Origin of the sequence: Agromyces sp. LHK192 (assembly GCF_004006235.1) — a bacterium.
In the GTDB taxonomy this organism is placed as follows: Bacteria; Actinomycetota; Actinomycetes; order Actinomycetales; family Microbacteriaceae; genus Agromyces.
The window spans coordinates 1,317,755-1,433,097 of sequence record NZ_CP034753.1 but is presented as its reverse complement, the minus strand read 5'-3'; the positions used below and the strand labels follow the sequence as shown (position 1 = coordinate 1,433,097).

The 115,343-nt window shown below is 70.5% G+C and carries 95 protein-coding genes and 1 riboswitch (2 of these 96 running past the window's edge); of the genes, 44 read left to right on the top strand and 51 right to left on the bottom strand.

Annotation, left to right across the window (positions count from 1 at the left end):
- From ELQ40_RS06335 to ELQ40_RS18765, 4 genes are all read right to left on the bottom strand, one after another.
- Positions 1 to 198, bottom strand: partial view of a glycosyltransferase gene (locus tag ELQ40_RS06335; RefSeq protein ID WP_127792926.1) — the beginning only. 2,970 nt of this gene lie to the left of the window's left edge; 198 of the gene's 3,168 nt are visible here — the first part of the coding sequence; its start codon is at positions 196 to 198; its stop codon lies off the left edge, out of view.
- Between the two features lie 119 nt (positions 199 to 317).
- A complete protein-coding gene (locus tag ELQ40_RS06330) occupies positions 318 to 635 on the bottom strand; it encodes a WhiB family transcriptional regulator (protein WP_127792925.1) in 318 nt (105 codons plus the stop codon).
- Between the two features lie 186 nt (positions 636 to 821).
- Entirely contained in the window at positions 822 to 1,790 is a 969-nt protein-coding gene (galE, locus tag ELQ40_RS06325) for a UDP-glucose 4-epimerase GalE (RefSeq protein WP_127792924.1), read from the bottom strand.
- Between the two features lie 68 nt (positions 1,791 to 1,858).
- On the bottom strand, positions 1,859 to 2,011 hold the full coding sequence (locus ELQ40_RS18765; protein WP_164863496.1) for a hypothetical protein: 153 nt from the start codon (positions 2,009 to 2,011) through the stop codon (positions 1,859 to 1,861).
- A 113-nt stretch (positions 2,012 to 2,124) separates the two neighbouring features.
- Between ELQ40_RS18765 and ELQ40_RS06320 the strand changes: the two genes are divergently transcribed.
- Positions 2,125 to 3,081 (top strand): GlxA family transcriptional regulator, encoded by a 957-nt coding sequence (locus tag ELQ40_RS06320; RefSeq protein ID WP_127792923.1) that lies wholly within the window; start codon positions 2,125 to 2,127, stop codon positions 3,079 to 3,081.
- A gap of 46 nt (positions 3,082 to 3,127) precedes the next feature.
- On the opposite strand, the gene manA is transcribed toward ELQ40_RS06320, so the two are convergent.
- Positions 3,128 to 4,384, bottom strand: a complete 1,257-nt coding sequence (manA, locus tag ELQ40_RS06315; protein ID WP_127792922.1) for a mannose-6-phosphate isomerase, class I — start codon at positions 4,382 to 4,384, stop codon at positions 3,128 to 3,130.
- Positions 4,385 to 4,489: 105 nt separating this feature from the next.
- Between manA and ELQ40_RS06310 the strand changes: the two genes are divergently transcribed.
- From ELQ40_RS06310 to ELQ40_RS06300, 3 genes are all read left to right on the top strand, one after another.
- Entirely contained in the window at positions 4,490 to 5,668 is a 1,179-nt protein-coding gene (locus tag ELQ40_RS06310; RefSeq protein WP_127792921.1) for an acyl-CoA dehydrogenase family protein, read from the top strand.
- A 64-nt stretch (positions 5,669 to 5,732) separates the two neighbouring features.
- On the top strand, positions 5,733 to 7,106 hold the full coding sequence (locus ELQ40_RS06305) for an O-antigen ligase (protein WP_127792920.1): 1,374 nt from the start codon (positions 5,733 to 5,735) through the stop codon (positions 7,104 to 7,106).
- Positions 7,103 to 8,410 carry an O-antigen ligase gene (locus tag ELQ40_RS06300; RefSeq protein WP_127792919.1) on the top strand — a complete coding sequence of 436 codons (1,308 nt, stop codon included), beginning with the start codon at positions 7,103 to 7,105 and terminating at the stop codon, positions 8,408 to 8,410. The genes ELQ40_RS06305 and ELQ40_RS06300 overlap by 4 nt, the downstream gene beginning before the upstream one ends.
- Before the next feature lie 41 nt (positions 8,411 to 8,451).
- Here ELQ40_RS06300 and ELQ40_RS06295 read toward each other — a convergent pair whose 3' ends face one another.
- The gene (locus ELQ40_RS06295; protein WP_127792918.1) at positions 8,452 to 9,174 is read right to left on the bottom strand and encodes a bifunctional 2-polyprenyl-6-hydroxyphenol methylase/3-demethylubiquinol 3-O-methyltransferase UbiG; all 723 of its coding nucleotides are present in this window, start codon (positions 9,172 to 9,174) and stop codon (positions 8,452 to 8,454) included.
- Between the two features lie 293 nt (positions 9,175 to 9,467).
- Here ELQ40_RS06295 and ELQ40_RS06290 point away from each other — a divergent pair, with 293 nt between their 5' ends.
- Positions 9,468 to 10,664, top strand: a complete 1,197-nt coding sequence (locus ELQ40_RS06290; RefSeq protein WP_127792917.1) for a glycosyltransferase — start codon at positions 9,468 to 9,470, stop codon at positions 10,662 to 10,664.
- Positions 10,665 to 10,759: 95 nt separating this feature from the next.
- On the opposite strand, the gene ELQ40_RS06285 is transcribed toward ELQ40_RS06290, so the two are convergent.
- A complete protein-coding gene (locus ELQ40_RS06285) occupies positions 10,760 to 12,886 on the bottom strand; it encodes a hypothetical protein (RefSeq protein WP_127792916.1) in 2,127 nt (708 codons plus the stop codon).
- Between the two features lie 190 nt (positions 12,887 to 13,076).
- Here ELQ40_RS06285 and ELQ40_RS06280 point away from each other — a divergent pair, with 190 nt between their 5' ends.
- Together ELQ40_RS06280 and ELQ40_RS06275 are read left to right on the top strand one after the other, a co-directional pair.
- Complete coding sequence (locus ELQ40_RS06280) at positions 13,077 to 14,018, top strand: glycosyltransferase family 2 protein (protein WP_127792915.1); 942 nt, start codon at positions 13,077 to 13,079, stop codon at positions 14,016 to 14,018.
- Between the two features lie 88 nt (positions 14,019 to 14,106).
- Positions 14,107 to 16,116 (top strand): glycosyltransferase, encoded by a 2,010-nt coding sequence (locus ELQ40_RS06275; protein WP_164863494.1) that lies wholly within the window; start codon positions 14,107 to 14,109, stop codon positions 16,114 to 16,116.
- On the opposite strand, the gene ELQ40_RS06270 is transcribed toward ELQ40_RS06275, so the two are convergent.
- The 8 genes from ELQ40_RS06270 to ELQ40_RS06235 form a co-directional block, all read right to left on the bottom strand.
- On the bottom strand, positions 16,096 to 16,881 hold the full coding sequence (locus ELQ40_RS06270; protein WP_127792913.1) for an HAD-IIB family hydrolase: 786 nt from the start codon (positions 16,879 to 16,881) through the stop codon (positions 16,096 to 16,098). The genes ELQ40_RS06275 and ELQ40_RS06270 overlap by 21 nt on opposite strands.
- A 151-nt stretch (positions 16,882 to 17,032) precedes the next feature.
- A complete protein-coding gene (locus ELQ40_RS06265; protein WP_127792912.1) occupies positions 17,033 to 17,797 on the bottom strand; it encodes an ABC transporter ATP-binding protein in 765 nt (254 codons plus the stop codon).
- Positions 17,797 to 18,747 carry an ABC transporter permease gene (locus tag ELQ40_RS06260; protein ID WP_127792911.1) on the bottom strand — a complete coding sequence of 317 codons (951 nt, stop codon included), beginning with the start codon at positions 18,745 to 18,747 and terminating at the stop codon, positions 17,797 to 17,799. Before ELQ40_RS06260 ends, ELQ40_RS06265 begins: the two co-directional genes overlap by 1 nt.
- Entirely contained in the window at positions 18,744 to 20,249 is a 1,506-nt protein-coding gene (locus tag ELQ40_RS06255) for a glycosyltransferase (RefSeq protein ID WP_127792910.1), read from the bottom strand. Before ELQ40_RS06255 ends, ELQ40_RS06260 begins: the two co-directional genes overlap by 4 nt.
- Positions 20,239 to 21,729 (bottom strand): glycosyltransferase, encoded by a 1,491-nt coding sequence (locus ELQ40_RS06250; RefSeq protein WP_127792909.1) that lies wholly within the window; start codon positions 21,727 to 21,729, stop codon positions 20,239 to 20,241. The genes ELQ40_RS06255 and ELQ40_RS06250 overlap by 11 nt, the downstream gene beginning before the upstream one ends.
- 50 nt (positions 21,730 to 21,779) lie before the next feature.
- Complete coding sequence (locus ELQ40_RS06245; RefSeq protein ID WP_127792908.1) at positions 21,780 to 22,106, bottom strand: hypothetical protein; 327 nt, start codon at positions 22,104 to 22,106, stop codon at positions 21,780 to 21,782.
- A gap of 38 nt (positions 22,107 to 22,144) precedes the next feature.
- Positions 22,145 to 23,044 (bottom strand): glycosyltransferase family 2 protein, encoded by a 900-nt coding sequence (locus tag ELQ40_RS06240; RefSeq protein ID WP_127792907.1) that lies wholly within the window; start codon positions 23,042 to 23,044, stop codon positions 22,145 to 22,147.
- Positions 23,041 to 23,682, bottom strand: coding sequence for a histidine phosphatase family protein (locus ELQ40_RS06235; protein WP_127792906.1), 642 nt, complete (start codon positions 23,680 to 23,682; stop codon positions 23,041 to 23,043). Before ELQ40_RS06235 ends, ELQ40_RS06240 begins: the two co-directional genes overlap by 4 nt.
- A gap of 174 nt (positions 23,683 to 23,856) precedes the next feature.
- Here ELQ40_RS06235 and ELQ40_RS06230 point away from each other — a divergent pair, with 174 nt between their 5' ends.
- Positions 23,857 to 25,947 (top strand): hypothetical protein, encoded by a 2,091-nt coding sequence (locus ELQ40_RS06230; RefSeq protein ID WP_127792905.1) that lies wholly within the window; start codon positions 23,857 to 23,859, stop codon positions 25,945 to 25,947.
- A 56-nt stretch (positions 25,948 to 26,003) separates the two neighbouring features.
- Here ELQ40_RS06230 and ELQ40_RS06225 read toward each other — a convergent pair whose 3' ends face one another.
- The 4 genes from ELQ40_RS06225 to ELQ40_RS06210 are packed head-to-tail and all read right to left on the bottom strand — an operon-like array spanning position 26,004 to position 32,236.
- On the bottom strand, positions 26,004 to 27,749 hold the full coding sequence (locus ELQ40_RS06225) for a hypothetical protein (RefSeq protein ID WP_127792904.1): 1,746 nt from the start codon (positions 27,747 to 27,749) through the stop codon (positions 26,004 to 26,006).
- The gene (locus ELQ40_RS06220) at positions 27,746 to 28,870 is read right to left on the bottom strand and encodes a glycosyltransferase family 4 protein (protein ID WP_240665971.1); all 1,125 of its coding nucleotides are present in this window, start codon (positions 28,868 to 28,870) and stop codon (positions 27,746 to 27,748) included. Before ELQ40_RS06220 ends, ELQ40_RS06225 begins: the two co-directional genes overlap by 4 nt.
- Entirely contained in the window at positions 28,860 to 30,977 is a 2,118-nt protein-coding gene (locus tag ELQ40_RS06215; protein WP_127792903.1) for a hypothetical protein, read from the bottom strand. Before ELQ40_RS06215 ends, ELQ40_RS06220 begins: the two co-directional genes overlap by 11 nt.
- On the bottom strand, positions 30,974 to 32,236 hold the full coding sequence (locus ELQ40_RS06210; RefSeq protein ID WP_127792902.1) for a hypothetical protein: 1,263 nt from the start codon (positions 32,234 to 32,236) through the stop codon (positions 30,974 to 30,976). Before ELQ40_RS06210 ends, ELQ40_RS06215 begins: the two co-directional genes overlap by 4 nt.
- Between ELQ40_RS06210 and ELQ40_RS06205 the strand changes: the two genes are divergently transcribed.
- The 4 genes from ELQ40_RS06205 to ELQ40_RS06190 all read left to right on the top strand — a co-directional run bounded on the left by ELQ40_RS06205 (position 32,229) and on the right by ELQ40_RS06190 (position 36,402).
- Positions 32,229 to 33,167 (top strand): decaprenyl-phosphate phosphoribosyltransferase, encoded by a 939-nt coding sequence (locus ELQ40_RS06205; protein WP_127792901.1) that lies wholly within the window; start codon positions 32,229 to 32,231, stop codon positions 33,165 to 33,167. The two genes, ELQ40_RS06210 and ELQ40_RS06205, sit on opposite strands and share 8 nt — an antisense overlap.
- Before the next feature lie 128 nt (positions 33,168 to 33,295).
- Positions 33,296 to 34,282: a GDP-mannose 4,6-dehydratase gene (locus ELQ40_RS06200; RefSeq protein WP_127792900.1), complete on the top strand. Its 987-nt coding sequence runs from the start codon at positions 33,296 to 33,298 to the stop codon at positions 34,280 to 34,282.
- 4 nt (positions 34,283 to 34,286) lie between these two features.
- Positions 34,287 to 35,261: a GDP-mannose 4,6-dehydratase gene (locus ELQ40_RS06195; protein WP_127792899.1), complete on the top strand. Its 975-nt coding sequence runs from the start codon at positions 34,287 to 34,289 to the stop codon at positions 35,259 to 35,261.
- Positions 35,254 to 36,402, top strand: a complete 1,149-nt coding sequence (locus tag ELQ40_RS06190) for a glycosyltransferase family 1 protein (protein ID WP_127792898.1) — start codon at positions 35,254 to 35,256, stop codon at positions 36,400 to 36,402. The genes ELQ40_RS06195 and ELQ40_RS06190 overlap by 8 nt, the downstream gene beginning before the upstream one ends.
- A 21-nt stretch (positions 36,403 to 36,423) precedes the next feature.
- Here the strand turns inward: ELQ40_RS06190 and ELQ40_RS06185 are convergent, their stop codons facing one another.
- The gene (locus ELQ40_RS06185; protein ID WP_127792897.1) at positions 36,424 to 36,891 is read right to left on the bottom strand and encodes a GtrA family protein; all 468 of its coding nucleotides are present in this window, start codon (positions 36,889 to 36,891) and stop codon (positions 36,424 to 36,426) included.
- 140 nt (positions 36,892 to 37,031) lie between these two features.
- Between ELQ40_RS06185 and ELQ40_RS06180 the strand changes: the two genes are divergently transcribed.
- From ELQ40_RS06180 to ELQ40_RS06165, 4 genes are read left to right on the top strand one after another with little or no spacing between them, the layout of a single operon-like run.
- On the top strand, positions 37,032 to 37,868 hold the full coding sequence (locus ELQ40_RS06180; RefSeq protein WP_127792896.1) for a glycosyltransferase family 2 protein: 837 nt from the start codon (positions 37,032 to 37,034) through the stop codon (positions 37,866 to 37,868).
- Between the two features lie 5 nt (positions 37,869 to 37,873).
- On the top strand, positions 37,874 to 40,120 hold the full coding sequence (locus ELQ40_RS06175) for a hypothetical protein (RefSeq protein ID WP_127792895.1): 2,247 nt from the start codon (positions 37,874 to 37,876) through the stop codon (positions 40,118 to 40,120).
- Positions 40,121 to 40,177: 57 nt separating this feature from the next.
- Positions 40,178 to 41,212 carry a glycosyltransferase gene (locus ELQ40_RS06170; RefSeq protein WP_205649442.1) on the top strand — a complete coding sequence of 345 codons (1,035 nt, stop codon included), beginning with the start codon at positions 40,178 to 40,180 and terminating at the stop codon, positions 41,210 to 41,212.
- Complete coding sequence (locus tag ELQ40_RS06165) at positions 41,209 to 42,174, top strand: NAD-dependent epimerase/dehydratase family protein (RefSeq protein ID WP_127792894.1); 966 nt, start codon at positions 41,209 to 41,211, stop codon at positions 42,172 to 42,174. The genes ELQ40_RS06170 and ELQ40_RS06165 overlap by 4 nt, the downstream gene beginning before the upstream one ends.
- Positions 42,175 to 42,251: 77 nt before the next feature.
- On the opposite strand, the gene rfbA is transcribed toward ELQ40_RS06165, so the two are convergent.
- Together rfbA and ELQ40_RS06155 are read right to left on the bottom strand one after the other, a co-directional pair.
- Entirely contained in the window at positions 42,252 to 43,115 is an 864-nt protein-coding gene (gene rfbA, locus ELQ40_RS06160; protein WP_127792893.1) for a glucose-1-phosphate thymidylyltransferase RfbA, read from the bottom strand.
- 2 nt (positions 43,116 to 43,117) lie between these two features.
- Positions 43,118 to 43,723, bottom strand: a complete 606-nt coding sequence (locus ELQ40_RS06155) for a dTDP-4-dehydrorhamnose 3,5-epimerase family protein (protein WP_127792892.1) — start codon at positions 43,721 to 43,723, stop codon at positions 43,118 to 43,120.
- Between the two features lie 70 nt (positions 43,724 to 43,793).
- On the opposite strand from ELQ40_RS06155, the gene rfbB reads away from it, so the two are divergent.
- From rfbB to ELQ40_RS06140, 3 genes are read left to right on the top strand one after another with little or no spacing between them, the layout of a single operon-like run.
- A complete protein-coding gene (gene rfbB / locus ELQ40_RS06150; protein WP_127792891.1) occupies positions 43,794 to 44,789 on the top strand; it encodes a dTDP-glucose 4,6-dehydratase in 996 nt (331 codons plus the stop codon).
- Between the two features lie 2 nt (positions 44,790 to 44,791).
- A complete protein-coding gene (gene rfbD, locus ELQ40_RS06145; protein ID WP_127795163.1) occupies positions 44,792 to 45,640 on the top strand; it encodes a dTDP-4-dehydrorhamnose reductase in 849 nt (282 codons plus the stop codon).
- A complete protein-coding gene (locus ELQ40_RS06140) occupies positions 45,637 to 46,788 on the top strand; it encodes a glycosyltransferase family 1 protein (protein ID WP_127792890.1) in 1,152 nt (383 codons plus the stop codon). Before rfbD ends, ELQ40_RS06140 begins: the two co-directional genes overlap by 4 nt.
- 27 nt (positions 46,789 to 46,815) lie before the next feature.
- Here ELQ40_RS06140 and ELQ40_RS06135 read toward each other — a convergent pair whose 3' ends face one another.
- Positions 46,816 to 48,192: an LCP family protein gene (locus tag ELQ40_RS06135; RefSeq protein WP_127792889.1), complete on the bottom strand. Its 1,377-nt coding sequence runs from the start codon at positions 48,190 to 48,192 to the stop codon at positions 46,816 to 46,818.
- Positions 48,189 to 48,656, bottom strand: coding sequence for a 5-(carboxyamino)imidazole ribonucleotide mutase (gene purE / locus ELQ40_RS06130; protein WP_127795162.1), 468 nt, complete (start codon positions 48,654 to 48,656; stop codon positions 48,189 to 48,191). The genes ELQ40_RS06135 and purE overlap by 4 nt, the downstream gene beginning before the upstream one ends.
- A 149-nt stretch (positions 48,657 to 48,805) precedes the next feature.
- Between purE and ELQ40_RS06125 the strand changes: the two genes are divergently transcribed.
- A complete protein-coding gene (locus tag ELQ40_RS06125; RefSeq protein ID WP_127792888.1) occupies positions 48,806 to 49,939 on the top strand; it encodes a glycosyltransferase family 1 protein in 1,134 nt (377 codons plus the stop codon).
- Positions 49,940 to 49,993: 54 nt separating this feature from the next.
- Here the strand turns inward: ELQ40_RS06125 and ELQ40_RS06120 are convergent, their stop codons facing one another.
- Positions 49,994 to 51,124 carry a 5-(carboxyamino)imidazole ribonucleotide synthase gene (locus ELQ40_RS06120; protein WP_255424718.1) on the bottom strand — a complete coding sequence of 377 codons (1,131 nt, stop codon included), beginning with the start codon at positions 51,122 to 51,124 and terminating at the stop codon, positions 49,994 to 49,996.
- Positions 51,125 to 51,240: 116 nt separating this feature from the next.
- On the opposite strand from ELQ40_RS06120, the gene ELQ40_RS06115 reads away from it, so the two are divergent.
- A complete protein-coding gene (locus ELQ40_RS06115) occupies positions 51,241 to 51,879 on the top strand; it encodes a GtrA family protein (RefSeq protein ID WP_164863493.1) in 639 nt (212 codons plus the stop codon).
- Here the strand turns inward: ELQ40_RS06115 and ELQ40_RS06110 are convergent.
- The 3 genes from ELQ40_RS06110 to ELQ40_RS06100 all read right to left on the bottom strand — a co-directional run bounded on the left by ELQ40_RS06110 (position 51,830) and on the right by ELQ40_RS06100 (position 54,392).
- Positions 51,830 to 52,666 (bottom strand): DarT ssDNA thymidine ADP-ribosyltransferase family protein, encoded by an 837-nt coding sequence (locus tag ELQ40_RS06110; RefSeq protein WP_127792886.1) that lies wholly within the window; start codon positions 52,664 to 52,666, stop codon positions 51,830 to 51,832. The genes ELQ40_RS06115 and ELQ40_RS06110 overlap by 50 nt on opposite strands.
- 157 nt (positions 52,667 to 52,823) lie before the next feature.
- Positions 52,824 to 53,300, bottom strand: coding sequence for a PH domain-containing protein (locus tag ELQ40_RS06105; protein WP_240665968.1), 477 nt, complete (start codon positions 53,298 to 53,300; stop codon positions 52,824 to 52,826).
- A 189-nt stretch (positions 53,301 to 53,489) separates the two neighbouring features.
- A complete protein-coding gene (locus ELQ40_RS06100) occupies positions 53,490 to 54,392 on the bottom strand; it encodes a biotin--[acetyl-CoA-carboxylase] ligase (protein WP_127792884.1) in 903 nt (300 codons plus the stop codon).
- 104 nt (positions 54,393 to 54,496) lie between these two features.
- Between ELQ40_RS06100 and ELQ40_RS06095 the strand changes: the two genes are divergently transcribed.
- Both ELQ40_RS06095 and ELQ40_RS06090 read left to right on the top strand, forming a co-directional pair.
- Positions 54,497 to 56,098 (top strand): acyl-CoA carboxylase subunit beta, encoded by a 1,602-nt coding sequence (locus tag ELQ40_RS06095; protein ID WP_127792883.1) that lies wholly within the window; start codon positions 54,497 to 54,499, stop codon positions 56,096 to 56,098.
- 8 nt (positions 56,099 to 56,106) lie between these two features.
- Positions 56,107 to 56,328: an acyl-CoA carboxylase epsilon subunit gene (locus ELQ40_RS06090; RefSeq protein WP_127792882.1), complete on the top strand. Its 222-nt coding sequence runs from the start codon at positions 56,107 to 56,109 to the stop codon at positions 56,326 to 56,328.
- Positions 56,329 to 56,551: 223 nt separating this feature from the next.
- Here the strand turns inward: ELQ40_RS06090 and ELQ40_RS06085 are convergent, their stop codons facing one another.
- Genes ELQ40_RS06085 through ELQ40_RS06070 form a run of 4 tightly spaced genes read right to left on the bottom strand, consistent with a single transcriptional unit; the run spans position 56,552 to position 60,990 of the window.
- On the bottom strand, positions 56,552 to 57,577 hold the full coding sequence (locus ELQ40_RS06085) for a hypothetical protein (protein WP_127792881.1): 1,026 nt from the start codon (positions 57,575 to 57,577) through the stop codon (positions 56,552 to 56,554).
- Entirely contained in the window at positions 57,574 to 58,866 is a 1,293-nt protein-coding gene (locus ELQ40_RS06080) for a sensor histidine kinase (RefSeq protein WP_164863492.1), read from the bottom strand. The genes ELQ40_RS06085 and ELQ40_RS06080 overlap by 4 nt, the downstream gene beginning before the upstream one ends.
- Positions 58,867 to 58,903: 37 nt before the next feature.
- A complete protein-coding gene (locus ELQ40_RS06075) occupies positions 58,904 to 59,611 on the bottom strand; it encodes a response regulator transcription factor (protein WP_127795160.1) in 708 nt (235 codons plus the stop codon).
- Between the two features lie 29 nt (positions 59,612 to 59,640).
- The gene (locus tag ELQ40_RS06070; protein WP_127792879.1) at positions 59,641 to 60,990 is read right to left on the bottom strand and encodes a class I SAM-dependent RNA methyltransferase; all 1,350 of its coding nucleotides are present in this window, start codon (positions 60,988 to 60,990) and stop codon (positions 59,641 to 59,643) included.
- A 95-nt stretch (positions 60,991 to 61,085) separates the two neighbouring features.
- Here ELQ40_RS06070 and ELQ40_RS06065 point away from each other — a divergent pair, with 95 nt between their 5' ends.
- A complete protein-coding gene (locus ELQ40_RS06065) occupies positions 61,086 to 61,730 on the top strand; it encodes a nucleoside triphosphate pyrophosphatase (protein WP_127792878.1) in 645 nt (214 codons plus the stop codon).
- Positions 61,731 to 61,817: 87 nt separating this feature from the next.
- Positions 61,818 to 63,602, top strand: coding sequence for a biotin carboxylase N-terminal domain-containing protein (locus tag ELQ40_RS06060; protein WP_127792877.1), 1,785 nt, complete (start codon positions 61,818 to 61,820; stop codon positions 63,600 to 63,602).
- Positions 63,603 to 63,653: 51 nt separating this feature from the next.
- Here the strand turns inward: ELQ40_RS06060 and ELQ40_RS06055 are convergent, their stop codons facing one another.
- Positions 63,654 to 65,168 (bottom strand): APC family permease, encoded by a 1,515-nt coding sequence (locus ELQ40_RS06055; RefSeq protein ID WP_127792876.1) that lies wholly within the window; start codon positions 65,166 to 65,168, stop codon positions 63,654 to 63,656.
- Positions 65,169 to 65,219: 51 nt separating this feature from the next.
- Positions 65,220 to 66,650 (bottom strand): NAD(P)H-quinone dehydrogenase, encoded by a 1,431-nt coding sequence (locus tag ELQ40_RS06050; RefSeq protein ID WP_127792875.1) that lies wholly within the window; start codon positions 66,648 to 66,650, stop codon positions 65,220 to 65,222.
- Between the two features lie 85 nt (positions 66,651 to 66,735).
- Between ELQ40_RS06050 and ELQ40_RS06045 the strand changes: the two genes are divergently transcribed.
- Together ELQ40_RS06045 and ELQ40_RS06040 are read left to right on the top strand one after the other, a co-directional pair.
- Entirely contained in the window at positions 66,736 to 67,560 is an 825-nt protein-coding gene (locus tag ELQ40_RS06045; protein WP_127792874.1) for a purine-nucleoside phosphorylase, read from the top strand.
- 29 nt (positions 67,561 to 67,589) lie between these two features.
- Positions 67,590 to 69,362, top strand: coding sequence for a phospho-sugar mutase (locus ELQ40_RS06040; RefSeq protein ID WP_127792873.1), 1,773 nt, complete (start codon positions 67,590 to 67,592; stop codon positions 69,360 to 69,362).
- Between the two features lie 97 nt (positions 69,363 to 69,459).
- Here ELQ40_RS06040 and ELQ40_RS06035 read toward each other — a convergent pair whose 3' ends face one another.
- From ELQ40_RS06035 to ELQ40_RS05985, 11 genes are all read right to left on the bottom strand, one after another.
- Complete coding sequence (locus tag ELQ40_RS06035; RefSeq protein ID WP_127792872.1) at positions 69,460 to 69,744, bottom strand: PTS sugar transporter subunit IIB; 285 nt, start codon at positions 69,742 to 69,744, stop codon at positions 69,460 to 69,462.
- Positions 69,741 to 70,199, bottom strand: a complete 459-nt coding sequence (locus tag ELQ40_RS06030; RefSeq protein ID WP_127792871.1) for a PTS sugar transporter subunit IIA — start codon at positions 70,197 to 70,199, stop codon at positions 69,741 to 69,743. The genes ELQ40_RS06035 and ELQ40_RS06030 overlap by 4 nt, the downstream gene beginning before the upstream one ends.
- A 79-nt stretch (positions 70,200 to 70,278) precedes the next feature.
- Entirely contained in the window at positions 70,279 to 71,403 is a 1,125-nt protein-coding gene (locus ELQ40_RS06025; RefSeq protein WP_240665967.1) for an adenosine deaminase, read from the bottom strand.
- Positions 71,404 to 71,494: 91 nt separating this feature from the next.
- Entirely contained in the window at positions 71,495 to 72,817 is a 1,323-nt protein-coding gene (locus tag ELQ40_RS06020) for a thymidine phosphorylase (RefSeq protein ID WP_127792869.1), read from the bottom strand.
- Positions 72,814 to 73,233, bottom strand: coding sequence for a cytidine deaminase (locus ELQ40_RS06015; protein WP_127792868.1), 420 nt, complete (start codon positions 73,231 to 73,233; stop codon positions 72,814 to 72,816). The genes ELQ40_RS06020 and ELQ40_RS06015 overlap by 4 nt, the downstream gene beginning before the upstream one ends.
- Positions 73,234 to 73,300: 67 nt before the next feature.
- Positions 73,301 to 74,599, bottom strand: coding sequence for an ABC transporter permease (locus ELQ40_RS06010; protein WP_164863491.1), 1,299 nt, complete (start codon positions 74,597 to 74,599; stop codon positions 73,301 to 73,303).
- Complete coding sequence (locus tag ELQ40_RS06005) at positions 74,596 to 75,927, bottom strand: ABC transporter permease (RefSeq protein WP_127792867.1); 1,332 nt, start codon at positions 75,925 to 75,927, stop codon at positions 74,596 to 74,598. The genes ELQ40_RS06010 and ELQ40_RS06005 overlap by 4 nt, the downstream gene beginning before the upstream one ends.
- Positions 75,924 to 77,444 (bottom strand): ABC transporter ATP-binding protein, encoded by a 1,521-nt coding sequence (locus ELQ40_RS06000; RefSeq protein ID WP_127792866.1) that lies wholly within the window; start codon positions 77,442 to 77,444, stop codon positions 75,924 to 75,926. The genes ELQ40_RS06005 and ELQ40_RS06000 overlap by 4 nt, the downstream gene beginning before the upstream one ends.
- Before the next feature lie 161 nt (positions 77,445 to 77,605).
- Positions 77,606 to 78,703, bottom strand: a complete 1,098-nt coding sequence (locus ELQ40_RS05995; protein WP_240665966.1) for a BMP family protein — start codon at positions 78,701 to 78,703, stop codon at positions 77,606 to 77,608.
- 162 nt (positions 78,704 to 78,865) lie between these two features.
- Positions 78,866 to 79,966, bottom strand: coding sequence for a BMP family protein (locus ELQ40_RS05990; RefSeq protein WP_127792865.1), 1,101 nt, complete (start codon positions 79,964 to 79,966; stop codon positions 78,866 to 78,868).
- Between the two features lie 42 nt (positions 79,967 to 80,008).
- A complete protein-coding gene (locus ELQ40_RS05985) occupies positions 80,009 to 81,127 on the bottom strand; it encodes a mannose-1-phosphate guanylyltransferase (RefSeq protein WP_127792864.1) in 1,119 nt (372 codons plus the stop codon).
- 180 nt (positions 81,128 to 81,307) lie between these two features.
- On the opposite strand from ELQ40_RS05985, the gene sdhC reads away from it, so the two are divergent.
- Genes sdhC through ELQ40_RS05965 form a run of 4 tightly spaced genes read left to right on the top strand, consistent with a single transcriptional unit; the run spans position 81,308 to position 84,769 of the window.
- Positions 81,308 to 81,739 carry a succinate dehydrogenase, cytochrome b556 subunit gene (sdhC, locus tag ELQ40_RS05980; protein ID WP_127792863.1) on the top strand — a complete coding sequence of 144 codons (432 nt, stop codon included), beginning with the start codon at positions 81,308 to 81,310 and terminating at the stop codon, positions 81,737 to 81,739.
- Between the two features lie 10 nt (positions 81,740 to 81,749).
- The gene (locus tag ELQ40_RS05975; RefSeq protein ID WP_127792862.1) at positions 81,750 to 82,193 is read left to right on the top strand and encodes a succinate dehydrogenase hydrophobic membrane anchor subunit; all 444 of its coding nucleotides are present in this window, start codon (positions 81,750 to 81,752) and stop codon (positions 82,191 to 82,193) included.
- A gap of 7 nt (positions 82,194 to 82,200) precedes the next feature.
- A complete protein-coding gene (gene sdhA, locus ELQ40_RS05970; protein WP_127792861.1) occupies positions 82,201 to 84,006 on the top strand; it encodes a succinate dehydrogenase flavoprotein subunit in 1,806 nt (601 codons plus the stop codon).
- Between the two features lies 1 nt (position 84,007).
- Entirely contained in the window at positions 84,008 to 84,769 is a 762-nt protein-coding gene (locus ELQ40_RS05965; RefSeq protein WP_127792860.1) for a succinate dehydrogenase iron-sulfur subunit, read from the top strand.
- Between the two features lie 204 nt (positions 84,770 to 84,973).
- Here the strand turns inward: ELQ40_RS05965 and ELQ40_RS05960 are convergent, their stop codons facing one another.
- Both ELQ40_RS05960 and ELQ40_RS05955 read right to left on the bottom strand, forming a co-directional pair.
- Positions 84,974 to 93,478, bottom strand: a complete 8,505-nt coding sequence (locus ELQ40_RS05960) for a hypothetical protein (RefSeq protein WP_127792859.1) — start codon at positions 93,476 to 93,478, stop codon at positions 84,974 to 84,976.
- 283 nt (positions 93,479 to 93,761) lie between these two features.
- Positions 93,762 to 96,323: a DUF11 domain-containing protein gene (locus tag ELQ40_RS05955; RefSeq protein WP_164863490.1), complete on the bottom strand. Its 2,562-nt coding sequence runs from the start codon at positions 96,321 to 96,323 to the stop codon at positions 93,762 to 93,764.
- Positions 96,324 to 96,979: 656 nt separating this feature from the next.
- Between ELQ40_RS05955 and ELQ40_RS05950 the strand changes: the two genes are divergently transcribed.
- The 11 genes from ELQ40_RS05950 (at position 96,980) to ELQ40_RS05900 (ending at position 108,298) form a co-directional block, all read left to right on the top strand.
- Complete coding sequence (locus ELQ40_RS05950; RefSeq protein WP_240665965.1) at positions 96,980 to 98,263, top strand: YihY/virulence factor BrkB family protein; 1,284 nt, start codon at positions 96,980 to 96,982, stop codon at positions 98,261 to 98,263.
- A 10-nt stretch (positions 98,264 to 98,273) separates the two neighbouring features.
- Positions 98,274 to 99,110: an exodeoxyribonuclease III gene (locus ELQ40_RS05945; RefSeq protein WP_127792857.1), complete on the top strand. Its 837-nt coding sequence runs from the start codon at positions 98,274 to 98,276 to the stop codon at positions 99,108 to 99,110.
- 59 nt (positions 99,111 to 99,169) lie between these two features.
- Positions 99,170 to 100,186, top strand: coding sequence for a tryptophan--tRNA ligase (trpS, locus tag ELQ40_RS05940; RefSeq protein ID WP_127792856.1), 1,017 nt, complete (start codon positions 99,170 to 99,172; stop codon positions 100,184 to 100,186).
- An 11-nt stretch (positions 100,187 to 100,197) separates the two neighbouring features.
- Positions 100,198 to 101,004 carry an HAD family hydrolase gene (locus ELQ40_RS05935; RefSeq protein WP_127792855.1) on the top strand — a complete coding sequence of 269 codons (807 nt, stop codon included), beginning with the start codon at positions 100,198 to 100,200 and terminating at the stop codon, positions 101,002 to 101,004.
- Positions 101,001 to 102,206, top strand: a complete 1,206-nt coding sequence (locus tag ELQ40_RS05930; protein ID WP_127792854.1) for a hypothetical protein — start codon at positions 101,001 to 101,003, stop codon at positions 102,204 to 102,206. Before ELQ40_RS05935 ends, ELQ40_RS05930 begins: the two co-directional genes overlap by 4 nt.
- A 116-nt stretch (positions 102,207 to 102,322) precedes the next feature.
- Positions 102,323 to 102,463, top strand: a riboswitch (FMN riboswitch).
- Between the two features lie 71 nt (positions 102,464 to 102,534).
- Complete coding sequence (ribD, locus tag ELQ40_RS05925) at positions 102,535 to 103,686, top strand: bifunctional diaminohydroxyphosphoribosylaminopyrimidine deaminase/5-amino-6-(5-phosphoribosylamino)uracil reductase RibD (protein ID WP_240665964.1); 1,152 nt, start codon at positions 102,535 to 102,537, stop codon at positions 103,684 to 103,686.
- A gap of 1 nt (position 103,687) precedes the next feature.
- The gene (locus ELQ40_RS05920; RefSeq protein ID WP_127792853.1) at positions 103,688 to 104,353 is read left to right on the top strand and encodes a riboflavin synthase; all 666 of its coding nucleotides are present in this window, start codon (positions 103,688 to 103,690) and stop codon (positions 104,351 to 104,353) included.
- On the top strand, positions 104,350 to 105,654 hold the full coding sequence (gene ribA / locus ELQ40_RS05915; protein WP_127792852.1) for a GTP cyclohydrolase II: 1,305 nt from the start codon (positions 104,350 to 104,352) through the stop codon (positions 105,652 to 105,654). The genes ELQ40_RS05920 and ribA overlap by 4 nt, the downstream gene beginning before the upstream one ends.
- The gene (gene ribH / locus ELQ40_RS05910) at positions 105,651 to 106,121 is read left to right on the top strand and encodes a 6,7-dimethyl-8-ribityllumazine synthase (RefSeq protein WP_127792851.1); all 471 of its coding nucleotides are present in this window, start codon (positions 105,651 to 105,653) and stop codon (positions 106,119 to 106,121) included. The genes ribA and ribH overlap by 4 nt, the downstream gene beginning before the upstream one ends.
- A gap of 170 nt (positions 106,122 to 106,291) precedes the next feature.
- Positions 106,292 to 107,665 carry an MFS transporter gene (locus ELQ40_RS05905; RefSeq protein ID WP_127792850.1) on the top strand — a complete coding sequence of 458 codons (1,374 nt, stop codon included), beginning with the start codon at positions 106,292 to 106,294 and terminating at the stop codon, positions 107,663 to 107,665.
- Between the two features lie 204 nt (positions 107,666 to 107,869).
- Positions 107,870 to 108,298, top strand: coding sequence for a hypothetical protein (locus ELQ40_RS05900; protein ID WP_240665963.1), 429 nt, complete (start codon positions 107,870 to 107,872; stop codon positions 108,296 to 108,298).
- 10 nt (positions 108,299 to 108,308) lie between these two features.
- On the opposite strand, the gene ELQ40_RS05895 is transcribed toward ELQ40_RS05900, so the two are convergent.
- Positions 108,309 to 108,659, bottom strand: coding sequence for a hypothetical protein (locus ELQ40_RS05895; RefSeq protein ID WP_240665962.1), 351 nt, complete (start codon positions 108,657 to 108,659; stop codon positions 108,309 to 108,311).
- A 134-nt stretch (positions 108,660 to 108,793) separates the two neighbouring features.
- On the opposite strand from ELQ40_RS05895, the gene ELQ40_RS05890 reads away from it, so the two are divergent.
- Positions 108,794 to 109,513, top strand: coding sequence for a glutamine amidotransferase (locus ELQ40_RS05890; protein ID WP_127792849.1), 720 nt, complete (start codon positions 108,794 to 108,796; stop codon positions 109,511 to 109,513).
- Between the two features lie 40 nt (positions 109,514 to 109,553).
- On the opposite strand, the gene ELQ40_RS05885 is transcribed toward ELQ40_RS05890, so the two are convergent.
- The 3 genes from ELQ40_RS05885 to ELQ40_RS05875 form a co-directional block, all read right to left on the bottom strand.
- Positions 109,554 to 110,600, bottom strand: a complete 1,047-nt coding sequence (locus ELQ40_RS05885; RefSeq protein WP_127792848.1) for a hypothetical protein — start codon at positions 110,598 to 110,600, stop codon at positions 109,554 to 109,556.
- Positions 110,597 to 111,502, bottom strand: a complete 906-nt coding sequence (locus tag ELQ40_RS05880) for a PD40 domain-containing protein (protein WP_127792847.1) — start codon at positions 111,500 to 111,502, stop codon at positions 110,597 to 110,599. Before ELQ40_RS05880 ends, ELQ40_RS05885 begins: the two co-directional genes overlap by 4 nt.
- Before the next feature lie 79 nt (positions 111,503 to 111,581).
- The gene (locus tag ELQ40_RS05875) at positions 111,582 to 112,019 is read right to left on the bottom strand and encodes a VOC family protein (protein ID WP_205649441.1); all 438 of its coding nucleotides are present in this window, start codon (positions 112,017 to 112,019) and stop codon (positions 111,582 to 111,584) included.
- A 113-nt stretch (positions 112,020 to 112,132) separates the two neighbouring features.
- Between ELQ40_RS05875 and ELQ40_RS05870 the strand changes: the two genes are divergently transcribed.
- Positions 112,133 to 115,343: the 5' portion of a BTAD domain-containing putative transcriptional regulator gene (locus tag ELQ40_RS05870; protein WP_164863489.1), read on the top strand. It continues 1,016 nt past the right edge of the window; the window shows 3,211 of its 4,227 coding nt (coding positions 1-3,211); its start codon is at positions 112,133 to 112,135; its stop codon lies off the right edge, out of view.

Here is a 115,343-nt window from a genome sequence, read left to right as displayed (position 1 = left end):
CGAGGCCCTGGCACCGAGCCGCACCACGTGCCCCGGCGCTGCGGCGCTCACCTCGTCTTCGACTGCGCCGGGGGCGTCGTTGAGGACCACGATCAGGTCGTCGGGGCGCCGCTCCTGCGAGGCGAGCGCGGCGATGGTGTCGCGGAGGCGGTCGCCGCCGCGCTGAACGACGAGGATGGCGGTGACTCGAGGGGACATCGGCGCCAGCCTAGGTCGCTCTGGACCGAGTGCCGGCTTTCAGCGCGGGCGTGCCGCGAACCGAGGTCCGCGGCACGCGTCGCGTTCGGCGCGCGATCGCGCCGGTGGTCCGTGCGTGGTCAGACGGCGCGCTTGCGGAGCTTGCGGCGCTCGCGTTCGGAGAGTCCGCCCCAGATGCCGAACCGTTCGTCGTTGGCGAGGGCGTACTCGAGGCACCTCGACCGGACCTCGCAGCCGGTGCAGATCTTCTTCGCGTCGCGGGTCGAGCCGCCCTTCTCGGGGAAGAAGGCTTCCGGATCGGTCTGTGCACACAGTGCGTCGCTCTGCCAGGCCAGCGGATCTTCGTCGACGTTCCCCCGAACGCTCGGAACGCCGAGGCGTACCGGATCGACGAACCAATCCTCAGGTACCCCAGAACGATATTCAGGATTGCTCATATCGTCTCCCACCCAGTTGTACCGACAGCCACAGGGGCGTGTCACGACAATTACACCGGTGTAATTCCGGAGAGTCAAGTCGCGAACCATAAACCTTCGAGCAGGACTGGAGCGTTCCGACCGCTCACGACACGCCGGAGGCGATATCGAATCGTGCCGGCCGCGTCGGCTCGACGATCCGCGACGTCAGCGGGATGCCGCGGCCTGGCGTGCCGCCCAGGCGCTCGCGACCATCTCGTCGAGCGTGTGGCGCATCCGCCAGTCGAGGTCGCGCGCGGCGAGGTCGCCGGAGGCGACGATCCGCGCGGGATCGCCGGCGCGGCGCGGGGCGATCTCAGGCGAGAACTCGATGCCGGTGCCCTTCGCGACCGCCTGCATGATCTCGCCGACGGACACCCCGTCGCCGGAGCCGAGGTTGTAGACGGGCTCGAGCGGCTCCCCCGCCTCGAGACGCTGCGCCGCGACGACGTGCGCGTCGGCCAGGTCGGCGACGTGGATGTAGTCGCGCACGCAGGTGCCGTCGGGCGTCGCGTAGTCGTCGCCGTTGATCCGGGGGGTGCGCCCGTCGAGCAGCGCGTCGAACACGAGCGGGAAGAGGTTGTGAGGGCTGACGTCGTACACGTCGTCAGTGCCGGAACCGACGACGTTGAAGTACCGCAGCGAAGTGTGCGCGAGCCCCGCGGCCTTCGCCTGGTCGGCGATGAGCCATTCGCCGATGAGCTTGGACTCGCCGTAGGGCGACTCGGGGCGCTTCGGCGTCGCCTCGGTCACGAGGTCGACGTCGGGCGTGCCGTAGACGGCGGCACTGGAGCTGAACACGAGGCGCGCGACGCCGGCATCCTCCATCGCGGCGAGCAGCGTCGACGTGCCGGTGACGTTCTGCTGGTACGTGTGCAGGGGCCGCTGCACGGAGACGCCCGCGTACTTGAAGCCGGCCAGGTGCACGACGCCGGAGACCGGGAAGCGCTCGAACGTGTCGACGAGCAGGCGGCCGTCGAGGATGGAGCCCTGCACGAACGGGGTGCCCGTCGGCACGAACGACTGGCGGCCGCTCGAGAGGTCGTCGAGCACGACCGTGTCGATGCCCTTCGCCTGGAACGCCCGTACGACGTGGGCGCCGATGTACCCGGCACCCCCGGTGACCAGCCAGCTCATACCCGCCTCTCCGGCGCCGGTCCGTCCGGCGCCCCACCGATCGTACCGATCGGCCGGGCAGCCGACGATCAGATGCGACGCGGTGCGCGGCGCTCGGCTCGGCGGAGTCGTTCGAGCACTTCGGGGAGGCCTGCGCCGTCCGCGGCGACGAGCTTGGCGGTGGCGATCGCGGCGGTGACGACGACGGCGATGACGAATGCGAGGATCAGGATCTCAGTCATGGCAGAAACGTTACGTTTGGTGATTTGCAGCCACCAGTGGCAGAGTAGACACCGAACCACGGAATCCTGCCATACTGGATTCCGACCGGATGGTCGCCACGAAAGGATCCACCATGCTCCGAACCGTCGCCTGCATCGCCCTGCCCCAGATGGCACCGTTCGAGTTCGGCGTGATCTGCGAGGTGTTCGGCATCGACCGCAGCGAACAGGGCGGCCCCACGTTCGACTTCCACGTCGTCGCCGCGGAGCCGGGCCCCGTACCCACGAAGCTCGGGTTCGACATCGTCGTCGACGAGGGTCTGGATGCGGCCTTCACCGCGGACCTCGTCGCCGTTCCGGCCTCCCTGATCGACGAACCGAGCGACCCGCGCGTGCTCGAGGTCATCCGCGACGCGGTCGATCGCGGCGCGTGGGTGCTCTCGGTCTGCTCGGGAGCGTTCACCCTCGCCGAGGCGGGCATCCTCGACGGCCGGCGCGCGACCACGCACTGGATGTACACCGACCGCCTCGCCGAGATGTACCCGGCGACCGAGGTCGACCCGGACGTGCTGTTCGTGCAGGACGGCAGGGTGGTCACCGGCGCCGGCACCGCCGCGGGGATCGACGCCGCCCTCCACATCGTGCGGACCGAACTGGGCCAGTCGGCGACGAACATCGTGGCCCGTCGCATGGTGGTGCCGCCGCAGCGCGACGGCGGCCAGTCGCAGTTCATCCAAACGCCGGTCGTCGAATGCCGCAGCGACTCGTTCGCGGCGATCACCGAGTGGATGCTCGAGCACCTCGACGAGGACCTGACCGTCGACCGGCTCGCCCGCCACGCCCTGATGTCGCCGCGCACGTTCGCGCGCCGGTTCCGCGCCGAGACCGGCACCACGCCGAACGCCTGGCTCAACCGCCAGCGCCTGCTCCGGGCGCAGCAACTGCTCGAGGAGAGCGACTACACGCTCGAGGAGATCGCCCGCGAGACCGGGTTCGGCCAGGCCGCGGTCATGCGGCACCACTTCCTGAAGGTGCTCCAGACCACGCCCACGGCGTACCGCCGGCTGTTCGGGCTGCGCGCCGCGAGCTGACCGGCCCGCGGGACCACGCTCAGCAAGGGCCGCGACCCGGCGCGGGTCAGCCGGCCGCGCGCCCTGTCGTCGCGATCCAGGCGACGCCCGGCCCGGTCGCCGACAGCTCGCCCTCCTCGGGCGTCACGTACACGGCGCCGCCCCGCGGCACCTCGACCTGGCCCGACGCTCCGCGAAGCGCGATCGGCGCGCCCTCGACGAGCACGATCGCCGGACCGTCGAGCGCGACTCCGGCGCTGCCCCCACCGGGTTCGATGCGGTGCAGGACGAAGTCGGGCACGTCGGGGCGGAACGTCTCGACGCCGGGAGCCGAGCGTTCGGGCTCGAGCCGCGGCGGTGCGATCGGCGTGAAGTCGAGCACGTCGACCAGCTCCGAGACGTCGATGTGCTTCGGCGTGAGTCCGCCGCGCAGCACGTTGTCGCTCGCGGCCATGAGCTCGATCCCGAGTCCTCGCAGGTACGCGTGGATGTTGCCGGCCCGCAGGTACAACGCCTCGCCGCGCGACAGCCGCACTCGGTTCAGCAGCAGCGAGATGACGATGCCCGGATCCCCGGGATAGGCGTCGGCGAGATCGCCGACCGTCCCGAACGACATCCGGAACTCGGATGCCTCCGCGGTCGCGCTCGCCGCGAGCCGGACGACGCGCTCGACGACCCACGATGCCTCGCCCGTGTCACCGCCGCGCCCGTCGCGCAGCAGCCACTCGACGGTGTCCGCCAGTCCGTCGTCGCCCGGCCCGCCGGCCAGGTGCGACTCGAGCAGGTCGAGCGCCGCGGGCTCGGGCTGCTCGTCGGCGGCATCCGCCGCGCGCAGCACGGAAAGGATGCCTCGCACCTCGTCGAGCGGTCGGAACCCCGACAGGGCGTCGAACTCGTCGCTGACCGCGACGATGAGCTCGGGCTTGTGGAACTCGTCCTTGTAGTTGCGGTCGAACGCGTCGATCGCGACCCCGTCGGCCTCCTCACGGGCGAAGCCCGCCCGGGCCTGCTCGGGTGTCGGGTGCGCCTGGAGCGACAGGGGGCCGCCCGCCGCGAGCAGCTTCAGGAGGAACGGCAGGCGGGCACCGGATGCCGCGAGTCCGGCGCCCAGGGCCTGCTCCGGGTCCGCAGCGATCCACGCGGCGAGGTCCGGGGCTCCCCCGGTCTGCGACGGGTCGACGATCCGCGAGGGCGATCCGGGGTGGGCGCCGAGCCAGAGCTCGGCCTGCGGGCCGCCCGGCGGCTCGGTGCCCAGGAAGCCGGCGATGGCGTCGTGGGAACCCCACGCGTAGTCCCGGGGGTCGTTGCGGATCGCGACAAACATGCGAGGGAGGTCCTTTCGGCGTATTCGCCCCAACCTACAACGGCTTCGGCACCGCCCGAACGGCCGACCTAGGCTCGTGGCATCCGTCGACGCTGAGGAGCACCAATGACCTTCGAGCCGCTCGCGAGCGACTTCTACTCGTACCAGGGCCTGCTGACCGATCGGGAGCGCGAGGCGCTCGCCGGGATCCGCGCCTGGCTCGAGGCCGACGTCAAGCCGATCATCGGCGGATATTGGGAACGCGCCGAATTCCCCATGCAGGTCGTGCGACCGCTCGCGGAGCTCGGCGTGCTCTCGTACGCGTGGGACGAGGTGAAGCCGTTCGAGAACTCGTCGGTGTTCCGCGGATTCGTCGCCCTCGAACTGGCACGCGTCGACGCATCCGTCGGGACGTTCGTCGGCGTGCAGAACGGGCTGGCGACCGGGTCCATCTCGATCGCCGGCTCGAAGGCGCAGCGCGACGAGTGGATCCCCAAGCTCGCGTCCGGCGAGGTCATCGGGGCGTTCGGCCTCACGGAGCCCTTCTCGGGCTCCGACTCGGCGCGCGGGCTGCGCACCACCGCCCGGCGCGAGGGCGACGAGTGGGTGCTGAACGGCGCGAAGCGCTGGATCGGCAACGCCACGTTCTCCGACATCACGATCATCTGGGCCAAGGACGAGGCCGACGGCCAGGTCAAGGGCTTCATCGTGCCGACCTCGACACCGGGATACGAGGCCACGAAGATCGAGGGCAAGATCAGCCTCCGCCCGGTGCAGAACGCGGACATCACCCTGACCGACGTCCGCGTGCCCGAGTCGCTGCGGCTCCAGAACGCGAACTCGTTCCGCGACACCGCCGCCGTGCTCCGCGCGACGCGCGCCGAGGTGGCCTGGGCCGCCGTCGGCACGGCCGTCGGCGCGTACGAGGCGGCCGTCGCGTACTCGAAGCAGCGGGTGCAGTTCGGTCAGCCGATCGCCGCGCACCAGCTCATCCAGGAGCACCTCGTCAACTCGCTCGGCAACATCACGGCGTCGCTCGGCATGGTCGTGCGCGCGTCGCAACTGCAGGACGCGGGCGAGCTCCGCGACGAGCATTCGGCGCTCGCGAAGGCGTATGCCACCTCGCGCATGCGTGAGACCGTCGCGTGGGCCCGAGAGGCCTGCGGCGGCAACGGCATCGTGCTCGAGTACGACGTCGCCCGGTTCTTCGCCGATGCGGAGGCGCTCTACTCCTACGAGGGAACGCGCGAGATGAACACCCTCATCGTCGGTCGCGCGATCACCGGCGAGGCGGCGTTCGTCTGACCCGTTCCACGGGCGGTGCGCCGAGCCCGGACACCGGGATCGCGCCCGCGATACCCTTGGACGCATGACCCCCGATCGTCGCCGCGCGCTCACCGGCGGGTACGCGACGTTCGCGGTGTTCACGCTCCTCGCCGGGCAGTTCTGGCGCAACCTCCTCGGCTGGTGGGGCTTCGGCGCGGTCGTCGCCGTCGTGGTCGTCGGAGCCGTGTGGCTCATCGTCGCCACCCGCCCCCGATGGGTGTGGCGCCGGGTGCCGAAGTCGACGCTCGCGTTCCTCGGCATCGCCGTGGCGTCGGTCGCCTGGTCGGCGTATCCCGCGTCGACCCTGCTCGGCATCGCGATCACGCTGGCCACCGCATTCGTCGCGGTCGCGCTCGCGATCTGCCTCGAATGGCAGGTCCTCGTCGGCCGACTGGCCGCGGCGATCAAGTGGGTGCTCGCGCTGTCGATCGCCTTCGAGCTGTGGGTCGCCGTGTTCGTCCGCGAACCGCTGCTGCCGAACTTCCCCGACTTCGACCCGTCGGGCGAGCAGCTCCCGATGGCCTTCTACTGGTCGCGCGCGCTGCTGTTCGAGGGCGGGCCCGTGGAGGGCATCGTCGCGAGCCGGAACCTCCTCGGCATGGTCGCCCTCCTCGGAGCCATCGTCTTCGGCGCGTTGACCGCGTCGGGAGGCATCCGCAGGGGCCGCGGTATCGCATGGCTCGTCGTCGCCGGCGCGGTGCTCGTGCTGACGCGCTCGGCGACGGTGACCCTGGTCGCGGTGCTCGTGCTCGTCGCCCTCGGATTCGCACTCTGGACGCGTCGGGTCGGTCCCGAGCGCCGCAGGCCCGTCTACGTCACCGCCGGGCTCGTGCTCGTCGCATCCGCGGCCCTGCTGATCGCGCTGTGGAGCAGCCTGCTCCAGCTCTTCGGCAAGAGCGAGGACCTCACGGGCCGCTTCGACATCTGGGCGTCGGTCACCGGCCTCGCGCTCGAGCGGCCCTGGGCGGGTTGGGGATGGCTGGGCTACTGGCAGCCCTGGGCCGAGCCGTTCGGCTCCCTGGCCGAACGCAACGGCGTCGTCTACCTGCAGGCCCACAACGCGTGGCTCGACGTCTGGGCGCAACTCGGCGTCATCGGACTCCTCGCGTTCGCGTCCGTCGTGATCGGCGCCCTGTGGCGGTCGTGGTTCCTCTCGGTCGACCTGCCGAGGGATGCCTCGGGCCACGCGCTGCCCTCCAGCGCCGCCTCGCTCGTGCCCATGCTGATCATGGTCGCCCTCATCGGGCAGAGCCTCGCCGAGAGCCGGCTGCTCGTCGAGAGCGGATTCGCGCTGCTGCTCATGATCGCCTGGGCGACCAAACGCCGGCAGTGGGAGCACGAGCCGCTGCCCGCCGCGACGGCGCGCCCGCGACTCGCCGACGAACGCCCCGACACCGATCCGGCCGCCGCTCGATGAGCGACGACGCACGGCGCGCCCGAGCCGTCGATGCGGCACGCACCGCCGTCGGTTCGGCACGGTTCGCGCAGGCGCTCACCCTGATCGCGATCGGGCTCGCCTTCTCGACGCACGCCCTCGTCGCGCTGCTGGGATGGCCCGGACTGCTGGCCGCGCTCGCCGCGCTGCTCGTGCTCGCCGGGTTCTCGCTCGTCGCCCGCTGGCGCGCGGTCGAATGGTACGGCATCCTTCCGCTGACGATCCTCGTGTTCCTCGCGTGGTGCGCGGCATCCGTCATCTGGAGCGAGACGAGCCTGCTCAGCGCGACCCGGGTCGCCTACCTCGTCGCCTTCGCCGCGCTCGGCGTGTACGTCGCGCTCATGCGCGACACCATCCAGATCGTGCGGGCGTTCGCCGACGTGCTGCGGGTGCTGCTCGGCGTCTCCGTGGCGCTCGAGATCGTCTCGGGTATCCTGCTCGACCTGCCGATCACGTTCCTCGGCATCCGCGGCGACCTCGTCGGCCTCGGCCCGATCCAGGGGTTGTTCGGCACCCGCAACATGCTCGGATTCGTCGCGCTCATCGCACTGTTGACGTTCGTCGTCGAATGGCGCACGAAGATCTCCCGCGGCGCGAAGGCGATCGGCTCCGTGGCCCTCGCCGCCGCCTGCCTGGTCCTGTCGGGCTCCCCCACCACCTGGGTCGCGCTCGGAGCCTCGCTCATCGCCCTCGCGGCACTCTACGGCCTCCGCCGCGTCGGACCCGAGGTGCGCTGGCGCTGGCAGATCGCCCTGCTCTCGACGGGCGCCGTCGCGCTCATCAGCGCGTGGCTGTTCCGCCAGCGCATCATCGAACTGCTCGACGCGCGCGCCGAGTTCGACGTGCGCCTCGATGTCTGGCGCGAGGCATCCAGGTACCTCGCCTCGAACCCGTTGCAGGGCTGGGGCTGGTTCGGCGAATGGCCCTCGCGCACCCCTTTCATCTGGATCGAGCAGATGACGGGTCGCGACCACGCATCGGCCCTCAGCGCGTACATCGACGTGTACTTCCAGGTCGGCGTGATCGGCCTCGTGCTGTTCGCCGCGCTCGTGCTCGTCGCCCTCGTTCGGGCCTGGCTGCTCGCCTCGTCGCGCAAGAGCCCCGTCTACCTCTGGCCGGCGCTCATGCTCGTCGTCGTCGCCGTGACCGGATTCGCCGAGAGCTTCCCGATCACCGAGGGCGGATGGATGCTGCTCGTGCTCTGCGCCGTGAAGGCGGCCCGGGACATGAGCTGGCGCGACGCGCTGGCGCGGCCGGCGGCGGCGCCAAGCGGCGAACGGCTCTGAACCGGGCGAGACCGATGCGGGCGGCGCTCCGCTTGGCCGGGTCAACCGCGCGCCGTGTCGTCCGAGCGACTCCTTCGCGACTGCAGGATGAACACGGAGGACTCGCCCGAGCCCGGACGCAGGAAGAGCCGACCGGTCAGGAACTGCGCGGCCATCGGGAGCGAGAACCTCGCTCGGTCGATCACTCCGGGCAGGCTCGAGTACGGATTGTTCCAGAGCCCGTCGCTCGATTCCCTGAGGATGTCGAACCCCTCGTCCTCGAAGAACTCACGCCACTGGCCGTGGGACTTGAGGTTGACGTGGGTGGGGTCGGTGAATGCGAGCCAGGCGTCTCCGTGACGCCGATGGGCGGCCCCGCCGAGATCGGGCGTGACGACCAGCCAGCGCGCGTCGGGTGTCGCGCTCGCCCGTACCTCGGCGATCACCCGCCTCAGCACGTCATCGGGCAGGTGCTCGACGACATGAATGCTCGTGATCCGCGTGTAGCGACCGCGCTCGAGTTCGACCGCGTCGCGGTAGACCCGGCTGGCGGGTGACGTCTGCCGAGCCGTCTGGGCCGCGAACTCCGAGACTTCGATGCCGTCGGCCTCGGAATTCGCTGAGAGGCGTCTGAGGAAATGACCGGTTCCGCAGCCGACGTCGAGCACCGGCCCTCGACCCAGGTATCGCCGGGTCAGCGCCGTGTACCAGCGCAGTGCCGGCCGATCCCCGATCTGGCCGTTCGAGCGGTAGTACTCCCGATCGAAGCGATGTTGGCTGGTCATCCCTCACACGGTAGTGCGGATTCCCGCCCGAGTCGACGAGCCGCCTCCTGCGCTGGATCGGAGGCGGGCGGCGCCTGCGGCCGTCCGGCACGGGCTGCGCCCGATCGGGGCGTCGGCGACTCGGCGACGCCGATCGCGCTCACAGCCGAACTCCGTGCATAGAATGGCCCCGTTCGGATCCGGCATCGTCGGCGGGGGATCCGGCACCCGCACCAGGCCGCCCACCCTCGGCCGATCGGCACCGGCCGGCCCGAGCAGAGCTCGCCAAGTACCCGAACGGGAGTCCCCCACCCATGACGGTTTCCGTCCCCCAACCGCAAGACCCGATGATCAGCGTCGTGATCATCGCCTGGCGAGTCGGCGCCGGCCTCGTCGATGCGATCGCGTCCGTCGTCGAGTCGGTCGACGCCCCGGACTTCGAGGTCGTCGTCGTTCTGAACGGCGCATCGAGCGACGTCCGCGAGACCTTCACGGCAGCGATCCACGGCGCCGTCGTCGTCGACCTGCCAGGAAACACCGGGTACGGCTTCGCCGCGAACGCGGGCGCTCGGGTGGCACGCGGCTCGTTCCTGCTCTTCCTGAACGACGACGCCCGTCTCGCACCCGATGCATTGCGGGCGCTCGTCGATTCGGCAGGGCAGCCGCTCGAGGAAGGAACGCCCATCGGAGCGGTCGCGAGCCTCCTGCTCAACGGGGACGGCAGCGTCCAGGAGGCCGGATCGCGCGTGTTCGCCGACGCGGGAACCATGCAGTTCGGATCCGGGATGTCGGTATCGGCCGCTGAAGCCGCCGGATTGCTGCGGCGGCGCAGGATCGACTACGGCTCCGGTGCCGCGCTCCTCGTACCCACAGAGTTGTTCAGGAGCCTGGGCGGCCACGACTCGCGGTACCGACCCGCCTACTTCGAAGACGTGGACCTCGCCTTCCGTATTCGTGCAAGCGGCGCCGATGTCGTCTTCGAGCCTGCCGCCGTCGCCACGCACGCTTCCGGCGCGTCGACGGATACCGACATGCGATTCCGCGAATTCGCTGCCGACCGTGCAGGTCGTGCATTCCTCGACAAATGGAGCACCGTGCTCCAGAATGCGGCGACGTCCGACGACCCCGTCGGCGTCGTCTGCCCGATCCCGCTCTCCAACGATCCGGATCCGGTCGCGCTGCAGATCGCGGACGACCCGTTCTCCGTGGCGCTCAGTGTCCACGTGCACTACGAGGAATGGCTCAACGGCCGACTGGACAAGAGCCTCGCGGCTCAGGATGAACTCGACAGGCGGCTCCTCGATGCGGTGCAGGAGTCTGCGAAGTGGGAGGCCCTCGCGAGCGAGCGGGGGGAGATCGCACATGAGCGCCACGAGCTCGCCGAGCGGTACTCGCGAGAACTCGCCGAGTGGAGGAACCGCAACATCTTCCAGCTGGCTCGCGTACGTCTTTCGGTCGCGAAGCGTCGCCTCGCCCGGCTTCGCGAGCGATCCGGGCGCGCGCGTCCGTGAACGGGCGTGAGCGCGAGAGATGATGACCGGCAATGCGCACGATCGCCGCTCGGCGCGTGAGCCGACGCCGGGGTCAGGTCGGACCGCGCGTCCGTTCAGCGAATCGGCGCGACCTGACCGTCGACGGTGATCTCACCCATCCAGATCGCCGAGTCCGCGACGTCGGGGGCGACGGGTCGTCGATTCAGGGTCGGTGGCCATGACACGATCTGCGAACGGAGACGAGGAGCCGGATCGTCGCTCCAAGGCACGCCCTCGGCCCTGAACGACAGCACCACGACCTCCGAGGCCCACACACGTCGGACCTCCGCGAGGTCTGCCGCGGTCGGTGCCGCGCTGAAGCTGACCACCTCGACGTCACACATCGATCGAACGGTCGAGAGGTACTCGGTCGATTGGATCAGGACCACAGGCCGACCGTCGGCGACGGCGCACACCTCCTCGGCCTCTGCCAGCCTGCCGCTGTGCTCGATCGCCGGGAACATCTGCCCCCAGGTCAGAGCCGGAAAGATCACCGACGCGACGAATGCGCCGAAAACGGCGATGGTGCCGACCGACATCCCGACCGCGGAGCCTCTCGTCCGGCGTGAGCGGACCCGAGCGACCCCAGAGGCGATCAACCGCTGGAATGCGAACACCGCCAACAGGATGAAGCCGGGTATGGTCACCGGCAGGAAGCGGCGCATCGCCCAGATCTGGTCGGGGGTGATCGAGACGTCGACGATGTAGAGCATCGACGGCGCCATCACGACGACGACCAGCAGGACACTGGTCGGAGACCCTCGAACGACCCAGTCCCGCAGGGCCATCGCCGCACCGAGCATCGCCGCTCCGACGATTCCCCACCCGAGATACATCGCGATCCACGTCAGCGACTGCTCGTCGTAGGTGCGGGTGGCGTCCACGGTCACCTCGGCGCCCTCCTGCAGCCAAGCTACGACGGTGCTCGGCTCCGATTGTCGCGCGACCAACCAAAGCGGCCTGCTCATGAGGAACAGCCCCACCGCGAGCACCGTGGCGAACGCGATCCAGCCGACGGCGCGCCGCCGTCTCGCGATCGCGCGCCGCAGGCGCGCCCACGGGCGATCCAGCGTCAGCGTCCATCCGACGAGTGCGGTCACGACCGCCGCGGTGTCGAGCAGCACGACCTGGCGGATATGGTCGGCCAAGTACCCGGGACTGTCCACGGCGACCTCGATGAGCCCGATCGCGGTGAGCGCCAATCCGGCGCCGACGGCGAGGAGATACGTCCGGCGCGCTCGTCGACGTGCCGTTCCATCCCGGCGCGCGAAGGCCGCGAGAGCCAGTGCGACGGTCATGCCGATCACTATGGCCGCACCGTCGACGCGGGCGAGACCGCCCGACCCGACGAGAGCCCCGCCGAAGACGGCGGCACTCGCGGAGCCTGTTCGCACCGCGCTCGAGAGGAAGGTGAGGCCGGCGAAGGTGACGCACAGGACGAACGGCTCCGTGTACAGGGTCCGGCTGAATGCGACCATCGGCATGCACATCGCCAAGGGGATCATCGCGGCCAGTCCCCACCACTGACCGACCACACGACGTGCGAATCCGAAGAAGGTGAGGAGCGCGAACGCGCCGATGACGAGGTTGCCGCCGAGCACGCCCGCCGTACCGGCGATCCAGCCGCCGATCGCGACGAGGCCGGGGACGAGCTTGGCGCCCTGCGCGTGAAGTACGCCGTCCCCGTCGTCGAAGTATCCGATCGAATCGACCCTCGCTCCGTCGACTGCGCCGGCAACGTCAGCGGCTCCGCCGATCGGGATGTCGGATGAGGGATGCTGCGAAAGCCACAATCCCTGCAAGGTCAGGAAACCGGGATCGCGAGTGACGTCGACCCACTCGGAGGCGAACCGGAGATTCACTGCGAACCAGCAGACGATGACGGCGACGGCGACGAGCGCGGACGTCCAAGCGGTCTCGACGCGGAACCTCGGCGGCCGCCACCGCCAGGTGAGGACCGTGCCGACGATGATCGCCGGGACCACGACCCATGGCGTGAACACGCCGAACAGCACGGTGAGGGAGACGACCACCGCCGCACAGAGGACCGGCAGCGCTACCACGTCGGGAAGGTCGACGATCGCTCTGGAGACGACGTGCACGGTGACCGGACGGCGATACCCGCGGTCGGAACGGAAAGACCCCTGCCGCCCCGGCGACGGGTCGACCCGAGACGGCGGGTGGGATTGCGTCCGTGGCACCGGGAGATTCTAGCGCGACGCGTCGTGGCTCATCGGCTCGCGGTCGTCATCGAGGAGGCGTCCGACGGCCGGCCCCCAGCGCCGAAGGTCCCGCGCGAGCACGCCACCGGATGCCGCTTGTCGAGCGGCTGCGAGCTCGCGAGCGAAGCCCGATAATGGGAGGATCCCTCCGACTACCCGAAAGCCTCACATGCGTGTGTTCGTGCAGATTCCGTGCCTCAACGAGGAGGAGACGCTGCCGGCGGTGCTGACGTCGATCCCGCGCACCATTCCCGGAGTCGATCGACTCGACATCCTGGTGATCGACGACGGTTCGACGGATCGGACGGTGGAGGTTGCGAGATCGCTCGGCGTCACCCACTTCGTCCGACACAGCCGGAACATGGGACTCGCGAGATCGTTCGTCGATGGTGTCGACTATGCGCTCCGCCACGGCGCCGACGTCGTCGTGAACACGGACGGCGACAACCAGTACCCGCAGGCGCGCATCCCGGAGCTCGTCCGCCCGATTCTCGACGGCACGGCGGACATCGTGGTGGCGGACCGGCAGACGGCGAAGATCGAGCACTTCACCGCATTCAAGCGCGTCATGCAACGATTCGGGAGCTGGGTGGTCAACCGGGCGGCAGGCACGGATCTTCCCGATGCAGCGAGCGGGTTCCGCGCGTATTCGAAGCGGGCGCTCGTCCGCCTGAATATGGTGACCCGCTTCAGTTACACGATGGAGACGATCATCCAAGCGGGGTACAAGCGCCTCGCGATCACGAGCGTTCCGGTCGAGACGAACCCCAAGACGCGGGAATCGCGCCTGTTCCGGAACATCTGGCAGCACATGATCATGTCCGGGAGCGCGATCGTCCGGGCGTACCTCATGTATCGCCCCTACGTGATCTTCGCGGGCCTCGGCGCCCTCCTCGCGATCGGGGCAGCGGTCCCCTTCGTCCGGTACCTCATCCTGCTCCTCCTCGGAGAGCAGGGGCAGAACCTGCAGTCCCTGCTGATCGGCGTGGTGCTCGCGATCGGTTCGCTGCTCGCGTTCGCGATGGGTGTGATCGCGGATCTGATCCGCATCAACCGCTCCCTGATCGAAGACGATCTCGAGCTGACCAAGCGGCAACGGTATGGCGACTGACCGTCCGACGCGGGCCGGGTCTGGGAGAACCGACGCACCCGGGGGGCAACCTGAGCCGACCGCGACCCCTCGATCCGCGGGAGCCGGGTTGCGTCAGCCGATCCAGATCGCCGTCGGGATCGCGACGATCATCCTGCTCACTTGGAGCGTCGTCGCGAACTGGGACGTGTTCGCCCCCGCCGTCCTCGCGATGGACCCGTGGGCCGTCCTCGGCGCGGGCTTCTCCATCCTGGTCGGCCTCTACCTGAACATGCTCTCCTGGCGCAGCGTGGTACGCGCGCTGGGGAGTCGGCTCGGACTCGGCGCCGCTGCACGGGTGTTCTTCGTCTCGCAGCTGACGAAGTATCTTCCCGGCGGCATCTGGCCGATCGTCGTGAGCGCGAGGACCGGTCGCGCCGCGGGTCTGGCCCCCCGGGTCAGCGTCACGTCGATGACCGTCGCCCTGCTGATCGGCGTGACGATCGGCGCCGTGATCTCGACCGGGGCGCTGCTGCTCGTCCCCGCGATCCGCGAGGACTATTGGTGGGCGCCGGCAGGCCTCCTCGCGATCGGAGCGGTCCTCCTCACCCCGCCGATCCTCGACCGCGTGATCGGCTTCGCGATGCGGCTGACGCGCCGCGGGACCATTCCGACGTTGCGGCGCGGGCCCTTCGCCGCCGCGATCGGATGGTCGGTCGCGAGCTGGATCCTCCTCGGGTCGGGCCTCGGCCTGCTCGCGCACGCGGCGGTCGGGCTCGACGGGTCGGAGTTCCTCCTCGCGATCGCCAGCTATGCGTTCGCCTGGGTGTGCGGCTTCGTCGCGGTGATCGCACCGGCCGGCGCCGGAGTGAGGGAGATCGTGCTGCTCCTGACGCTCGGAACGTTCCTACCGCCGCAGGTCGTCCTCAGCGTGGTGGTCGTCGACCGCGTCCTCATGACGCTCGGCGATGTCGCGATGCTCGTGTTCACCGTCCCTGCGCACGGGCGGCGGGGGGCCATTGCGCCCGATCGCCCCGCTCCCTTGTTCGTCACCCGGAAGTTCGCTCCTTCCGTGGGCGGCATGGAGACGCTCGCCGTCAACATCGATCGCGCGCTTCGAGAGGTCGATCCTCGCACGCAGGTGCTCGCGCTCGGACGGAGCAACGCGCACCTCCTCTGGTGGATACCGACGACCGCCCTACGACTCGCGTCCCGCCTCCTCCGCGACCGCCATCGCGTCGTGCTGTTCGGTGACGCGCTGACCTGGGCACTCCTGGCCTGGATCCCGCGGTGCCTGCGCGTCCCCGCGCTGCCCATGGCGCACGGGCTCGACGTGACCTACGATCACGTCGCCTATCGGATGCTGGTGCGGCCCGCGCTGCGCAAGGCCCCCCGTGTGATCGCGAACAGCACCGCCACTCGAGAGGCGCTCATCGCGATCGGAGTCGAGCCCGCGCGAGTCGAACTGGTCGTCTTGGGCATTCCGGCGCCTGCCGTGCCGAGCCTCACACGGCAGGAGGCGAGCGGTCTGGTCCGCGAACGATACGACCTACGACCCTCCGACGTGATCCTCGTCACGACCGGGCGGCTGATCCGACGCAAGGGCGTCTCCTGGTTCATCGCAGAGGTGCTGCCGTCGCTCGACCCCCGGTGCGTCTACCTCGTGCTCGGCGACGGCGACCAGCGACAACGAATCGGCGACACCGTCTCAGCCCACGGCCTCGAGGATCGAGTGCGTTTGCTCGGTCGTGTGAGCGATGCCGAGCGCGCAGAGGTCCTGCATGGCGCCGATCTCTACGTGCAACCGAACGTCGACGTCCCCGGCGACGTCGAAGGCTTCGGACTCGTCGTCGTCGAGTCGAGTCAGGCCGGGCTGCTGACGATCGCCGCGGACCGGGAAGGGCTCGTCGACGCCGTCAGAGACGGCGTGACCGGTTTCCGCGTGCCCAGCGGGGACCCAGGTGCCTGGATTGCACGAATCGAGAGCATCATCGACGACCCCGAGCGCGACGACGTCGCGCGCGAGTTCCAAGCAGCCGCGCGGGACATCTACTCCCTCGAGCGCATGGGCGACCGACTGGTCGAACTGCTCCAGTCGGTCGCCGTTCCCGCCAGCGGGTCAGGCGGTCATCGCGGCTGACCGCGGAGCCGACGAGTCGAGCATGCGTTCGAGCAGCGTCACGGTGTGCTCCCAACCCTCGACCGCCACGCATTCGACCCCGAGCACCTTCACCGGGTAGTCGTTGCCGTTCTCGTCGAGGCGGTCCCCGATGAAGAGCATCTCCTCGAGCGGGACGCCCGAGACGTCGGCCAGACGCGTCATGCCGTAGGCCTTGTCGATGCCGCGCCGCGTGATGTCGATCGACGTCGATCCGCCGGACCGCACCTCGAGCAGGGGGAGCTTGACCTGCACCGCGTCACGGAGGGCGTTCTTCTTCGCGCCGGAGGGATCCCACTGCATCTTGGCCTCGACCGGTGCGGCCTGGCCGAGGGCCGAGAAGGTCACCTGCGACCCACGGTCCTCGAGGATCGGGCCCCATGTCTCCGCCTCCCAGAATCCGAGCGCCCTTGCCTCGGCCTCGACGACGGCGAGCGCCTCGTCCCGCTCCGACTCGGTGAGATTCTGCGCGTAGACCTGCTCCCACTCGGCGTCCGCATAGCGGTAGTACTGCGTGCCGCAGGTCGGCATGAGGTGCAGTCGCTCGAGCTGTTCCGCGGTCGCTCCAGCGAGCTGTTGGATCACCTGCGCGTCGAACTGGCCGAACTGCCCGCCGGAGATCACGCAGACCTCGGTCCGGTCGAGCAGGCGCACGAGGAGTTCCGCCATCTGCGGACGCAACGGGGACTTCGACGGGGCAAGGGTGTCGTCGAGGTCGAAGGCGATGAGTCGGGGCAGAGCAGTCAAGGGCACGTTCACTTTCGGTATCCGCCGGAATGGGCCGGCGCTGAGTTCAGGGGATCGGGAGACGTCAAGCGCTGTCGCGAGCGCGCATCTCTCGACGGGATCTTACGCGAGCACCCTGAGAGCATCGAACTCACCGGCGAATGAGGCAGCCCTACTCCCCGAAACTCCGCCGGAGCGCGGCGATCCCGCCTTCCGTCTCGCCATCGTAGACAACCGCACCGTGCGAGAGCACGATCACCCGATCGCAGAGATCCTCGATCTGACCCGCACTGTGGGAGACGAAGACGATCGTGCGCCCCTCCTGTTGGAACTGCCGGATCTTGTTCATGCACTTCGCCTGGAACGGCTCGTCGCCGACCGCGAGCACCTCGTCGACGAGGAGGATGTCGGGATCGACGTGGACCGCGATCGCGAACGCGAGTCGCACGTACATCCCCGACGAGTAGAACTTGACCTGTGTATCGATGAAGTCGCCGATCTCGGAGAACTCGACGATCGAGTCGAAGTACTCGGAGGTCTGCTTCTGGGTGAGACCCAGGATCGACCCGTTCAGGTAGACGTTCTCCCGACCCGTCAGGTCCGGGTGGAACCCGGCGCCGAGCTCGAGCAGCGCCGCCACGCGTCCGCGCCGCTCGATGAATCCGCTGTCGGTCTGGATGATGCCGCCGATGACCTTGAGCAGGGTGCTCTTCCCCGAGCCGTTCGCTCCGACGAGTCCGACGCTCGTCCCCGCGGTGATCTCGAAGCCGACGTCGCGAAGGGCCCAGAAGTCGCTCTTGTGCTTCTGCGAGCGGCCGAAGTTGACGATGCGTTCCTTGAGCGCCTTGTCCTTGCGGAGGATGAATCGCTTCGAGACGTCCTCGGCGCGGATGACCACCGGGGCGTCCTCGATGATCGCGGGGGATGTCGATGCCATCAGATCTCCTGAGCGAAGTTGCCCTGCAACCTCTGGAACACGCGTTGACAGATGATCAGGAAGACCACGCCGATTCCGAACATGATCGCGAGCCTGAGATCGAGGTCGGCGGGCCACGGCTGCGGAGGCACGACGTTGCCGTCGATCATGGTTTCCTCTGAACCCGACACCCACATGCCGCGCTGGAACGCGAGCACGGCCACGGTGACCGGATTCGACAGGTAGACCTCGGTGAGCCAGGCCAGCCCGGTGCGGGCTGCGGCGTCGACCACGAACGACCACGCGTACACGATCGGCGACAGCCAGAAGAGCAGCAGCATCGCGACCTCGACGAGGTACTGGACGTCGCGCAGGTACACGTTCACCGCCGACAGCAGCAGCGCGGCCGCGATGCCCCAGACGAGCACGATCGCGACGCCGGCCGGGACGTAGAGGAGGTCCCAGTCGAGGGGAACCTTGCCGATGACGACCGTTGCGAGGATCAGGACCACGAACTGCACGAGGAAGTTGAATATCGCCGACCCGGTCGCGGCGAGCGGAAAGATCTCGCGCGGCAGGTTCACCTTCTTGATGAGCCCGGCATTGCCGATGATCGACGTGGTTCCCGCGATCACGATCTCGTTGTACAGGCCCCAGATCGTCAGGCCCGCGAAGACGAAGACCGCGAAGTCCGGGATGCCCCTCGCAGCGCCGAGGAACTGCCCGATGGCGACGAAGTAGATGAGGAGCATCGTCAGCGGACGCAGCAGGCTCCACAGGAATCCGAGGCTGCTGTCCTTGTAGCGGGCCTTCAGCTCGCGGCGGACCAGCAAGCCCAGCAACTCTCGTTGGCCGGAGATCTCGCGGATCGAACGGAGGAATCCTGCGAAGCTCCTCGAGCTCGCGGCCGACGATCGCTCGAACGGCAGTTCCCTGAGCCGGTCGGCTCGTCGTGAGGCTTCGCTGGTCATCTCTCTCCACGTCCGGTGGTCGCGCGGTCGTCGGGAACCGAGTTCGAACCGTCGACCAGTACTTCCCACAGTTCGGCGGCGTACTCCGCCCATCCTCGCTTCGGGCGGGCGAGCGCCTCGGCCCTGAGCTTCTCGTTCACGGCGTCGTCGAAGAGCACGTCCTCGAGCGCTCGCGCCACGTCCGCATCGCTTCGCGGGTCGACGAGGAGCGCGCCGCCCGCGGCCGCGATCTCCCGCATGCTGCCGAACGCCGACGTCACGACCGGCGTTCCCACGGCGAGCGACTCGGCGACCGGCAGGCCGAAGCCCTCATTGAACGACGGGAAGACGGTCGCGCGAGCGATCCGATACCCGCCCCAGAGGATGTCGTCCGAGATCGCCGTCACCGTCGTGAGCGGGCGACCCAGCCGCCGGAGCTGCGCGACCTGCGTCTTGAACTCCGTATCGCCCCACGAGTTGCCGCCGACGAAGGCGAGCGAGAACCGGTGGCCCTTGCGCCACAAGAACTCCGCCGCTGCGAGCACGGCGAGGTGGTTCTTCCGCGGCTCATGGCTCCCCACGCAGAGGAGCAGGGGCAGGTCCTCGATGGTGAGCGCCTCGCGCGCTCGCTCGAGCCCGTCGTCGTCGACCTCGCCGACATCCGAGGGGAGCACCACCGCGCTCACGGTCGGCCCGGCGAGATTCGCGCCGCCGAGCATGTCGACCCAACCGCGGTACTCGTTCGCCGCCGCTTCGGAGATCGCCGCGACGCGCCCGAACCTCGCGACCGCGGCGAGGTTCTTGCCGAACGCGCCGCCCATGCCGACGCCGACGGTCTCGGCGGAGGTCAGCGGCACGCAGTCGAATCCCACCACCGCGGTCTCGTTGCGCGAGAACTCCGCGAGCGCGAGCATTCGGCTCGTCCGTTCCCCCTCGATCGCGAGCTCCGGGAGGATGTAGGTCGACTCCCAGGGCACGACCACCTCCGGCACGCTTCGCACGGCGGAGGCCGCGTCCCGGTCGGTGCCGTGGATCGCGTTCTCCCGTTCGCGGTCGGTCAGCATCCTGAGGGCGTCGAGCCGGCTGTTCCAGCCGACGAGCAGGATCTCGTGCTGGGCGCTCCACTGCTGCAGCGTCATCCGCACCACTCGCTGGATACCGGTCGCGAGACCGGTCCGCGCGGTGTGCTGTACGTCGACGAGCGTCTCGCCCTGCAGGATCCGAACACGAGGCTCGAAGCCGGCGCGGAGTGCGGCACGGCGGCGGGCGGCGGAGACGATATCCCGCAGCGCGGGCTCGGCGCCGTCCAGGGCAATGGCGCGCCGCAGGTCGATGACGCTCTGGCGCTCGGGCAGGCGTGCGGTGACCACCGCGAGCACGAGCCAGGCGACGTCGTCGCGCGGGCGTCCGATCGCCCGCGCGACGCGGGAGGTCAGGTCCGCGGTCGAACCGGAGCCGGAGACCTCGGGGGCGAGCGTCGCGAGCAGTTCGCGCAGCCGCTGCTTGATCGGGTCAGTCGCCACGGGGCACCCCGCTCAGCGGGACGACCAAGCCGTCCCACAACTTCGAGGCGTAGTCGTCCCAGGTGTCATCAGCCCGGATCGCGATCTCCTCCTTCAACTGCGCGAGGCGCGCGTCGTCGGTCAGCAGCGAACGCATGGCCGCGACGAGCTCGTCGTCGTCGCGGGGATCGACGAGCACGCAGCCGCCGCCGACGGCGATCTCCGCCGTACTCCCGTAGGAGCTCGTGATGACCGGGGTCTGATAACTGAGGGACTCCGCGACGGGCAGTCCGTACCCTTCGTGCAGCGACGGGAACACGGAGAGCCGCGCCCGGCTGTACGCATCGAGCAGCACCGCGTCGTTGACCCCGCGGAGCACCTCGATCCGCCGACCGGCGCGCCGGAGGCGCGCGATGCGACGGTCGAAATCACGGGTGAACCAGAGCGAGCCGCCGCCGATGAACGTCAGTGAGAACTGCAGGCCCTCGCGCCAGAGCACCTCGGCTGCATGGAGCACCGACAGTTGGTTCTTGCGGGGCTCCTGGCTACCGACGCAGAGCACCAGCGCCTCGGCGGTGGCGTCGGCGGCGACGATCGGATGGTCGGGCGCGTCGACCGGCAGCACGATCGAGACGGTCTCGGGGGCGGAGAGCCCCTGCGTCGAGAGGGTCCGACCGAATCCGGCGAACTCGGCGGTCGCGGCGTCGCTGATACCCGCGACCCGGGCGGCGTGCTTCACGACCGTGAGATAGCGCACGTAGCGTTCCGTCTCGAGGGCGGGGAGCATGTCGGCGCTCACGACCGGGATGGCGTCGTACCCGACGAGGCCGACGCGATTGCCCGAGTGTTCCGCGAGTGCAGCCAGCGGATCGACGAGCGCGTTCTGCGGAACTTCGGGGAGGATCACGGCGCTGTCGACCGGGACGACGACCCGGAACCGGGGCGGGTCGACCGGATGCTCCGAGCGCTCCGGTTCGACGTAGGTGTTCCACGCAGTCACGCGGTGCCGTTCGAGCGCCGACATCGTGCGCATCGCTCCACCGCCCGCGGTCCACGCCACGAGGCGCACGTCGTACGACTCGACCCACCGCGACATCGTCTGGCGGACGACGCGCTGGATGCCCGTGTTGTGCAGGTGGTTGGCGCAGAAGTCGACGTCGACCACGACCCCGTCCGCGATGACGTCGATCTCGACGTCCAGCATCGCGAATCGGGCGGCGTCGTCGTAGCAGCACTCGAGGAGCGCCGCGGAGGCCAGTGCCGGCTCGGCGAGGTCGATCGCGCGCCGGACCATCTGCACGCGACTCGCGTTCGGGAAGGTCGCGGTCAGCGCGACGATGAGGAGCCAGACGGATCGCGAACCGGCGGTCGCACGTACCTCGCGCACGATCTCGTCGAGCAGCGCCCCGCTCCCCCGTTCCGCCCGCACGCCCGGGCCGTCGACCCCCGGCGCCATGTACGGGGCGAGGGCCAGCAGACGCTGGTCCAGCGCCGCTTCCAAGATGCCGATCGCGGAGTCCGAGGTCGTCTCCTCCGTCGCGGCAGGGCCGTTCAGCGACGCCGCCCGGCGTAGCGGCGACGCAGGTCCGCGACGGCGAGTTGCGACGTCCGGACCACGCCGACCTGGGCGACCTTCAGCTGCACCACGCGGGCGAGCCGCAGCGGTCGCGTAATACGCCAGGAGAGCGTCTGCTGCATGTCGCGGAGGATTCGATCCTCGTCGCGAACGGCGCGGATCCACGTGCGGAGGTCGTCCTCCGCGCGACGGTCGAGCTCTCCTCGGAGGCGCTCGACCTCTCGCTCGAGCTCAACGACTCGAATGGCTTCGCCGGTGTTCAGGGCAGACTGGTCCCCGTGGCGATTGGTCGATTCGGGCATTCGCCAAGTATACGACGACGCCGACCGCGAGGCGTCGGTCAGCTGCGCCTGCCCGACCGCGCGGAGACGAACGACCTGACGTCGAGCCCGAGGCCCAGGCACGCCCGCAGCGGCGCGTTCCACGGCCCCGGGTACCGTTTGGCGAGGAAGCGCTTGGCGCTGCGATGATGCGCGGCGATCATCGCCTCGGGCCTCGATGCGGTCGAGTGCGCGCCGATATGCCGCACGATCGCTGCGGGAACGTACATGTTCCTCCGGCCGGTGCGACCGATCCGGTAGCCGAGGTCGACGTCCTCGAAGTACATGAAGAACGCCTCGTCGAACCCGCCGACGTCGTCGAACGACGATCGCCTCACGAGCAGGCAGGCACCCGAGAGCCAGCCCGCTTCGCGCGGACGGTCGTCGTCCGCCTCTCGACGGTACCGACGGGTCCACGGGTTCGTCGGCCACACGTTGGCGAAGAGGGCGTGCCCGATCCCATGGCCGATGGAGGGGATCTCCCGCGCGGACGGGTAGACGGTCCCGTCGGTATTGACGATGGCCGGTCCGACCGAGCCGATCCGAGCATCCGACTCCGCGGCCGCGACGAGGGTGTCGACCGACCCGGCACCGAGAACGACGTCGGGATTGCTGATGAGGATCCACTCCGCGTCGGGCGGGAGGAGCTCAGCGCCCCGGTTCATCGCGCCGCCGTACCCGGGGTTGTCCGGCGCGGCGAGGTACTCCGCACCGCGACTGCGCGCCTCGCGCTCGATCGTCCCGGCCGGATCCGGACGGTTATCGACGACGACCACTGAGATCGACGCGCTGGTCGCCGCCGGAATGGAATCGAGGAATCCGGGCAGCACCGATTCCGAGCCGTAACTGACGGTGATGACGCCGACTCGGGCGCCTGCGCCGCCCTCGACGTCGCGCGACCTGCGCGGCTGCGCGGTCACGCCGCGCCCACGTCGCGCGCCGTTTCGCCGTGCGCGGCCACCGTATCGCGGTAGCCGACCTCGATGAACGCCCCGTCGCGCCGAACGAACGTCGTGATGCTCGACAGCGCGCACCGCCGCTTGCGCGGGTCGTGGAACGAGGACCTGCCGCGTCCGTTGCGACTGGTCACCCAGATCGGCAACTGGTGGCCGACGATGACGATGTCCCCCTCGCCTGGACGGGTCCAGGCGTCCTCCATCGCGCCATGCATGCGCGCGAGCACCTCCGTGTAGGGCTCGCCCCAGCTCGGCCGGAACGGGTTGACGAGGAACCGCCAGGCGCGCGGCTTCGCAAGGATGGACAGGCTCATCTCGTATTCCCCGCCCTCGAGCCGGCTGAACGCCTCGATGACACGCTCGTCAGGCTCTGCAGCGAGGCCCGCGAACCGCGCGATCGGCGCCGCGGACTCCATGGCGCGTTCGAGCGGGGACGCGATGACCGCATCGATCGCCCGCCCAGTGCGCTCGAGCTCGTCGGCCGCGCCCTGCGCCGTCGATCGGCCGTGCTCCGAAAGCGGGAATCCGGGGAGACGCCCGTACAGCACCCCTCCGGGATTGTGGACCTCTCCGTGGCGGACGAGGTGGATCTGACGCGCCACTCGGCGAACCTCCTTCTGAGCCGTGACAAGCTTACGCAACTCCGATCACTCGACGGTGACACGGCGAAGCGTCGCCACGGTGGAGGACCTTCGTGGTAGGAAAGGCTCCGGGGGGTGTCGATGACCGGACACGAGCATCGATCGAACGGCGCGTGGCGACGCCGGGCAGGCGCATTGATCGCGATCGCAGGCCTGATCGGCATCCTCGTCGCGCCGATACCGTCCCCTGAGCCCGCGATGGCGGCGGATGCGAGCGCGTTCGACCCCGGGAACATCATCAGCGACGCGACGTTCTTCAACGGCGCGGCGATGACGCCGGCCCAGGTGCAGTCCTTCCTGAATCAGCAGGTCGTCAATTGCGTCGGAGCGAACGGTCAGCCTTGCCTCAAGGACTACCGACAGGCGACCACCACCCGTGCGGCGTCCTCCTACTGCGCCCAGTACAACGGATCGGCGAGCGAGAGCGCGGCCGAGATCATCGCCAAGGTCGGCGCGGCGTGCCGGATCAACCCGCAGGTGCTCATCGTGACCCTGCAGAAGGAGCGCGGCCTGGTCACCCGGGTGTCACCGACCGACAGCGACTACCGGATCGCCATGGGCTACGCGTGTCCCGATACCGCACCGTGCGATGCGGAGTACTTCGGATTCTTCAACCAGGTCTACAACGCAGCGAGGCAGTTCCAGCGCTACACCCAGAACCCCACGGCCTGGAACTACCAGGCCGGCCGGGAGAACACCATCGGATTCCATCCCAATGCGGCCTGCGGCTCCAGCCGGGTCTTCATCCGCAACCAGGCGACCGCGAACCTCTACATCTACACCCCCTATCAGCCCAATGCGGCCGCGCTCGCGAACCTGTACGGCACCGGCGACGGATGCTCGTCATACGGCAATCGCAACTTCTGGAGGATGTTCACCGATTGGTTCGGGAGCCCGTCGAACTGGTTGCAGTCGCCGTCGTTCGAAGGGGGATCGTTCTCCGGCTGGGGAGCGAGCAACGGTTTCATCAACCAGGCCGTCTACCGCGACGCGCGGGCGCAGGACGGCAATTGGTTCGCCGCCACCAACACGCCGGTCGCCGGTCGCGCGCTCACGCAGGACGTGCGTCGCACGACGAATCCGGGCGAGGAGGCGACCGCGTCGATCTGGCTCAGATCGAGCGACGATCGGCCGTACTCGGTCACCGTCGTGCTCTGGGGACTCGGTGGGACGACCGAGGCCCGACAGGTCGACGTGACCGTCGGATCCTCGTGGCAGCAGGTCGTGGTCAAGCTCCCGATCCGGCAGAGCGCGCACTCGCTGATGCGGCTCGACCTGTACCTGCAATCGACCGCGGGGACCCTCTGGGTCGACAACGCCTCGATGGGCTTCGGCCAAGCGCCGCCCGACCGGAACCTCCTGCGAGTCCCGTCGTTCGAAGGGTCCTTCGCCGCCTGGGAGCCGGGCAACGGATTCATCAACCGCCAGATCTATCGCGCCCCGGAGATCGCTCACGCGGGCGACTGGTTCGCAGCCTCGAACACCCCGGTCGCCGGTCGATCGTTCTCGCAGAGCGTCGCGATCCCCCGCACGACCGATGGCAGGTACACCTTCTCGATCTGGTTGCGGAACGAGGATCCACGCGCGCGAATGGACGGCGCTGTCGCGCTGTGGGGTCTCGGTGGCAGCCGCCTCATCAACAGCGCGGCCGCATTCTCGGTCGCGGGCGACTGGACGAAGGTCACGGTGGACCTCGACACCGCAGACGTGTCGCCGAGCCACGTCAAGGCAGAGATCTACATGAACACCGTCGGTCAGACGCTGTGGCTCGACGACGCCGATCTCGGAAGGAACCTCCTCAACGCCGGCTCGTTCGAGGGCGGCGCCTTCGGCGGCTGGGTCAGAAGCGCCGCCGACATGAATGTCGCGATCTACGCGGCCTCCCGACCCGGCGACGCTGCGCACCGGACGTACTACCTGGACACGAACTCGCGGCGAGCCGGTGACTCGCTGTACCAGGACGTCGCCTTCCGGACCACCGTCGGCGACACCTATACGGCGGAGGTCTGGGTGAAAGGCACCGGGCATGCCGGAGTCCTCGCGCTGTGGGCCCTCGGCGGAGCGCAGACGGAGGGCACCAGCGTCGGTTTCACCGGAACCGACCAGTGGCAACTCGTCCGGGTCGCACTCCCCATCGCCGTGCACGACCACACGGTGCTCAGGTTCCAGGTCTACGAGCACTCGCCGGACCGAGGCCTCCGACTCGACGGCGCGCAGGTGTACTGACGCTGACGCCGCACCCGGCCTGGCGACGGTCGTCGACCCCGAGCGCCTTGTGCGCGTCAGTCGGAGGCGAGGTCCCAGACGTGTACGCCGTCGATCTCCTCCGTCGCGGGCCCGAGCGCGCGCTCGGTCACCTCGAGCCATTCGTCCGACCCTTCATCGACGATGACGAGGTCCACGCCGATCCGCTCGAGGTAGGGCAAGAGTTCGTCGTCCCAGTCGAAGTCGAAGTTGCGATCGAAGAGGGCACGCGCGACCGGATCGGCCCACGCCTCAGGGGCGTTCGCGCCGCCGCCGTTGCCCGTGGGTGTGACGAAGGTGAAGTCGAGCTCGTCCATCCAGCGCATCCCCGGGCCGTACTGCCCGGGCGGCAGCACCAGCACGTTGTCGCCCGGCTCGACCACGTCGTCGAGGTCTTCGGCCGCGAACTCCGAAATGGGCGCGGGGGTCGGGAACCCCATCGAACTCAGGTTGGGAACCATGAGCACGAACGACGCGGCGACCAGTGTGGCGGTGATCCACAACGGGACCACGCGACGTGCGACGGCATCGGCGACCAGGAGGCAGGCCGCCATGAACACGAAGAGCGAGAAACGCCCGGGGAGCGCATGGTCGAGTCCGGGAACGAACGTCGCCACCATCCAGGGCATCGGAATCGTGTTGATCCCGGAGATCGTGAGCAGCGGCCCGAAGCTCAGGATCAGGCCGATCAGGCCGAACGCCGCCACTGCCCCGGAGAACCGGTGCCGCGTTGCGAACGCGTACGCGCCGAGCAGGAGCACGAGCGGGATTCCCAAGAACGCGGTGTTCTCGGAATCGTTCGAAAGCCAGTCCTCGCGCACTCCCTCGAAGAGGGTCTCCCCGAACTCCGACATCCGGGTCGGCACCACGAGATTGGTCAGTTCCGTGCTGTACAGGTTCGGCGGGTTCAGCGCCGATGTCGGGATTCCCGCCTGGAGTGCCGCGACCACGACCGGGATCAGCAGGATCGCACCGATCGCGCCGCCGGCCGCGAGCCAGAGCAGCGAGCGAGCGGATCGCCGCCGGACCTCGCCCCGCGTGAAGCAGATGACCACGCCCACTCCGAGGACGATGAAGAGCGTGTGCGTGACCAGGACTTCCGTCGACGCGCCTCCGGTGAAGGCGACGAGCACGGCGGTCCAAGCCACGAACCAACCGGGTCGAAGCGTCCCTTTCACGTAGCGCGTCGCGAGGTAGCCGATCAACGGCGTCGCGAACACCCACATGAGGTTGAGGTGCCCCTGCGCGTGGCCGGTGAAGTACGGGGCGACGAGCATGAGGAGACCAGCCGCCGTCGCGCCCAGGAGCGACCCGGTCAGCTCTCGCGCGAGCAGGTACACCGCGAACGTGCCGAGCCAGATCGCGAGGAGCAGCGCGGTGTTGTATGCGGCTGTCCCGCCGAACAGGACGGTGATCGGCGCCATCAGCATGGACACCGTCGGCAGCGAGATGGCATTGCCCAGGTCCTGCCCGCCGGGCGCGTAGAGGTTCGGCGTATGGAACGGGTTCACGAAGTTCGCGAGCGCATGCACGTTCCAGGAGAGGTAGAACGAGAATGATTCGGCATCGCCGGGATTCGCGAGTCGTAGGTGTGCCCAATCGCCGAGTGCGGGCCGGCCCCAGAGCGCGATGATGAGCACCAGGAACAGCAGCGCGGGCCACAGATTGCTGCGCACGGCGACCGCGCGACGTCCAGCCTCTGCGGCACGTTCGCGGAACGACGCGCGAACCTCGGGCACCGGCCCCGCTTCGGTCGGCTCGGCGCCGTCCTGCACCCGATTCATCGCGCCGCCACTCGGTCGAACACGGCACGGTACTCGGCGACGGTGGTCGCGAGCGAGTATCGCGCGTTGGACGCCTCGGCTCCAGCGACGGGGTCGAGGCCGCGATCCGCGAAGCCGCGGAGCGACGCGGTGATGGCCGGGGCGCTTCGTGATTCGACGATGTCTCCGAATCCGGTCGAGCTCACCGGCGTGCGAACCCCGGGGATGTCGGAGGCGATCGCAGCGACGCCGACCCGCATGGCCTCCACCTGCACGATGCCGAAGGCTTCGAAGGAGTTCACGGAGGGGAGCGCGAACACATCGAGGGACGCGTAGAAGTCGGCCAGGCGATCTTCTGCCAGGAATCCCAGGAGGCGGATGCGCCGGTCGTCGCCCATGTGCGCGCGCACGCGGTCGATCACGCTGCCGCCCGCCACGTCGTAGCCTCCGCCGATGAGCAGACGGGCGTCCGGGTCGTCGAGCTCTCGGAACCCGTCGATCAGGTATTCGAGGCCCTTCTCGGCGACGATCCGGCCGAGGAAACCCACGTGCAGGCCGTCCGTCTCTCGGAACGCCGGTCGCCCGCCGGTCCGGAGGCGGGTCGGTGGCGAGATGGGGACGGTCCGGTGGTCCTGCATGAGCCGCGCGAGGCGCGAATGGTCGGCATAGTCCCGGCTCGACGGGACGATCGCAGCGCTGTTCCGCATGGCGAGCGCCACGGAACGATCCATCACCGCGGTCTGCACCGAGTTGAGGAGACTGTGCGGCAGGGCGACGTCGCACTGGTAGGTCGTGACCACGGGCGTGTGCTTCGCCAATCGCTTGGCGATGAGGCCGCTCTCGATCATCGGCAGGTGGAGGTTCACCACGCGCGCGCGACGACCCGCCTCGACGGCGGTCCGCACGAAGGACGGACTGATGAGCCCCTTGCCGATGCGCGCGACCACGTCGGTGCGGACGACCTCGACCCCGCGGATGGTCTCGTTGCGGGGCAGGGACGCGTCGTGCCGTCCGGTGACGACGAGCACGCGCTGCCCGTCGGCGGCGAGGTCCTCCGCGACCAGGCGCGCGGCATCGGTCAGCCCGCTCACGTACGGCGAGTAATAGTTGAGCGCCATGACGACGTCGAACTCACGGGGCACAGCGAATCCCTTCCAGCGCGATCGGGCCTGGACCGTCCGCACGCCAGACCTGTACCTGTCCCGCCCCGTCGGTCAAGGGTACGCGATCGAGATCTGCATCCTCGGCGAACGGCCCGTCCTCGTCGACTGAGACCGGCACGTCGGAAGCGATCTCGAGCGTGCACCCGGCCAACGTGGGCCGATCGGTGAGCAGCAGGACCGTTCCGCCGCTCCCGCCGAGAACCGGCGCCGACGACGACCACGCCCATTGGACGTCGCCCGAGGCCGGCACGGCGATGACTGCACTGCCCGCCGTGAAGTCCACCCGGGAGAATCGTCCGGCGACGTCCGTGACCGCGTCGGCGTCCGCAGCGATGAACGCCCCCGGACCGGCGATCACGACGTCGGGCCTGACGCCGTTCCAGTACCGCGTCATCGACGTGTCGCCGCGATACCCGAGGTCGCCGCGGAGGGTCACGTACGACACGCCATCCAGGTCGCGCATCGCATCGCTGCCCCAGAGCTGCTCGAAGAATGCCGGGGTCGCGAGGCCGGCGCCGGTGCCGTCGGCGCTCGCCCGGGTCGCCCATTCGCGCAGCGCCGCGAAATCGGCATCGACGACGTTCGTCGTCGATGCTGCCGCGAGGCGCTCGCCTCGGATGAACTGCACTCCGGTCGCTGCCGACGCGGCGCCCAGCACGACGGCGATCGCGACGACGACGACCCGACGCGGGTGCATCCCGAATCGCGAGACCAGGTGCTGCCATCCGATGAGACCGACCACGAGGAGGATGGGCGACACCATGTCGACGGCTCGGCCGGCGACGTAGTCACCGCTGCGCACCGCGAGCACGAACGCGACGACGAGCGCGACCCCGGCCCCGACGGAGAGACCGCGGCTCCGCATCGCCACGAGGCCGATTGCGATCCCAGCCAGCACGATGACCGCGGCGAGCACGGCGAGTGCGGCCGGCGGATTCGGGTCGCCGGGGAGATCGCGGACCGCGGAACCCGGGAGCGCGCCCAGCACTCGCTCGACCGAGACCCGCAAGCCTGGAGTTCCCGACGTCGGGGCTGCCGCGACCCCGCCGACGACCAGAAGGGAGTTCACGGCGCGGAACCAGATGAGGGGGCCGAACGCGAGCGCGAGCCCGACGATCGCCATGCCGCGCAGCAGCGCGCGACCCAGTTCGGCACGATGCCCGATCAACACCACGGCGACCAGCACCGGCGCCAGGAACGGCAGGTACTCGGTGTACGTGCCGATCGCGGCGGCGAGCGCGCCGGCCGCGAGCCACAGCGGTACGCGACGCCCGCGTCCGCGGACGGCCGAACCGACGGCGGCGATCGTGAGCAGGACGAGCGACGTGCCGAGCAGGCTGTCCGCATTCTGGTTCACCATCTGGTGCAGGGTCGACGGGAGCACGCCCACGACGAGGGCGGACGCGAAGGCCGCGGCCCGACCCCTGGCGTAGACGGCCGCGAGCACCCACGCCGCCCCGGGAAGGAGGCCGATCCACAGCGCGGTGAGGCCCGGGAACGCGGCGGATCCGGTCAGGCCGAGGAGGCTCGCGAGGCCGCCCCCGACGAGCTCCTGTCCGATCCGCAGGCCCCAGAGGAGACCGACCCAGACGTCCCCGTAGGCCGGCGACGGATGACCGGGCGCGGGAGCCGACCCGATGTCCGGCGGGTCGAGGATGGGGTGACCGGCCAGCCAGTCGGACATGGAGACGTAGTAGAACGCGTCGTTGCTCGGAGTGAGCTGGACCACACCGCTCGTTCCCGCGAAGATCTGCGGCGTGAGCGCGATGAGCGCCGCGGCGCCGCCGATCACGGCGACGATCACCGCACCGCGCCATGCCCGGAGCAGGAGGAGGAACCGGCGGGGGCTGCGGAATGCGTTCACCGCGATGACCGCGACGGGCGGGGCGAGCGCGATCCAGATTCCCATCGCGGACGATCCGAGCATCCCCACCAGGTGCAGCGAGACCACGAGGTACGCGACCCCGACGACCGGCGCGGCGGGCAGCAGGCGAGCCGCGACCGATGGCGGCGCGAGCAGGAGTATCCCGACGCCGACGACCGTGAGGAGCGCCGCCCCGACGAGGACGACGAGGACCGCGGTCATCGTCCGGCCCCGGGACGGCCGGTCGGACGTGCGAGCCGGAGCCGAACGATGACGACCCCTGCCAGCAGGACGACCGCGATCGACGAACCGACCAGCAGCGGGGCGGTCGTGCGGAGGACCGGATCGGACACGGTTGCCGCGGTGATACCGGCCGCGACGAGCGCGACGACCCATGAGCTCACCAGCGCCCGATGCGCCCCGAGGGCGAGCGCGGTGTCAGAGGCCACCTGTCCGATGAGGAAGACGCCGATGCCGAGGCCGATGAGCACCTGGACGGGCTCGCCGAGCGCGTGGTCGGCGCCGAAGACCACGGAGACGAGCCACGTGCCGGCAACCGCCATCACGACGACGGTCAGAACGGCTGCCGCGACTGCGGCGCCCATGCCGAGCACGACGACGCGGCGGAGCGCGGCCGGGTCGCCATGGCCCCGCGCACGCGCGACCGACGGCATGTACAGCACCTGAGCGACGCCATAGAGGAAGACCGGGATGCGCGCGATCGTCAGGGAAGCCAGGATGCCGCCCGCGAGCGGCATCGCACCGTCCACGGCGCCCGCGATCAGAACCGGGGCGTTGAGCAGGAGTTGGATGGCGAGCGCCGCGACGATGAGCGCGGTCGTCCGGCGTGCGACCGCGGCGAGCGCGGGTGCCGGGCGGTGCAGCCACGATCGATCCCGCACGAGGAACGCGGGCACCACGGCCACCACGGCCGCCGCTGCGACGGCGTAGGCGAAGGGAACGTTCGCCACGACGCCGCCGACGAGCAGACCGACGGGAATCAGGATGCGGGCGACGCCCTCGGCCCCGATCACGAGCGAGTAGCGCCCGCGGAGCCCGCCCCCCGACAGGAGACCACGCACCGGGAACTGCACAGCGCTGGCGAGGAGGACCGCGATCAACGCGGGCACGAGCGCCGGCTCCCCGATGTAGGCACGGCCGGCGGGCGTGAGCAGGAGCAGTACGACGAGCGCGGCGACACCCGTCACGATCCCGGCGACGACGGCGACGGCGCGGAGCAATCCGCCGCCCGCACGGCGATCGGCCGCGATCTCCCGTGCGGTCTCCTGCTCGATCGGGTAATAGAGCCCGAGCCCGGCGACGACCGCCAGCGACCAGAACACGGCGAACGACGAGTAGGCCTCGGCGTCCATGGCGTGCGCCGCGACGACGACCACGGCGTAGCTGCCCAGGCCCGACAGGCCCGCGGCGGCCGCGACCGCCGTACCCTGACCGATCGCACGACGAGGGGGGATGTTCACAGTGGGTATCCTTGCAAGAGGTTCGACTCCGGACACGAGCCATCGAAATCAGCGGACTGGGGAGCTCGTGCGGACACCTGCGGCCATCAGGGCACTGCGCCCGAAGCAGTGGCTCAAGAATACCCTCGTCGTCGCCGCGCCCCTCGCAGCCGGCGTGCTCACCGACCCGGACGTCTGGCTCCCCGTGGTCGTCGCATTCGCGACCTTCTGCCTGGCGTCATCGGGTGTCTACCTGGTGAACGACGCACTCGATGTCGAGAGCGACCGTGCGCATCCGACGAAGCGGTCCCGTCCGATCGCCTCCGGCGAACTCGGCGTGCGAACCGCGGTCGTGATGGCCTGTCTCCTCCTCGTGGCCGCCCCGGTCGCGGCCCTCCTCCTCACGACGCCGGCCCTCGCCCTCGTCCTCGTCGTGTACGAGGTCCTCCAGTTGTCGTACTGCATCTGGCTCAAGCACGTCCCGGTCATCGACATCGTGATCGTGTCCAGTGGTTTCCTCATTCGCGCGATCGCCGGAGCGGTCGCCGTCGAGGTGCCGATCTCGCAGTGGTTCCTGCTGGTCACCGCGTTCGGATCGCTCTTCATGGTCGCGGGCAAGCGGTACTCCGAGAAGCTCAGCCACTCGGACGGCACCACTCGCCGCTCGCTGGAGCACTACTCGCTGTCGTACCTCCGTTTCGTCTGGCAGTTGGCCGTCGCCCTGACGCTCATCGCCTACTCGCTCTGGGCGTTCGAGCCCGACGATTTCTCGACCAACCCCTGGCCGGCACTCACGCTCATCCCCTTCTCGCTCGCGGCACTCCGCTACGCGTTCTCGATCGATCGCGGTACGGCGGGCGCGCCGGAGGACACCGTACTCGGCGACCGGCTCCTGCTCGGGTTCGGCCTGGCGTGGGTCGTGCTCTTCTCGATCTCGGTGGCGGTCCGCTGAGCCGAGCCCTCTCGGCGGCGACCGCGCCGCCGTCTATACTGTGACGGTCACTTCGGCGTGAGTCGTCGAATGCGCCTTGGCCGTGTGCGGCCCGCCACGACTCAGATCATGCAGAGCAAAGGAATCCCATGCCACGCGCCCTCATCACCGGAATCACAGGTCAGGACGGCCTCTACCTCGCCGAACTCCTCCTCGGCAAGGGCTACGAGGTCTTCGGCCTCATGCGCGGGCAGAACAACCCGAAGCGCGAGCTGGTCGAGTCGACCGTTCCCGGGGTGCAGCTGCTGACCGGTGACCTGACCGACGTGTCGAGCATCCTCCGTGCTCTCGAGGTCGCCCAGCCCGACGAGTTCTACAACCTCGGCGCAATCTCCTTCGTCGCGTACTCGTGGGAGAACGCGAGCCTCACCTCCGACGTGACCGGCAAGGGCGTGCTCAACGCCCTCGAGGCCGTCCGCCTGTACTCGCACGACGACCCGACCAAGGTGCGCTTCTACCAGGCCTCCAGCTCGGAGATGTTCGGCAAGGTGCAGGCCGTGCCGCAGGACGAGGACACCCTGCTGTGGCCGCGATCGCCGTACGGCGTCGCGAAGGTCTTCGGCCACTACATGACCATCAACTACCGCGAGTCGTACGGCATGCACGCGTCGTCGGGCATCCTGTTCAACCACGAGTCGCCCCGTCGCGGCCCCGAGTTCGTGACCCGCAAGATCTCGCTCGCGGTGGCGCGCATCAAGCTCGGCCTCCAGGACCACATCACGCTCGGCAACCTCGATGCACGCCGCGACTGGGGCTTCGCCGGCGACTACGTCGAGGCCATGTGGCGGATGCTGCAGCAGGACGAGGCCGACGACTACGTCATCTCGACCAACGAGACGCACGAAATCCGCGAGTACCTCGACCTCGCCTTCCAGACGGTCGGCATCGACGACTGGGCGCCGTACGTCAAGCAGGACCCGCGCTTCATGCGTCCCGCCGAGGTCGACCTCCTCATCGGCGACTCGACCAAGGCCCGCACCAAGCTCGGCTGGGAACCCAAGGTCGACTTCCCGTCGCTCGTCAAGATGATGGTCGAGTCCGACCTCGACGAGCAGAAGCGGCTCGCGGGCCTTTGATCCTGTGACGGTCGCACTCATCACCGGCGCGGCCGGTCAGGACGGCTCCTACCTGAGCGAACTCCTTCTCGAGGAGGGCGCGACGGTGCACGGAGTCGTCCGACCCGGCCACGACGCCGGCGCCGTCGACGGCGTCGAGCTGCACACGCTCGACCTCACCGACACCGCCGCCGTCGCCGAGCTGGTTGCCGAACTCCGACCCGACGCGGTCTACAACCTCGCCGCGGTCAGCAGCGTCTTCCAGTCCTGGCAGCAGCCGGTCTCGACCACCGAGGTCAACGTGCTGCCGGTCGTCGCACTGCTGGAATCGACCCTGCGGCTCCAAGAGGACGCGGGCCGACCCGTTCGCTTCGTGCAGGCGTCGAGTGCGGAGATCTTCGGGTCCGCCTCGGAGTCGCCCCAATCCGAGCAGACGCCGATCCGACCCACTTCTCCTTACGGAGCGACGAAGGCGTTCGGGCAGCACCTCGTGGAGATCTACCGGACGCGTGGCCTCGCAGCCTCATCGTGCATCCTGTACAACCACGAGTCGCCGCGCCGACCTGAGACGTTCGTGACGCGAAAGATCACCGCGGCCGCCGCCCGGATCGCGGCCGGCCTCCAGGACACGCTCGAACTCGGCGGCCTCGACATGCGCCGCGACTGGGGCTGGGCGCCGGACTACGCCGAGGCGCTTCGCCTCGCCGCGCAGGCCGACGATCCCGGCGACTTCGTGATCGCGACCGGCGAGACGCACTCCATCGCCGACTTCGTCCGCATCGCCTTCGCGCGAGCGGGAATCACGGATTGGGAACGCCACGTCGTCATCTCGCAGGCCTTCGCCAGGCCTGCCGACCCCGCTGAGCAGGTGGGGGATGCCTCGAAGGCGCGCCGCGTGCTCGGCTGGGAACCGACCCGATCCTTCGAGGCACTCGTAGAGGCGATGGTCGACCACGACCTCGCGCTCGTGCGGGAGGCATCCGGCCGCGCCGATGGTTGATCGCCGACCGACGATCCTCCTCGACGCCACCCCGATCCCCGCGGATCGGGGTGGCGTCGGGCGATACGTCGACGCGATCGTGCCGGCACTCACGCGTCTGGGAGTTGATCTCGTCGTGGTCTGCAAGCCCGCCGACGCCGAGGCGTTCCACTCCGCCGGCGCCAGGGTCGAGGTCTCTCCGCACTTCGTGGAGCGCACGCCGGGCCGCCTGATCTGGGAGCAGTTCGGGCTTCCCGCCATGGCCCGACGCATCCGCGCCGACGTCATTCACAGTGTCCACTACACCTTCCCGATCCTGACGACGCGGTCGCGTGTGGTGACCGTGCACGACCTGACCTTCTTCAGCGACCCCGGGGTACACACGCGCACGAAGGGTCGGTTCTTCCGCGCATGGATCCGCGCACTCGCCCGCACCCGCGCCGTCGCGGTGACGCCGAGCGCGGCGACGGCCGGCGAGCTCACCACGCGCACCCGCTTCGCGCCGGCCCGAGTCGTGGTGGCCCATCTCGCCGTCGACCGCGACCGGTTCCACCGACCGGATCCCGCCGCCGTCGACGCGTTCGCCGCGCGGTACGTCCTCGACCACGGGTGGATCGCGTTCCTCGGAACGCTCGAGCCCCGGAAGAACGTGGTGGCGCTCCTCGACGCGTACGCGCGTCTCGCTGACGCGCGCGACGGCCGACCGCTCCCGGCGCTCGTGCTCGCCGGCGGCAGAGGCTGGGACGACGGCGTCGGACCGGCGATCGACCGGGCCAGGGAGGCCGGGGCGGACGTGCGGCTCGCGGGCTACCTCCCCCTCGACGAGCTGCCCGCACTCCTCGGCGGTGCCATCGTGGTCGCCTACCCGAGCCTGGGCGAGGGGTTCGGCCTTCCCGTGCTGGAAGCGATGGCCTGCGGCGCCTGCGTCCTGACGACCCGGCGCCTTTCGCTCCCGGAGGTCGGTGGCGACGCCGTCGCGTACACCGAGACGGATGCGCGGTCCATCTCGACCGCACTCTCCGACCTGCTCGACGACGCCGCCACGCGCGACGGACTGCGAGGACGAGCCGTCCAGCGGGCGCACGGGTTCACCTGGGAGGCGAGCGCCGAGCAGCACCTCCGCGCGTACGCGATCGCGACCGGATCGGTCCCTTCCGACTGACGTCGGCGAAGGATCTCCGGCTCAGGCCTTCCGACGGAAGGAGAAGTACTTGTGGCCGAAGTAGCTCACCAGCGTCGTCACGACGACGATGATGGCCTGCGCGAGCCAGGGCTCGAGGCCGAGCAGCTCGACGCAGATCGGCAGGGCGACGGTGTTCAGTCCGAGCGAGACGACGTACACGCTCAAGAACCGGACGAAGTCGACGAGGACGTTGCCGGTGCCGTTGACCTTGAACGTGTAGTGGCGGTGCAGGATGAACGCCACGATGCTCGCGACGAAGAACGAGGCGTACAGGCTGAAGAAGTAGCCGAGGTACGGACCGGTCGTGAACTCGAACAGCAGGAACAGGCCGTAGCCGATCGCCGTGTTGGCCCCGCCGACCATCACGAACCGCACTCGTTCGTCCCGGTAGAGTCCGAGGAGCCGTGACGTCCACGAGGGGCGGGGCGCCTGCTCGATCTCTCCGTCCACCGTGGAACCGCCCGTCATCCGCACCCTTTCGCCGCCGGCCAACCTGAGCCGACCAGCATCCTACGCCCTGACTCCTGCGACCCGGCTGACGGACACCACGGGTCGGCTAGGATGCTCTGGGCGCGGGCAGCGTCGACCGGTTCGGGAAGATGGAGAGCATGCGCGCCAAGGTGTCGATCGTGGTTCCCGCGTACAACAACGCGGACTACATCGAGGAGACGATGCGCTCCCTCCTCGCGCAGACCTATCCCGAGCTCGAGATCGTGGTCAGCGACCACTCCTCCACCGACGGGACCTGGGATCGCCTGCAGCAGTACGCCGGTGACCCGCGGGTCCGCCTGCTCCAGACGGCGGCCGGCGGCGGCGCGCGCGCCAACTGGAATCGCGTCACGGAAGCGGCGACCGGTGAGTTCGTCAAGCTGGTGTGCGGTGACGACCTGATCACGCCCGACAGCGTCGAGCGGCAGGTCGCCGCGTTCGAGCCCGGTGTCGTGCTCGTCGCGAGCTCGCGCGACATCATCGACGCGAACCGCCGCGTGGTGGTCCGCAATCGCGGCATCGGGCGCCTGACCGGACGCCACCCGGGCAGCGCTGCCATCCGCGCGACCGTCCGAGCCGGCACGAACGTCTTCGGCGAACCCGCCTGCGTGATGATGAGGCGCGACAGCCTCGCCGCCGCGGGCAACTGGGCGGAGGGAGAGCAGTACCTCATCGACGAGGCGACCTACGTCAGCGTCCTCATGCAGGGCGACTTCGTCGGGATCCGCGAACCGCTCGCCGCCTTCCGCGTGAATGCGGGCCAGTGGAGCGTGCGCCTCGCAGGTGAGCAGGCACACCAGGCCATCAGGTTCCACCGCCGGCTCGAGACCACCACCACCGGCATCGTCCGACGGAGCGACGTCGCACTGGGGAATGCGCGGGCCCGCTTCAACGCGGTCGCGCGCCGGTTGGTCTACGCGTGGCTCGGTCGGCGGATGTCGAAGGCCGCCTCGTGACGGGCATGACGAGCCCGTCCACCGGCACGCGGTGGACGGAGGCGCTGCTGTACGCCGTCACGGCCGTCGTGACGGGAATCGCGACCTACATCGCCCTCGCCCTGTGGCGCGCCGACCTGCGCGTGCCGCTCTCGTATGCGGGCGACGCGCTGCCCACCGGAGCCCACTTCAAGACGGTGATCGAGGAGGGCTGGTACGAGCACCAGCCGCGACTGGGTGCGCCGACCGGGCAGTTCTACAGCGACTTCCCCACGGCCGACAACCTCCACATGATCGCGGCGAAGATCATCTCGCTGTTCACGAGCGACTGGGCCGTCGCACTCAACGTCTACTTCCTCATCGGCTTCCCGCTCGCCGCCCTCGCCGCGGTCTGGTTCCTCCGCGTCTGCGGCGTGTCGCGCGCGCTGACCATGGCACTCGCCACGCTGTACGCCATCGCGCCCTATCACTTCCAGCGCGGCCAGGACCATCTGTGGCTCGGCTCCTACTACGCGGTGCCGCTCGCGATGGGCCTGCTCGTGCTCATCCTCCAGCGTCGAAGGATCTGGGGGGTCGGGCGCTCGCAGAACCCCGTCCTCCGATGGGTCGTCTCCCCCTCCACACGCACCGTCGTCTGGATCGCACTGCTCGCGACCTCGTCGTCGTACTACGCCGTCTTCTTCCTGGTGCTGCTCGCCTTCACCGGCATCGTCGTGCTGATCCGGGATCGCCGGTGGAAGCCGTTCCTGGGTGCCGCCGGCGCGGGTGTGCTGACGGTCGTCGTGATGCTCGTGAACATGGCTCCCGATATCCTCTTCGGCCTTCAGCACGGCGCGAACGGCGGGGGCCTGGAGCGAATGCGCGCAGAGGCCGAGATCTACGCGCTGAAGCTGTCGCAACTGCTGCTCCCTTGGCCAGGGCACCGCATCGGCCCCTTGCAGACCCTGCGAGACATGTACGACTCGAGCTATCCCCTGCTCAGCGAGCAGCCGGCTCTCGGATCGATCGCAGCGCTCGGGCTGGTGTCCGCGTTCATCCTGCTGGCGGTGCAGGGCATCCTTCGTCGCGGCCGCGGCGGCTGGCTCGCGACGAGGCCCGGCCGCACGACCGCGTGGCTCGCGAGCCTCCTCTTCGTCGCCTTCCTGTTCGGCACGGTCGGCGGGCTCTCGACCGTGGTCTCGTTCTTCACCTCCAGCCTTCGCGGGTGGAACCGGATCGTGATCGTCATGGCGATCCTCGCGCTCGCGGTCGTCGGGCTCCTCGTCGACGCCATCATCAGACGCGCGGTCGCCGCGCGAGGTCTCGCGCCGGCTGCACGACGGACGATCGCCGCCGTCTCGGCCGGAGTCGTCCTCGTCGTCGGCTTCGTCGACCAGACCCCGTCGTTCGATGCGTTCGACTACGAGGGCAACGCGACGCGATTCTCGGCGGACGCCGAGTGGTTCGGCGGGATCGAGTCGACGCTCGAGTCCGGCTCGGAGGTCCTGCTCCTCCCGTACATCCCGTTCCCGGAGAACTCCGGGCCCACCGGGTTCCTCGCCTCCGAACAGCTCATCCCATACCTGCAGACCGATGAGCTCCGCTGGTCGAACGGCGGCATCAAGGGTCGGCCTGCGGCAGACTGGCCCGGCCAGCTCCAGAACTACCCGGCCGATGACCTCGCGGATCTCACGGCACTCGCCGGGTTCTCGGCGATCGTCGTCGAACGGAATGCCTACGTCGACCACGGTGCGGCCATCGAAGCCGCACTCACCGCATCGACCGGCATCGAGCCCGAGGTCAGCGCGAACACGAACTTCGCGTTCTACGACCTCCGGGAGTACACGGCATCGGTCGCCGCCACGACCCCGCCCACGACGCTGGACCGCGCCCGCGAGCTGATCACGGAGCCGGTCACGCCGTATCCGTCGCCGGGCTTCGGCGCCGGCTTCGACGAGGACGGTGGTGCGACATTCGGGACCGGACGTCTGGGCGGAGCATTCACGATCGCGAACGACACGGGGGACGATGCCGACATCCACCTGTCGTTCTCCATCGCCGGCCCGATCGGCGCCCAGCGCGCGCTCGTGACGCTTCCCGACGGACGCACGCAGGAGGTGCCGCTCGTCGACGGCGTCGGCGAGGTGTCCGTATCCTTCACCGCTGCGCCCGGGTCCTTCCCCGTAGGAATCGACTTCGACGGCGGGGAGGTCCCGCTCGACGGGATCGTGCTCAGCCGGGTCGTCCTGGTTCAGGACGAACTCGTGCAGATGCTCGACGCCGTGCGGCCGTAACGAGCCCCGCATCCCTTGCCGTTCGGCGCCCGCCGTCCGGCCTCCCGAAGGAGCCCCATGGTAGAGTCGACACTCGTGAATACGCCGACGGATGAGTACTCGATCCGTCCGCACGAGGTGTCGATCGTCATCCCGGTCTATCAGGGAGAGCGCACGCTCGACGCACTGCTCGAGGAGATCGTGCCTCTGACCGAGGGCGTGCCGACTCCCGACGGCTACCGGATGATCGTCCGAGAGGTGATCCTCGTCCATGACAACGGCCCGGACGATTCCGCGACGGTTATGCGCTCGATCGCGGCGAGGCATCCGTTCGTGCGGCTCGTCTGGCTGAGCCGGAACTACGGACAGCACGCGGCGACGCTCGCGGGGATGGCCTCATCGGGGAGCGAGTGGATCGTGACCCTCGATGAGGACGGGCAGCATGATCCGAACGCGATCGGCGGCATGCTCGACACCGCACTCCGGGAGGCCGCGTCGGTGGTCTACGCGAAGCCCACGAACCCCGCTCCCCACGGGTTCGTCCGCAACTCCGCGTCGAAGGGCGCCAAGTGGCTGCTGACGCGGTTCTTCACCGGCTCGAACGCTCCCGACTACCAGAGCTTCCGATTGATCCTCGGCACGATCGGCCGGAGCGTCGCCGCATACTCGGGCTCGGGAGTCTATCTGGACGTCGCCATGGGCTGGGTCGCCGGCAAGGTCGTCACCTCACCCGTCGAACTCCGCAACGAGGGCGATCGCGTGTCCGGGTATTCCCCTCGGCGGCTCTTCTCCCACTTCTGGCGGATGATCCTCTCGAGCGGCACGCGCGCGCTCCGATTCGTGAGCGTGCTCGGCTCGGTGTTCGGTGTCGTCGGCCTCCTCCTCGCGATCTTCATCTTCATCTCCCGGCTCGCCGGCAACGATGTCCCCGAAGGGTGGGCGTCGACGATCGTCGTGATCCTGGTCTCGTCGGGAGCGATCCTCTTCTCGCTGGGCGTGATCGCCGAGTACATCGGGATCAACGTGAACATGGCGATGGGCAAGCCCCCGTACCTGATCACGTCCGACCCGATCAACGGCCCGCTGGGTCGGCGGAGGCCCGACCCGCGGTGACGCACACGGGGTGGGTTATCGGAGCGCGCGGGCTGCTCGGGCGCGCGACGACCGAGGCCCTTCGACGCGACGACGCGTGGGAGACCATCGCCCCGGAACCGCTCCCCTGGTCCGATGACGAAGCGCTGCGTCGTCGCGCGACGGAGTCGGTGACCTTGCTCCTCGACCGAGCCAGCGCTTCGGGAGGAAGCTGGGCGGTGTTCTGGACCGCCGGAACCGTCGTGACGTCGAGCCCGGCCGAGGCGATGGCCGAAGAACTTCGCCAGTTCAGGCTGGTACTCGACGTGCTCGCCGAGACATTGGCCGCCCGTCCTGATCGGGGGACGGGCTGCCTCTTCTTCGCCTCGTCCGCCGGAGGTGTGTACGGCGGCTCGGTCGACCCGCCGTTCACCGAGTTCACGGACCCCGTGCCGATCTCGCCCTACGGGCGATTCAAGCTCGACGCCGAGGCGCTCGTCGAGGAGTTCTCGCGTCGCGCCGGCGTTGCCACCGTGTCGGGACGGATCAGCAACCTGTACGGACCCGGACAGCGCCTCGAGAAGATGCAGGGACTGATCTCGCATATCGCCCGCGCGCAGCTCTCGCCCGCCCCAGCGTCCATCTACGTGACGCTCGACACGCTGCGCGACTACGTCTACGTCGACGACTGCGCCGCCCTGATCGTGGACGTCACCGCAGCGGCGCTCGCCGCGTCGGCGTCCGAGGGACCGCTGCAGGTCACGAAGAATCTGATCTCCGGGCAGTCCGTGACGATCAGCTCGGTGCTGGGCTACTTCCGCACGATCGCGAAGGGGCACCCGCATGTCATGCTCGGCAGCTCACCCGCCTCCGCGCTCCAAGCCGTCGATCTTCGTCTCGCCAGCGTCGTGTGGCCGGAACTCGACCGTCGTGACCACATGCCGCTCCCGGCGGGCATCCATGCCACGTTGAGCGATGTCCTCGCCGGTATTCAGCGGGGCTGACGGCGCAGTGAGCCCAGGCCTCGATCGGTGCCGTCACCGGCGGCGCTGATCCGACCGCGGCCCCCCGCCGCCGACGCTCAACCCTCGAGCAGCCCTGAGAGATACCGGCCGTAGCCGCTCTTGCGGAGCGGTTCGGCGAGTCGCGAAAGCTGGTCGTCGTCGATCCAACCCGCGCGCCAGGCGATCTCCTCGATGCATCCGATCTTGAAGCCCTGTCGGTCCTCGATGACCTTCACATACTCGCTCGCCTGCATCATCGACTCGAACGTGCCGGTGTCGAGCCATGCCGTGCCCCGGTCGAGCACGGTCACGCCCAGCGCTCCACGATCGAGGTACACCTGGTTGACGGTCGAGATCTCGAGTTCGCCCCGCTCGCTCGGCGAGATCGACTTCGCGATCTCGATGACGTCGTTGTCGTAGAAATACAGCCCGGGAACCGCGTAGTTGCTCTTCGGCTGGGCCGGCTTCTCCTCGATCGAGAGGGCGCGGAACTCGTCGTCGAACTCGACGACGCCGTAGGCGTCCGGCGTCGACACGTGATACGCGAATATCTGGGCTCCGTCGACGTCGGCATGTCCGCGGAGCGCTCGACCGAGCCCCGCGCCGTGGAAGATGTTGTCGCCGAGGACCAACGCGACGCTCTCCTCGCCGATGAACTCCTCACCGATGAGGAACGCCTGTGCGAGCCCGTCGGGCGATGGCTGGATCGCGTACTCGATCCGCATCCCGAGTTCACTGCCGTCACCGAGCAGAGCTTCGAACTGGGCGTTGTACTCGGGCGTCGTGATGACGAGCACCTCTCGGATGCCCGCGATCATCAACGTCGACAGGGGGTAATAGACCATCGGCTTGTCGTAGATCGGCATCAACTGCTTCGAGATGCCCTTGGTGATCGGCCAGAGGCGAGTGCCCGACCCTCCGGCGAGGATGATTCCGCGCATGTTCAGATCGCTCCATCGAGGGTTCGGTAGTAGGAGAGGCACTCCTCCCAGGTCGGCAGCAGGCCGGACTGGGTCGCAGCGAGGAGGCCCGGCGCGTCCGTGTCCTTCGGCGAGAGGACGAGCTCCGGGAGGTCCGGCAGCTCCAGCCCGATCTCGGGGTCGAGCGGGTCGATGCCGTGCTCGCGTTCGGGGTTGAACGTGTCGGACACGAGGTAGGTCACGACGGCGTCGTCGCTCAGCGACACGAACGCGTGGCCGAGCCCCTCAGCCAGGTAGACGCTTCGACGATCGACGTCGTCGAGCACGACGCTCTCCCACCGCCCGAACGTCGGGGACCCGACACGGAGGTCGACGATGAAATCGAGAACGCTGCCGTGCACGGCCGTCACGTACTTCGCCTGGCCACGGGGTACGGATGCGAAGTGGATGCCGCGGAACACACCGCGCCGCGAGACCGACAGGTTCGCCTGGCGCAGCTCGAGCGGATGCCCGATCGTCTCCTGCAGCCGATCGAACCGGTACCACTCCAGGAACAGGCCGCGATCGTCGGTGTGCTGTCGCGGGGTCATCTCGAAGGCATGTGGGATGGAAAGCTCGCGGATCTGCACGGCAGCAGTCTACCTATCGGGATTGTCGTAGAATCACGGAGGTCCTGATCGAATGGAGCGGCACCACCACATGAAGATCCTCGTCACGGGCGGCGCCGGCTTCATCGGCTCGAACTTCGTCCACCACCTGATCGAACAGACCGGGCACGACGTGACCGTCCTCGACAAACTCACGTACGCCGGCAACCCGGCCTCGCTCGACGGACTTCCCGCAGAACGATTCCGCTTCGTCCTCGGCGACATCTGCGACGCCGAGCTCGTCGACCGGCTCTTCGCCGAGCACGACGCGGTTGTCCACTACGCCGCCGAGAGCCACAACGACAACTCACTGGACGACCCGCGCCCCTTCCTCGACACGAACGTGATCGGCACGTTCACCCTCCTCGAGGCGGCACGGCGGCACGGCGTCCGTTATCACCACATCTCGACCGACGAGGTCTACGGCGACCTCGAGCTGGACGACCCCGCCAGGTTCACCGAGTCGACGCCGTACAACCCGTCCAGCCCCTATTCCTCGACGAAGGCCGGCAGCGACCTGCTCGTACGCGCCTGGGTCCGGTCCTTCGGGGTGCAGGCGACCATCTCGAACTGCTCGAACAACTACGGTCCGTACCAGCACGTCGAGAAGTTCATTCCGCGCCAGATCACGAACATCATCACGGGCGAGCGCCCGAAGCTCTACGGCACCGGTGAGAACGTGCGCGACTGGATCCATGCCGACGACCACTCCTCGGCAGTCCTCGCGATCCTCGAGCGCGGTCGGATCGGCGAGACCTACCTGATCGGCGCCGACGGCGAACTCGACAATCTCGAGGTCCTCCGCCGCATCCTGGTCGCATTCGGCCACGAACCCGATGCATTCGATCACGTCGTGGACCGGCCCGGCCACGACCTGCGCTATGCGATCGATTCCACGAAGCTTCGGACCGAGCTCGGCTGGACGCCGAAGTACGTCGACTTCTCCGATGGGCTGGCCCGGACGATCGAGTGGTACCGGGCGAACGAGGCCTGGTGGCTCCCGCAGAAGCAGGCGACCGAGGCCAGGTACTCGGCTCAGGGACGTTGACCGTGCGCGTGCTGCTCACCGGCGCCGGAGGCATGCTCGGTCGTGACCTCGAGTCGGTGCTCGGAGAGCGGCTCGAGGTGACCGCGCTCACCCGCAGCGACCTCGACGTCGCCGATGCGGCGGCGGTGGACGCTGCCGTGACCGGCCACGACATCGTGGTCAACGCAGCCGCGTACACCCGGGTCGACGACGCCGAGGAAGATGAGGACGCCGCCTACGCCGTGAATGCGCTCGGCGCCGAGCATCTCGCGGTGTCCGCCCGGCATCGCAATGCACGGTTCATCCACATCTCCACGGACTACGTGTTCGACGGCACGGCCACAACCCCGTACTCGGAAGACGCGCCCCACAGTCCGCTGTCGGCCTACGGCCGTACCAAGGCGGCGGGGGAACGTCTGGCGCTCGCGGCGTATCCGTCGGGCACCGCGGTCGTGCGCACGGCCTGGTTGTACGGGGAGCACGGCCCGAACTTCGTCCGGACGATGGTCGACCTCGCAGATCGCTTGGACGAGTGGAACGTCGTCGACGATCAGGTCGGCCAGCCCACCTGGTCGCTCGACCTCGCCCGTCGCATCGCCGAGCTGATCGACGTCGACGTACCCGCGGGGATCTACCACGGGACGAATTCGGGTTCGACGAACCGGTTCGACTTCGCCCGAGCGATCCTGGCGAACGCGTCGATCGACCCTGAGCGGATCCACCCCACCGACTCGGCATCGCTTCACCAGGCCGCGACCCGCCCGAAGTACTCGGTGCTCGGGCACGCAGCGTGGGCGAAGGCCGGCCTGCCGCCGATGCGCCCCTGGGCACAGGCCCTCGACGAGTTCCAGGCCGGAGCGCTCGCGCGATGACCGACCCGGGTCGGGAGACCCTGACGCTCGTCCTCGACCAGCTCGTCGCGCGCGTCCCGGGCGGAATCGGACGCTACACCCGGGAGCTCGCGCGAGCGGTGGCGAACACGACGCCCGAGGGTTGGCAGGTCGACGGCCTCGTCTCGCGGACTCCCCCAGCCGATGCAGAACGGATCCGCCGACTCGTCCCGGGCCTGCGAGAGCTGCACCGGCTCCCACTGGATCGCCGCTTGCTCGCGCGCGCCTGGGCGCAGGGCATCCCCGCCGGACGCATCCCCGCTCACGTGCACAGCGCGAGCGTCCTGGCCCCGCTCACCGCCCACCGCCGCGGGACACGCCCGTCGGTCGTCGCCACCGTCCACGACGTGGTGCCGTGGACGCATCCCGAGACCCTCACCGCTCGTGGCGCGCGGTGGCACCGTCGCATGGGCGAACGCGCGGCGCGGTACGCGGACGCGATCGTCGTGCCGACCGCCGCGGTCGCATCCGCGCTCGCCGAGATCCTCGGCCTCGGTGACCGGATCCGGGTGATTCCGGGCGCAGTCTCCGCGGAACTCGGCCTTCCCGAGGATGCCGGCGACCGCGCGACCCGTCTCGAGCTGCCCGACGCGTACGTGCTCGCGGTCGGCACGTTGGAACCACGCAAGGGTCTCTCCTCGCTCATCGACGCCATGGCGAGACCCGGCGTACCGAAAGTGCCCCTCCTCATCGCCGGGCCCACGGGCTGGGGAGGCGTCGACGTCGCCGAGTTCGCCGCCCGGGCAGGGCTCGGGCCGGGTCGCGTTCGGGCGCTCGGCTCGGTCAGCGACGCCGACCTCGCGGTCCTCTACCAGCGCGCGAGCGTCTTCGTCATGCCCAGCCTGGCCGAGGGTTTCGGCCTGCCGGTGCTCGAAGCGTTCAGCCACGGCACTGCCGTCATCCACTCCGACGATCCAGCGCTGACCGAGGTCGCGGGTGGGGCAGGGCGAGGTGTAGCGCTCGCCGGCGATACGCCCTACTCGCAGCGGCTCGCCGAGGCGCTCATCGACGTGCTCGGCGATCCGGACGGTGCGCGTCGGCTCGCAACCCTCGGAGCGAGGCGGGCACGCGACTTCGACTGGAACGCCTCGGCGACGATGGTCTGGGCGCTCCATCGCGAACTCTCCTGATCGGCGCGACGAGCGCCCGCACGGCGTTCACTCCGCGGGCTCCTCGGTCGGCGGGATCAGCGCCCGGCCGATGAGCTCCGATGCGACGGCGTAGTCCGGATCCTCCGGCTCGAAGCCGTTCTCCGGTACGAGCGGGACGTCGGTGATCGGCTGCGACCGCGCCTTGCCCGCCAGGTCCACGAAGTACGGGAGCATCGATTGCGGCACATCCGTCTTCACGACCTGGGATCCCGCAGCGGCGATCTCCTGGAACTTCGTGAGCACGTTCGCCGGGTTGAACTGCGAGAGCATGGCTTCCTGCACCTGGAGTTGGCGGGCCATCCGGTCGTAGTCGCTGGTCCCGTAGCGCGACCGCGCGTACCAGAGCGCATGGAAGCCGTCGAGGACCTGCGTGCCCGGCTCGATCCACTCCGTGATCTCGACCTCGTTCCCTTCCTCATCGTGCCCCGCACCCATCGGGATCCGATCGGCCACCTCGATGGTCACCCCGCCGAGCGCATCGATGAGCTGCTGGAAACCGGCCATGTCGATCAGTGCGTAGTACTGGATGTCGAGGCCGGTGATGCCCTCGACGGCATCGCGCATGCCCTCGATCCCCGGCTCACTCCCTCGCGACACGGCGTCGGGATACATCTCCGGGCTCCGGAGCTCCACCTCGGTGTAGATCGAGTTCAGGAGGCAGACGTCGACCTCGCACCCGTCGATGGCGCCGTAACCTTCGGGGTACACCGCGTGCAGCGGCGAGCCGTCGGGGAACGGCACGTCCTCCATGTTGCGCGGGAGTCCGATCGTGACGGTGTGGCCGCTCTCGGCGTCGATGCTCACCACGCGGATGCTGTCCGGCCGGAGGCCGTCCCGGTCGGGACCGGCATCGCCGCCGAGCAGCATGATGTTGTACCGACCGTTCTCGTCAGGCGGCTGCGACGGTCCGGCGACGAACACGCTCGACAGGAGACCGCTGGCGCTGGTGGCGAGGCTGGCGGCATACCCGGCGGCGCCCGCGACGAGCACCATCGCGACCACGCCGAACGCGGCGATGAATGCTCGCGCAGTCGGCGCAGTCCTGACGAGTCGGACGAGACGGAGGGTGTCCATGGCGAGCACCACCCACAGCACGGCGTAGAACACTGCAGCGGCAGCGAAGAGCCAGAGGCCGATGGTGCTCGTCGCGACGGTGTAGATCACCGTCGGCCACCAGATCCAGACGACGATCGCCACGACCGCGACGGTCCAGAGCAGCATCGTCGCACCGAGCCCGAACCGTCCGAGTCTCCGATTGCCTGCGAGCACCTGCGCCGACCCGGGAATCAACAGGTTGAGGAGGACGAGCCACCATCCGCGGCGGGTCATCACGTCGCGCGAGGCGAGGTCGGGGTGCCGGATCGGGCTCGCGGTGAGGGTCATCGCGCCTGCTTCAGGCGCTCGTTCTTCTCCTCGACCATCGCAGCGAGGCCGTCGGCGTAGCCCGCCAGCCGGGCGGTGAGGTCGGCGTCGCCGCTGCCGATGATCCTGGCCGCGAGAATACCCGCGTTCCGTGCGCCGCCGATCGACACCGTCGCGACGGGGATACCGGCCGGCATCTGCACGATCGACAGGAGCGAGTCCATCCCGTCGAGACGTGCCAGGGGAACGGGCACGCCGATCACGGGAAGCGTCGTCATCGAAGCGACCATCCCCGGCAGGTGCGCAGCACCTCCGGCGCCGGCGATGATGACCCGGATGCCCCGTCCCGCGGCTTCGGCCGCGTATGCGGCCATCTTGGCGGGAGTCCGATGCGCGGACACGACCTCGACCTCGTGCGCGATGCCGAACTCGTCGAGGATCGAGGACGCTTCGTTCATCACGGTCCAATCGGAATCGGATCCCATGATCACGCCGACGATCGGAGCAGGGGTGGGTTCGGTCACCCCGAGAGTGTACGGCTGGAGGCTGGGAGGTTCGCGGACGCCACGCGCCGTCGGTCGATCGAAGTCCCCCGATAGGGTGGCATCCGGAACGACGAGACGGAGGACTGCGGATGGCGATAGCGCTGCGGGTCGTGGTCGATGCCCTGGCCGCCCCGGTCTCGAGCCACGACGGCCGGTACACCCAGGACCTGACCACGGCGCTCATCCGGAGCGCGCCGACCGGCACGACTGTGGAAGGCATCGTCTCGTCGTCTCCACCGGCCGAGTACGAGCACATCGAGCGCAGCCTGCCCGGGATGTCCGCCCTGTACAAGACCTCGCTCGCCAGGCGCGAACTGCGCCCGGCCTGGCAGCGCGGGCTCACCACATCCCCCGGCGGAGGGATCATCCATTCCCCGACGCTGCTGGCACCGATGCGCCGGCACGACCGGGCGTCCGGCGACCAGGTCGTCGTGACCGTGCACGACCTGCTCGCCATCACGAACCCCGAGGCGCTCGGCAGTGTCGAGGCGTCCTGGCGGCGTGGCATGCTGAAGCGAGCCCGCAAGTACGCAGACGGAGTCGTCGCGACGACGCACGCGCTCGCCGCGCGGATCGACGACGAGTTCGGGTTCGGCTCTCGGCTCCGGGTGATCGCACCCGCGTCGAGGAGCGGCCTGCACCCGACGGATGCGACCGAACGCCTCTCCGCGCTCGATGTGCCCGACTCGTACCTGCTCACCACGGGCTCGCTCGCCCCTCGGCACGGCCTCCGTGAACTCATCGCTGCGCTCACGCGGCCCGGCGTGCCCGACATCCCGTTGCTCATCGCCGGCCGAACGGGCGGGGAGCAGGCCCGCGTCGCGGATCACGCGGCGGAGGCGGGGCTCGCTCCCGGCCGCGTGCGCGAGATCTTCGACCTCGACGCGGGCGACCTCGGCGTGCTGATGCGCCACGCCACGGCCTTCGTCGCGCCGACGATGACGGAAGGCCGGCCCGAGACGATCATCGATGCGCTCGCGTGCGGCGCCGTCGTCGTCCACACGGACCTCCCCGAGTACGTCGAGATCGCGGCCGGGGCCGGGCTGAGCGTGCCACACGGTTCCGGTCCGGACACCGTCGACGGACTCGCCGCAGCAGTGACGAGCGTGGTCGAGGACTCCGCGCTGGCCGAGCGGCTACGGATCACCTCGCTCGATCGCGCGCGGGCCTTCAGCTGGCAGGACGCGGCCGAACGGGTGTGGCAGTTGCACGCGGACCTCTGAGCCGCGCGGGCGGTCGATCGGCCGCCCGCGCCCATTCCCCCGCAGCAACGAAGGTCAGTCCTGGAACACCGCCGCAGCCGCGCGGGCCTCGTAGACGACCGCGTCGAGATCGTCGCCGACGGCGGTCACGTGGCCGACCTTGCGGCCGGGCCGGGGCGACTTGCCGTAGTTGTGCAGCTTGACGGTCGGATGCCCCTCCAGGGCGAGCGGGTACCGCTCCGCGAGGGTGCCCTCGACCGGCCCGCCGAGGATGTTCACCATCACCGACCAGTCGGCGTGCGTGCCGGTTCCCCCGAGCGGCAGGTCGAGGACGGCGCGCAGGTGCTGCTCGAACTGCCCGGTCGTCGAGCCGTCCATCGACCAATGTCCGGAGTTGTGCGGACGCATCGCGAGTTCGTTGATGAGGATCCGGTCGTCGGTGGTCTCGAACAGCTCGACCGCGAGCACGCCCGTGACCCCGAGCCCCTCGGCGACGGCGACCGCGATGTCGGCGGCGACGTCGGCGATGCGGCCGGCCGAGCGCGGTGCGGGGGCGATGACCTCGCTGCACACGCCGCCGACCTGGAGGGTCTCGACGATCGGCCACGCGGAGACCTCACCGCTCGGGCGACGGGCGACGAGCTGCGCGAGCTCGCGCCGGAAGTCGACGAGTTCCTCGACCAGGAGCGCCCCGTCGTTGCCGTCCTCGGCGATCGCCGCGAACCACTCGGACACCTCCGCGGCGGATCGCACGACGCGCACGCCCTTGCCGTCGTAACCGCCGCGCGGGGTCTTGACGACCGCCGCACCCCCGTGCTCGGCGATGAACGCCTCGAGATCGGCGGGTGAGCGGACGGCGGCCCAGTCGGGAACCGGGAGGCCGAGTTCGGAGAGGCGCTCCCGCATGAGGATCTTGTCCTGGGCGACGGCGAGCGGCTGCGGCCCGGGTCGCACGGGCACGCCGGCGTCGACGAGCGCCGCCAGGACGTCCTGCGGGACGTGCTCGTGGTCGAACGTGATGACGTCGACCTCGCGCGCGAAGTCGAGCACCGTCGCGGCATCCGTGTAGTCGCCGACGCGGTCGGCCGCGATCTCCGCCGACATGCCCTCGGACTCCGCGAGCACCCGGATGTCCACCCCGAGCTCGATCGCCGCGGGAATCATCATCCGTGCCAACTGTCCGCCGCCGATCACTCCGACCCGCACCCGATCGCCCTGCTTCCCGTGTCGAGGTTGTCGCCCGCGTCGCCGAGGCGACCGGGCGCGACGCGACTGCGTCGACGCCCAAGTCTACGCGGCGGCGGCGCGGCTATCATGGCCCGGTGACCCAGCAGACGGATGCCGCGCCGAGCCGCTTCGGGGACCTGGCACGGCGGGCGTGGGACGGCCTCATCGCGTACGCCCTGAAGTTCGGCGTCGTCGGGCTCGTCGGGCTCGTCATCGACGTCGCCCTGTTCAACGCCCTCCGGCTCGGCGCGTTCGGCGCCGACGGCTGGGCGCAGTCCGCGATCGGCGCCAAGACGATCTCGACGAGCGTCGCGATCGTCTGCAACTGGATCGGGAACCGGTACTGGACCTTCCGGAAGCACCGCCGCCGCAACTACCTCCGCGAGTTCGCCGAGTACGTGGTCGTCTCGCTCGGCGGGATGGCGATCTCGCTGTTCTGCCTGTGGGTGAGCCACCACGTACTCGGACTCACGAGCCTCGTCGCCGACAACCTCTCGTCGAACGTGATCGGGCTCGGGCTCGGGACGGCGTTCCGCTTCCTGCTCTACCGCTACTGGGTGTTCGGGCATCACCGCGCCGACGGATTGTCGAACCGGGCCCGCGTCGAGGAGGCGCAACGGGCGCTCTTCGAGGAACCCGCCCAGGGCCGGACAGGGGCCGACACGCAAGCCCCGGGGTCGACCGCTACGCCGTCGGCAGGAACCACGGCGGATACACGGCGACTCGGGCCTTGATCCCGACGGCGGTGAGCGCCGACCGGACGCGATCGCGCACCCGGTCGTTCGCGACCGCGATGACCTGGATCCGCTCGAGCGGCACCTCGTCGCGGACGAGGTACTCGGCGGCCGCCAGCGCGTCGTCGTCCAGGGACAGACGACGGAGCATCCGCTCGGCGTCCGCCCATCCGACGACGGACTGCGAGCCCGGCAGCGCGGGGTCGACGGTGGACACCACGACCTGGCCCTCCACGGCGCTCCGCGCCCCGAGGGCCTGGGCGACCGAGCTGACCAGGAGCACGAAGTCGGCGGCCGGACGCATACCCGACTCGTCGGTCGCGAGCCTCGGGTCGGGTTCGCCGTCGCGCACGGCGACCCACAGCGGCGCCTCGGTGCTGAGGTAGAACGGGACGAACGCGGCGATCGGGGCCCCTGTCCCGTCGAACTCGGTCTCGCGGCGGAACGCACGCGCGGCGGGCGCTGCGACGTCGACGGCGGGATTCGCGGGATTCGCGCCGGCGTCGGCGAGGATCGCGCCGGAGCCGAGGATGCGGGCGAGGTTGTCGAGGTGGGTCGCGTGGTAGACGCGCATGGCACCGGCATCCACCGGCGGCTCGGTCAGCGGGCGCGAGGCGCGGGACGACGCGGGTCGAGCGGTGCGGCCGCCCGACGCGACGCGGGTCGACGAGAGGCGCGGCGCACGCGCGGCGCGGGTCGCCGGCGCGGGCTCGGGGCGCTCGGGTTCCTTCGGCGGAAAGCAGATGGCGCACATGCCGTCATCGAAGCCGTGGATGCACTCGTCCAAGTCGTCCTCCCTCGCGCTCGCGTCGGGGTTCACGCGAGCGCCGACCGACAACTGTACGCGCTCGCGGCCCGGTCCACGGACGAACGGGCCTCCGCATTCGCCCGCGAGGGTCCGCGCGGCACCGGCCGGTCGCCGGCCGTCACCTGCCGGCTACCGGCTACCGGCTGCCCCAGGCGATCGTGTCGCCATCGCCGATCGACTGCGCGGCGCGGCGATGTTCGGCGACGACCGACTGCGAGGAACCCATGAGTTCGCCGAGCGCCGCCTGCACGAGCACGGGCTTCGGCACGTCGCGGAGGACGAACGGCCGCTCGTGGCCGGTGTTGATGCGGACGTCCCCGGAACCGAACGCGCGTTGCATCGGAGTCTGGCGCACGGTGAGGTCGTAGCCGCGGGTGAGCAGCAGCTCACGGCGGACCCGCACGAAGATGCCCGAGCGCTCGATGATCCGCCGGGTGGTGATCGTGGTCCGACGGGTCAGCCACGAGAGGAGCGGCAGCACGCACGCGACGAGCACGATGAGCAGCGCGGCGGCACCGACTGCGACACGCTGCCACACGTCGGGGAACCAGAACGCGGCGTACCCGGTGACGCCGGCGACGACGATGAACACGAGGGCGGGCAGGACGAGCACGCGGGCGTGGCGACGGACGCGGGCGACCACCCGCTCCGGACCGGCCGGCGCGGCCCCCGCCCCGCGGGTCGGCCGGCCTCGGTGCGCACGGCATCCGTCGCGACCGGATCGACCGGTCGCGCCGATGACGCCGCAGGATCGGGCGCCGGCCCGGCCTGCCCTCGTGCGCGGGCTCGACTCATACGCCCATTAATAGCGCAGGTGGGTCACATCCCCGGCGGCGACAGCCTGCGGCTCGCCATTCTCCCGTTCGCGCACCACGAGCCGGCCGTCGCGGTCCAGGCGCTCCGCGGTGCCGACGAGCTCGGCGTCGCCGGGCAGTTCGACCCTGACCTCCTCGCCGAGCGTGCCGCAGAGCTCGGCGACCCGGTCGGCGATGCCGCAGGCGACGGCGTCGCCCTCGGCGGCCGAGAGCTCGGCGACGAGGGAGAGGAAGCGCTCGAGGTAGTCGGCGAGCACGGCGTCGGCGTCGGGGCGACGACCGGTCGCGAGCAGGAGCGACGTGGAGGTGAGCGTCGGCAGGTCGTGTTCATCGAGCGTGAGGTTCAGTCCGGCGCCCACGACCACGGCGGGCGGGTCACCGTGCTCCGCGCCGGTGACCGGCAGGAGTTCGCAGAGGATGCCGCAGACCTTGTACCCGGAGACGAGCACGTCGTTGGGCCACTTCAACGCCACGTCGACGCCGCCGCCGGCGTCGGATGCCGCGGCGTCGGTTGCCCGGGAGCCGGATTCCCCGGCGTCGGATGCCGCGGCCTCGGATGCCGCCGCGACGGCGCCGCGTACGGCCTCGGTCATGGCCGCCCCCGCGATCAGGGGAAGCCAGCCGTACGCGTCGATCGGCAACCGCACGCCGTCCGGGCCGTCGGGCCGCACCGCGACGGAGATGGCGAGGGTCTTGCCGGTCGGTGCGAGCCAGGTGCGGCCGAGCCGCCCCCGGCCCTGCGTCTGGTCGTCGGTGACGATGACGGAGCCGTGCGGCCAGTCCGAGGCATCCGACGTCTCGATCGCCCGGCGCATCTCGTCGTTCGTCGAGCCGACGCGCTCGAGGACGACGAGTTTCGGCACCACCTCGCGCGACCGATCCCATTCCATGCGGCACCTCTCCATCCCGTGTGGGTTTCAGGCTAGTGTCCGCCCGCGATTTGTAGGAATCCGTCAACGAAGTGGCCGCACAGGGCGCCGGTAGAGTGAAGCGCGTGACCGAACCGACCCTCGACGGCCCCGACCTCTCCACCACCGCAGGCAAGCTCGCCGATCTCAAGCAGCGCTACCACGAAGCCGTGACGGCATCGGGCGAGGCAGCGATCGAGAAGCAGCACGCCAAGGGCAAGATGACCGCCCGCGAGCGCATCGCGGAACTGCTCGACCCGGGCTCGTTCGTCGAGCTCGACGAGTTCGTCCGGCATCGGACGCACGCGTTCGGCATGGAGGCCAAGCGGCCCTACGGCGACGCGGTCGTCACGGGCACCGGCACCATCCACGGCCGGCAGGTCGCCGTGTACTCGCAGGACTTCACGATCTTCGGCGGTTCGCTCGGCGAGGTCGCGGGCGAGAAGATCATCAAGGTGATGGACCTGGCGCTGAAGACCGGGGTCCCGATCATCGGCATCCTCGACTCCGGCGGCGCTCGGATCCAGGAGGGCGTCGTCGCGCTCGGCAAGTACGGCGAGATCTTCCGCCGCAACACCCAGGCGTCCGGCGTGATCCCGCAGATCTCGATCGTCTGCGGCCCGGCCGCCGGCGGTGCCGTGTACTCCCCCGCGCTCACCGACTTCGTGATCATGGTCGACAAGACGAGCCAGATGTTCGTGACCGGCCCCGACGTCATCAAGACGGTCACCGGCGAGGACGTCGGCATGGAGGAGCTCGGCGGGGCGCTCACGCACAACGCCGTCTCCGGCGTCGCGCACTACCTCGCGAGCGACGAGTCCGACGCGCTCGACTACGCGCGCACGCTCGTGTCGTTCCTCCCCGACAACAATCTCACCGAGCCACCGGCGTACGACGCCGAGCCCGAACTCGAGATCACCGACGCCGACCGACGACTCGATCATGTGATCCCCGATTCGCCCAACCAGCCGTACGACATGCACGCGGTCATCGAGGGCATCGTCGACGGCGGCGACTTCCTCGAGGTGCAGCCGCTCTTCGCGCCGAACATCGTGATCGGGTTCGCGCGCGTCGAGGGCCGCTCGGTCGGCATCATCGCGAACCAGCCGAGCCAGATGGCCGGCACGCTGAACATCGCCGCCGGCGAGAAGGCTGCACGGTTCGTGCGATTCTGCGACGCGTTCGGCATCCCGATCCTGACCCTCGTGGACGTCCCCGGTTACCTGCCCGGCACCGACCAGGAGTGGACCGGCGTCATCCGCCGCGGCGCGAAGCTGCTCTACGCGTACGCCGAGGCGACCGTGCCGCTCGTCACCGTCATCACCCGCAAGGCGTACGGCGGCGCCTACATCGTCATGGGCTCGAAGCAGCTCGGGGCCGACATCAACCTCGCGTGGCCGACCGCGGAGATCGCCGTCATGGGCGGTCAGGGCGCCGTGAACATCCTGTACCGAGGCGAGATCAAGCGCGCTGAGGAGGCCGGCGAGGACGTCGCGGCGGTGCGCACGCAGCTCGCGAACGAGTACACCTACAACGTCGCATCCCCCTTCCTCGCCGCCGAACGCGGCGAGCTCGACGGCGTCATCGAGCCGGCAGCGACCCGCGTCTCGGTCGTGAAGGCGCTGCGGATGCTCCGGACCAAGCGGGCGGCGCTGCCGCCGAAGAAGCACGGCAACATCCCGCTGTAGGAGGCACGATGAGCGACGAGTCCACGGTTCCCGCGATCGGGTTCCTGACCCCCGTGACCGACCACGAGGCGGCCGCGACGACCGCGGTCCTGACCGCCGTGCTCGCACAGGCCTCGGCCGAGGCGCCCTCGGCCGAGGACCGCGACCACGCGGCCTGGATCCGCGGCGCGGGCGCGCTGCGCACCCCGCTCACTCCGGGGCACGGCCGCTGGGCCGCCTGGGGTCGATGAGCCGGGTCCCCCTCGACGGCTGAGCGTGTCCCCCAAAAAGCCGACTAACGCACGGAGCGCAAGTCCCCCATTATGGGTATGCGGCGTCACGCCGCTCGCGTCGTCGGATGGGTAACCGGCTTCGCTGAACAAGGGGCGAGTCAGGGCGATATTCGGGTTGTCGCCGTGACTCGGGCTTGATGAGGGCCGGTCGGATTCGACCGGCCCTCTCTCTCGTTCCGGGCTAGGCCACGGGCTCGGCCGCGCGCGGGATCTCGAGCCAGAACTCGACGTCGGCCTCGTCGGGGTCGAGATCCTCGACGCCGACCCCGTCCGGCGCGACCAACCCGACCACCGTGACCGCGACGGGCGAGCGCACCGACGCCGTCCGAGCGATGATGCGGTCCGCGTGCGACGCCGCGATCGACTCCGCCACCTGCGACAGCACCCGGTCGCGCGTGGCCTCGTCGACGTCGTCGATGCCGCCCTCGTCCAGCAGCGTGACGATGATGCCGCGTTCGCGGGCGAGCCGAACCTCCCGGCGCACGGCGTCGGTGAGGAGCATCCGACCGCGGATCTCATCTCGGATGGCGGCCTCGAGGGTGCGGCACTCGCGTCGTTGCGCGGGCGACAGCGCGCCGCCGAGATCGGCGATGCGCCGGAGCATCGGCGCCGCGATGCGGTTGGTCTGCGCGAGTCGCATCCGACCCTCGAACAGGTGCGCGTCCTGCGCGGCCTGCCATGCCGCGGCCTCCCGTTCGGCCTGCGCATAGCGCCTGGCCTCCCTCGCAGCCGTCGCGAGCGCGGTGGTGAGCATGTGCGCGATCGCGACCCACACGATGCTGCCGATGACGCCGAGGCTTCCCAGGGCCGTGAAACCCGCCCAGACGACGGTCTGGATGCCGAGGCAGGCCGTGCCGAGCCAGGCGGCGACGAGCTGGCGCCTCGCCGCCGTGATGGTCATGAGCGTGCCGGTCGCCGCGACGTACCACGTCGCGTACCCGTTGTCGACGGCCGGGTCGAGCTGCGAGGTGACCGCGACGGGCATCGCGATCGCGATGGCGAGGTTGGTGGCTGCGAGCCAGTCGGGCATCCGCAGCCGCTTGGTGGGCCAGAGGCTCAGGACCGTCGCGACGACGTAGAGCACGATCGCGAGGATCGTCGGTCCTGGGTCGGCGGGGACGTCCAGCGTGACCAGCCCGAGCAGGACGTGGTAGGCGGAGAACAGCGCGGCCGAGACCAGCAGCAGCCATCGTGGGAGGCCGATCATGCGGGATCCTCCCGGTCCGTCGCGGTCGGGTCCGGAGCTGCGGGCTCGTGCGAACGCGGACCGTCCGCAGCGGTCGCCCCGGCCGCCGGGTGCCTCGGCTTCGCCGTCGCCGGATTCATCTCGGTCATCGCCGGCCAGCAGAGCACGACCGTCGTTCCGCGGCCGGGCGCGGAATCGATGGTCGCGGCACCGCCGGCGTCGACCATCCGCTGGACGATGGAGACCCGGAGGCCGAGTCGGTTCTCCGAGACCGACGTCGGATCGAATCCGACCCCGTTGTCGGCGACCTCGATCACGCAGCCGCCGTTGCGGACGCCCCGGATGCGGACCTCCCGGCGCGTCGCACGACCCGGTTCGTCGGCGTGCTGCGCCGAGTTGACCATCGCCTGCACCGCGGCCGTGTAGAGCGCATCGACCGCGTCCACCGAGAGCTCCACCGAACCGGCGTTGACCACGCGGACCGTGAACGGCGTGGTGAGGGTGGTGAGCGCGGCACGAAGCCTTCGGACGAGCACCGGCAGCGCCACCCGGTCCGAGGTGCGCGGCGAACGTGCGCCGGCATCGTCGAGTCGTCGGATGGCGTCGCGGGCCATCCGCCCGGCGAGTTCCTGCTGTTCCGGTCGCTCGGCGGCTGCGGCGGCCAGGAGCGTGGTGAGCACGGAGTCGTGCACCAGCGCGTCGACCTTCACCCGCTCGATCTCGTTCGCGTGCTGGCGAGCCGCGACGTCGTACCTGCGCAGCGCGGCATCCTGCGCCTGGTCGACCGTCTTCGAGGCCTGGCGGAGCATCGTGACGATCAGGAGGACGACCACGCCGAGGATCAGCGCGTACACGGCTTCGAAACCCGATGCCAGGAAGCCGGCGCCACCGCCGGCGGGCGTCATCCGAACGGCCCAGTACAGCACGGGCACGGCCAGCGTGTACACGAGGGCGCCGGCGAGCGGGAACGCGACGACCGCGGCGGTGGTCGCCACCGTGCACAGGGCGTACAACCACGGGCGTTCGCCGCCGAGCACGGTCGGGTCGGCCACCAGCAGGGGCCAACCCGCAAGCGCCAGGACGAAGGCCAGCGCGTACCCCCACGCGGCGGCGCGGATGCCCACGTGCGCGAGCACGGCGATCATGACGGCCACCGCGGCGCCGTCGACGACGGCGATCATGACGTACCCGAGGCCGGCCACCAACGCGGGACCCTGCTCGAGGGCCTGCGGCAGGGACTGCGCCGAGAAGACGATCCCGAAGATCCCGAGCGCCTGCGCGGAGACCAGTTCGACCTGGGCGCGGGTCACCGCGCGCCGACGGGTCGCCGGGCGCTGGGCCCGCGGCTCAGCCGCGGACATCTCCCACGTCGCCGTCGAGCCCCGGCAGGATGCCGTCCTCGACGGCGCGGCGAAGCAGGTCGACCTTGGTCGGCGCGGGCCTGCCCACCTCGACGTACTTCGCTCGGATGCGATCGAGGTACTCCCGCGCGGTCGAGTGGGCGATGCCGAGTCGCTGGGCGACGAGCTTCAGCGGGAGCCCGGACGCGTACAGGTGGAGCACGTCGCGTTCGCGGCGCCCGAGCTGCGCCTTCGCGAAGTCGCTGTCGGCCTCGATCGCGCTCGCCCATTCGACGTTCGTCAGGACGTCGCCGCGCGCCACGGTGGCGATCGCGTTGATCACGACGGAGGTCGGCGACGATTTCGGGATGACGCCGGATGCCCCCGCCGCGAGCGACTCCCGGACGGCGGCGACGCGGTCGGCGATGCTGTGCACGAGGACGGAACTGCCGCGGTCGAGCACCGCGCGCACGTTGTCGGTGACGGTCGTGCCGTCGCCCAGCGAGAGGTCGAGCACGACCACGTCGCACGGCGTGTCTCCGAGGGCCTCGAGCAGTTCGGCGACCCCGGCCGATTCGGCGAGCACCCGATAGCCCGCGTCCCGGCATGCGGCACGGAGTCCGAGCCTGACCGCCTCGTGGTCGTCGACGATCGCCACGGTGGCGACCGCCGGCGCCGACGTGTCGACGCCCCCGTCGCCCGGTTCGGCTCGCACCTCTGCCACCGCGGCCCCCTTCCCGTCGATCACACGATAGCGCCAAGGCGCACGACGGCCTCGACGTGATGGGTGTTCGGGAAGAGGTCGAACGCGCGCATCGCCTCGACGCCGTACCCGTGCTCGTGGAACGTGCCGAGGTCGCGCGCCAGCGCGACGGGGTCGCACGCCACGTAGAGGAGTTGGGCGGGCCGGAGGGCGGCCAGCCGTTCGACGACCTCGCGCCCGGCGCCCGACCGAGGCGGGTCGAGCACCACGAGGGCGCCCCGGAGGCGGGCGCGCAGCGCCTGGTCGGCCACGGCGTCGAGCTCGGCGAGCCAGCGGTCGACCCGGCCCGTCTCGGCCCTGGCACCGACCCAGTCCGCCAGGTTCGCCGCCGCGTGGTCGGTCGCGCGCTCATCGGCCTCCACGCTCGTGATGCGCACGGTGTCGCCGAAGCGGTCGCCGACGGCCGCGGCGAGCAGGCCGACGCCGCCGTACAGGTCGAGGTTCGCCGCCCGGGGGTCGAAGCGGTCGGGGTCGACGAGGTCGCGCACGGCGTGCGACAGGGTCGCGGCCGCCCCCCGGTGCACCTGCCAGAATCCGCCGCGGTCGAGGCGGAACCGCCTGCCGTCGACGACCTCGTGCACGATGCGGCCGCGGTCGCCTGCGGCGGCGTCGACGACGACCTCCGCGCGCCCGTCGCCGGGCGCGACGAGGTCGATCGTGGCAGTCCCCGGCATCGGAGCGCCGAGGGGTGCGAGCGCCTGCAGTTCGGGCGCCGCGAGCGGCAGCGAGGTCACCGGCACGACCGTGTGGCTGCGCGCGGCGTACGGCCCGACCCGGCCGTCGCGGTCGACGTGCAGTCGGACCCTGGTGCGCCACCCGGTCCCCTCGTCGGCGTCGACGCCCGGCGCGAGCGCCCCGTCGACCGGTTCCACCTCGACCCGCCGCTCCAGCCCGGCGAAGCGTGCGAGCGCGTCGGTCGCGACCTGCGCCTTCAGCTCGCGCTGGCGGGGCATCCGGATGTGCCCGAACTCGGCGCCTCCCGCCCGGAGCTCCGGCGCCCGATCGACGGATGCCTCGGCCCAGACGTGCTCGCGGCGGTCGGGCGACGCCTCGACCACCTCGACCGTGTCGGCACGCCAGAAGCGCTCCTTCGAGGCATCCGTCACCCTCGCGCGGACCCGCTCGCCCGGGATCGCGTCGGCGACGAACACCACGCGCCCCTCGTGCCGGGCCACGGCGATGCCGCCGTGGGCGATCCGGCCGACCTCGAGCTCGATCACCGGCCCGTCGGTCGCGGGCGGCTTCGGCGTGCGCGACGAGGACGGACGCCCGATGCGGCGAGCGGCGCCGTCGGTTCGGCTCGGGCGGCGTGGTCGCTGAGGGCGTGGCATCCTCCGATGGTTCCACACCGCTGCGGGTTCCGGGCGGCTCGGGTGCCGCGTCCCCTCCGTCCCACGCCTCGCCGCGACCCGGGCAGGATGGTCGCATGCGCCTCTACCTCGCGTCGACCTCGCCCGCCCGTCTCCAGTTGCTGCGGCAGGCGGGGATCGAACCCCTGACCGTCTCGCCCGGCGTCGACGAGGAGGCGCTCGTCGCCCGGATCGAGGCCGAGCGCGGCGCACCGCTGGATGCCGCCGAACTGGTGCAGGTGCTCGCGCAGGCGAAGGCGGAGGCGATCCTCGGCGAGCGCCCCGGCGACGAGCCGATCGACGGGTTCGTGCTCGGCGGCGACTCGGCGTTCCTCGTCGACGGCGTGATCCACGGCAAGCCGCACCGGCCCGAGGTCGCGCGCGAGCGGTGGCGCGCGCAGAACGGCCGGTCGGGCGATCTCTGGTCGGGGCACTGGGTGATCGACCACCGTGGCGGGCGGGTGCACGGGGCGGCCGGGCGGCCGGCGGTCGCGACGGTGTCGTTCGCGGACCTCGACGAATCCGAGATCGACGCGTACGTCGCCTCGGGCGAGCCGCTCGCCGTCGCCGGCGCCTTCACGGTCGACAGTCTCGGCGGTCCGTTCATCCGCCGCGTCGAGGGCGACCCGTCGACGGTCGTGGGGCTCTCGCTCTCCACGCTGCGCGAACTCGTGCGCGAACTCGGCGGCGACTGGCCCGCACTCTGGAACCGCACCGCCTGACTGTTGTCGACCGGCTCAAGAGATGCCCCGGGTTTTTGTCGGCGGCGTCCAAAGGCAGCCCTCGCTCCTTCAATAGGCTTGGGAATCATGCCGCGCATCACCAAAGTCCTCATCGCCAACCGTGGCGAGATCGCCGTCCGCGTCATCCGTGCGGCGCGCGACTCCGGAATCGCCTCCGTCGCCGTGTACGCCGACCAGGACCGTGACGCACGACACGTCAAGCTCGCCGACGAGGCCTACGCGCTCGAGGGCTCGACCAGCGCCGAGACCTACCTCGTGATCGACAAGCTGCTCTCGGTCGCGCGCCGCTCGGGCGCCGACGCGGTGCACCCGGGCTACGGCTTCCTCGCCGAGAACGCCGACTTCGCCCGCGCCGTCATCGGCGCCGGCCTGATCTGGATCGGCCCGACCCCCGAGGCGATCGAGCGCCTCGGCGACAAGGTCTCCGCACGCCACGTGGCCGAGAAGGTCGGCGCCCCGCTCGCGCCGGGCACCCTGAACCCCGTCGCCGACGCCACGGAGGTCCTCGAGTTCGTCGACCAGCACGGCCTTCCCGTCGCGATCAAGGCCGCCTTCGGCGGCGGCGGGCGCGGCCTCAAGGTCGCCCGCGAGCGCGACGAGGTCGCCGAGCTCTTCGAGTCCGCCACCCGCGAGGCCGTCGCGGCGTTCGGCCGCGGCGAGTGCTTCGTCGAGAAGTACCTCGACCAGCCCCGCCACGTCGAGACCCAGTGCCTCGCCGACGAGCACGGCAACGTCGTCGTGGTTTCCACGCGCGACTGCTCGCTCCAGCGCCGCCACCAGAAGCTCGTCGAGGAGGCCCCGGCGCCGTTCCTCACCGACGCGCAGGTCGCCCAGCTCTACGAGTCGTCGAAGGCGATCCTCAAGGAGGTCGGCTACGTCGGCGCCGGCACCTGCGAGTTCCTCATCGGCAAGGACGGCACGGTCTCGTTCCTCGAGGTGAACACGCGCCTCCAGGTCGAGCACCCGGTCTCCGAGGAGGTCACCGGCCTCGACCTCGTGCGCGAGCAGTTCCGCATCGCCGAGGGCGGCGTGCTCGACTACCCCGACCCCGTCGCGGTCGGCCACTCGTTCGAGTTCCGCATCAACGGCGAGGACCCGGGCCGCAACTTCCTCCCCGCGCCCGGCCCGATCCACCAGCTGCGGTTCCCGGGCGGCCCCGGCATCCGTGTCGACTCGGGGGTGACCAGCGGCGACGAGATCTCGGGCGCCTTCGACTCGCTCCTCGCGAAGCTCATCGTGACCGGCAAGGACCGCGACGAGGCGCTCGCCCGTGCGCGTCGCGCGCTCGACGAGTTCGAGGTCACGGGCCTGCCGACCGTGCTGCCCTTCCACCGCGACATCGTGCGCAACCCGGCGTTCGCGCCCGAGGGCGGCGCGCCGTTCTCGGTGTACACGCGTTGGATCGAGACCGAGTACGACAACCGGCTCGAACCGTGGTCGGGCGAACTCGCCGACGTCCAGGGTGCCGCCGAGCGCACCGCCGTGGTCGTCGAGGTCGAGGGCCGTCGCATCGAGGTGTCGCTGCCGAAGAAGCTCGTCGGCGGTGCCACGCGCTCCGGCGGGGCATCCGTCGGCGCCGCGCCGCGTCGTCGCACGTCGTCGCACGTGGCCGACACGGCGACCGGCGACGCCGTCAAGGCGCCGATGCAGGCGACGGTCGTGAAGGTCGCGGTCGCCGAGGGCGACAAGGTCGTCAAGGGCGACCTCGTGCTCGTGCTCGAAGCCATGAAGATGGAGCAGCCGATCGTGGCGCACAAGGACGGCGTCGTCGGCCTCGTGAACGCCGAGGCGGGCGTCACCGTCTCCAGCGGCCACCTGCTGCTGTCGATCGCCGACGCGCCCGCCGCGTAGCGCCGACCTCGTCGCGCCGACCGCGGCTGCGCCGCGGGCCGACCGACGCAGCTACGGCTTCGGCGGCTCAGCCCCCTGCGGGGTCGGCAACTCCACCTCGCTGACCGTTCCTGCCATGCGCGAGTGCCGGCGGCCGTAGAGCAGGTAGACGAGCACGCCGATCGCGAGCCACACGAGGAACCGCACCCAGGTGAGCGTCGTGAGGTTGAACATCAGCCACACGCACAGGGCGGCCGAGAGGATCGGCAGCACCGGCGACCACGGCACCCGGAACCCGCGCGGCAGGTCGGGCCGCGTGCGTCGCAGCACGATGACGCCGATCGACACGAGCACGAACGCCGAGAGCGTGCCGATGTTGATCATCTCCTCGAGCAGGCCCACGTCGGTGAACGCGGCGACAAGCGCGACGACGAGTCCGCCGATGATCTGGATCCGCGCAGGCGTCTTGGTGTGCGCCGTCGTCTTCGACAGCCATCGCGGCAGCAGCCCGTCGCGGCTGAGCGCGAACACGATGCGCGAGAGGCCGAGCAGCAGCACCATGATCACGGTCGTGAGACCGGCGAGCGCGCCGAGCGAGATCACGGCGGACGCCCAGTCCTGGCCCACGAGGCGGAACGCGGTCGCGAGCGACGGCGTCTCCTCTTCCGCGAGCTCGGTGTACGACACCATGCCCGTCATCACGATGGACACCAGCACGTAGAGCACGGTGACGATGGCGAGGCCCAGGAAGATGCCCCGAGGCAGCCGCTTCTGCGGTTCGCGGACCTCCTCGGCGCTGGTCGCGACGACGTCGAAACCGATGAAGGCGAAGAACACGAGGGATGCCGCCGCCAGCATGCCGAACACGCCGTACTGCGCGGGCGCCGCACCGGTCGCCCAGGAGAACAGCGACTGGGTCCACGCGTCGGCGTCGCCGCCCTCGGTCGGCACCGGCGCGGGGATGAACGGGGTGAAGTTCGCCGGGTTCAGGAAGAAGAACCCGACCACGATCACGAACAGCACGATCGCGACCTTGATGATCGTGAACACCGAGCCGACGCGCGCGGTGAGCTTCGTGCCCGCCACGAGCAGCACCGTGAACACCGCGACGATGAGGAATGCCGGCCAGCTCACCTCGACCCCGCCGATCGAGAACGTCGCCGGGAACGGCATGCCGAACGCGAGGAGCGCCTCGCCGAGGTAGACGCCCCAGTACTTCGCGAGCACGGCGGCGCCGGTGAACATCTCGAGGATCAGGTCCCATCCGATGATCCAGGCGAGCAGCTCGCCCATCGTCGCGTAGGTGAACGTGTATGCGCTCCCCGCGACCGGCACGGTGGAGGCGAACTCGGCGTAGCACATGATCGCGAGCCCGCAGGTGACGGCCGCGAGCACGAACGAGATGATCACGCTCGGCCCCGCGAAGTTCGCGGCCGCCTGCGCCCCGACCGAGAAGATGCCGGCGCCGACGGCGACGGCGATGCCCATCAGCGCGAGGTCCCAGGTGCCGAGCGAGCGCTTGAGGCTCCGCTCCTCGTCGGTCGAGTCCGCGATGGACGCCTCGACGGATTTCACGCGCAGGTTCATCGATCCCCCCCCCGGATGCTGCGACGCCGCCCCCGCGACGCCGCGCTCCGGTCAGCGTACGACGTGCATGGCCCTCGCCGCATCGGTCAGCGACCCGCTGAGCGACGGATACACCGGGAACGCCTCGGCGAACTGGTCGACGGTGAGCCGGTGCTCGACGGCGAGCGCGAGCGGGAACACGAGCTCCGACGCCTTCGGCGCCACGATCACGCCGCCGATGATCGACCCGGAACCGCTGGAGGCGAACAGCTTCACGAAGCCGTCGCGGATGCCCATCATCTTGGCCCGCGGGTTCGTCGCGAGGGGAAGCTTGTAGACGACGCCCTGCACGAGGCCCTCCTCGATCTGACGTTCGGTCCAGCCGACGGTGGCGATCTCGGGCTGGGTGAAGATGTTCGAGGTGATGTTGCGGTTCTCGGGCGGGTTCACGATGTCGCCCATGGCGTGGAACACCGCCGTGCGCCCCTGCATGGAGGCGACCGACGCGAGCGGCAGGAACGTGGTGCAGTCGCCCGCGGCGTAGATGTTGGGCATCGACGTGCGCGCGACGCGGTTCACCCGGATGTGCCCCGAGTCCGAGAGCTGCACCCCGGCCTCCTCGAGCCCGATCCCCCGCGTGTTCGGCACCGAGCCCACCGCCATCAGGCAGTGCGATCCGCGCACCTCGCGTCCGTCGGCGAGCGTCGCGACGACCTCGTCGCCGTCGCGCACCACGGATGCCGCACGAGCCGTGTTCAGCACCTTCATGCCGTTGCGCGTGAACACGTTCTCGATGACGAACGCCGCGTCCTGGTCCTCCCCCGGCAGCACCTGGTCGCGGCTGGAGATCAGCGTGACCTTCGCGCCGAGCGCGCGGTAAGCCGAGGCGAACTCGGCGCCGGTGACGCCCGAGCCGACGACGATGAGGTGCTCGGGCACCTGCTGGAGGTCGTACAGCTGGGTCCACGTGAGGATGCGCTCGCCGTCGGGCACGGCGGTCGGCAGCACGCGCGGGCTCGCGCCGACCGAGACCACGATGGTGTCGGCCTCGAGACGGTCGAAGTCGGTGCCGCCCGGACCCGTCGCCACGATGACCGCGTTCGGGCCGTCGAGCCGTCCGTCGCCCTGGACGAGGTGCACGCCCGCGTCGACCAGGTTCCGGCGCATGTCCTCGGACTGCTGCGCCGCGAGCCCCAGCAGCCGCTTGTTGACGGCGGCGAGGTTGATCGCGACCTTCGGCTTCACGGCCTTGTCGTGCTGGCCCTTCGCGTAGAACTGGACGCCGAGGTCGGCGGCCTCCTTCACGGCGTTGGATGCCTCCGCGGTCGCGATGAGCGACTTCGACGGCACGACGTCGGTGAGCACCGCCGCGCCGCCGACCCCGGCACGCTCGACCAGGGTGACCTCGGCGCCGAGCTGCGCGGCGGCGAGCGCGGCCTCGTACCCGCCCGGCCCCCCGCCGACCACGACGATGCGTTGGGTGCGTTCGAACTCGTAGGCCATGCGCACATTCTCCCGCACGCGTCCGGATCGGCCGCATCCGAGCAGCCGCAGGCCGGGGCATCCGCCCGCTCACTACCATGGTGGGATGACTCACAACCCGCTCGACGACCCCGCCGCCGACCCGTTCGCCGTCGCACGCGACGCGGCCGACCGCATCGCCGAACTCACGGGCGTCGACCACCACGACGTCGCGCTCACGCTGGGTTCGGGCTGGGGCCGTGCGGCCGACCTCATCGGCGAGACGACGCACACCATCCCGGCGACCGAGGTCCCGGGCTTCTCGAAGCCCGCGCTCGAAGGGCACGTCGGCACGCTGCGCTCGGTCGCGCTGCCGAACGGCCGGCGGGCGCTCGTGATCGGCGCGCGCACCCACTACTACGAGGGCCACGGCGTTCGCCGGGTCGTGCATTCGGTGCGCACGGCGGCGGCGACCGGCGCATCCGTCATGATCCTCACGAACGGCGCAGGCGGCATCAAGGAGCACTGGACTCCCGGCACCCCGGTGCTCATCAGCGACCACCTGAACCTCACGGCCGATTCGCCGCTCGAGGGCGCGACCTTCGTCGACCTGACCGACCTGTATTCGTCGCGACTGCGCGCGGTCGCTCGGTCGATCGACCCCTCGCTCGACGAGGGCGTGTACTGCCAGTTCCGCGGGCCGCACTACGAGACGCCGGCCGAGGTGCAGATGGCGAAGACGATCGGCGGGCACATCGTCGGCATGTCGACGGCCCTCGAGGCGATCGCCGCCCGCCAGGCCGGCATGGAGATCCTCGGGATGTCGCTGATCACGAACCTCGCCGCCGGCATCCAGCAGACGCCGCTGAGCCATGAGGAGGTCATCGAGGCGGGCCGCGCGGCCGAGCCGGTGATCTCGAAGCTGCTCGCCGACATCGTGCACGCGCTGTGAGCGAGGAGCCGAGGACCGAGGAGCCGAACATGACCTCGCCGGATGCATCAAGGGCCGCCGCGGCCCGCGCCGAAGCCCGCTTCGCGGACGCGGAGGCCTGGATCGCGCAGGATCCCGATCCGGAGACCCGCGAGGAGCTCGCGGCGATCGTCGTGTCGGCGCGCGGCGGCGACGCCGGCGCGGCGGCCGACCTCGCCGACCGGTTCGACGACCGCCTCGCGTTCGGCACCGCCGGGCTGCGCGGCGAGATCGCCGCCGGACCGAACCGGATGAACCGGGTGCTCGTCTCGCAGGCCGCCGCCGGCCTCGCGGCGTACCTGCTCGAGCATGCTGCGCCGGGCGGGGTCCCCTCGGTCGTCATCGGGTACGACGGGCGGAAGAACTCCGACGTCTTCGCGCGCGACTCGGCGGAGCTCATGGCCGGGGCCGGGGTGCGCGCCGTGCTCCTCCCCCGCCTGCTGCCCACCCCCGTGCTCGCGTTCGCCGTGCGCCACCTCGGCGTGAGCGCGGGCGTCATGGTCACCGCGAGCCACAACCCCCCGAACGACAACGGGTACAAGGTGTACCTCGGTGGTGAGGGCGAGGGATCGCAGATCGTCTCGCCGGCCGACGCGGAGATCGCCGCGCACATCCTGCGGGTCGCCGCCGAGCGCCGGGTGCCCGACCTGCCGCGCGGCGCGTTCGAGACCGCTGACGAATCGGTGGTCGACGCCTACGTCGCCGCGACGGCGGCGGTCGCCGGGACTGCCGCGGTCCGGCCCGGACCTCGGGTCGTCTACACCGCCATGCACGGCGTGGGCTGGGAGACCTTCGCCAGGGTCGTCGAGGCCGCCGGCTTCGACCTGCCCGACGTCGTCGAACCGCAGATCGCCCCCGATCCCGCATTTCCGACCGTGTCGTTCCCGAACCCCGAGGAACCCGGGGCGATGGACCTCTCGTTCGCCCGCGCCCGCGAGGTCGGTGCCGACCTCGTGATCGCGAACGACCCCGACGCCGACCGGCTCGCGGTCGCGATCCCGATCGCCGGCGGATCGGATGCCGGCACCGCTGCCGGTGGTGCTGCCGGTGCCGAGGCCTCCGACTGGCGCCGGCTCACCGGCAACGAGATCGGCCTCCTGCTCGGCTGGCGTGCCGCCGAGCAGGCCGCGCGTGCGACCGGCGACGGCGGCGCGGAGGGCACCCTCGCGTGCTCGATCGTCTCGTCCCCCGGCCTCGAGGCCGTCGCCCGCGCCTACGACCTCGAGTTCCGCGCCACCCTGACCGGCTTCAAGTGGATCTCGAAGGCGCCGAACCTCGTGTACGGCTTCGAGGAGGCGCTCGGCTACCTCGTCAACCCCGAGACCGTGCGCGACAAGGACGGCATCTCCGCGGCGGTCGCGCTCCTGGACCTCGCGTCACGCCTGCACGCCGAGGGCCGGACGCTCGCCGACCACCTGGACGCGTTCGTCGAACGATTCGGATGCCACGCCTCCGGGCAGATCTCCCTTCGCGTCACCGACCTCTCCCGCATCGGCGAGATCATGTCGGCACTCCGGGCGAACCCGCCCGCAGCGATCGGCGGCATCCGCGTCGAGCGGATCGAGGACCTCGCCGACGGGTTCGGCGACCTTCCGCCCAGCGACGTGCTCCGCATCGTGCTCGACGGCGGCAGCCGGGTCATGGTCCGGCCCAGCGGAACGGAGCCGAAGCTCAAGGTGTACCTCGACACCGTGTCGGACCGCGGCACCGTCGCCGAGCGACGGGCGGAGGCCGCAGCATCCCTCGCAGCACTCGACCGCGGCATGCGCGAGCTCGTGCGCTGACCGAGACTTCACGCGCGGGCTCTCGCGCGGGCGGAGGTGCGGGGGCGAGCGTGTCCGAGCTCGGTCTGCGCTCGACCTCGGTCAGCGCTCGCTCGTCTCAGGCGAGCGAGCGCTCGAGGTGCACGGCGATCTCGTCGACGTCGAAGTAGTTCGCGACCACGATGATCTCGCAGTAGCTGCGGCCGAGCGCGGTGCGCACCGCGGAGGCGAGCTCGGTCGAGGTGAGCACGATCTGTGCGTCTGCGGCGGCGGTCGCGACACCGTCGAGCCCGCTGGCGACCACGTCGGCGTCGAGTCCGAGCCGGGCGAGGGCACGCTCGGCGTTGACCTGGAGGATGGCGGACGTGCCGATGCCGAGGCCGCAGACCGCCACGATCCTCACGGGCGCGCCCCCGAATCGACGCCCAGGACCTCGCGCACGGCCTCGGGCCCGGATGCCGCGGCGATGCGCTCGAGGGCCTCGGGATCGTTGAACACGTTCGCGAGGAACGCGACGCTCGCCACGTGCTCCTCGGCGTTCGACACCGCGAGCCCGAGCACGACGCGCACGGGGTCGTTGTGCGGGTGACCGAACGCGACCGGAGTCTCCAGCGTGACGACCGCGATGCCGTCGTGACGCACGTCGGGCCCGGGTCGCGCGTGCGCGAGGGCGAGCCCGGGCGCGATCACCACGTAGGCGCCGAACTCCTCGATGACGCCGACCATGCGATCGGCGTAGCCGGTGGTGGTCGCACCCGACCGTGCCAGTGCGCGCCCGGCGAGCCGCACCGCGGCGCGCCAGTCGGCCGCAGCGGCACCGAGGGTGACGGCCGAGTCCGGCAGCGGAGGAGCAGGCATGTGGGGGTTCCGTTCGATGGGTGCAGACGGCGGGTGACCGTCAGGCGGAGGTGAGGCGAGGCGAGGCGAGGCGAGGCGCTCAGGCCTCGTCGAAGCCGTCCTCGATGAGTTCGGCGAGCTCCTCGCGATCGTCCAACGGAAGGAACGCCGCCCCCGCCGCGTTCAGCTGGAACACCTCGAGGTCGTCGAGGTCGTAGCCGAAGGCGTCGGCGAGGAGCCAGAGCTCCCGCGTGAGCGACGTGGACGACTGCAGGCGGTTGTCGGTGTTCACCGTCACCCGGAACCCGAGCTGGTACAGCAGGTCGAAGGGGTGGTCGACGAGCTCTTCGCCCCAGGCCGCGATCGCACCCGTCTGCAGGTTCGACGACGGGCTCGTCTCCAGGGCGATCTCGCGGTCGCGGACCCACTGGGCGACCGGGCCGAGCGACACGTAGGTGTTCTCGTCGTCCTGCCGCTCGATCACGAGGTCCTCGGCGAGGCGGACGCCATGACCGAGCCGAAGGGCGCGACCGTCGACGAGCGCGGACCGGATCGATTCGAGGCCGTCGGCCTCGCCCGCGTGCACGGTCACGGGCAGGAACTTGCCGGCGAGATAGTCGAACGCGGTCCGGTGGCGGCTCGCCGGGAAGCCCGCCTCCGCGCCGGCGATGTCGAACCCGACCACGCCCCGCTCACGGTGACGGACGGCGAGCTCCGCGATCTCGAGCCCGCGGTCGGCGTGACGCATCGCGGTGACGAGCTGGCCGACCCGGATGCGACGGCCCTGGTGCCGCACGTCGTCGATTCCCTGGTCGATGCCCTCCTGCACCGCCTCGACCGTCTCGTCGAGCGACAGCCCGCGGGTGAGGTGCTGCTCGGGCGCCCAGCGCACCTCGCCGTAGACGACGCCGTCGGCGGCGAGGTCCTGGACGAACTCGCGGGCGACGCGAACGAGTCCCTCGCGCGTCTGCATGACCGAAGTCGTGAGGTCGAACGTCTTGAGGTACTCGACCAGGGAGCCCGAGTCGGACTTCTCGGCGAACCACTCCGCAAGTCCGTCGGCGTCGGTCGAGGGCAGGTCGAGGCCGATCTCGTCGCCGAGTTCGATCAGGGTCCGGGGTCGGAGTCCCCCGTCGAGGTGATCGTGGAGCGACACCTTGGGCAGCGCCCCGATGTCGGCTCCGTCGCCCTCGAGCCGGTACTGCTGCGTCGCGTTCGTGTCCACGAGTCCACGATACCGGCGGGCACTCCGCGAAGTCTCGGTGATTTCCGAGCGTGCAGGGGACGTCCGGACGTGCGCGGACGACGCCGATGCGCTACCGCCCGATTCGCTCCGCGACGAGCGGGCCGCCGTCTTCGACGGCATCGCCCGGGTCGCCGATGCGCCAGGCGCCCTCGACGGCCTCCAGCGCGCGCGCGAACCGTGCGGGATCGTCGGCGTGCAGCGTGAACAGCGGTTGCCCCGCCCGCACCCGGTCGCCGGGCTTCGCGTGCAGGTCGATGCCGGCCGCGTGGTGCACGGGATCCTCCTTGCGCGCGCGCCCGGCACCGAGCCGCCACGCGCCGATGCCGAACGGCAGCGCCTCCTGCGCGACGAGCACCCCGTCTCGGTCGGCGGTCACGACGTGCTGCTCGCGTGCAACGGGGAGCGGGGCGTCCGGATCGCCGCCCTGCGCACGGACGGTGGCGCGCCAGACGTCCATCGCCCGGCCGTCGTCGAGCGCGGCTTCGACGTCGGCATCGGGCTGCCCGGCGAGCGCGAGCATCTCGCGCGCGAGCGCGAGGGTGAGCTCGCGGACGTCGGCGGGCCCGCCGCCGGCGAGCACCTCGACCGACTCTCGGACCTCGTTCGCGTTGCCGATCGTGAGCCCGAGCGGGACGTTCATGTTGGTGAGCAGGGCGCTCGTGGCCACCCCGGCGTCCTCGCCGAGCTCCACCATCGTCGTGGCGAGCTCGCGCGAGCGCTCGATGTCCTGGAGGAACGCGCCCGAGCCGAACTTCACGTCGAGCACGAGCGCGCCGGTTCCCTCGGCGATCTTCTTCGACATGATCGACGAGGCGATCAGCGGGATCGCCTCGACCGTGCCCGTGATGTCGCGGAGCGCGTACAGCTTCTTGTCGGCCGGGGCGAGCCCGGCTCCGGCCGCGCAGATGACGCCGCCCTGGTCGCGCAGCTGCGCGAACATCTCCTCGTTGGTGAGGTCGGCGCGCCACCCCGGAATGGACTCGAGCTTGTCGAGCGTGCCGCCCGTGTGGCCGAGGCCGCGGCCCGACAGCTGCGGAACCGCGACGCCGAAGACGGCGACGAGCGGCATGAGCGGCAGTGTGATCTTGTCGCCGACGCCGCCGGTGGAGTGCTTGTCGGCGGTCGGCTTGCCGAGCCCCGAGAAGTCCATGCGCTCGCCCGAGGCGATCATCGCCATGGTGAGGTCGCGGATCTCGCGTCGGCCCATGCCGTTCAGGAAGATCGCCATCGTCATCGCCGACATCTGCTCGTCGGCGACGTACCCGCGGGTGTAGGCGTCGACGAGCCAGTCGATCTCCGCGGTCGAGAGCGCCCGCCCGTCGCGCTTCGCGCGGATCAGGTCGACCGCGTCGAAAGCCTCGACGCCGGCGCCTCCGGCGTGCGCCGCGCTCATGAGCGACCTCCCTCGAACTCGGCCAGCTGGCGCGGTCCGAACGCGTCGGGCAGGACCTCGTCGATGGTCTTCAGGCCGGAGACGGTGTCGAGCACCATGCCCTCGGCGGAGTGCTCGTACAGGAGTTGGCGGCACCGGCCGCACGGCATGAGCGTGTTGCCGTGCCCGTCGACGCAGGCGAACGCCACGAGCCGCCCGCCGCCCGACATCGTGAGCGCCGACACGAGCGAGCACTCGGCGCACAGGGTCAGGCCGTACGAGGCGTTCTCGACGTTGCAGCCGGACACGATGCGGCCATCGTCGACGATCGCCGCCGCGCCCACGGGGAACTGCGAGTACGGCACGTACGCCTTGGCCATCGCGTCGCGCGCCACCTGGCGCAGGTGTTCCCAGTCGATCGCTGCCGATTCGGTCATGGTGCTCCCCCGTCTCGGGTCAGGTGCCGGATGCCCCGGCCGGGCTCGGCGCGCGTGCGCACGCCGTTCAGGACTTGATGTACGGCTTGCCGGCTGCGGCGGGCCCGCGGACCTTTCCGACGAGACCGGCCACGGCGAAGATCGTGACGACGTACGGCAGCATCAACATGAACTCGCTCGGCACCGGCGAGCCGATCACGCCGAGCGTGTTCTGCAGGTTCGAGGCGAAGCCGAACAGCAGGGCCGCGAGGGTCGCCTTGATCGGATCCCACTGGCCGAAGATCACGGCGGCGAGGGCGATGAAGCCCGCGCCCGCGGTCATCTCCTTGTTGAACGCGCCGACCGAGCCGAGCGTGAAGAACGCGCCGCCGAGGCCCGCGATCGCGCCGGCGAGCGACACGTTCCAGAAGCGCGTGCCGGTCACGTTGATGCCGACCGTGTCTGCGGCCTGCGGGTGTTCGCCGACCGCGCGGAGCCGCAGTCCCCACTTGGTGTGGAAGAGCCCGATGTAGACGGCCGCCACCGCGATGTACATGAGGTACACGATGATCGTCTGCCGGAAGAAGGTCGGGCCGATGATCGGGATCTCGCTGAGGAGCGGGATCGCGATGCGCTCGAAGCGCGGCGGCGAGTTCAGCGCCTGCGCGTTGGGGGCGAGCACCTGCGAGAACAGGAAGCTCGTGAGCCCGACGACCAGCACGTTGAGCACGACACCGACGATCACCTGGTCGACGAAGTACTTGATGGCGAACGCGGCGAGCACGAACGACACGAGCACGCCCGCGACGCCCGCGGCGAGCAGGCCGAGCAGCGGCTGCCCGGTCGCCGTCGCGACGATCGCGGAGGTGAACGCGCCGGCGAGCAACTGGCCCTCGATCGCGATGTTGATGACGCCGACGCGCTCCGAGATGACACCCGACAGCGATCCGAAGATGAGCGGCACGGAGAGGCTCAGGGCGCCGGCGAACAGGCCGGCGAGCGGGATCACGTGGGTCGAGGCACCGGCCGCGGCCCAGGTGAGGAAGCCGAGCAGGAACACGACGGCGTAGACCGCCATGAGCCAGATCGGCACCCGCCGTCGGGCCCGCACGTACAGCGCGCTGACGACGGTGATCGCGAGCAGGATGACCAGGCACGTCCAGGTCGTCACGGTCGCGTCGAGCACGACCTCCGGCAGTTGCAGGGCATCGCCGGCGGCCGAGATGCGGAAGACGGCCTCGCCCTGGTGCGGCGCCAGCAGGAACAGCAGCGCGGTCAGCACCGTGATGATCGCGAACGCGATCGGGGCCTTCCAGCTGACGACGATGGTCTGCTCGAGCGCCGGCTCGGCCGGGGCGGTCGCGTGGTGCTGGGGCGCGACGGTCACTTCGCCACCTCCTTCGTCACGATCGGTCGAGGTCGCTTGGGCTGGCTGCCGGGAGCGGGGAGACGGAAGATGGCCCGCACGAGGGGCGGAGCCGCGATGAACAGCACGATGAGCGACTGCACGACGAGCACGATGTCGATCGGCACGCCCTCGGCGGCCTGCATCGAGAATCCGCCGGCCTTGAACGCGCCGAACAGGATGCCCGCGGCCAGGACGCCCCACGGCGTGGAACGCCCGAGCAGCGCGACCGTGATCGCATCGAATCCGATGCCTGCATCGATGCCGCTCGAGAATCCGGTGGTGACGGTGCCGAGCACCTGGCTGACGCCGGCGAGCCCGACGAGCCCGCCGGAGATGAGCATCGCGTAGACGTACATCGACTTGACGTTGATGCCGGCGACGCGCGCCGCGTTGGGGTTCTCCCCGACGGCGCGGAACTGGAAGCCCAGGGCCGACCGGTCGAGGATCCACCACACGAGCACGACCGCGGCGATCGAGAGCACGAACCCGAAGTGCAGGTTGAACTGCGGGCCGAGCAGGTCCGGGAAGATCGCGGTGTCCTTCATCGCCGGGGTCTTCGGGTTGTTCGAGCCGGGCGCCTGGAGCAGGCCCGGGGTCCGGAGCATCCAGGTCACGAGGTACAGCGCGACGTAGTTGAGCATGATCGTGACGATCACCTCGTGCGCGCCGGTCCTGGCCTTCAGGAGGCCCGCGATGCCGCCCCACAGCGCGCCGGCGATGAGGCCGGCCAGCAGCGCGACCAGCGTGTGGAGGTAGATCGGCAGGTCGAACGAGAACGCCACCCAGCCGGCCGCGGAGGCGGCCATGAGCATCTGCCCGCGACCGCCGATGTTGAACATGCCCACGCGGAACGCGAGCGCGACGCCGAGGCCGGCCGCGATGAGCGGCGTCGCGAAGGTCAGCGTCTCGGTGAGGGGTCGGATGCCGCTGATGAAGTCCGGTCGGCGGAAGTTGTAGATCGACCCCTGGAAGAAGGCGGAGTAGGCACCGCCGACCGACTCCCAGATCGCGATGAACGTGTCGCCGGGACGGGCGAAGAAGTAGGCGGATGCCTCCTGCACGCGCTCGTCGGTGAACGCGATCATGATCGCGCCGACCAGCAGGGCCAGGAGGACCGCGAGGACCGAGATGATCGCGTTGCCGGTGGCGATCTCGCGGAGCGCACGGTGCCAGCGCGAGGGCTCCTCGGCCGGCTCGGGCTCGGCGCGCCTCGGCTCCTCCGGCGCGACCTGCTCCCCGGTCTCGAGTGCGACGTCGGCGTCGGTCGGGCTCGGTTCGTTCGGACCGTTCGGGGTCTGCGCGCTCATGCGGCGGCTCCTTCGGACTCGGGGGTCTCGCCCGCCATCATGAGGCCGAGCACGTCGCGTGAGGTGTCACCGGGCACGATGCCGACGACCTTGCCGCGATACATCACCATGATGCGGTCTGCCAGCGCGGTGACCTCGTCGAGCTCGGTCGAGACGACGATGACCGGGACGCCGGCGTCGCGGGTCTCGACGATGCGCTTGTGGATGAACTCGATCGAGCCGACGTCGACGCCGCGTGTGGGCTGGGCCGCGACGAACAGCCGCAGGTCGCGGCTGAGCTCGCGGGCGAGCACGACCTTCTGCTGGTTGCCGCCCGACAGCCGGCCGACCTTGGTCTCGATCGACGGTGTGCGCACGTCGAACTCGGCGACCTTCTCGCGGGCGAAGTCGGACAGCCTCGAGAGCTGCAGGTTGCCGGCCTTCACGAACGGCGCGCCGTCGGCTCGGTCGAGCATGAGGTTCTCGGCGATCGTGAACTCGCCGACGAGGCCGTCCTCCTTGCGGTCCTCGGGGACGAACCCGACGCCGGCGTTGAGGATCCGCCGTGGGCTCGCCCCGCCGAGGTCTTCGCCGTCGAGGACGATCGAGCCCTGCACGCGGTCCTGCAGGCCCAGCAGTGCTTCGGTGAGCTCCGTCTGCCCGTTGCCCTGGACCCCCGCGACCGCGAGGATCTCGCCGCGGCGGACCTCGAACGACACGTCGTTCACGACGAGCTGGCCGATCGGGTCGATGACCGTGAGCCCGTCGACCACGAGCGCGGCGTCGCCGAGGGTCGGTGGTTCCTTCTGCACCGTCAGCTCGACGGCCCGGCCGACCATGAGCGACGCGAGCTCGGCGTTCGTCGCCGTCGGCTCCGCTTCGCCGACGACCTTGCCGAGCCGGATGACGGTGATGCGGTCCGCGACCTCGCGGACCTCGCGCAGCTTGTGCGTGATGAAGACGATCGACGTGCCGCTCTCCTTCAGCTGGCGCATGATCGCCATGAGCTCGTCGGTCTCCTGGGGCGTGAGCACCGCGGTGGGCTCGTCGAACACGAGCACCCGCGCGTCGCGCGAGAGGGCCTTGATGATCTCGACCCGCTGCTGCACGCCGACCGGCAGGTCGTCGACGAGCGCGTCGGGGTCGACGTCGAACCCGAAGCGGTCGGAGATCTCCTTCACACGGGCTCGCGCGGCGGCGAGGTCGAGTCGGCCGCCGAACCGCGTCTCCTCGTGTCCGAGCATCACGTTCTCGGCCACCGTGAACACGGGGATGAGCATGAAGTGCTGGTGGACCATTCCGATGCCGGCGCGCATCGCGTCACCGGGACCTGCGAATTGCTGCACCCGGTCGTCGAGCAGGATCTCGCCGCCGTCGGCCTGGTAGAGCCCGTACAGCACGTTCATGAGCGTCGACTTGCCGGCCCCGTTCTCGCCGAGCAGGCAGTGGATCTCGCCGGCCTCCACGGTGAGGTCGATGTGGTCGTTCGCCACGAGTGTCCCGAACGTCTTCGTGATGCCCCGAAGCTCGAGTTTCATGTCACCGATCCTAGTGATGGGGTGTTCGCCGCAGCAGTGGTTGCGCGGATGTCGTGGGCCGCCGAGCGCCTGTGCTCAGATGTTGCGGGCCGTGCGCATCCGCGTGGGACGACGACGGGGAGACCGGCCGAAGCCGACCTCCCCGCCGCAGGTCCCGGGCCTTACTCGGCCAGGTAGGACTCCACCGTGATGTCGCCCGCGATGATCATGTCGCGCAGCTCCTGCACCTTGGCGTCGAGCTCGGACGGCACCTTCTCGGCCCAGTCGTGGTAGTCGGCGAGGCCGACGCCCTCGTTCTCGAGCGTGCCGACGAACGGCGTCACGTCGAACTCGCCGTTTCCGGCCTGGACGATGGCCTCGTGCACGCCGACGTCGATGCCCTTGAGGATCGAGGTGAGCAGCAGGTCGGCGACCTCGGGGTCGGTCTCGAACACGTCGGCGTCGACGCCGAGGAGGGCGATCTCACGGCCGGAGTCGCGGATCGCGACCGCCGCCGACTGGTAGATCGGGCCGCCGACGGGCAGCAGCACGTCGACGTTCTGGTCGATGAGGCCCTGGGCGACCTGGCGGGCGCCGTCGTTCGCCTCGAAGCCGCCGGTGAACGAGCCGTCCTGAGCGGCGCGGTCCCAGCCGACCACCTTGACGGCGGTGCCGTTCTCCTCGTTGTAGTAGTCGACGCCCTGGGCGAAGCCGTCCATGAAGATCGAGACGGTCGGGATGTTCATGCCGCCGAAGGTGCCGACGACGCCGGTCTTCGAGACGCCGGCCGACAGGTAGCCCGCGAGGAACGCGGCCTGGGCGGTGTCGAAGATGATCGGCTTGATGTTCTCGGCGTCGGTGGTGCCGTCGAAGTCGGTGTCGACCGTGTCGTCGATCGAGATGTACTCGATGTCGGGGTTCGCGGTCGCCGACTCGAGCGCGGCAGGGGCGAGCAGGAAGCCGACCGTGACGATCGCGTTGCAGCCCTGGTCGACGAGCGAGGTCAGGTTCGCCGCGTAGTCGGTCTCGGCAGCGGACTCGACGAGGGTCGGCTCGACGCCGAGCTCCTCGGATGCGGCCTCGATGCCCTCGCGGCCCAGCTGGTTGAAGGACTTGTCGTCGAAGCCGCCGGCGTCCGAGACCATGCAGGGCAGGAAGTCGCTGGCGGCCTCGGTCGAGTCGCCACCCTCCTCGGGAGCGGAGGCGCAGCCCGCGAGCAGCGCGGCCGCACCGAACATCGCAAGGCCGCTGATCGCGGCCTTCTTCGTCGTGAACGTCACAGTGTCCTCCAAAGACGTACCCCGACGGTCGCGGGGTGGGTCCGGTTCACGTTACCGAATGTTGCGAGCGCCGCTCAGGGGGTGGGGGCCCGTGCAATCCAATGGTTATGAAGTAGCGACATTCTGCTCATATGAGCAGCGGCGTCCACCCCTGAACGGGGGTCAGCCGACGGCGGCCGAGCCGCCGGATGGGGCGCTCGGCGACTCCACCACGAGGTCGCCGGAGATGATCCGCTGCCGCAGCGCCTCGATCTCGGCGTCGAGCTCCGGCGGCACCAGGCCCGCCAGTTCGTGGTACGGCGCGATCTCCACTCCCCCGTTCTCGAGCGTGCCGATGAACGGCTCGTTCGTGAACGCGTCGTCGACGACGTCGCCCACGATCTCGACCATCGCCTGCTGCGTGTTCTTGAGCACGCTCGTCAGCAGCACGGGACGGTACTCGGCGGACAGGGTCTCGTAGCCGTCGCTGTCGACCCAGATCACCGAGACGCCTGCGCGCTCGACGGCCGCCGCCGTGGCGCCCTCGCCGACCTGGCCCGCGACCGGCAGGATGACGTCGGCGCCCTGGTCGATGAACCCCTCGGCGAGCACCTTGCCCTTGTTGACGTCCTCGAAGTCCCCCGTGAACGCGCCGTCCTGCGCCGCCTTGTCCCAGCCGAGCGCGCGCACCTGCGTGCCGTGCGCCTCGTTGTAGGCGGCCACGCCGTCGACGAAGCCGTCCATGAACAGCGTCACCGGAGGCTGGTTTCCGCCTCCGAACGTCGCCACGACACCGGTCTTCGAGACGCCTGCGGCCAGGTACCCGGCGAGGAACGCGGCCTGCGCCGTGTCGAACACCACGGGTTTCACGTTGTCGGCCTCGACGGTCTCGTCGACGATCGCGAACGCGATCTCGGGATGCTTCGACGCCTGGTCGGCGGTCGCCTCGGCGAGCTCCCATCCCACCGTGACGACGAGCCCGCACCCGGAGTCGACGGCCTGCTGCACGTTCGGGGCGAGATCCGTCTCGCCCGTGGAGACGAGCGCCTCGGCCTCGATGCCGAACTCGTCCTCGGCCTGCTGGAGCCCCTCCCAGCTCGACTGGTTGAAGGAGCGGTCCTCGAGACCGCCCGAGTTGGTCACCATCCGCGCGCAGACGTCGCCGCCGGATGCCTCGCCGCCCGCGTCGGGCGCCGCCTGGCAGCCGACCAGGGCGACGGATGCCGCTACCGCGACTCCTGCCGCGACGGCCCACCTGCTCCGATTCCGAGTCCGTCGAGGCATCCGATGCTCCTTCGATGTCGGTGCGGTCGTCCGCGGGCCGCGTCAGAGGACGTCGCTCGAACCGCCGAGGCGCAGCGCGTCGACGACGGACTTGACGCGCTGCGCATGCTCGCTCGTCGTCACGAGCAGCGCGTCGGGGGTGTCGACGACGACGATGTCGTGCACCCCGATGAGGCTGATGACCCGCTTGGCCCGGCTGACGACGATGCCGCTGGAGGCATCCGACAGCACGCGGGCGTTCTCGCCCAGGATGGCGAGCTCGCCTGACCGGCCTGCCGTGTTCAGCTTCGCGAGCGACGCGAAGTCGCCCACGTCATCCCACTGGAAGTGCCCGCGCACCACGGCGAGGCGTCCGGCTGCCGCAGCCGGCTCGGCCACGGCGTAGTCGATCGCGATCTTCTCGATCGTCGGCCAGATCCGGTCGACCGCGGGGCCGCGGGTCGCCGGGTCGTCCCACGCCTCGGCGAGTTCGACGAGCCCGGCGTGCAGGTCGGGCTTGTTCCGGGCGATCTCGGCGAGCAGCACGTCGGCGCGGGAGATGAACATGCCCGCGTTCCAGAGGTGGCGACCGCCGGCGAGATAGGACTTCGCGGTCTCGAGGTCGGGCTTCTCGACGAAGCTCGCGACGGTTTCGAGATGCTCGGTGCCGGGGACGTCGAGGGCGTCACCGCACTCGATGTACCCGAATCCGACGGCTGGCTCGGTCGGCGTGATGCCGATCGTCGCGATGTATCCGGCGTCTGCAGCGGTGATGGCCTCCTCGACGGCCTGTGCGAAGAACGCGTCACCCGAGATGACGTGGTCGGCCGCGAACGATCCGATGATGACGCCGGGCTGCCGCCGCTCGAGGATCGCGGCGGCGAGGCCGATGGCGGCCGTGGAGTCGCGGGGTTCGCTCTCGAGCACCACGTTCGCGTCCGCGAGGTCGGGCAGCTGCGCCTCGACCGCCGCCCGGTGCGCCCGACCGGTCACGACCATGATCCGCTGGTCGCCGGAGAGCGGGGCGAGACGGTCCCACGTGTCCTTGAGCAGCGTCTGGCCGGAACCCGTGAGATCGTGCAGGAACTTCGGAGCGTCCGCCCGCGAGAGCGGCCAGAGGCGCGATCCGACACCCCCCGCGGGGATGACACTGTAGAAACGATCGAGCGGTGCTTTGTGCATCAGGCCAGCGTATCCTCGACGCCGAACCACCGCATCGCATGCTCGCAAGTATCTCGACGTCGAGACAGTTAGGTTCGCCTCAGCGGCGGCGCGCCGGAGCGCCGAGTACACTCGTGGCGGGCCTTTCCGCCCCCGCGTCCATCCCGTCACCGGACGCATCACAGCCATGGAGGGTTGTTCATGCCAGACACGCAGGCAGGGACCCTGACCACCCCCAAGCCGGCGAAGCAGCGGCCGGGAGGCACGCTGTATCGCGGTCGCGAGGGCATGTGGTCATGGGTGCTCCACCGGATCACCGGCGTCGCCATCTTCTTCTTCCTCCTGGTGCACATCCTCGACACCGCGCTCGTCCGGGTGAGCCCCGAGGCGTACAACGCCGTCATGTCGACCTACCAGACCCCGATCATGGGCCTGGGCGAGGTCGCGCTCGTCGGCGCGATCGTGTTCCACGCCTTCAACGGCCTCCGCGTGATCCTCGTCGACTTCTGGACCTGGGCGACGCGCCACCAGAAGCTCCTCTTCTGGATCGTGATCGGCCTGTGGGTGGTCACCATGCTCGGGTTCGCCCCGCGCCACCTCGCCAACGTCTTCAGCCACGTCGCAGGCCACTAAGGAGCGCGCCATGTCCGTCATCGAAGCGCCCCGCTCGCCTGTCCGCCCCGCACCGAAGCGCGGCGTGAACCTCGAGAAGTGGGGCTGGATCTACATGCGCATCTCGGGCGTCGTGCTCGTGGTGCTCGTCTTCGGCCACCTCTTCGTCAACCTCATGGTGGGCGAGGGCGTGAACGCCATCAACTTCGGCTTCGTGGCCGGCAAGTGGGCCGACCCGTTCTGGCAATGGTGGGACGTGCTGATGCTGTGGCTCGCCCTGATCCACGGCGCCAACGGCATGCGCACCGTCGTGAACGACTACACCTCGCCCGGCACCGTGCAGAAGATCCTGAAGGGCGCGCTGCTCGCGGCCGTCGTTGTCCTGCTCGTGCTCGGCACGCTCGTCGTCTTCACCTTCGAGCCGTGCCCCGCCGGGTCGCCGGCCGACCTGCTGCCCTCGTTCTGCACCGCCTAGGAGACCAGTGACCAGCGAGAACCACGTCGAGACGCAGGTCGTCGACGGCGTCCACTACCACCAGTACGACATCGTCATCGTCGGCGCCGGCGGCGCGGGCATGCGCGCCGCGATCGAGGCCGGCCCCGGCGCGAAGACCGCCGTGATCTCCAAGCTCTACCCGACGCGCTCGCACACGGGCGCCGCGCAGGGCGGCATGGCCGCGGCCCTCGCGAACGTCGAGGAGGACAGCTGGGAGTGGCACACCTTCGACACCGTCAAGGGCGGCGACTACCTCGTCGACCAGGACGCGGCCGAGATCCTCGCGAAGGAGGCCATCGACGCGGTCATCGACCTCGAGAACATGGGCCTGCCGTTCAACCGCACCCCCGAGGGCAAGATCGACCAGCGGCGATTCGGCGGCCACACCCGCGACCACGGCAAGGCGCCGGTGCGCCGGGCCTGCTACGCGGCCGACCGCACCGGCCACATGATCCTGCAGACGCTGTTCCAGAACTGCGTGAAGCTCGGCATCGAGTTCTACAACGAGTACTACGCGCTCGACCTCGTGATGACCGAGGTCGACGGCGTCGAGCAGCCGTCGGGCGTCGTCGCCTACGAGCTCGCGACCGGTGAGCTGCACGTCTTCCAGGCCAAGGCCGTGATCTTCGCGACCGGCGGCTTCGGCAAGGTCTACAAGACCACCTCGAACGCGCACACGCTCACCGGGGACGGCGTCGGCATCATCTGGCGCAAGGGCCTGCCGCTCGAGGACATGGAGTTCTTCCAGTTCCACCCGACCGGCCTCGCGGGCCTCGGCATCCTCCTCACCGAGGGAGCGCGAGGCGAGGGCGCCATCCTGCGCAACGCCTCCGGAGAGCGGTTCATGGAGCGCTACGCCCCGACCATCAAGGACCTCGCACCCCGCGACATCGTCGCGCGGTGCATGGTCCAGGAGGTCGCCGAGGGTCGCGGCGCCGGGCCGCACAAGGACTACGTGCTGCTCGACTGCACGCACCTCGGCGCGGAGGTCCTCGAGACCAAGCTCCCCGACATCACCGAGTTCGCGCGCACCTACCTGGGCGTCGACCCGGTGTACGAGCCCGTCCCCGTGATGCCGACCGCCCACTACGCGATGGGCGGCATCCCGACCAACGTGAGCGCCGAGGTGCTCTCCGACAACACCACCGTCGTGCCCGGCCTCTACGCAGCCGGCGAGTGCGCGTGCGTCTCGGTGCACGGCTCGAACCGACTCGGCACGAACTCGCTGCTCGACATCAACGTCTTCGGCAAGCGCGCCGGCCGCAACGCGGTCGAGTACGTGAAGACGGTCGACTTCACGCCCCTGCCCGAGGACCCCGCCGCCTTCGTGCGCGGCATGCTCGACGAACTCCGCGAGTCGACCGGCACCGAGCGCATCGCCGCGATCCGCAAGGAACTGCAGGACGAGATGGACAAGGGCGCACAGGTGTTCCGCACCGACGAGTCGCTCGCCCACGTGGCATCCGTCATCGCCGGCCTCCGGGAGCGCTACAAGAACATCGCCGTGCAGGACAAGGGCAAGCGGTTCAACACCGACCTGCTCGAGGCCGTCGAACTGGGCTTCCTGCTCGACCTCGCCGAGGTGGTCGTGCACTCCGCACGCAACCGCGAGGAGAGCCGCGGCGGCCACATGCGCGACGACTTCCCCAACCGCGACGACGAGAAGTTCATGCAGCACACGATGGCCTACCTGTCGGGCGACGCGCACTCGTCGGACGCCGCCGACCACATCCGACTCGATTGGAAGCCGGTCACCGTGACGCGCTACCAGCCCATGGAGAGGAAGTACTGACATGAGCTCAGCGACGCTCGAGCAGCCGCCCGCACAGGCCGCCCCGATCTCCTCCTTCACGGTCACGTTCCTGATCCGCCGGTTCGACCCGGACGTCGACACCGAACCGCGCTGGCAGGACTTCGACGTCGAGATGTACCCGACCGACCGTGTGCTCGACGCGCTGCACAAGATCAAGTGGGAGCAGGACGGCTCGCTCACGTTCCGCCGGTCGTGCGCGCACGGCATCTGCGGCTCCGACGCGATGCGCATCAACGGGCGCAACCGCCTCGCGTGCAAGACGCTGATCAAGGACCTCGACATCTCGAAGCCGATCTACGTCGAGGCGATCAAGGGCCTGCCGCTCGAGAAGGACCTCATCGTCGACATGGAGCCGTTCTTCGCGAGCTACCGCGAGGTGCAGCCGTTCCTCCAGGCGAAGTCGGCACCCGAGCCCGGCAAGGAGCGCGTGCAGTCGGTCGCCGAGCGCGCGATCTTCGACGACACGACCAAGTGCATCCTGTGCGCCGCGTGCACGTCGAGCTGCCCCGTCTTCTGGACCGACGGCCAGTACTTCGGCCCCGCCGCGATCGTCAACGCGCACCGGTTCATCTTCGACTCGCGCGACGACGAGGCGAAGGTCCGCCTCGACATCCTGAACGACAAGGAGGGCGTGTGGCGCTGCCGCACGACCTTCAACTGCACCGAGGCCTGCCCCCGCGGCATCGAGGTGACGAAGGCCATCGCCGAGGTGAAGCAGGCGGTCATGCGCGGCCGCCCCTGATCGTCGCGCGAACCAGGGTTCGGCGCCGAGGCATCCGACCGGGATGCCGCAGCGCGGACATCGATGAAGGGCCGGTGCCACGAGCACCGGCCCTTCATCGTTCCCGGGTGTCCCCCTCTGGCCACCCGAGCTGCGGCCCCCCAGCCGCGCCTCGTCGGGGGCCCAGGGCGGCGGCCTTCGTCAGGCCACCGCCCTACTGCCCGGTCATCCGGCGGCGTCCCCTCTCCGTCGCCGGCTGATCGCGATCACGACGGCGATGCCGCCCAGCAGCAGCAGGCCCGCGCCCGCCCAGACCCACGGTCCGCCGGCGAAGCCGGTCGCCGCCATGGGCTGCGGCACCGAGACGGTCACCGACGAGTCGGCGCAGACGATCGGGTCGTCGGGGAAGTCCTGGTTGCCGTAGCAGACCTCTCCCGTGTTCACGATCGACGTCACCTTCGCCGTGGGCCTCAGGGTCACCTTCAGGGTCACCGGTGGCGCCGTGGTGATGTTCGGCCCGAGCACGCCCAGCAGGTCGCATCGGAGTGCTCCGCCGTAGCCGGCTCCGTCCTTGCCGGTCACCTCGCAGTTCTCCCAGCGCGGGAACGCGGGAGCCGGCTCCGTCGTGATCGCGTCGACCTTGAGGTCGGCCGGGATCTCGTCGAACAGGGTCACCGGGTCGGCGGCACCGATGCCGGTCGACGTCACCTGGAGCGTGTAGTCGAACGTGGATCCCGGCTTCGCCGTCGTCACGCTGGACGTCTTCTCGATGTCGAGCAGCGGCGGCCGCTCGATCGCGCAGGTCGGCAGCGCCTGCGGGTAGGCGGCGAGCACCGTCTGCGACGGGTTCACCGAGAACGTCACCGAGAGCGGCTCCTTGGTGATGATCCACGGGTTCGCGGGGTCACCGCTCGGCGTGTAGGTCTCACCGCGCCACGGGAACGTCGGCGTCGTCTCGTCCAGGATCAGGTCGAGGAACCTGGTACCGGGCACCACCGAACTCGGATCGGCGAGGTCGGCCTCCGTCACCGGACGCCAGCCCGGGAACTCGAACGGCACGCCGTTGCCGTCGACTTCCGCACCCGGCCACAGGAGTCGGCCGTCTCGGGCATCCCACGGGATGGTGTCGACCTGCGTGAGCGAGCCGTCGGCGCTGGTCCACGTGACGGTGATGTCACCCGGCTCGACGTTGTCCGTCGCCTGCACGTTGAAGTACAGCCATGGGACATCCGCGATGCATCGGACGTACGCGGCGGGCGCGACGCGCTTGACCGGAACCTCGGCTTCGGCGCAGTCGATGCCGTCGCCCTCCGCGGTGAGCGGGTCGGGGAACTCCACGCACGCCTCGTTCGGGATGGGCGTGTCATCGAGCGGCGGCACGTCCGGCGGCGGCGCGTTCGGGTCGACCGCCGGCGGGGTCACGATCGGCGGCTCCGGCAGCATCCGCACCGGGATCCGGATCTCGGTGACCAGGCCCTCCGGGTAGATCCCGGTGTACTCCGCCGCGAAGGCGCTGTCGGTGGGACCGGAGGTCTGCGTCCAGCCGGCGCCCGGGCTGAACGTGGCCGGGCCGGTGACCTCGAGCGTCGGGTCGATCTGGTCGGTGACCAGGAGCCCGTCGACCGCGTCGGCCAGGTTCGTGACCGTCAGCACCCACTCGAACTCGTCGCCCGACTCGACCGCCGTCTCGCCCTCGGCGAGTTCGGCCGCCTTCTCGATCTGGACGTCGAACTCCGGCGCGGTGTTCGTGATATCGCATCGGACCTGCTGTCCGGGCTCCAGCGTCAGGACGTCCACCGCGAGGTCGGCCGGCGCGTCGCCGTCGTTGGTCACGACACAGACCCACGGTCCGGGCTCGAAGAGCTCCCAGAACGGGAAGTCCGCGGACTCGCCCAGCAGGTAGGCCGTGTTGGCCTCCAGTTCGGCCGGGCCCGCGGTGCCCTGGCCCTCGAGCGCGACGACGTCGCCGTCGGTCGCCGTGAGCGTCCACAGCGTCGGCGGGTAGTCGGCGGCGATCTCGGCCGGCTCGACGGTCTTGACCAGTTCGAGCGTCGGCGGGATGTCGACGTTCTCGATCGTGCAGTCGACGGTCGCACCCAGCTGGGTCACGGTCAGCGTGGCGCTCACCGCACCCGGCGTGCTCACCAGGGTGAATGCGTCCTCGCCCTGCGGCGAGGTGCACGTCCAGGTCGCGTCGACCTCGTACTCCACGCCGTTCTCCCAGAGGACCGAGACCTCGTTGAGGGTGTAGCCGACGTTCAGCTCGACCGGGCCCGAGGCGGTTCCCGCGCCGCCGAACCCGTCGTCGGCGGCCGACGCCGACACGGTCCAGTCAGCCGCGACGCCGTCGCCGCCGTACTGGTTGTCGACGATCTTCTCGAGGTTGACGGTCTGCGTGCACTCGACCTCGTTCGTGATCGTGTACGTGTTGACCGTGGCGTCGAGCGTGTACGTGCCCGAGCCGTTGTCGTTCGGGTTCACGACGATGCAGCCCTCGGGCACGGTGACATCCGTCTCGCCGACCGCGACCTCGTCGCCGATGGCGAAGGGTCCTTCCTCGACGCCCCAGTCGACGTTCGTGCCGTCGATGGTGCCCTGCGCGGTGAAGCCGTCCGGCAGGTCGGGGTCGTTCCACGCGATCGGCTCACCGCCGTCGATGACCCAGTCCTTCAGGACCTCGACGAGCACCGGCACGTCGAAGCAGGCGTCGTCGGACCAGCTTCCGCCGGACACCACGGTCGCGGTGTTCAGCAGGCCCTGCCCGCCCTCGCCCTCGCAGACCAGCGACGGGTCGTCCTGCGCCTCGCCGACCGTGAATGCGATCGTCACGACGAAGGTGTGCGTCGCACCGCCGGCGAGCGGCTGGTCCTCGACGATGACATCGCTCGTCGGGCTCGCGCCGTTCCAGGCCGGGTTCACGGTGACGTCGCCGCTCGTGACCTCGCGGTCGGTGATGGTCACCGCGCCGGCGAAGTCGGGCTCGTCGATCAGGTCGTAGACGACCTGCAGGTCGGCGCTGCTGTTCGTCACCGTGATCTCGTACGTCGCCTCGAAGCCGTCACCGACCGCGGTCACCTCGCCGTCCGTCGTCTTGGAGATGATCGGACGGGCCGGGGTGTCGCAGCCGGTGTCGGACTGCGGCACGCCGTCACTGGTCAGCGTCGCCGTGTTGAGGAAGCCGACGTTCGGCTCCTCCTCCGTCGCGTCGCAGGTCAGCGTCGTCGGGTCCTCGAATGCGGCGGCGTCGACGTTCGCCGTGACCGTCACGGTGTACGTGTGCACCGCGTCGATGCCGATCACCTTCGGAGCCGGTCCGACGATGACCTCGGTCGGGTCGGCCTCGGGGTCGACCCACTCGCCGGTGTCGCCCTCGCCCGACCACTCGGCCGACTCGATGTCGATCGAGGGACCGAAGTTCAGGGTGTCCGACAGCGTGTACGTCGACACGAAATCGGAGTTGCCGGTCACCGTGATGTCGTACACGAGGGTCCACAGGCCGTCGCCGTCCTGCGTCACGGTCGGGTCGTCCTTCTCGACGGTCGGGCGTCCGCCCTCCTCGATCGAGGTGCAGTCGTCGGACTCGCGCTCGATCTCGCCGCTCGTGAGCAGCACGGAGTTGAAGAAGCCCTTGCCGGGGCCGACCTCGGCGTCGCACTCGCGATCCCCGGCCGGAAGGCCGGCGGGAACCGTGACGTTGAACGTCAGGGTGTACACCGCGGTGTCGCCGGCGAGGATCGGCACCGACGTCGCCAGGGTGATCGGTCCGCCGGGGTAGGCCACCGGGGCCGCCCCGTTGATCGAGACCGTGTTGTACACCACACCGCTCGCGAACGCCGGGGTGTCGGTGAGCGAGTAGTACGACGGCTTCGCACCCGGGTGCGAGTTGTCGACCGTGACCGTGTAGCTCACGTTCCACGAGGCATCCGGCTGCTGGGCAGCGGTCGCACCGCTCTTGACCACCGTCGGCGCGCTCGGCGCGTCACAGGCGGTGTCGGGCGTCGTGACGCCGCCGACCGTGAGGAGGCCCGCGTTGTTGAACGCTCCGTCGGCGTCATCGGCCGGGCACGCGGTCTGCGCGGGCGTGAGTTCGGGGCCCTCGACGGCGATCCCGGAGACCGTGATCAGCCAGACGTCGGAGCCGGCGCCGGCCAGGTAGCGGTCGACGACGAGGTCGCCGGAGCCGGCCCACGGCAGCGGAGCCGGCCCGCCGTTGAGCGTCACCGCGTAGGTGGCGCCGGTGAGGTCGATGCCCGCCCCGAAGTGCAGTTCGTCCTCGAGCGAGTACGGGCCGCCGATCGCGCCGCCGTTGGTGACGTCGATGCGGTACTGGATGCTCCAGGTGCCGTCGGCGGCCTGGGTCACCGAGCCGGGCACGACCGACTTCACGTGCGTGATCGTCGGCGGCAGCACCTGCACGCAGCCCGTCGCATCCTGCTCCTGGTTGCCGCTGACCAGCGTCGCCGTGTTGTTCAGGCCGGCGTCGCTCGGGCAGCGGTAGGCGCCGTCCTCGGCGTCGATGTCGACCGTGACGGTGATCTGGTACACGTGCGCGGCGGCGCCGCCCGCGAGGGAGACGTCATCGGCCAGCAGGGTGTTCGATCCGCCGTTCCAGCCGGCGACCGGGGTCACTCCCGGCGGCACCGAGATGATGTCCGGTCCGTCGGTGATCGTCACGGAGGCCGGCAGGTCGAGCTCGTCCTCCAGGTCGTAGATCACGCCGGTCGTGGCGGACGGGTTGGTAACCGTGATGGTGTACGGCAGCGTCCACGTTCCGTTGTTGTTGTCGACGGCGGTGCCGCCGACCTTGACGATCGTGGGTTTGACCGGCAGCACGCAGTCGGATGCCTCGTACGGCGTCTCGTTGACCGTCATGGTCGCGGTGTTGAGGAACCCGACGGTGCCCGGGGTGCCGCCGTCGCAGGCGGTCGGGCTCGTCCCGCCGAAGTTCGCCCCCGGTGCGACGGTCGCGTTCACCGTCACCTGCCAGGTGTGCGAGGAGTTCGGTGCGAGCGCAGGCTCGCCGGTGAACTCCTGCACGTCCGCGAACGGGACGGTCCATGCGGTCAGCGCTCCGAGCGTCGGCGTGATGCGCTGGTAGCTCGCACTGTTCACCGTGACGGAGGAGCCGAATTCGAGCTGGTCCTCGAGCGAGTAGGTCAGCGACGCGAAGGCGCTCGGGTTCGTGGCGACGATGTCGTACGTGATGTTCCACGAACCGTTCGCCTGGGGCACGGGCACCGCGGCGGTCTTCGTGATCGTCGGCACCACCGGACGGAGCGTGTTCGTCACGACGCAGTCCGCCTGGTCGCCCGGGTCGAGCGCGGGCAGGCTGGTGCCGTTGTTCGCGCCGGGTACGCCGTTCAGGGTGCAGTTCCAGACGCCGGGCAGGAACTGGTCGGCGTCGGGGAGGCTCGTCGACTCAGCCAGCGTGATGGGCAGGCCTGCTTCGATCTCGACGTAGCCGCCGGTGGTGCCGGCGACCGGTCCGACGGGCGTCCCGCCGAGCGGGGTCGCGCTCAGCATCCAGTTCGTCGGGGAGACGCTCGAGCCGACCACCTCCTTGACGAGGCGGATCTTCGGCGGGATGGGGTCGTTGGAGACGATGCACGTGCCCGCGCCGAGCGCGGGGAGCGTGATCGTGTCGGTGTCCACGAACGGCCCCGAGTTGCCGACGCGGCACTGGATGCCGGTCTGCTCCCAGCCGGGGAGTCCACCGCTCTCGGAGATCGTGTAGGCGTGGCCGGGCCGGACCATCACGATGCCGCCGCTCGTGGTGTTCGCCGGCGCGAGGCCGGGCACCGACGGCGTGTCGGACGGCGTCGCGGTCAGGTTCCACGCCGACGGGTCGCCGGGGATGCCGTCCTCGTTGGTCGTGTCCTTGATCAACGTCAGCAGGGCGGTCTGGTTCACCGCGGTGCATTTCACCCGGAGTCCGAGGAAGACGATGACACCACCGTTGGCGCCGTCCGCGAAGCCGGGGATCACGTTGCCCTGGGCGTCGACCTGCACGCAGAACCAGCTGCCGGTCGCCGGCGGGGTCGGCTCGGCGCCCTCGGTGAGCGTCTGGACGTAGCGCGGGTCACCCGACTCGGTGAGCACGTACCGCACGTTCGGGGTCACCGGGGCGGTTGCCCCGGGCGTTCCGGACGCGCCGTTCGGCCCGGGAAGGGCGCCCCCGGGTGCGACGGCGTCGAGCACCCAGGAGGTGACGGGCGATGTGCCGTTCGCGACGGACTTCTCCAGGGTCAGTTGAGCGTCGCACTGGATCGTGTTGGTGATCCGGTAGGTGTTGGCCCCCGCGTTCAGCGTCGGCGAGTACGGCAGGGCGGCGTCGACACCGGCGCCGTTGGCCTGCGTGACGCGGCTGCTCACCACTCGGCACAGGTCGCGGTTGCCGAACTGCACCGGCGTCTCGTTGATCTGCACCGTGCCGCCGGAGGTGAACCCGGTGCGCGTCGTGCCCCAGTCCTGCGCGCTGCCGTCGAGCAGCAGGCCCGCCGAGATGCCGACCGGCTGGCTGCCGTTGGGGAACGTCTGGCCGTTGACGACCCACTGCTTCTCGACCGTGACGTCGGCCTGCGGCTGGGGCGGCCGGTTCCACACCGTACAGGTGACGGCGACGGTCGGATCCACGCCGACCGTGAACCCGGTCGCGCCGATGTTGGTCACGGGCACGGATGCCCCGTTGTCGAGGCGCGAACACACCGCGTTCTGGCCGCCCGTGGTCACGATCGAGTATCCCGGCTGCACCGTCTCGGTGATGTTGACCGAGCCGGTCGTGCCCGACGTGGCGAACTGGAGCGGGAAGTTCACCGCACCGGTGCCGTCGGTCAGGCCGTCCTGCGACGCCGGGGTCACGCCGGGCGACGACGTCTGCGCCGTGAACTCCCAACCCGGGGTCGGGGTGGCACCGGTCTTCTGCTCGCCGGTCGTGCCCGCGGCGACGACCTGCTTGACGACGGACACCGAACCCTCGCAGTCGCCGAGCGCGAGGTTGCGCAGCGCCGTGCCGGCCTCGGCGTAGTCGTCGGTCTGGTAGTAGTCGGAGTTCACCGTCGGGCCGGAGATCGCGACCAGGTTGTCGGGCGAGCCGCCGATGCCGGCACCGACGCCGACCGCGACCATGCGCGTGCCGAGCGCCTTCACGGCGTTGGCGGAGAAGATGCCGTTCTCGACCTCGCGGAATCGGGTGCGGTTGCCCGGGCCCTCATCGTTGCCGTACACCGTCGGGTTGCCGTCGGTGAGGATCACGGCGAGGTCGTAGGAGACGCCGCTCGCCGCGACCTGCGAGATGCCGCGGTCCCAGTTGGTCGCCTCGACCGGGGTGCCGAACCCGTCGATGTGGTTCTTCACCGTATTTCCGCCGGCCGGCGTCGATACCGCGGTGATGCCGAGGTTGGACCCGACGCTCGCCGGGGCGACGTTGTTGAACGTGAAGATGCCGACGCGCGACGGGGTGCCAGTCAGTGCATCGACGAAGCCCTTCGCGGCGTTCTTCAGCTGCGTCTCGTACGGGGCGACCGACCCGGAGAGGTCGATGATGAGCGCGACGTCGATGCCGCACTGCTGGACGCCTGGCGGGTTGTTGCGCGAGTTCTGCCAGATGCCGCCGGAGGCCCGGTTGTTGTCATTGCCCGTGGCGATCATGAAGTTCGCCTGGGAGGTCTGCGACGAGCCGCTGGTGACGGCCGCGGTGATGAACCGGTACGGCGCCGAAGCCGGCGACGTGCCGATGGCGAGGGTGTCGTTCGAGAACCAGCCGCCCGGGACGTCGTTCGGCGGGGTGCGCTGGATCACGAAGTACGTCGCGCCGGTGGGCTGGGGCACGGTGAAGGTGCAGACGCCCGCGGCGGTCGAGGTGCAGACCGACCAGGGCTGGCCGACCGGAGCGCCCGGGGCGCCGCCGACGTTCGTCCAGAGCTCGAGCTGCACGTCGCCGAGACCCGACACGCTCGCGGGTCCGGTGCGGTCGCCGCCGACCTGGACGGTGATGGTGGCCGGCTCGATGAACTCCCACTCGAACGTGCAGTTCGCGAACTTCTGCGTGGGCGAACCATTCGTGTTGCTGTAGGTGACGGTGCGAGCGCCTTCGTTCCAGGTGGGGTCGCCGCCACCTGATCCACCGGTGGTGCAGGTGAAGTCCTGGAGCACGTATCCGGCCGGCGCGGCGTCGGCGTAGAGCGTGTACGTCGCGTTCCGGGGCACTGAGCGCGTCACGCCCGAGACGAAGTTGTAGTTGTCGCTGTTGCTCGAGCGGATCGCGTGGAGGTCCCAGTCGTTCGGGCCCGCGGTTCCGCCGTTGACGTCGTTGGTGATCGTGAGGTTCGCGCAGTTCGTCGTGCAGTTCGCGGTGTCCGCCGGGTAGACGGCCATCGGCGTGATCAGTCCGGGGCCGAGGTCGTCGGCCGGGGGCACGGTCGCTTCATCGGCAGGCGGCGCCTGCTGGTTCTCCGCAGGGGGCTCGGTCTTCGGCTCCTCGGTCGCAGGCTCCTCGACCGGGGCCTCCGTCTTCGGCTCCTCCACCGGCGGCTCGGCCGGCGGCTCCGACGCGGGCTCCTCGACCGGGGCTTCCGTCGACGTCTGCTCGGTCGCCTCCGTCCCGGCATCCGTCTTCGCGGTCTCGGTCGACGTCGTCGCCGGGTCGACCGGCGTCTCGCCGGCGAGCGCGACGGTGGGCAGGCCGAGCGCCAGCATGGCGGCGATGGTCGCCGAGGCGATCGCCGCGGTCACGCCGCGGCGGCGACGATGTTCACGCTCCCGCCGCGAGCGTCGAGTCGGAAGGGAGTGCTCGGGATTCGTTCGGGTCGTCATCGCCTCGTACCTTCGCCGTGCGCATCCCACCCCAAGGGGATACGCGATCGGCGTCAGTCAACCAGTCGGCGAGCCAACCCGACAGATCCTCATCGCCACCAAAAGGGGTGCCACCCGAACGGGGGGCACCCGAATCGGGCGCGGTGATTCGACCCCCTCGCCCGGGTGCGTCGACGAGCGGGTCGATTGCTGCCTGTACGTGTTACCGAACGGTGTCGCGCCTCCCCCGCTGTCCCGCGACGGCGCGCGTGAGCGCCGCACCCAACAGCAACAGCACCGCCGCCCAGGGCACGAGGCCCGAGGCATCCGTGCCGGTACCGGCGATCTGGTTCGTGCCCGAGCCGACCGCGCCGGGCGTGGTGCCCGGGGTGCCCGACGGCCTCGACGGCTGATCGGGCGCCGCATTGCAGTTCGGTGTCGGCGGCGGGTACGCCGTGATGACGTCGGTCGACGGGTTCACGCGGATCTCCACGACGGCCTGATCGCGCAGGTCGTAGAACGGCGCCGCCGGGTCGAGGATCCAGGTGCCGTCGGGCAGCAGGGTCCAGCCCGGCCAGTCCGTCGGGTTGTTCTGGGCGTCGACCTCGGCCCCCGGCCAGAGCTGGCTCCCCGAGACCGGATCGCCGGATGTCCAGCCCGGCGGCAGCGTGACGTAGTCCACCTGGGACGCACCGTCGGCGAGGATGGCCGCCTCATCGCCGGCCGGGATCGAGGGATCGTGAGCGGCGTACGCCGCGGGCGTCCACCAGATCAGGGCCACGACCGGAAGGCCGTCCATGTTCTCGGGCGTGATCGAATAGGTGAAGTACGGCGTGTCGTTGATGCACTGCGCGAAGCCGTCGAGCAGGACCGACTTGACCGGCGTCGTGGTCTCGTCGCACGCGACGAGCGGCGCAGCCTCGCCCTCGGGCGCGGGCGCGGCCTCGACGCAGACCGAGTTCACGAGGTCGGGGATCGGCAGCGCCGGGTCGGGCTGGGCCAGGTCGCCCACCTCGACGTCGAACGTGAACGTCGCACCGGGGTAGGCGATCGGCCCGAACGGACCGGGCGCCGTCTGGCTGAACGACACCTCGCCCTCGACCGACTCGTCGACCTCCCAGCCGGCGGGGGCGACCGCCGACCCCGTGACGTAGGTCGTTCCGGCCGGGATCACGTCGGTCACGATCGGGCCGTACACCGGATCCGTCCGGTCGTTCCACACGTTCACCGTGTAGGTGATGACGTCCGGAGGGGCGTCGCCCGAGTCCACCGGGTTCTCCCCGCCCTCGTGCGACCACAGCTTCTCGATCGCGAGCGCGGGATCGGCGACCGGGTGATCGGTCGTGCATTCCGGTTCGCCGGGGGTCTCCGGCGGAAGCATCCCGCCGGCCTCCGGGCACCGGCCGGGTGGCGTGGGCGTGACGACGTTGTCGAGGCTCGCGCCCTGCGCGTCGGCGTCGACCACCACGCTGAACGTGACGGATGCCTGGGTGCCCGGGTCGAGCTGGGCGATCGCCCACGTCAGCACGGATCCCGACCTGGTCAGGCCGGCGGGCAGCGGCTCCTGCAGCACGGCGTCGTCGAGCACGCCCGTCAGGTCGTCGAGCACCACGGCGTTCACGACGGTCGCCTCCGACGGGTTGTACGCGTGGAGCGTGTACGTGACGAGATCACCCGGATGCACCGTGGTCCCGCTCGGCGGCACCGACGTCTTCCACGCGGTGAACTCCGGCGTCGGATGCTCCGTACCGCACGGCTCGGGACAGTTGGTGAGCACCAGGTTGCGCAGCACCGTGCCCGGCAGCACGTCGTCATCCACCGTCACCCGGTAGGTGATGAGCAGCGTCTGCCCCGGCTCGAGCGTGTCGATCGAGACGACCAGCCGGTCGGGTTGGCCGTTCCACACGGCCGAGACACCGGCCGGTGGCGACACGAGGCCGTCGAACGTGACGTACGGAGCGAGCTGCGAGATGTCGTCGAGCACCTCGAGATCGGTCGCCGCCGGGCCGCTCACGTGCTCGACCGTCAGCGTGTAGTCGATCACGTCACCGGGGTCCACCGCGCTGCCGCTCGCGGGGTCGGAGGACTTCGTCACCTCCCAGACGGGTTCCACGGGTTCGTCCGGCTCGTTGACGACCGTGCAGTGCACGGTCTTCTCGGCGAGTGCGGTGACGCGCCAGCCGAGGTCCCCGACCAGCTGCACGGGCACGCCCGGTCCGTGGGCGCCGATGCGGCAGGCGACCCCCGTCATCGTGTAGCCGTCGCGATCCTCTTCGCTGAACTCGACCTGACGGCCGCCGTCGCCGATGCGGTCGACCGTGAAGGGCGAGGTCGCACCGCCGCCGCCGGTCGTACGGGTCGAGGGCGTCACGTCGTCGGACTCGGCGGCGAAGGTCCAGCCACCGGCAGGCGACCCGTCGACGACCTTGTGCACGATCACCTCGCCACGGCACTTCTCGGGGTCGTGGCCGCCCGGTTCGCCGCCGTGACCGCCGTGGCCGCCGGATGAGCCGCGCGCCGACGTCAGGTCGGAAGCACCGGACTCGTCACGGGGGCACCGGTCATCGGGCGTGCAGTCGTCCTTCCCGCCCTTCGAACGCCGGTCCTCGCACTCGTCGACGGGCGTGCAGTCGTCCTCGCCGCCCTTCGATCGCTGGTCCTCGCACTCGTCGACGGGCGTGCAGTCATCCTTCCCGCCCTTCGAACGCCGGTCCTCGCACTCATCGACGGGTTTCGGGTCGGATCCCTTTCGGGCGTCCGCGGCGGTCGAGTCGGTCGCGTGCACGGTCGCGGCCGCGGCATCCGGTGCGGGTGCCGGCGCTGGTGCCGGCGCCGGTGCGGGCGCGGACTCCGGCGCTGGTGCCGGTGCGGGCTCAGGGGCAGGAGCAGGTTCCGGCACCGGCGCGGGCTCCGGCGCAGGCGCCGGTTCCGGTGCGGGCGCGGGCTCCGGCGCAGGCGCCGGTTCCGGTGCGGGCGCGGGCTCCGGCGCAGGCGGCGGCTCCGGTGCCGGCGCGGGCTCCACCGCGGGGGCGGCCGCCGGATCGACCGCGACGGCAGCCGCCGGATCGACGCCCTCCTCCGCCGACGCGACCGCCGGAACGCCGAACAGGACGAGCCCTCCGATGACGACGGCTGCGACCGCCGCGAGCGCACGGCCATGCGTTCGCCGTGCAGTTCCACGCTGAGGTCTGGCAGTGCTGGACATGAGTGCCTCCGTCGATGTCGGAGCCGGCTCGAATCGGGTCAGCCCTCCCACGATCCCACCGAACGATCCGAAACCCAAGATTTCCTGAAGAAATTCCCCACGAATTGGGGCCATTGCCCCGTGATTGCCTGACTTTTCGAGATTGGACGCTCCGTTTCGCAGCTCCGTGAGGGCCTCCGACCCGATGATCACGCCGGCTTCCCTCGCCGCCGCGCCCGCCTCGCTATCGTGTGCGTGTGGGTGATCGCACGCCGGGGGGCGGTGAGGAGGCGCGCGCGGGCGCGCCCGCCGACGACGACCGCGAGACCCAGGCCGAGCGGCTGACCTCCACAGGACAGGACCTCCGGGAGCGGTTCGACCCGCAGATCCAGCAGGTGACGAAGCTCACGCAGCGCACGATGGCGCTCTTCCCGGTGCGGGTGTGGCGGCACTTCCTCGCGCAGAACGGCTTCATCCTCTCGTCGGGCATGAGCTACCAGTCGCTGTTCGCGGTGTTCGCCGGCATCTACGTCGTGTTCGCGATCGCCGGGCTCTGGCTCATCAACTCCCCCGACCTGATGGACGCCTTCGTCAGGCTCGTGAACACGCTCGCGCCGGGCCTCATCGGGCCCGACGGCGTCGTCACCGAGGACGCCCTCACCCAGATCGCCGAGAACAGCACGGGAGTGGTCGGCTGGACGGGCGCGATCGCCCTGGGCAGCTTCATCTGGACGGCGATCGGATTCGTGACGTACGCGAGGATCGCCGTGCGGAGCATGTTCGGGCTCCCGAAGGACACCCGGTCGTACACGCTCCTGAAGGCCCGCGACTTCGTCGCGGCCCTGGCGTTCGGCCTCACCCTGTTCGTGGCGACCGTGCTGTCGATCATCACGACGAGCTTCATCGACTGGGGGCTGGGCCTGCTCGGCTGGGACCTCGAGTCGCGGACGAGCACCTTCTTCGTCCAGACCGGCGCGTTCATCGTGGTGTTCGCCATCGACACGCTCGCGCTCGCGGCCCTGTTCCGGTTCCTGTCGGGTGCGGCGATGCCCTGGCGCAGGATGTGGGCCGGGTCGCTGCTCGGCTCGGGCGGGCTCACCGTGATCCAGCTGTTCAGCTCGGTCGTGCTCGCGTTCACCAGCTCGAACCCGCTGCTGACGACCTTCGCCGTCTTCATCGGGCTCCTGCTGTGGTTCCGGGTCACGAGCATCGTGATCCTGGTCGCGGCGTGCTGGGTCGCCGTCGAGGCATCCGATCGCAACGAGTCGCTCCGCTCGGTGACGGCCGAGCAGCTGGAGTTCGAGCGTCGTCAGCAGGAGCACGCCGCGCTCGTCACCGCGGCGCAGGTCAAGGTGCGGATGTCACGCGAGGAGCTCGAAGGCGCGGGGTGGTTCGGTCGACTCTCCGCGCGCCGTGCACTCGACCGCGCCGAGGCCGAGCTCGCGGAACTCGAGGCCTCGCCGCCGGAGGCTCCGCCCCGACCGCAGGCGCCGTGGTCGTCGGCCGGCTCCCGGCAGAAGGATGTCGGACCGCTCCCGTAGGATCGGACGCATGCCCTCGAAGCCCCTGCGCATCGCCACCGCCAACGTGAACGGCATCCGGGCGGCCTACCGGAGGGGCATGGGCGCGTGGCTCGACGCACGCGACATCGACATCCTCGCGCTGCAGGAGGTCCGGGCCTCGACCGACGACCTGACCGGCCTCCTCGGCGACGGCTGGGACGTCCTGCACGACCCGGCCTCGGCGAAGGGTCGCGCCGGCGTCGCGATCGCGAGCCGCAACGCGGCCCACATCCACCGCGTCGAATTCGGCACGACCGACTTCGACACCGCAGGTCGCTGGCTCGAGGCCGACTACGAGGTGGGCGGGCGCATCGTCACGGTCGTGAGCGCCTACGTGCACACCGGCGAGGCCGACACCCCGAAGCAGGTCGAGAAGTTCCGCTTCCTCGATGCGATGGAGGCCCGGCTGCCCAAGCTCGCCGAGCACAGCGAGTACGCCGTCGTGATGGGCGACCTCAACGTCGGCCACCGCACGCTCGACATCAAGAACTGGAAGGGCAACCTCAAGAAGGCCGGGTTCCTCCCCGAGGAGCGCGCGTATTTCGATCGGTTCGTCGGCGCCGAGGGCGAGGACGGCTACAACGACGGTGCCGGGCTCGGCTACGTCGACGTCGGCCGGAAGACGGCCGGCGAGGTCGCGGGCCCGTACACGTGGTGGAGCTGGCGCGGCAAGGCTTTCGACAACGACGCCGGCTGGCGCATCGACTACCAGCTCGCCACCAAGGCGCTCGCCGACACCGTCGTGAACGCCGTCGTCGACCGTGCCGACGCGTACGACGAGCGATGGTCCGACCATTCGCCCCTCGTCGTCGACTACGCCATCTGATCCCTCCCGCCGTCCCTCCGACGCCCCGTGCGTCACTCTCCGGATTCGAGGACCACCCCATGACCTCCGCACGCCCCATCGTCTTCTCCGGCATGCAGCCGTCCAGCGGCTCGCTGCACCTCGGCAACTACCTCGGCGCCCTCGTCAACTGGGTCGCCCTGCAGGACGAGTTCGACCCCATCTACTGCGTCGTCGACCTGCACGCGATCACCGTGGCGCAGAACCCGGCCGAACTGCAGGAGCAGACCCGGCTCACCGCCGCGCAGTACCTCGCTGCCGGTGTCGACCTCGAGCGGTCGACCCTCTTCGTGCAGTCGCACGTGCCTGCGCACGCCGAGCTCGCGTGGGTGCTCAGCACCATCACCGGCTTCGGCGAGGCCAGCCGGATGACGCAGTTCAAGGACAAGTCGGCCAAGCAGGGCGCGGATGCCACGACGGTCGGCCTGTTCACCTATCCGGTGCTCATGGCGGCCGACATCCTCCTGTACGACACGAACCTCGTGCCCGTCGGCGACGACCAGCGCCAGCACCTCGAGCTCACGCGCGACCTCGCGGGCCGGTTCAACACGCGGTTCGGCGACACGTTCCCGATGCCGGAGGCGTTCATCCCGAAGGAGGCCGCCCGGATCTACGACCTCCAGGACCCGTCGTCGAAGATGTCGAAATCCGCGGCGTCCGACGCCGGGTTGGTCTCGTTGCTCGACGACCCCGCCGTCACGGCCAAGAAGTTCAAGAGCGCGGTCACCGACGCCGAGCGCGAGATCCGTTACGACCCGAAGGCCAAGCCGGGCATCTCGAACCTGCTCGACATCTATTCGACCATCACCGGCACGCCGATTCCGGAGCTCGAGCAGGCGTTCGCCGGCCGTGGCTACGGCGACCTCAAGAAGGAGCTCGCCGAGGTCGTCGTCGAGCGGATCGCGCCGATCCGGGCGCGCACGCTCGAACTGATGGAGGATCCCGCCGAACTCGACCGCCTGCTCGCGGTCGGCGCAGACAAGGCCGCCGAGCGTGCCGAGCGCAAGCTGGCCCAGGTGTACGACCGCGTCGGCTTCGTGCGCCGCGCGCGCGGTTGACGGGGCACGCCGTGCCGCTGCCCGCCGCGGTGCTGTTCGACCTCGACGACACCCTGTTCGCGCACCGCGGCGCCGTGACCACCGGCATCCGGACCTACCTCGCCGAGATCGGCATCGTTCCCACCGATCCCGCTGCCGCGGACGCCGAGTGGCACCGGCTCGAGGAGTTCCACTACCACCGGTACCTCGCGGGCGAGCTCGAGTTCGAGGGGCAGCGGCGTGCGCGCGCTCGAGACTTCGCGGCGATGCACGGCGTCACCCTCGGCGACGACGAGGCGGGTGAATGGTTCACCGCGTACTTCGAGCACTACCGGGCCGCCTGGACGCTGCACGACGACGCACTGCCCTGCCTCGCCGACCTCCGCGCCCGGCGACCCGACGTGCGCATCGGGGTGATCACGAACGGCGACCCCGCGTTCCAGCAGCGGAAGCTCGACCGGGTCGGGCTCACCGGCCTGCTGGACGGCGTCGTCGCCTCGGGAGCCCTCGGGATCGTGAAGCCCGACCCGCGCATCTTCCGGCACGCGTGCGACGGGCTCGGGGTCGCCCCGGACGATGCGGCGTACGTCGGCGACCGGCTCCGCACCGACGCGATCGGCGCGGCACGGGCGGGACTGGTCGGCGTGTGGCTCAACCGGCACGACGCGCCGCCGTCGGCCGACGATCGGGCGGATGCCGAGGCATCCGGGGTCGTCGAGATCATCGGGCTGGCCGCGCTCGCCGACGTGCTCGACCGAGGCTCGAGCGGCCGGGCGTCGCAGAGCGGCCGGGCGGCGCCGTCCGGTCCGTCCGCCCCCGACGACCGGAACTTCGGATGAGCACGGATGCCCCCGCCGAGGTGAGCACGGCGAGCACGGCGAAGCGGCGCACCGGCCTCTTCTGGAGCCTCGGCGCATTCGCCGTCGTCGTCACGGCGGGCTTCGCGACCGCGGGCGTGCTCACGACCGATGCGGTCGCGCGCAACCTGCACGAACTCGCCTGGTCGGTCTGGGAGGCCGCCGACGAGCGGCACGACGAGGCCGCGCGCGCCGAGGCCGACGAGGTGCGGTACACCGACGAACTCCTCGGCCGCACCGACCCGTTGCAGGACGTGCTGACCGCCGACCTCATCGGGGACGCCCCGCTCGCGACGTTCCAGGCCCGGCTCGACGAGTTGCGGACCGCTGCCGCGATCGAACCCGGCGACGGTTCGCCGAGCGTCGGCCGGCTCGCCCCCGACGCCGCCGGCCCGGTGGCGGCCCTCCCCTGGTTCGTGCCCGTCTGGGACCGGTACGCGGCCATCGGCGACCTGCACGACCTGGCACCCGCCCGGATCGCCGCCGCGGCGGATCGCGACGGGGTCGCCGCGGACCTTCGCGCGGTGCGCGACGACATGGACGCCGCGGTGCACGAGGCCGCTGCCGGCGCCGTCGTCCGCGCCGGCGAGGAGATCGCCGCGAACCCGTCCGCGACCAACCGATCGCGGCTCGACCTCGAGCACGCCGTCGAAGCCGTCGACCGCACGGGTACTCCGCCGACCACGGCGCTGTTCGAGGACGTCGCCGCCCAGGTCGACACGCTGCGCGCCTCGCACGCCGCCGAGGAGGCGCGCAAGGCCGAGCCCGGCTACGCGGTGCGCGCCGAGATCGAGGCCTACGCCCGGTCGCTCGCCGCGGGGATCCCGCTCGACTTCGCCTGGGCGTACGAGGTCGCCGGGGTGACGAGCGACAACTGGATCGCCGGCACCGCGCAGTTCGACGAGGCCGGCGACGACTGGGCGCTGATCACCCTCTCCGAGTCGGTCGCCGACAACTGGCCGGACCCGAACGCCCGCGCGCTCGTCGTCCACGAGGTCGGCCACACGCAGGTGCTCCGGGCGACCTGCGCCGTGATCTTCGCGGACGCACCGTTCGACCGCGACCACGAGATGTGGGCGACGGCGTGGGCGATCGGCATGGGACATGACCTGCCGGGCGCCGGCATCGAGGCCTACGGCCGGCCGAGCGATGCGCAGATCGACGCCTCGCGCGGGTGCAGGTGACGGGTTCGCGTCGGCGCGCGGCCACGCGATGACCGGGCCGCGGCCGGGGCGATTCGTGACGGTCGGGTGACGGGGAATACCCGGGCCGCTCCGACGTTGACCTAGAATCGACACTGAACGTGCTCCGGGGTCGGTGAAAATCCGAGCCGGCGGTGACAGTCCGCGAGCCGGGAGAGCGTGCCGAAAGGCCCGCCCGAACGGTTGAACCGGTGGAATTCCGGTACCGACGGTGAAAGTCCGGATGGGAGGCGCACGTGTCGGCGGTGCTGCGCGCCGCCGATGTCCGGCATCCGCCGGCGCACCCCCGGAGCCTGAGAGCAGGACCGGGATGACGACGAACACGATCGATGCGACGGCGGACGCCGACGTGCTGTCGATGCGACGCGCGATCGAACTCGCCGCCCGCGGACCCGCGACCGGCGTCAACCCGCGCGTCGGCTGCGTCATCCGTTCCGCCGACGGCGAGGTCATCGCCGAGGGCTGGCATCGCGGTGCCGGCACGGCCCACGCCGAGGTCGACGCGCTCTCCAGGCTCGCAGCCGGCGCGGCGCGCGGCGCGACGGCGATCGTCACCCTCGAGCCGTGCAACCACACCGGGCTGACCGGCCCCTGCTCTGAGGCCCTGATCGCAGCCGGAGTCGGCCGGGTCGTGTACGCGGTCGCCGATCCGGGCACCCGTTCGTCGGGCGGCGCCGAACGGCTGCGCGCGGCCGGCGTGGACGTCGCTGCCGGCGTGCTGGCCGACGAGGTCGAGGCGTTCCTCGCCGACTGGCTCTTCGTCGCCCGCACCGGTCGCCCGCGCATCACGGTCAAGTGGGCCGCAACACTCGACGGGCGGGCGGCTGCTGCAGACGGCACCTCGCAGTGGATCACCGGTCCCGAGGCCCGCGCCGACGTGCACCGCCGACGTGCCGACGCCGACGCGATCGCGGTGGGAACGGGCACCGTGCTGGCCGATGATCCCGCCCTCACCGCCCGCACGGCCGACGGCGGTCCCACCGCGGCGCAGCCGATCCCGGTCGTATTCGGGCGACGCCCGATCCCCGCCGACTCGCGGGTCCTGCGTCACCCGCACGAGCCGATCCGGCTCGACGGCGGCGACCTGTCGGCCGATCTCGCCGAGCTCTCGGCGCGGGGCATCCGCTCGCTGTTCGTCGAGGGCGGCCCGACGCTCGCGAGCGCGTTCCTCGCGGCCGGGTTCGTCGACGAACTCCTCGTCTACCTCGCACCGGCGCTGCTCGGCGGACCGCGGCTCGCGGTCGGCGACCTCGGCATCGCGACGATCGCCGACGCGCGCCGACTCCGATTCGGCGCCGTGGAGCACCTCGGCGACGACCTGCTCGTCGTCGCCCACCCGGTCGAGAGCCACCGCCTCGCCGCCCACCCCCTCCCAGCATCGCGCGCCGGGTCCGGCGCCGCCCCCGGCGCCCCCGGCGCCACGTCCGGCGCCGCATCCGGCGCCACCATCGAAGGGAACTGACATGTTCACCGGCATCATCGAGGAGCTCGGCCGCATCACGGCGGTCGAGCACACCGCAGACGCGGCCCGGATCACCGTGCACGGACCGCTCGCGGTCGAGGGGGTGCGCCACGGCGACTCCATCTCGGTCTCGGGCGTGTGCCTGACCGTCGTCGACTTCGACGACACGGCATTCACCGCCGACGTGATGGCGCAGACCCTGACGATGTCGACGCTCGACGCCGCCCGCGACGGGCTCGCCGTGAACCTCGAGCGCGCCGCGAAGGTCGGCGACCGCATCGGCGGGCACATCGTGCAGGGCCACATCGACGGCACCGCCCGCGTGCTCGAGATCCGCCCCGGCGAGGCCTGGCGGGTCATCCGGTTCGCGCTCGACGCGGCGCACGCGCCGCTCGTCGTCGACAAGGGTTCGGTCGCGCTCGACGGCGTCTCGCTGACGGTGAGCGCGGTCGGCGACGATCTCGACGGCTCCTGGTTCGAGGTCTCGCTGATCCCCGAGACGCTCGCGGCCACGACGCTCGGCGAGCGGGCGGTCGGCGATCTCGTGAACCTCGAGACCGACATCATCGCGCGGCAGGTCGCGCGGATGCTCCGGTTCGACGCGCATCGAACGCTGCCCACGTCGCTCGCCGAACCGGTCGGTGCCGAGGCGGGGAGCCTCGCATGAGCCTCTCGACGATCCCCGAGGTGCTGGAGGCGCTGCGCGCCGGCAAGCCCGTCATCGTGGCCGACGACGAGTCGCGCGAGAACGAGGGCGACGCGATCCTGGCGGCCGAGTTCGCGACCCGCGAGTGGATCGCGTGGATGGTGCGCAATACGAGCGGATACCTCTGCGCACCGATGCCTTCCGCCCTGGCCGACCGGCTCGAACTGCCCCCGATGGTCGAGCGGAGCGAGGACTGGCGCGGCACCGCGTACACGGTGTCGGTGGACGCCGCCGACCGGGTGTCGACCGGCATCTCGGCGAGCGACCGGGCGCGCACGCTGCGCACGCTCGCGGACCCGACCGCGACCCCCGATCGTCTGATCCGCCCTGGCCACATCATCCCGCTGCGCGCGGTCGACGGCGGCGTCCGCGAGCGCGCGGGCCACACCGAAGCGGCCGTCGACCTGATGCTCCTCGCGGGGCTCTCCCCCGTCGCCGTGATCGGCGAGCTCGTCGCCGACGACGGCGAGATGTTGCGACTTCCGGGGCTCATCGAGCTCGGCGAGCGCGACGGACTGCCGGTCACGACGGTCGCCGCCCTCGTCGACTGGCTCGACCGCGAACGACCGGATGCCCCGATCGGCATGTCCGAGGCGCCCGTCGTGCCGGAGGAGTCGCCGGTGGTGTTCGAGGTGGAGACGAACCTGCCGACCGTGCACGGTTCGTTCCGGGTGCGCGCGTACCGCGATCGGCGTACCGGCGCGGATCACGTGGCGCTGATCGCCGGCGACCCCACCGCGGCCGGAGCGACTGCCCCGCTCGTGCGGGTGCACTCGGAGTGCCTGACCGGGGAGGCGTTCGGCTCGCTCAAGTGCGAGTGCGGACCGCAGCTCGACACGGCGCTCGAGACCGTGCGCGAGGAGGGCGGCGTCGTCGTATACCTCCGTGGGCATGAGGGTCGCGGCATCGGGTTGATCAACAAGCTCCGCGCCTACCGGCTGCAGGAGGACGGGCTCGACACGCTCGACGCGAACCTCGCGCTCGGGCTCCCCATCGACGCCCGCGACTACTCGGCGGCGAGCGCGATCCTCGCCGACCTGGGCATCGATCGCGTGCGGCTGCTCACGAACAATCCCGAGAAGGTGCACCAACTCGAGGCGCACGGGATCGCGGTCGCCGAGCGCGTGCCGCTCGTGGTCGGCGTCGGCGCCGTGAACCGGGCCTACCTGGCCACCAAGGCGCGGCGCATGGGCCACGCCATCGACGACGGCCAGCTGGCGGATGCCGCGGCCGAGACCCTCCTGGAAGGACACGCCTCATGAGCGGAGCAGGATCCCCCACCCTCGACATCGACGGCACGGGCCTCGACGTGGTGATCGTCGCGGGCAGCTGGCACGACGAGATCAGCGACGGCCTCATCGCGGGTGCGACCCGCACGCTCGAGGCATCCGGTGCGTCGTTCTCGCTGGTCCGCGTGCCCGGGAGCTTCGAGCTGCCGGTGGTCGCGAAGGCGGCCCTCGAGGCGGGAGCCGATGCGGTGGTCGCGCTCGGCGTGATCATCCGCGGCGGCACCCCGCACTTCGAGTACGTGTCGTCGGCCGCGACCGACGGCCTCACCCGCGTGGCGCTCGACACGGGCAAGCCGGTCGGCTTCGGCGTGCTCACCCTCGACGACGAGCAGCAGGGCCTCGACCGGGCCGGCCTTCCGGGTTCGAAGGAGGACAAGGGGCGCGAGGCCGCCGAGGCCGCGCTCGCGACCGCCCGGGTGCTGAAGACCCTGCGCGGCTGACCGTTCGTCGCAGGATCCCCGCCGCTCGTCGTGCTGGATGCGGGGATCCTGCGAGGCGCGCCTAAGCTGTTTCGGTTGCCACAAGCGACGATTCCCTCCGCTCCCGGCCCACGCGCCAGATCGACCCGTGCCGGTGAGCCGTTCCACGCAACCCAGGAGTCCTCGCAGGCATGTCCGCTTCCTCCACGACCGCGTCCGGCGCCACGACGTCGGCATCGACCCCGGCGAACCCGCGCTCGCGCGTCATCCTCGCCAGCCTCATCGGCACGACGATCGAGTTCTACGACTTCTACGTCTACGCGACCGCCGCCGTCCTCGTCTTCCCCCATCTCTTCTTCCCCGCCGGCGACCCGACCACCGCTCTGCTGTCGTCGTTCGCGATCTTCGGCGCGGCCATGGTCGCCCGCCCGCTGGGCGCCGTGGTCTTCGGCCACCTCGGTGACAAGCACGGCCGCAAGGCCACCCTCGTCGGCGCGCTGCTCACGATGGGCATCGCGACCTTCCTCATCGGGGTCCTGCCGACCTACGCGCTCGTCGGCTGGTTCGCACCGCTCCTGCTCGTGATCCTGCGCATCGCGCAGGGCTTCGCGCTCGGCGGCGAGTGGTCGGGCGCGGCGCTCGTCGCGACCGAGAACGCGCCGGCGGGCAAGCGCGCCTGGTACGGCACCTTCCCCCAGCTGGGTGCGCCGATCGGGTTCATCATCGCGAACGGCCTGTTCCTCATCATCGCCGCGATGCTGCCGTCGGATGACCCGTCGATGCCGTCGCAGGCGTTCCTCGACTGGGGCTGGCGCATCCCGTTCCTGTTCTCGGTCGTGATGGTCGCGGTCGGCCTCTGGGTGCGGCTGCGCCTGGTCGAGTCGACGGCGTTCTCGAAGGCGTCGCAGCAGGGCAAGCTGAAGCGCCTGCCGCTCGCCGCGGTCTTCAAGGACTACTGGAAGCAGCTGATCCTCGGCACCTTCTTCATGCTCGCCACCTACGTGCTCTTCTACCTGATGACCACGTTCTCGCTGAGCTACGGCCGCGCGCCGGTCGAACCCGCCGACGGCGGCCTGCCCGGCCTCGGGTACTCGTACAACACGTTCGTGCTCATGCTCATCGGCGGCGTCGTGTTCTTCGGCATCTTCACGCTGCTCTCGGGCCCGTGGGCCGACCGCTTCGGCCGCCGCAAGACGCTCATCTGGGTGACGCTGGGCATCATCGTGTTCGGCTTGCTGTGGGTGCCGTTGCTGGCGGGCGGGTTCGCGGGCGTCATGGCGTGGCTCATCGTGGGCTTCGCGCTCATGGGCATGACCTTCGGCCCGATGGGCGCCCTGCTTCCGGAGCTGTTCCCGACGAACGTCCGCTACACGGGTTCCGGCATCTCGTACAACGTGTCGTCGATCCTCGGTGCCGCGGTGGCCCCGTTCATCGCGGTCGCGCTCTGGCAGGCCGGCGGCGGCAGCCCGTTCTGGGTCGGCGTCTACCTCTCGGTGATGGCCGTGCTCACGCTGATCGCGCTCCTGCTCTCGAAGGAGACGAAGGACGTCGACATCGACCGCTGACCCGGTCGACTGCCGACCACTGCAGCGAACGGCGACGGATGCCCTGCCCGGGGCATCCGTCGCCGATGCCGGTTCACGGGAACGTAACGGTCCCGACCTTCTGGCCGGCGCGCTCCCGGCGTAGCATGACGCGGACACAGGGTCGCCGAGTTCCGCAGCCGGCATCCGTCGACGCCCGGCAGCCCGATCGGAGCGGTGCGCGCGATGATGAACCTGACGATGGACATGATGAAGGGCGCCATGTCGATGTCGGACATGCCCATGAAGGGCATGGACATGTCGATGATGGAGGAGTGTCTGGAGGCCCTCTCGGCGTGCGCTCAGGCGTGCATCATGTGCGCCGACGCGGACGCCGGCGAGGGCATGGGGCGCTGCGCCGCGATGTGCGCGAACTGCGCCGACATGTGCGGCACCATGATGCGGATGATGCTGCGCATGAACGGCTGGGACCTGGCCGTCATGATGTCGATGATGGAGTCCACGATGGCGATGTGCCGTGCGTGCTCGGCCGAGTGCATGATGCATGCGGAGATGAGCGAGCACTGCCGCATGTGCGCGATGGCGTGCGACCAGGCCGCCATGGCGCTCGAGAAGATGCTCGACTCGATGAAGGGGATGGCGCCGGCGATGTGAGCCGCGGGGCTCAGGCGTCGGCGACGCTGCGGCGCGTGGTGCCGTGCGCGAGCACGCCGTAGACCGCATGCAGCGCGACCGGCTCGCCGGCCGTCAGCGCCTCGCCCAGCGGCTCGTGGTGCCAGAGCCTGCGCACCGCGCCGTCGAGCGTCGCGATGTGCACGAACCCGTCGGCGTCGGTGTCGACCACGACGGCATCGAGCCACCGACTCGGGGTGGCCTGCGCGAGTCGCGCCTGCACGCGGTTGAGCCCGTGACCGGGGCGATCGCTCGCGCAGTCCGCGTGCGCCTCGCAGCCGCGCATGCCCATCGCCTCGCCCGAGCGGGGCGTGGTCGGGGCGTGCGGCTCGCGGTACGACATGAGGACTCCTAGCGATTCGGTGCGAGCGACGATACGCCGGAGGCTGCCGGATGTCGCGGCGCGGTGTCACGCGGGGACACACGCGCGCCTCGCGCCAGCTCGAATCGTCGCCGCGCGCGACTACGCTCCCCTGCATGGGTGCTGCCAGGCGGGCGACCGCGATCCGCCATCTCGCGTTCGAGGACCTCGGCCTGCTCGGCCCGCTGCTCGAACGTCGCGGGTATTCGCTCGAGACGGTCGAGGCCGGCATCGACGCGCTCGACGACGGCCGGGTCGCGGAGGCCGACCTCGTGGTCGTGCTGGGTGGGCCGATCGGCGTGGCCGACGACGCCGAGCTCGACCGGTACCCGTTCCTGCGTGAGGAGCTGCGCGTGGTGGGCGAGCGCGTCTCGGCCGGCGCGCCGACGCTCGGCGTGTGCCTGGGCGCCCAGGTGATCGCCCGCGCGCTCGGCGCCGAGGTGCGCGCGACCGGCCGGAAGGAGATCGGCTTCGCACCGCTCGAGCTCACCGACGCCGGCGGTGCATCGCCGCTCGCCCTGCTCGACGGCACCCCCGTGCTGCACTGGCACGGCGACGAGTTCGCGGTGCCCGAGGCATCCGCTTCGCTCGCCGCCACTCCGGGGTTCCCGAACCAGGCCTTCGCGATCGGCGACGCGGTCCTCGGGCTGCAGTTCCACCTCGAGGTCGAGCCGGCCCGGCTCGAGCGCTGGCTCATCGGGCACGCCGTCGAGCTCGCGGCGGCCGGCATCGATCCGCGCGGGATCCGAGCGGATGCCGCGCGCGACGGAATGCTGCTCGGCGAGCGCGCGCGGCTCGTGTTCGACGCCTGGCTCGACGGCGCCGAGGCAGCGTAGCCGCTCGGCCCGGCCGCTCGGCCCGGCGGCTCGACTCCGCTCACCCGGTCGGACACACCCGCACGACCTTCGGCTGGCGCAGGATCGGGCCCCAGACGCAGTCGCCGTCGGAGTCGATGCCGTTCTCGAGCTTGCCGGGGAACGTGAGCACCTGCCCGATCTCACCGGTGACCGCGTCGAACTCGGCGACCTGCGAGTGCGGGGCCGCACCGCGCTCGGCGACGACGATCCAGAACCGGTCGTCGTCGATCGGGACAGCGTCGAGGTATACGAGCATGCCCTCGGGCAGGTCGGCCCGGCGCACGTCGGTTCCGTCCGGTTCGTACGAGCTCAGTGCACCCCCGGCCTCGGAGAACGGCGTGCCCCAGATCCGCCCGCCGGCCTCCGCGAGCGAGACGAGTCCGAGATCGGTCACGTCGAGCATCGAGGCGTCGGCGGGGTCGAACCGGTACCCCACCGAGGGGTTGCCCGGCCACAGGTATCCGCCGGCCTCGGCGGCACCGCCGCCGACCACCCCGGTCTCGAAGGTCGCGACCTCGGTCGCGTCGGTGCGCGAGTACCCGTGCATCACGCCGTCGGATGCCAGCGCCCAGACCGTGTCACCGATGAGGTGCGGGAAAGTCGTGGTGCCGTCGACGACGTGCGTGACCGTCGAGGTCGTGCTGTCGATGCGCACGAGCCCGATCGGCGCGAACGTCGACGGATGCGAGACGGACGCCCACACCTCGGTGTCGGAGGCCGTGATCTCGGCGCCGACGCCCGGCAGCGGGAGTTCGGTCACCTCGCCCGTGTCGGGGTCGATCCGGAGCGCGACCTGGTCGAGATGCGGCAGCACCCACACCGCTCCGCCGGAGACGGCCACCGAGCCTGCCGCGTGGGGGATCTCGAACACGTCGGCGACCTGATCACTCGTGTCGGCGGTCGGCGGCGTCGACGCGGTCGTCGAGTCGGTCGTCGAATCGGGCGTCGAGTTGGCCGCAGTCGATCCCGGTGCGGTCGTCGCGCAGGCGACGAGCGAGGCGACGAGGGCACCGGAGGCGATCGCCGCGAGCAGGCCGCGCGCTGCGCGACCGTGGATCCCGTTCACCACGCCACCGCCGGTCGGAACGCGTCGTCGTCCTCGACGCCCGGGATCCGCTGTGCATCCCCGCCGTCCGCCGACATGACCCACAGCTCGTTCCGCGCCGCAGCACGGTCGATGACGCGGTAGACGATCCGATCCCCGTCGCCGGTCCAGGCCGGGCTGAACTCGGTCTCCACGCCAGACGTGATCGGTTCGGCGGCGCTGCCGTCGGCGTCCATCGTCCAGACCTCGCCGTCGGCGGCGAACGCGATGCTCGATCCGTCCGGACTCCAGTCGGGCAGCTGCTCCGCGACGCCGCTGTCGGTCGTGAGGCGGGTGGCGCCCGACCCGTCGGCGTTCACGACCCAGACGTTCGGTCCGTCCTCGCGCGATGAGACGAAGGCGGTCCTGTCGCCGTCGGGCGACCAGCTCGGGTAGCAGTCGGATGCCTTCGGCGTGTCGGTGATCCGGATGGGTGCCGAGCCGTCGAGGCCCACGGTCCAGAGGTCCTCGGTCTCTTCGGGTTCGCCCGGGGCGTTCGCGCAGAACGCGACGGTGCGCCCGTCGGGCGAGACATCCGGGAACGTGGCGAAGCCGCCGATCGACGTGAGCTGTCGCGCCGTCGCCCCCTCGATGTCGGTCGCCCAGATCTCGAACGCTCCGGATCGATCGCTGCAGAACACCACGGTCCGGGCATCCGGCCCGAAGGTCGCGCACGCGTCGAATGCCGGGTCGTCGGTGAGCTGCACCCGTTCGGTGCCGTCGAGCCGGATGGTGAAGAGGTCGGGGTTCTCGCCGGTCGCCGCGGCACCGAAGACCATGAGGTCGGTCGTGCCGGAGCCGGCCGCGGCCGGCTCGACCGACGGCGAACCGGTCGTCGCCGGGTCGGCCGGGCCGGCCGCGGCGCAGCCACCCAGGGCGCACACGCCGGCGACGAGCGCGACGAGCGCCGCGAGCGTCCGAGGGCGGTGCCGGATTCAATCCTGGTCGTTCATCGGATGCTCCTCACGGGTGGTCGACTCGACGTCGGTCGTCGAGGGCGGGGTCGGTCGCGACGTGCTGCGGCAGCTGGACGACGCTCAGCAGGTTCCGCGCGGGATCGCGGAACCACGCCCTCGCCATCGCTCCCGACCTGCCGATCCCACGGTCGTCGGTGGGGAGCGTGCCGTCGTCGTACGGCTTCGTGTCGACGCCGGCGGCGATCAGGTCGTCGACGGCGCGGCCGATGTCGTCGACGACGAAGTTGAGGGCGGTGTAGGGCGCCGGTTCGTGCAGCGCCCCCTTGTCGTACACGTGGATCCTGTGACCGTCGGGGAACGCGACGAGGAGCCCGCCGGCTTCGAACGCGCGGACGTCCGCACCGAGGACCCAGGCGTAGAACGCCCTCGCGGTCGTGAGGTCGTCGACACTCATGCTGCCGACTGCGGTGGTGAATCGTGGCATGCGTCCACCGTCGCCGGCACCGGTACTCGCCCCGGTGCGCAGCGGTACTCGCGCGGTACTCGCCCCACGCGCGGTCGTTGACGATGACCGGGCGATGGGTCGAAGCTCGGGGCATGGACCTCGGCGTGCTGGGCGAGCTCGAGATCGGCGACGCCGAACTCAGCCCACGCGAGCGTGCGGTGCTCGCCGCGCTCACCGTCGCGTTTCCCGCTCCGCTCGAAGCCTCGGCGCTCGCGGAGGCCGTCTGGTCGGACGCGCCGCCCGCGACCTGGCGTCAGCAGGTGAAGACCGCCGTCGCCCGTATTCGCGCATCGGTCGGACCGGAGATCGTCAGCACGGGAACCGGCGGGTACGCGCTGCACATCGACCGCGATGCCGTCGATGCGCTCCGCTTCGAGACGCTCGTCGCGCAGGCCCGGTCCCGGGCATCGCTGCACGAACCCGACCGCGCGGTCGACGTCTATCAGCGTGCGCTCGCCCTCTGGCGCGGCACCGCGTACCCCGAGCTGGCGCGTTGGGAGCCCGCCGTCGCCGCCGCCGACCGACTCGACGAGCTTCGCCGTTCCGCCGAGGAGGAGTTGCTCGACGCGCGGCTCGCCTGCGGCGAGCATCGCAGCGTCGTCGCCGACGCGGAGCGGCTGGTGCGCGAGGCGCCGCTGCGCGAGCACCGGTGGGCGACGCTGGCGCTGGCGAACTACCGGTGCGGACGGCAGGCGGAGGCACTCGCCGCGATCCGCGCGGCACGCGAACGCCTCGACGACGAGCTCGGCATCGAACCCGGACGCGAGCTCGTCGAGCTCGAGCGCGCCATCCTCCGTCAGGATCCCTCACTCGAGCCGATCGCGGCTCCCCAGCGGGGTGACGACACCTGCCCGTATCGGGGGCTGTCGGCGTTCACGACGGACGATTCCGAGATCTTCTTCGGCCGCGATCGCGAGGTCGCAGTGCTGCTCGACCGCCTGTCCGCCACCTCGACGCTCGTCATCACCGGGCCGTCGGGCTCGGGCAAGTCGTCGGTGATGCTGGCCGGCGTCGTCCCGGAGTTGCGTCGCCGAGGCCGTCGGGTCGAGGTGATCAGGCCCGACGCCGCAGGAACCGCGGTGCTCGCCATGCTGGACGAGGCACCCGCGAACCGCCACGGTCCCGTGGTGGTGGTCGACCAGCTCGAGGAGTGGTTCGCCGCCGAGACGGGCGCCGCACCCGCATTCCGCGAGCGACTCGCGGACGCCGTCTCGGCAGGCACGCAGATCGTGGCGACGGTGCGCAGCGACTACCTCGACACCCTCGCTTCGACGCCGGAGCTGGCGCCGCTGCTCGCCGACGGCGTCTCGGTGATCGGACCGATGACGCGTGACGACCTGCGGCTCGCGATCGAGGAACCGGCGCGACGCGCAGGGCTCCGCCTCGAACCCGGCCTCGTCGAGCTGATCCTGCGCGACGCGGTCGGCCAACCGGCCGCACTCCCGCACCTGTCGCATGCGCTCGTCGAGACCTGGCTGCGTCGCGAGGGGCGTACGCTCACGGTCGCCGGGTACGAGGAATCCGGCGGCATCGTGGGCGCGATCGCCCAATCCGCCGATCGGCTGTACGACCGCCTCGACGCCCATGACCGAGAGCTCTGCCGCACGACCTTCCTCCGGCTCGTCGGTCGTGGGCCCGACGGACAGGCCGTCCGTCGTCGGACGCGACTGCCTGCTGAGGGAGAGGACGAGCGGAGCGCGCTGATCGCCCGGCTCGACCGCGCCCGGCTGATCACCGCCGAGGGCGACTCGATCGCCGTGGCCCACGAATCGATCGCGGAGGCTTGGCCGCGCCTGTCGGGCTGGCTCGAAGAGGATGCCGAGGGCACCCGGCTCCTCGTCGCACTGACCGCGGCGGCCGACGACTGGGACGAAGGAGGCCGAAGGCCCGACGACCTCGTCCGCGGCACCCGGCTGCAGGCGCTGCTGGACTGGCGGGATCGCTCGCAGCCGAACCTCACCGCACTCGAAGCGGCGTTCGTCGAGGCGTCGGACGCCGCCGCCCGCGCCGAGGTGGCCGATCTCGAACGACGGGTCGTGCGCCAACGTCGCACCGGGCGCCGGCTTCGCGGCGCCCTCATCGGCACGGTCGCGGCGCTCGCGGTCGCCTCGCTCGCCGCCGTGCTCGCCGTCTCGAGCGCCGACACTGCCCGCCGCAGCACCGAGGACGCACAGGTCGAGGCGCTCGCGAGCCGGTCGATCGCACTCCAGCGCACGGATCGGGACGTCGCCGCCCTGATCGCCGCCGAGATGCACCGACGCTGGCCCGACGACCCGAGGACCCGCGCGGCCCTCATGTCCGCGATGACCTCGGCCGGGGGATTCATGGGATCGACCCCGGTCGCCGGCCTCACCGCGGGCGCGGTGATCCCCGGCACGCGGGAGGCGCTGCTGGTCCGCGACGGGGGCACGACCGGCGTCGTCCACGACCTCGACACCGGGGAGGAGCTGCGGACCGTCTTCAGCGGACTCCCCCGGATGAACCTCGAGGCGCCCACCATGCTCGCCCTCAGCGACGACGGCTCGCTCGCCTCGGTGTCGCGGCTCTTCGAGGGACGCGAATCGGGAGAGCCCGCCCTCCACACCGAGGTCAGGGTGTTCGACCTCGACTCGGGCCGCCAGGTCGGCGAGGTCGTGCACATGCCCCGCGACATCACCGTCCCCCGGTTCTCGCCGTCCGAGGAGCGGCTCGTCATGTCGTCGTGGCCGGACGGCGGCCTGCACGTCATCGAGCTCCCGACGATGCGCCTGCGCACGGCCGCCAACCCGGTCTTCCCGGGATTCCGGCCGGACGTCGACTCCGACCCGGGCCGTCCGGTCTTCTGGGGCGACGAGGTGATCCTCGCCGGCTCCCGCGACCGGCTCACCTGGTACGACGCCTCGACGCTGCTGCCGACCAGGTCGATCGAGGTCCCCGACGGTTCCGCGAACGAGGGGATCTTCCCGATCGGCGACGGGTCGGCGGTGACGAGCGGCGAGGGCGGCCTCGCCAGGGTGCTCGTCGATCAGGGCACCGTGGTCTGGTATCGCCCCTGGACGCAGGAGGACCCGTGGCAGTGCCGCACGGCGACCGTGCTCCTCGACCGCGGCACCGTCCTGTGCGGCTCGCGCGGTGGTGTCGTGACCGAGTTCGGGCTCGCGGACGGCGAGCCGACCGGCGCTGCGTTCGAGCCGCAGGCGGGCCCGGTGAACCGGATCGACGTCGCGACCGACCCGATGACCCTCGTCGCGTTCGCCGTGCAGGGCGAGAGCCTGAGCCGGTGGCGACTCGACGGGTCCGGTCCCGCCTCGAGGATGATCGCCG

Coding starts and splice junctions, on each gene's coding strand:
- ELQ40_RS05920 (WP_127792853.1), top strand. CDS start 103,688: ATGTTCACCGGCATCATCGAGGAGCTCGGCCGCATCACGGCGGTCGAG.
- ELQ40_RS06260 (WP_127792911.1), bottom strand. CDS start 18,747: ATGACCAGCGAAGCCTCACGACGAGCCGACCGGCTCAGGGAACTGCCG.
- ELQ40_RS06050 (WP_127792875.1), bottom strand. CDS start 66,650: ATGGCCTACGAGTTCGAACGCACCCAACGCATCGTCGTGGTCGGCGGG.
- ELQ40_RS06175 (WP_127792895.1), top strand. CDS start 37,874: ATGACGAGCCCGTCCACCGGCACGCGGTGGACGGAGGCGCTGCTGTAC.
- ELQ40_RS05975 (WP_127792862.1), top strand. CDS start 81,750: ATGTCCGTCATCGAAGCGCCCCGCTCGCCTGTCCGCCCCGCACCGAAG.
- rfbB (WP_127792891.1), top strand. CDS start 43,794: ATGAAGATCCTCGTCACGGGCGGCGCCGGCTTCATCGGCTCGAACTTC.
- ELQ40_RS06030 (WP_127792871.1), bottom strand. CDS start 70,199: ATGCCTGCTCCTCCGCTGCCGGACTCGGCCGTCACCCTCGGTGCCGCT.
- ELQ40_RS06055 (WP_127792876.1), bottom strand. CDS start 65,168: ATGAACCTGCGCGTGAAATCCGTCGAGGCGTCCATCGCGGACTCGACC.
- ELQ40_RS06015 (WP_127792868.1), bottom strand. CDS start 73,233: ATGACCGAATCGGCAGCGATCGACTGGGAACACCTGCGCCAGGTGGCG.
- ELQ40_RS05930 (WP_127792854.1), top strand. CDS start 101,001: ATGAGCACGGATGCCCCCGCCGAGGTGAGCACGGCGAGCACGGCGAAG.
- ELQ40_RS06200 (WP_127792900.1), top strand. CDS start 33,296: ATGCCACGCGCCCTCATCACCGGAATCACAGGTCAGGACGGCCTCTAC.
- ELQ40_RS18765 (WP_164863496.1), bottom strand. CDS start 2,011: ATGACTGAGATCCTGATCCTCGCATTCGTCATCGCCGTCGTCGTCACC.
- ELQ40_RS05985 (WP_127792864.1), bottom strand. CDS start 81,127: ATGCACAAAGCACCGCTCGATCGTTTCTACAGTGTCATCCCCGCGGGG.
- ELQ40_RS06090 (WP_127792882.1), top strand. CDS start 56,107: ATGAGCGACGAGTCCACGGTTCCCGCGATCGGGTTCCTGACCCCCGTG.
- ELQ40_RS06215 (WP_127792903.1), bottom strand. CDS start 30,977: ATGACCGCGGTCCTCGTCGTCCTCGTCGGGGCGGCGCTCCTCACGGTC.
- sdhC (WP_127792863.1), top strand. CDS start 81,308: ATGCCAGACACGCAGGCAGGGACCCTGACCACCCCCAAGCCGGCGAAG.
- ELQ40_RS06320 (WP_127792923.1), top strand. CDS start 2,125: ATGCTCCGAACCGTCGCCTGCATCGCCCTGCCCCAGATGGCACCGTTC.
- ELQ40_RS06245 (WP_127792908.1), bottom strand. CDS start 22,106: ATGCCCGAATCGACCAATCGCCACGGGGACCAGTCTGCCCTGAACACC.
- ELQ40_RS06205 (WP_127792901.1), top strand. CDS start 32,229: ATGTTCACAGTGGGTATCCTTGCAAGAGGTTCGACTCCGGACACGAGC.
- trpS (WP_127792856.1), top strand. CDS start 99,170: ATGACCTCCGCACGCCCCATCGTCTTCTCCGGCATGCAGCCGTCCAGC.
- ELQ40_RS06180 (WP_127792896.1), top strand. CDS start 37,032: ATGCGCGCCAAGGTGTCGATCGTGGTTCCCGCGTACAACAACGCGGAC.
- ribH (WP_127792851.1), top strand. CDS start 105,651: ATGAGCGGAGCAGGATCCCCCACCCTCGACATCGACGGCACGGGCCTC.
- ELQ40_RS05905 (WP_127792850.1), top strand. CDS start 106,292: ATGTCCGCTTCCTCCACGACCGCGTCCGGCGCCACGACGTCGGCATCG.
- ELQ40_RS05990 (WP_127792865.1), bottom strand. CDS start 79,966: ATGCCTCGACGGACTCGGAATCGGAGCAGGTGGGCCGTCGCGGCAGGA.
- ELQ40_RS06135 (WP_127792889.1), bottom strand. CDS start 48,192: ATGACCCTCACCGCGAGCCCGATCCGGCACCCCGACCTCGCCTCGCGC.
- ELQ40_RS06295 (WP_127792918.1), bottom strand. CDS start 9,174: ATGACCAGCCAACATCGCTTCGATCGGGAGTACTACCGCTCGAACGGC.
- ELQ40_RS06060 (WP_127792877.1), top strand. CDS start 61,818: ATGCCGCGCATCACCAAAGTCCTCATCGCCAACCGTGGCGAGATCGCC.
- ELQ40_RS06040 (WP_127792873.1), top strand. CDS start 67,590: ATGACCTCGCCGGATGCATCAAGGGCCGCCGCGGCCCGCGCCGAAGCC.
- ELQ40_RS06170 (WP_205649442.1), top strand. CDS start 40,178: ATGGTAGAGTCGACACTCGTGAATACGCCGACGGATGAGTACTCGATC.
- ELQ40_RS06065 (WP_127792878.1), top strand. CDS start 61,086: ATGCGCCTCTACCTCGCGTCGACCTCGCCCGCCCGTCTCCAGTTGCTG.
- ELQ40_RS06185 (WP_127792897.1), bottom strand. CDS start 36,891: ATGACGGGCGGTTCCACGGTGGACGGAGAGATCGAGCAGGCGCCCCGC.
- ELQ40_RS05900 (WP_240665963.1), top strand. CDS start 107,870: ATGATGAACCTGACGATGGACATGATGAAGGGCGCCATGTCGATGTCG.
- galE (WP_127792924.1), bottom strand. CDS start 1,790: ATGAGCTGGCTGGTCACCGGGGGTGCCGGGTACATCGGCGCCCACGTC.
- manA (WP_127792922.1), bottom strand. CDS start 4,384: ATGTTTGTCGCGATCCGCAACGACCCCCGGGACTACGCGTGGGGTTCC.
- ELQ40_RS05965 (WP_127792860.1), top strand. CDS start 84,008: ATGAGCTCAGCGACGCTCGAGCAGCCGCCCGCACAGGCCGCCCCGATC.
- rfbA (WP_127792893.1), bottom strand. CDS start 43,115: ATGCGCGGAATCATCCTCGCCGGAGGGTCGGGCACTCGCCTCTGGCCG.
- ELQ40_RS06100 (WP_127792884.1), bottom strand. CDS start 54,392: ATGGAATGGGATCGGTCGCGCGAGGTGGTGCCGAAACTCGTCGTCCTC.
- ELQ40_RS06020 (WP_127792869.1), bottom strand. CDS start 72,817: ATGAGCGCGGCGCACGCCGGAGGCGCCGGCGTCGAGGCTTTCGACGCG.
- ELQ40_RS06045 (WP_127792874.1), top strand. CDS start 66,736: ATGACTCACAACCCGCTCGACGACCCCGCCGCCGACCCGTTCGCCGTC.
- ELQ40_RS06265 (WP_127792912.1), bottom strand. CDS start 17,797: ATGGCATCGACATCCCCCGCGATCATCGAGGACGCCCCGGTGGTCATC.
- ELQ40_RS06000 (WP_127792866.1), bottom strand. CDS start 77,444: ATGAAACTCGAGCTTCGGGGCATCACGAAGACGTTCGGGACACTCGTG.
- ELQ40_RS06070 (WP_127792879.1), bottom strand. CDS start 60,990: ATGCCACGCCCTCAGCGACCACGCCGCCCGAGCCGAACCGACGGCGCC.
- ELQ40_RS06190 (WP_127792898.1), top strand. CDS start 35,254: ATGGTTGATCGCCGACCGACGATCCTCCTCGACGCCACCCCGATCCCC.
- ELQ40_RS06085 (WP_127792881.1), bottom strand. CDS start 57,577: ATGATCGGCCTCCCACGATGGCTGCTGCTGGTCTCGGCCGCGCTGTTC.
- ELQ40_RS06305 (WP_127792920.1), top strand. CDS start 5,733: ATGACCCCCGATCGTCGCCGCGCGCTCACCGGCGGGTACGCGACGTTC.
- ELQ40_RS06310 (WP_127792921.1), top strand. CDS start 4,490: ATGACCTTCGAGCCGCTCGCGAGCGACTTCTACTCGTACCAGGGCCTG.
- ELQ40_RS06300 (WP_127792919.1), top strand. CDS start 7,103: ATGAGCGACGACGCACGGCGCGCCCGAGCCGTCGATGCGGCACGCACC.
- ELQ40_RS06280 (WP_127792915.1), top strand. CDS start 13,077: ATGCGTGTGTTCGTGCAGATTCCGTGCCTCAACGAGGAGGAGACGCTG.
- ELQ40_RS06125 (WP_127792888.1), top strand. CDS start 48,806: ATGGCGATAGCGCTGCGGGTCGTGGTCGATGCCCTGGCCGCCCCGGTC.
- ELQ40_RS06140 (WP_127792890.1), top strand. CDS start 45,637: ATGACCGACCCGGGTCGGGAGACCCTGACGCTCGTCCTCGACCAGCTC.
- ribD (WP_240665964.1), top strand. CDS start 102,535: ATGACGACGAACACGATCGATGCGACGGCGGACGCCGACGTGCTGTCG.
- ELQ40_RS06005 (WP_127792867.1), bottom strand. CDS start 75,927: ATGAGCGCGCAGACCCCGAACGGTCCGAACGAACCGAGCCCGACCGAC.
- ELQ40_RS05875 (WP_205649441.1), bottom strand. CDS start 112,019: ATGCCACGATTCACCACCGCAGTCGGCAGCATGAGTGTCGACGACCTC.
- ELQ40_RS05895 (WP_240665962.1), bottom strand. CDS start 108,659: ATGTCGTACCGCGAGCCGCACGCCCCGACCACGCCCCGCTCGGGCGAG.
- ribA (WP_127792852.1), top strand. CDS start 104,350: ATGAGCCTCTCGACGATCCCCGAGGTGCTGGAGGCGCTGCGCGCCGGC.
- purE (WP_127795162.1), bottom strand. CDS start 48,656: ATGGGATCCGATTCCGATTGGACCGTGATGAACGAAGCGTCCTCGATC.
- ELQ40_RS06225 (WP_127792904.1), bottom strand. CDS start 27,749: ATGAATCGGGTGCAGGACGGCGCCGAGCCGACCGAAGCGGGGCCGGTG.
- ELQ40_RS05890 (WP_127792849.1), top strand. CDS start 108,794: ATGGGTGCTGCCAGGCGGGCGACCGCGATCCGCCATCTCGCGTTCGAG.
- ELQ40_RS05945 (WP_127792857.1), top strand. CDS start 98,274: ATGCCCTCGAAGCCCCTGCGCATCGCCACCGCCAACGTGAACGGCATC.
- ELQ40_RS06290 (WP_127792917.1), top strand. CDS start 9,468: ATGACGGTTTCCGTCCCCCAACCGCAAGACCCGATGATCAGCGTCGTG.
- ELQ40_RS06330 (WP_127792925.1), bottom strand. CDS start 635: ATGAGCAATCCTGAATATCGTTCTGGGGTACCTGAGGATTGGTTCGTC.